This window comes from Citrobacter sp. C1, assembly GCF_014596895.2.
Taxonomy (GTDB): Bacteria; Pseudomonadota; Gammaproteobacteria; order Enterobacterales; family Enterobacteriaceae; genus Citrobacter; species Citrobacter gillenii.
The window spans coordinates 171,855-286,572 of record NZ_CP115035.1; the positions used below are offsets into that span (position 1 = coordinate 171,855).

Annotated in this window: 109 protein-coding genes, 1 tRNA gene and 1 other RNA gene (1 of these 111 running past the window's edge); 56 read left to right on the top strand and 55 right to left on the bottom strand. The window is 54.3% G+C overall.

What is annotated here, in order from left to right:
- Nucleotides 1-25: 25 nt before the first annotated feature.
- The 4 genes from IB214_RS00835 to IB214_RS00850 form a co-directional block, all read right to left on the bottom strand.
- On the bottom strand, nt 26-964 hold the full coding sequence (locus tag IB214_RS00835; RefSeq protein WP_117342517.1) for a sugar kinase: 939 nt from the start codon (nt 962-964) through the stop codon (nt 26-28).
- A gap of 3 nt (nt 965-967) precedes the next feature.
- Entirely contained in the window at nt 968-1,717 is a 750-nt protein-coding gene (locus tag IB214_RS00840; RefSeq protein WP_115257206.1) for a sugar phosphate isomerase/epimerase, read from the bottom strand.
- Nucleotides 1,718-1,817: 100 nt separating this feature from the next.
- Complete coding sequence (locus IB214_RS00845) at nt 1,818-2,834, bottom strand: LacI family DNA-binding transcriptional regulator (protein ID WP_096759151.1); 1,017 nt, start codon at nt 2,832-2,834, stop codon at nt 1,818-1,820.
- 101 nt (nt 2,835-2,935) lie between these two features.
- Nucleotides 2,936-3,598, bottom strand: a complete 663-nt coding sequence (locus IB214_RS00850) for an OmpA family lipoprotein (protein WP_045448680.1) — start codon at nt 3,596-3,598, stop codon at nt 2,936-2,938.
- 160 nt (nt 3,599-3,758) lie between these two features.
- Here IB214_RS00850 and IB214_RS00855 point away from each other — a divergent pair, with 160 nt between their 5' ends.
- Nucleotides 3,759-6,092, top strand: a complete 2,334-nt coding sequence (locus IB214_RS00855; protein WP_117342516.1) for a molybdopterin guanine dinucleotide-containing S/N-oxide reductase — start codon at nt 3,759-3,761, stop codon at nt 6,090-6,092.
- On the opposite strand, the gene IB214_RS00860 is transcribed toward IB214_RS00855, so the two are convergent.
- A complete protein-coding gene (locus IB214_RS00860) occupies nt 6,061-6,501 on the bottom strand; it encodes an N-acetyltransferase (protein WP_096759154.1) in 441 nt (146 codons plus the stop codon). The two genes, IB214_RS00855 and IB214_RS00860, sit on opposite strands and share 32 nt — an antisense overlap.
- Nucleotides 6,479-7,060: a DNA-3-methyladenine glycosylase I gene (gene tag, locus IB214_RS00865; RefSeq protein WP_117342515.1), complete on the bottom strand. Its 582-nt coding sequence runs from the start codon at nt 7,058-7,060 to the stop codon at nt 6,479-6,481. The genes IB214_RS00860 and tag overlap by 23 nt, the downstream gene beginning before the upstream one ends.
- Nucleotides 7,061-7,219: 159 nt before the next feature.
- On the opposite strand from tag, the gene IB214_RS00870 reads away from it, so the two are divergent.
- From IB214_RS00870 to IB214_RS00925, 12 genes are all read left to right on the top strand, one after another.
- A complete protein-coding gene (locus tag IB214_RS00870; protein WP_117342514.1) occupies nt 7,220-7,924 on the top strand; it encodes an autotransporter outer membrane beta-barrel domain-containing protein in 705 nt (234 codons plus the stop codon).
- Between the two features lie 250 nt (nt 7,925-8,174).
- The gene (locus IB214_RS00875; protein ID WP_117342513.1) at nt 8,175-9,377 is read left to right on the top strand and encodes an MFS transporter; all 1,203 of its coding nucleotides are present in this window, start codon (nt 8,175-8,177) and stop codon (nt 9,375-9,377) included.
- A 208-nt stretch (nt 9,378-9,585) separates the two neighbouring features.
- Nucleotides 9,586-11,277 carry a kdo(2)-lipid A phosphoethanolamine 7''-transferase gene (gene eptB, locus IB214_RS00880; RefSeq protein WP_117342512.1) on the top strand — a complete coding sequence of 564 codons (1,692 nt, stop codon included), beginning with the start codon at nt 9,586-9,588 and terminating at the stop codon, nt 11,275-11,277.
- A 91-nt stretch (nt 11,278-11,368) separates the two neighbouring features.
- Nucleotides 11,369-11,445, top strand: a tRNA-Pro gene (locus IB214_RS00885).
- A gap of 33 nt (nt 11,446-11,478) precedes the next feature.
- A non-coding RNA gene (locus IB214_RS00890) (RtT sRNA) lies at nt 11,479-11,612 on the top strand.
- Nucleotides 11,613-12,190: 578 nt separating this feature from the next.
- Nucleotides 12,191-12,427 (top strand): hypothetical protein, encoded by a 237-nt coding sequence (locus tag IB214_RS00895; protein WP_162604169.1) that lies wholly within the window; start codon nt 12,191-12,193, stop codon nt 12,425-12,427.
- A complete protein-coding gene (gene dppA / locus IB214_RS00900; protein ID WP_115257213.1) occupies nt 12,342-13,949 on the top strand; it encodes a dipeptide ABC transporter periplasmic-binding protein DppA in 1,608 nt (535 codons plus the stop codon). The genes IB214_RS00895 and dppA overlap by 86 nt, the downstream gene beginning before the upstream one ends.
- Nucleotides 13,950-14,142: 193 nt before the next feature.
- Nucleotides 14,143-15,162 carry a dipeptide ABC transporter permease DppB gene (gene dppB / locus IB214_RS00905; protein WP_096759162.1) on the top strand — a complete coding sequence of 340 codons (1,020 nt, stop codon included), beginning with the start codon at nt 14,143-14,145 and terminating at the stop codon, nt 15,160-15,162.
- A gap of 9 nt (nt 15,163-15,171) precedes the next feature.
- Nucleotides 15,172-16,074, top strand: a complete 903-nt coding sequence (gene dppC / locus IB214_RS00910; protein WP_115257214.1) for a dipeptide ABC transporter permease DppC — start codon at nt 15,172-15,174, stop codon at nt 16,072-16,074.
- A gap of 10 nt (nt 16,075-16,084) precedes the next feature.
- Entirely contained in the window at nt 16,085-17,068 is a 984-nt protein-coding gene (gene dppD, locus IB214_RS00915; RefSeq protein WP_096759164.1) for a dipeptide ABC transporter ATP-binding protein, read from the top strand.
- The gene (gene dppF / locus IB214_RS00920) at nt 17,065-18,069 is read left to right on the top strand and encodes a dipeptide ABC transporter ATP-binding subunit DppF (RefSeq protein WP_115257215.1); all 1,005 of its coding nucleotides are present in this window, start codon (nt 17,065-17,067) and stop codon (nt 18,067-18,069) included. Before dppD ends, dppF begins: the two co-directional genes overlap by 4 nt.
- 176 nt (nt 18,070-18,245) lie before the next feature.
- Entirely contained in the window at nt 18,246-19,448 is a 1,203-nt protein-coding gene (locus IB214_RS00925; RefSeq protein ID WP_117342510.1) for a sigma 54-interacting transcriptional regulator, read from the top strand.
- Nucleotides 19,449-19,492: 44 nt separating this feature from the next.
- Here IB214_RS00925 and IB214_RS00930 read toward each other — a convergent pair whose 3' ends face one another.
- Both IB214_RS00930 and megL read right to left on the bottom strand, forming a co-directional pair.
- A complete protein-coding gene (locus IB214_RS00930) occupies nt 19,493-20,791 on the bottom strand; it encodes an amino acid permease (RefSeq protein ID WP_096759167.1) in 1,299 nt (432 codons plus the stop codon).
- Nucleotides 20,792-20,909: 118 nt separating this feature from the next.
- Nucleotides 20,910-22,106: a methionine gamma-lyase gene (gene megL, locus IB214_RS00935; protein WP_096759168.1), complete on the bottom strand. Its 1,197-nt coding sequence runs from the start codon at nt 22,104-22,106 to the stop codon at nt 20,910-20,912.
- Between the two features lie 424 nt (nt 22,107-22,530).
- On the opposite strand from megL, the gene hmsP reads away from it, so the two are divergent.
- From hmsP to IB214_RS00950, 3 genes are all read left to right on the top strand, one after another.
- Nucleotides 22,531-24,516, top strand: coding sequence for a biofilm formation regulator HmsP (hmsP, locus tag IB214_RS00940; RefSeq protein WP_096759169.1), 1,986 nt, complete (start codon nt 22,531-22,533; stop codon nt 24,514-24,516).
- 178 nt (nt 24,517-24,694) lie between these two features.
- Nucleotides 24,695-25,981, top strand: coding sequence for a dicarboxylate/amino acid:cation symporter (locus tag IB214_RS00945; RefSeq protein WP_115257217.1), 1,287 nt, complete (start codon nt 24,695-24,697; stop codon nt 25,979-25,981).
- Nucleotides 25,982-26,202: 221 nt separating this feature from the next.
- On the top strand, nt 26,203-27,696 hold the full coding sequence (locus tag IB214_RS00950) for a pitrilysin family protein (protein ID WP_115257218.1): 1,494 nt from the start codon (nt 26,203-26,205) through the stop codon (nt 27,694-27,696).
- Between the two features lie 99 nt (nt 27,697-27,795).
- Here the strand turns inward: IB214_RS00950 and IB214_RS00955 are convergent, their stop codons facing one another.
- Nucleotides 27,796-28,725, bottom strand: coding sequence for a sugar kinase (locus IB214_RS00955; protein ID WP_096759172.1), 930 nt, complete (start codon nt 28,723-28,725; stop codon nt 27,796-27,798).
- A 231-nt stretch (nt 28,726-28,956) separates the two neighbouring features.
- Between IB214_RS00955 and pdeH the strand changes: the two genes are divergently transcribed.
- Nucleotides 28,957-29,724, top strand: a complete 768-nt coding sequence (gene pdeH, locus IB214_RS00960) for a cyclic-guanylate-specific phosphodiesterase (RefSeq protein ID WP_117342509.1) — start codon at nt 28,957-28,959, stop codon at nt 29,722-29,724.
- Between the two features lie 78 nt (nt 29,725-29,802).
- Entirely contained in the window at nt 29,803-31,863 is a 2,061-nt protein-coding gene (locus IB214_RS00965; RefSeq protein ID WP_117342508.1) for an AsmA family protein, read from the top strand.
- A gap of 84 nt (nt 31,864-31,947) precedes the next feature.
- On the opposite strand, the gene IB214_RS00970 is transcribed toward IB214_RS00965, so the two are convergent.
- From IB214_RS00970 to IB214_RS00980, 3 genes are all read right to left on the bottom strand, one after another.
- Nucleotides 31,948-33,270 (bottom strand): MFS transporter, encoded by a 1,323-nt coding sequence (locus tag IB214_RS00970; RefSeq protein ID WP_117342507.1) that lies wholly within the window; start codon nt 33,268-33,270, stop codon nt 31,948-31,950.
- A 333-nt stretch (nt 33,271-33,603) separates the two neighbouring features.
- The gene (gene yhjD / locus IB214_RS00975) at nt 33,604-34,632 is read right to left on the bottom strand and encodes an inner membrane protein YhjD (RefSeq protein ID WP_115257221.1); all 1,029 of its coding nucleotides are present in this window, start codon (nt 34,630-34,632) and stop codon (nt 33,604-33,606) included.
- Between the two features lie 47 nt (nt 34,633-34,679).
- Nucleotides 34,680-35,579, bottom strand: coding sequence for a LysR family transcriptional regulator (locus IB214_RS00980; protein WP_096759177.1), 900 nt, complete (start codon nt 35,577-35,579; stop codon nt 34,680-34,682).
- A 119-nt stretch (nt 35,580-35,698) separates the two neighbouring features.
- On the opposite strand from IB214_RS00980, the gene IB214_RS00985 reads away from it, so the two are divergent.
- On the top strand, nt 35,699-36,457 hold the full coding sequence (locus IB214_RS00985) for an SDR family oxidoreductase (protein WP_117342506.1): 759 nt from the start codon (nt 35,699-35,701) through the stop codon (nt 36,455-36,457).
- A gap of 366 nt (nt 36,458-36,823) precedes the next feature.
- Nucleotides 36,824-37,426 (top strand): response regulator transcription factor, encoded by a 603-nt coding sequence (locus IB214_RS00990; protein ID WP_117342505.1) that lies wholly within the window; start codon nt 36,824-36,826, stop codon nt 37,424-37,426.
- An 18-nt stretch (nt 37,427-37,444) separates the two neighbouring features.
- Here IB214_RS00990 and IB214_RS00995 read toward each other — a convergent pair whose 3' ends face one another.
- Together IB214_RS00995 and IB214_RS01000 are read right to left on the bottom strand one after the other, a co-directional pair.
- Nucleotides 37,445-37,795 carry a lysozyme gene (locus tag IB214_RS00995; RefSeq protein WP_117342504.1) on the bottom strand — a complete coding sequence of 117 codons (351 nt, stop codon included), beginning with the start codon at nt 37,793-37,795 and terminating at the stop codon, nt 37,445-37,447.
- Nucleotides 37,796-37,881: 86 nt separating this feature from the next.
- The gene (locus IB214_RS01000) at nt 37,882-38,421 is read right to left on the bottom strand and encodes a GNAT family protein (protein WP_117342615.1); all 540 of its coding nucleotides are present in this window, start codon (nt 38,419-38,421) and stop codon (nt 37,882-37,884) included.
- Between the two features lie 178 nt (nt 38,422-38,599).
- Between IB214_RS01000 and IB214_RS01005 the strand changes: the two genes are divergently transcribed.
- Complete coding sequence (locus IB214_RS01005; RefSeq protein ID WP_117342503.1) at nt 38,600-40,189, top strand: STY4199 family HEPN domain-containing protein; 1,590 nt, start codon at nt 38,600-38,602, stop codon at nt 40,187-40,189.
- A gap of 30 nt (nt 40,190-40,219) precedes the next feature.
- Here the strand turns inward: IB214_RS01005 and IB214_RS01010 are convergent, their stop codons facing one another.
- The gene (locus IB214_RS01010) at nt 40,220-41,869 is read right to left on the bottom strand and encodes an alpha,alpha-trehalase (RefSeq protein ID WP_117342502.1); all 1,650 of its coding nucleotides are present in this window, start codon (nt 41,867-41,869) and stop codon (nt 40,220-40,222) included.
- Nucleotides 41,870-42,299: 430 nt separating this feature from the next.
- Between IB214_RS01010 and IB214_RS01015 the strand changes: the two genes are divergently transcribed.
- Nucleotides 42,300-43,694 (top strand): cytochrome-c peroxidase, encoded by a 1,395-nt coding sequence (locus IB214_RS01015; RefSeq protein WP_117342501.1) that lies wholly within the window; start codon nt 42,300-42,302, stop codon nt 43,692-43,694.
- Nucleotides 43,695-43,793: 99 nt separating this feature from the next.
- Here the strand turns inward: IB214_RS01015 and gorA are convergent, their stop codons facing one another.
- Both gorA and IB214_RS01025 read right to left on the bottom strand, forming a co-directional pair.
- A complete protein-coding gene (gene gorA / locus IB214_RS01020) occupies nt 43,794-45,146 on the bottom strand; it encodes a glutathione-disulfide reductase (protein WP_115257229.1) in 1,353 nt (450 codons plus the stop codon).
- Between the two features lie 104 nt (nt 45,147-45,250).
- A complete protein-coding gene (locus IB214_RS01025) occupies nt 45,251-46,093 on the bottom strand; it encodes a 23S rRNA (adenine(2030)-N(6))-methyltransferase RlmJ (protein ID WP_096759184.1) in 843 nt (280 codons plus the stop codon).
- A gap of 214 nt (nt 46,094-46,307) precedes the next feature.
- Here IB214_RS01025 and prlC point away from each other — a divergent pair, with 214 nt between their 5' ends.
- Complete coding sequence (prlC, locus tag IB214_RS01030) at nt 46,308-48,350, top strand: oligopeptidase A (protein WP_117342500.1); 2,043 nt, start codon at nt 46,308-46,310, stop codon at nt 48,348-48,350.
- Nucleotides 48,351-48,358: 8 nt separating this feature from the next.
- Nucleotides 48,359-49,108 carry a 16S rRNA (guanine(1516)-N(2))-methyltransferase RsmJ gene (rsmJ, locus tag IB214_RS01035; protein WP_117342499.1) on the top strand — a complete coding sequence of 250 codons (750 nt, stop codon included), beginning with the start codon at nt 48,359-48,361 and terminating at the stop codon, nt 49,106-49,108.
- Between the two features lie 111 nt (nt 49,109-49,219).
- On the opposite strand, the gene IB214_RS01040 is transcribed toward rsmJ, so the two are convergent.
- On the bottom strand, nt 49,220-50,419 hold the full coding sequence (locus IB214_RS01040) for an NAD(P)/FAD-dependent oxidoreductase (protein WP_117342498.1): 1,200 nt from the start codon (nt 50,417-50,419) through the stop codon (nt 49,220-49,222).
- Between the two features lie 230 nt (nt 50,420-50,649).
- Here IB214_RS01040 and IB214_RS01045 point away from each other — a divergent pair, with 230 nt between their 5' ends.
- Complete coding sequence (locus IB214_RS01045; protein ID WP_115257233.1) at nt 50,650-51,153, top strand: Rrf2 family transcriptional regulator; 504 nt, start codon at nt 50,650-50,652, stop codon at nt 51,151-51,153.
- Between the two features lie 87 nt (nt 51,154-51,240).
- Here the strand turns inward: IB214_RS01045 and dtpB are convergent, their stop codons facing one another.
- Nucleotides 51,241-52,713 (bottom strand): dipeptide/tripeptide permease DtpB, encoded by a 1,473-nt coding sequence (gene dtpB, locus IB214_RS01050; protein WP_115257234.1) that lies wholly within the window; start codon nt 52,711-52,713, stop codon nt 51,241-51,243.
- Nucleotides 52,714-53,005: 292 nt separating this feature from the next.
- On the bottom strand, nt 53,006-53,443 hold the full coding sequence (uspA, locus tag IB214_RS01055) for a universal stress protein UspA (protein ID WP_003023368.1): 438 nt from the start codon (nt 53,441-53,443) through the stop codon (nt 53,006-53,008).
- Nucleotides 53,444-53,836: 393 nt separating this feature from the next.
- Here uspA and uspB point away from each other — a divergent pair, with 393 nt between their 5' ends.
- On the top strand, nt 53,837-54,172 hold the full coding sequence (gene uspB / locus IB214_RS01060) for a universal stress protein UspB (RefSeq protein WP_096759190.1): 336 nt from the start codon (nt 53,837-53,839) through the stop codon (nt 54,170-54,172).
- Nucleotides 54,173-54,236: 64 nt separating this feature from the next.
- Here the strand turns inward: uspB and pitA are convergent, their stop codons facing one another.
- Nucleotides 54,237-55,736 carry an inorganic phosphate transporter PitA gene (gene pitA / locus IB214_RS01065; protein ID WP_115257235.1) on the bottom strand — a complete coding sequence of 500 codons (1,500 nt, stop codon included), beginning with the start codon at nt 55,734-55,736 and terminating at the stop codon, nt 54,237-54,239.
- A gap of 229 nt (nt 55,737-55,965) precedes the next feature.
- Between pitA and IB214_RS01070 the strand changes: the two genes are divergently transcribed.
- Nucleotides 55,966-57,162 carry an NAD(P)/FAD-dependent oxidoreductase gene (locus IB214_RS01070; RefSeq protein ID WP_096759192.1) on the top strand — a complete coding sequence of 399 codons (1,197 nt, stop codon included), beginning with the start codon at nt 55,966-55,968 and terminating at the stop codon, nt 57,160-57,162.
- A gap of 75 nt (nt 57,163-57,237) precedes the next feature.
- Here IB214_RS01070 and nikR read toward each other — a convergent pair whose 3' ends face one another.
- Both nikR and IB214_RS01080 read right to left on the bottom strand, forming a co-directional pair.
- On the bottom strand, nt 57,238-57,639 hold the full coding sequence (nikR, locus tag IB214_RS01075) for a nickel-responsive transcriptional regulator NikR (RefSeq protein ID WP_096759193.1): 402 nt from the start codon (nt 57,637-57,639) through the stop codon (nt 57,238-57,240).
- Between the two features lie 82 nt (nt 57,640-57,721).
- Entirely contained in the window at nt 57,722-58,582 is an 861-nt protein-coding gene (locus IB214_RS01080) for a LysR family transcriptional regulator (protein WP_117342497.1), read from the bottom strand.
- A 99-nt stretch (nt 58,583-58,681) separates the two neighbouring features.
- Here IB214_RS01080 and IB214_RS01085 point away from each other — a divergent pair, with 99 nt between their 5' ends.
- Nucleotides 58,682-59,188 (top strand): phenolic acid decarboxylase, encoded by a 507-nt coding sequence (locus IB214_RS01085; RefSeq protein ID WP_117342496.1) that lies wholly within the window; start codon nt 58,682-58,684, stop codon nt 59,186-59,188.
- Here IB214_RS01085 and acpT read toward each other — a convergent pair.
- The 20 genes from acpT to IB214_RS01185 form a co-directional block, all read right to left on the bottom strand.
- Entirely contained in the window at nt 59,180-59,770 is a 591-nt protein-coding gene (acpT, locus tag IB214_RS01090) for a 4'-phosphopantetheinyl transferase AcpT (protein WP_096759196.1), read from the bottom strand. The two genes, IB214_RS01085 and acpT, sit on opposite strands and share 9 nt — an antisense overlap.
- A gap of 1 nt (nt 59,771) precedes the next feature.
- Nucleotides 59,772-61,001, bottom strand: coding sequence for a beta-ketoacyl-ACP synthase (locus IB214_RS01095; RefSeq protein WP_117342495.1), 1,230 nt, complete (start codon nt 60,999-61,001; stop codon nt 59,772-59,774).
- Nucleotides 60,998-61,729, bottom strand: a complete 732-nt coding sequence (locus IB214_RS01100) for a 3-ketoacyl-ACP reductase FabG2 (RefSeq protein WP_117342494.1) — start codon at nt 61,727-61,729, stop codon at nt 60,998-61,000. The genes IB214_RS01095 and IB214_RS01100 overlap by 4 nt, the downstream gene beginning before the upstream one ends.
- Complete coding sequence (locus IB214_RS01105) at nt 61,726-62,202, bottom strand: 3-hydroxy-fatty acyl-ACP dehydratase (RefSeq protein ID WP_117342493.1); 477 nt, start codon at nt 62,200-62,202, stop codon at nt 61,726-61,728. Before IB214_RS01105 ends, IB214_RS01100 begins: the two co-directional genes overlap by 4 nt.
- Nucleotides 62,199-63,368: a beta-ketoacyl-[acyl-carrier-protein] synthase family protein gene (locus IB214_RS01110; protein WP_117342492.1), complete on the bottom strand. Its 1,170-nt coding sequence runs from the start codon at nt 63,366-63,368 to the stop codon at nt 62,199-62,201. The genes IB214_RS01105 and IB214_RS01110 overlap by 4 nt, the downstream gene beginning before the upstream one ends.
- Nucleotide 63,369: 1 nt before the next feature.
- Nucleotides 63,370-63,906, bottom strand: coding sequence for a DUF3261 domain-containing protein (locus tag IB214_RS01115; protein ID WP_117342614.1), 537 nt, complete (start codon nt 63,904-63,906; stop codon nt 63,370-63,372).
- 130 nt (nt 63,907-64,036) lie between these two features.
- A complete protein-coding gene (locus tag IB214_RS01120) occupies nt 64,037-66,358 on the bottom strand; it encodes an MMPL family transporter (protein ID WP_117342491.1) in 2,322 nt (773 codons plus the stop codon).
- Nucleotides 66,327-66,932 (bottom strand): outer membrane lipoprotein carrier protein LolA, encoded by a 606-nt coding sequence (locus tag IB214_RS01125; RefSeq protein WP_115257252.1) that lies wholly within the window; start codon nt 66,930-66,932, stop codon nt 66,327-66,329. Before IB214_RS01125 ends, IB214_RS01120 begins: the two co-directional genes overlap by 32 nt.
- A complete protein-coding gene (locus IB214_RS01130) occupies nt 66,929-67,351 on the bottom strand; it encodes a thioesterase family protein (RefSeq protein ID WP_117342490.1) in 423 nt (140 codons plus the stop codon). Before IB214_RS01130 ends, IB214_RS01125 begins: the two co-directional genes overlap by 4 nt.
- Nucleotides 67,352-67,353: 2 nt before the next feature.
- Nucleotides 67,354-69,045, bottom strand: coding sequence for a glycosyltransferase (locus tag IB214_RS01135; protein WP_117342489.1), 1,692 nt, complete (start codon nt 69,043-69,045; stop codon nt 67,354-67,356).
- Nucleotides 69,036-69,389, bottom strand: coding sequence for a hydroxymyristoyl-ACP dehydratase (locus tag IB214_RS01140; RefSeq protein ID WP_117342488.1), 354 nt, complete (start codon nt 69,387-69,389; stop codon nt 69,036-69,038). The genes IB214_RS01135 and IB214_RS01140 overlap by 10 nt, the downstream gene beginning before the upstream one ends.
- Entirely contained in the window at nt 69,376-70,737 is a 1,362-nt protein-coding gene (locus tag IB214_RS01145) for an AMP-binding protein (protein WP_117342487.1), read from the bottom strand. Before IB214_RS01145 ends, IB214_RS01140 begins: the two co-directional genes overlap by 14 nt.
- Complete coding sequence (locus IB214_RS01150; protein ID WP_115257257.1) at nt 70,734-71,315, bottom strand: hypothetical protein; 582 nt, start codon at nt 71,313-71,315, stop codon at nt 70,734-70,736. Before IB214_RS01150 ends, IB214_RS01145 begins: the two co-directional genes overlap by 4 nt.
- 6 nt (nt 71,316-71,321) lie before the next feature.
- Complete coding sequence (locus IB214_RS01155) at nt 71,322-71,573, bottom strand: acyl carrier protein (protein WP_096759208.1); 252 nt, start codon at nt 71,571-71,573, stop codon at nt 71,322-71,324.
- Nucleotides 71,574-71,585: 12 nt separating this feature from the next.
- Entirely contained in the window at nt 71,586-71,843 is a 258-nt protein-coding gene (locus tag IB214_RS01160; protein WP_096759209.1) for a phosphopantetheine-binding protein, read from the bottom strand.
- Nucleotides 71,824-72,651: a lysophospholipid acyltransferase family protein gene (locus IB214_RS01165; RefSeq protein WP_117342486.1), complete on the bottom strand. Its 828-nt coding sequence runs from the start codon at nt 72,649-72,651 to the stop codon at nt 71,824-71,826. Before IB214_RS01165 ends, IB214_RS01160 begins: the two co-directional genes overlap by 20 nt.
- Nucleotides 72,636-73,358, bottom strand: coding sequence for a beta-ketoacyl synthase chain length factor (locus tag IB214_RS01170; RefSeq protein WP_117342485.1), 723 nt, complete (start codon nt 73,356-73,358; stop codon nt 72,636-72,638). The genes IB214_RS01165 and IB214_RS01170 overlap by 16 nt, the downstream gene beginning before the upstream one ends.
- 40 nt (nt 73,359-73,398) lie before the next feature.
- The gene (locus tag IB214_RS01175; protein ID WP_115257260.1) at nt 73,399-74,460 is read right to left on the bottom strand and encodes a class I SAM-dependent methyltransferase; all 1,062 of its coding nucleotides are present in this window, start codon (nt 74,458-74,460) and stop codon (nt 73,399-73,401) included.
- Nucleotides 74,461-74,528: 68 nt separating this feature from the next.
- Nucleotides 74,529-74,906 (bottom strand): hypothetical protein, encoded by a 378-nt coding sequence (locus IB214_RS01180; protein WP_135912828.1) that lies wholly within the window; start codon nt 74,904-74,906, stop codon nt 74,529-74,531.
- Nucleotides 74,907-75,321: 415 nt separating this feature from the next.
- The gene (locus tag IB214_RS01185; protein WP_115257262.1) at nt 75,322-76,371 is read right to left on the bottom strand and encodes an AI-2E family transporter; all 1,050 of its coding nucleotides are present in this window, start codon (nt 76,369-76,371) and stop codon (nt 75,322-75,324) included.
- Nucleotides 76,372-76,503: 132 nt separating this feature from the next.
- Between IB214_RS01185 and IB214_RS01190 the strand changes: the two genes are divergently transcribed.
- Nucleotides 76,504-77,721, top strand: a complete 1,218-nt coding sequence (locus tag IB214_RS01190) for an MFS transporter (protein ID WP_117342484.1) — start codon at nt 76,504-76,506, stop codon at nt 77,719-77,721.
- Between the two features lie 3 nt (nt 77,722-77,724).
- Here IB214_RS01190 and IB214_RS01195 read toward each other — a convergent pair whose 3' ends face one another.
- On the bottom strand, nt 77,725-78,282 hold the full coding sequence (locus IB214_RS01195) for a DcrB family lipoprotein (protein WP_115257264.1): 558 nt from the start codon (nt 78,280-78,282) through the stop codon (nt 77,725-77,727).
- Between the two features lie 72 nt (nt 78,283-78,354).
- Entirely contained in the window at nt 78,355-79,020 is a 666-nt protein-coding gene (locus IB214_RS01200; RefSeq protein ID WP_096759217.1) for a 7-cyano-7-deazaguanine/7-aminomethyl-7-deazaguanine transporter, read from the bottom strand.
- Between the two features lie 169 nt (nt 79,021-79,189).
- On the opposite strand from IB214_RS01200, the gene tusA reads away from it, so the two are divergent.
- Nucleotides 79,190-79,435: a sulfurtransferase TusA gene (gene tusA, locus IB214_RS01205; protein WP_003827551.1), complete on the top strand. Its 246-nt coding sequence runs from the start codon at nt 79,190-79,192 to the stop codon at nt 79,433-79,435.
- Nucleotides 79,436-79,536: 101 nt separating this feature from the next.
- Here tusA and zntA read toward each other — a convergent pair whose 3' ends face one another.
- Nucleotides 79,537-81,747 (bottom strand): Zn(II)/Cd(II)/Pb(II) translocating P-type ATPase ZntA, encoded by a 2,211-nt coding sequence (zntA, locus tag IB214_RS01210; protein WP_117342483.1) that lies wholly within the window; start codon nt 81,745-81,747, stop codon nt 79,537-79,539.
- A gap of 75 nt (nt 81,748-81,822) precedes the next feature.
- Nucleotides 81,823-82,449 (bottom strand): lysoplasmalogenase, encoded by a 627-nt coding sequence (locus IB214_RS01215; protein ID WP_096759219.1) that lies wholly within the window; start codon nt 82,447-82,449, stop codon nt 81,823-81,825.
- Nucleotides 82,450-82,590: 141 nt separating this feature from the next.
- On the opposite strand from IB214_RS01215, the gene IB214_RS01220 reads away from it, so the two are divergent.
- The gene (locus IB214_RS01220; RefSeq protein ID WP_117342482.1) at nt 82,591-82,962 is read left to right on the top strand and encodes a DUF2500 domain-containing protein; all 372 of its coding nucleotides are present in this window, start codon (nt 82,591-82,593) and stop codon (nt 82,960-82,962) included.
- Between the two features lie 66 nt (nt 82,963-83,028).
- Here IB214_RS01220 and IB214_RS01225 read toward each other — a convergent pair whose 3' ends face one another.
- Both IB214_RS01225 and rsmD read right to left on the bottom strand, forming a co-directional pair.
- Nucleotides 83,029-83,304 carry a DUF1145 family protein gene (locus IB214_RS01225; RefSeq protein WP_117342481.1) on the bottom strand — a complete coding sequence of 92 codons (276 nt, stop codon included), beginning with the start codon at nt 83,302-83,304 and terminating at the stop codon, nt 83,029-83,031.
- Nucleotides 83,294-83,890 carry a 16S rRNA (guanine(966)-N(2))-methyltransferase gene (gene rsmD, locus IB214_RS01230; protein WP_096759222.1) on the bottom strand — a complete coding sequence of 199 codons (597 nt, stop codon included), beginning with the start codon at nt 83,888-83,890 and terminating at the stop codon, nt 83,294-83,296. The genes IB214_RS01225 and rsmD overlap by 11 nt, the downstream gene beginning before the upstream one ends.
- A gap of 274 nt (nt 83,891-84,164) precedes the next feature.
- Here rsmD and ftsY point away from each other — a divergent pair, with 274 nt between their 5' ends.
- The 5 genes from ftsY (at nt 84,165) to IB214_RS01255 (ending at nt 89,942) form a co-directional block, all read left to right on the top strand.
- Nucleotides 84,165-85,685 (top strand): signal recognition particle-docking protein FtsY, encoded by a 1,521-nt coding sequence (gene ftsY, locus IB214_RS01235; protein ID WP_117342480.1) that lies wholly within the window; start codon nt 84,165-84,167, stop codon nt 85,683-85,685.
- A 2-nt stretch (nt 85,686-85,687) separates the two neighbouring features.
- Complete coding sequence (gene ftsE, locus IB214_RS01240) at nt 85,688-86,356, top strand: cell division ATP-binding protein FtsE (protein WP_096759224.1); 669 nt, start codon at nt 85,688-85,690, stop codon at nt 86,354-86,356.
- A complete protein-coding gene (gene ftsX / locus IB214_RS01245) occupies nt 86,349-87,407 on the top strand; it encodes a permease-like cell division protein FtsX (protein ID WP_096759225.1) in 1,059 nt (352 codons plus the stop codon). The genes ftsE and ftsX overlap by 8 nt, the downstream gene beginning before the upstream one ends.
- Before the next feature lie 254 nt (nt 87,408-87,661).
- Nucleotides 87,662-88,516: an RNA polymerase sigma factor RpoH gene (rpoH, locus tag IB214_RS01250; RefSeq protein ID WP_096759226.1), complete on the top strand. Its 855-nt coding sequence runs from the start codon at nt 87,662-87,664 to the stop codon at nt 88,514-88,516.
- A gap of 322 nt (nt 88,517-88,838) precedes the next feature.
- A complete protein-coding gene (locus tag IB214_RS01255; protein WP_138140553.1) occupies nt 88,839-89,942 on the top strand; it encodes a branched-chain amino acid ABC transporter substrate-binding protein in 1,104 nt (367 codons plus the stop codon).
- An 86-nt stretch (nt 89,943-90,028) separates the two neighbouring features.
- On the opposite strand, the gene panM is transcribed toward IB214_RS01255, so the two are convergent.
- On the bottom strand, nt 90,029-90,412 hold the full coding sequence (panM, locus tag IB214_RS01260) for an aspartate 1-decarboxylase autocleavage activator PanM (RefSeq protein WP_117342613.1): 384 nt from the start codon (nt 90,410-90,412) through the stop codon (nt 90,029-90,031).
- Between the two features lie 424 nt (nt 90,413-90,836).
- Between panM and livK the strand changes: the two genes are divergently transcribed.
- The 12 genes from livK to ugpQ all read left to right on the top strand — a co-directional run bounded on the left by livK (nt 90,837) and on the right by ugpQ (nt 101,582).
- Entirely contained in the window at nt 90,837-91,946 is a 1,110-nt protein-coding gene (livK, locus tag IB214_RS01265) for a high-affinity branched-chain amino acid ABC transporter substrate-binding protein LivK (RefSeq protein ID WP_115257271.1), read from the top strand.
- A gap of 47 nt (nt 91,947-91,993) precedes the next feature.
- A complete protein-coding gene (gene livH / locus IB214_RS01270; RefSeq protein ID WP_096759229.1) occupies nt 91,994-92,920 on the top strand; it encodes a high-affinity branched-chain amino acid ABC transporter permease LivH in 927 nt (308 codons plus the stop codon).
- Nucleotides 92,917-94,197, top strand: coding sequence for a branched chain amino acid ABC transporter permease LivM (gene livM, locus IB214_RS01275; RefSeq protein ID WP_096759230.1), 1,281 nt, complete (start codon nt 92,917-92,919; stop codon nt 94,195-94,197). The genes livH and livM overlap by 4 nt, the downstream gene beginning before the upstream one ends.
- Nucleotides 94,194-94,961, top strand: coding sequence for a high-affinity branched-chain amino acid ABC transporter ATP-binding protein LivG (gene livG, locus IB214_RS01280; protein WP_096759231.1), 768 nt, complete (start codon nt 94,194-94,196; stop codon nt 94,959-94,961). Before livM ends, livG begins: the two co-directional genes overlap by 4 nt.
- Nucleotides 94,962-94,978: 17 nt before the next feature.
- On the top strand, nt 94,979-95,692 hold the full coding sequence (livF, locus tag IB214_RS01285) for a high-affinity branched-chain amino acid ABC transporter ATP-binding protein LivF (RefSeq protein ID WP_096759502.1): 714 nt from the start codon (nt 94,979-94,981) through the stop codon (nt 95,690-95,692).
- Nucleotides 95,693-95,779: 87 nt separating this feature from the next.
- On the top strand, nt 95,780-96,001 hold the full coding sequence (locus IB214_RS01290) for a type II toxin-antitoxin system Phd/YefM family antitoxin (protein ID WP_096759232.1): 222 nt from the start codon (nt 95,780-95,782) through the stop codon (nt 95,999-96,001).
- A complete protein-coding gene (locus IB214_RS01295; protein WP_117342479.1) occupies nt 95,998-96,366 on the top strand; it encodes a type II toxin-antitoxin system death-on-curing family toxin in 369 nt (122 codons plus the stop codon). The genes IB214_RS01290 and IB214_RS01295 overlap by 4 nt, the downstream gene beginning before the upstream one ends.
- Nucleotides 96,367-96,619: 253 nt before the next feature.
- Nucleotides 96,620-97,936 carry a sn-glycerol-3-phosphate ABC transporter substrate-binding protein UgpB gene (gene ugpB, locus IB214_RS01300; RefSeq protein WP_096759233.1) on the top strand — a complete coding sequence of 439 codons (1,317 nt, stop codon included), beginning with the start codon at nt 96,620-96,622 and terminating at the stop codon, nt 97,934-97,936.
- Between the two features lie 104 nt (nt 97,937-98,040).
- The gene (gene ugpA, locus IB214_RS01305; RefSeq protein ID WP_096759234.1) at nt 98,041-98,928 is read left to right on the top strand and encodes a sn-glycerol-3-phosphate ABC transporter permease UgpA; all 888 of its coding nucleotides are present in this window, start codon (nt 98,041-98,043) and stop codon (nt 98,926-98,928) included.
- Entirely contained in the window at nt 98,925-99,770 is an 846-nt protein-coding gene (ugpE, locus tag IB214_RS01310) for a sn-glycerol-3-phosphate ABC transporter permease UgpE (RefSeq protein ID WP_115257274.1), read from the top strand. Before ugpA ends, ugpE begins: the two co-directional genes overlap by 4 nt.
- 1 nt (nt 99,771) lies before the next feature.
- The gene (locus tag IB214_RS01315; protein WP_117342478.1) at nt 99,772-100,842 is read left to right on the top strand and encodes a sn-glycerol-3-phosphate import ATP-binding protein UgpC; all 1,071 of its coding nucleotides are present in this window, start codon (nt 99,772-99,774) and stop codon (nt 100,840-100,842) included.
- Nucleotides 100,839-101,582, top strand: coding sequence for a glycerophosphodiester phosphodiesterase (gene ugpQ, locus IB214_RS01320; protein WP_115257276.1), 744 nt, complete (start codon nt 100,839-100,841; stop codon nt 101,580-101,582). The genes IB214_RS01315 and ugpQ overlap by 4 nt, the downstream gene beginning before the upstream one ends.
- Here the strand turns inward: ugpQ and IB214_RS01325 are convergent.
- Nucleotides 101,579-102,022, bottom strand: coding sequence for a DUF2756 family protein (locus IB214_RS01325; protein ID WP_115257277.1), 444 nt, complete (start codon nt 102,020-102,022; stop codon nt 101,579-101,581). The two genes, ugpQ and IB214_RS01325, sit on opposite strands and share 4 nt — an antisense overlap.
- Nucleotides 102,023-102,140: 118 nt before the next feature.
- On the opposite strand from IB214_RS01325, the gene ggt reads away from it, so the two are divergent.
- A complete protein-coding gene (gene ggt, locus IB214_RS01330) occupies nt 102,141-103,883 on the top strand; it encodes a gamma-glutamyltransferase (protein WP_117342477.1) in 1,743 nt (580 codons plus the stop codon).
- 47 nt (nt 103,884-103,930) lie between these two features.
- On the opposite strand, the gene IB214_RS01335 is transcribed toward ggt, so the two are convergent.
- Both IB214_RS01335 and yhhY read right to left on the bottom strand, forming a co-directional pair.
- Nucleotides 103,931-104,815 carry a hypothetical protein gene (locus IB214_RS01335; RefSeq protein ID WP_117342612.1) on the bottom strand — a complete coding sequence of 295 codons (885 nt, stop codon included), beginning with the start codon at nt 104,813-104,815 and terminating at the stop codon, nt 103,931-103,933.
- Nucleotides 104,816-104,859: 44 nt separating this feature from the next.
- A complete protein-coding gene (yhhY, locus tag IB214_RS01340) occupies nt 104,860-105,348 on the bottom strand; it encodes an N-acetyltransferase (protein ID WP_096759242.1) in 489 nt (162 codons plus the stop codon).
- A 470-nt stretch (nt 105,349-105,818) separates the two neighbouring features.
- On the opposite strand from yhhY, the gene IB214_RS01345 reads away from it, so the two are divergent.
- The 5 genes from IB214_RS01345 to gntU all read left to right on the top strand — a co-directional run bounded on the left by IB214_RS01345 (nt 105,819) and on the right by gntU (nt 110,810).
- Complete coding sequence (locus tag IB214_RS01345; RefSeq protein ID WP_117342476.1) at nt 105,819-106,856, top strand: oxidoreductase; 1,038 nt, start codon at nt 105,819-105,821, stop codon at nt 106,854-106,856.
- Nucleotides 106,857-106,979: 123 nt separating this feature from the next.
- On the top strand, nt 106,980-107,675 hold the full coding sequence (gene yhhW, locus IB214_RS01350) for a quercetin 2,3-dioxygenase (RefSeq protein ID WP_117342475.1): 696 nt from the start codon (nt 106,980-106,982) through the stop codon (nt 107,673-107,675).
- Between the two features lie 128 nt (nt 107,676-107,803).
- Nucleotides 107,804-108,799 (top strand): gluconate operon transcriptional repressor GntR, encoded by a 996-nt coding sequence (gntR, locus tag IB214_RS01355; protein WP_096759245.1) that lies wholly within the window; start codon nt 107,804-107,806, stop codon nt 108,797-108,799.
- Nucleotides 108,800-108,939: 140 nt separating this feature from the next.
- On the top strand, nt 108,940-109,470 hold the full coding sequence (gene gntK, locus IB214_RS01360) for a gluconokinase (protein ID WP_096759246.1): 531 nt from the start codon (nt 108,940-108,942) through the stop codon (nt 109,468-109,470).
- Nucleotides 109,470-110,810 (top strand): gluconate transporter, encoded by a 1,341-nt coding sequence (gntU, locus tag IB214_RS01365; protein ID WP_115257284.1) that lies wholly within the window; start codon nt 109,470-109,472, stop codon nt 110,808-110,810. The genes gntK and gntU overlap by 1 nt, the downstream gene beginning before the upstream one ends.
- 88 nt (nt 110,811-110,898) lie before the next feature.
- On the opposite strand, the gene IB214_RS01370 is transcribed toward gntU, so the two are convergent.
- Nucleotides 110,899-111,345, bottom strand: coding sequence for a hypothetical protein (locus IB214_RS01370; RefSeq protein ID WP_117342474.1), 447 nt, complete (start codon nt 111,343-111,345; stop codon nt 110,899-110,901).
- Nucleotides 111,346-112,359: 1,014 nt separating this feature from the next.
- Nucleotides 112,360-112,953 carry an NAAT family transporter YhgN gene (gene yhgN, locus IB214_RS01375; protein ID WP_003023480.1) on the bottom strand — a complete coding sequence of 198 codons (594 nt, stop codon included), beginning with the start codon at nt 112,951-112,953 and terminating at the stop codon, nt 112,360-112,362.
- Between the two features lie 189 nt (nt 112,954-113,142).
- Between yhgN and asd the strand changes: the two genes are divergently transcribed.
- Together asd and glgB are read left to right on the top strand one after the other, a co-directional pair.
- Entirely contained in the window at nt 113,143-114,249 is a 1,107-nt protein-coding gene (asd, locus tag IB214_RS01380) for an aspartate-semialdehyde dehydrogenase (protein WP_096759248.1), read from the top strand.
- 313 nt (nt 114,250-114,562) lie between these two features.
- A protein-coding gene (glgB, locus tag IB214_RS01385; RefSeq protein WP_117342472.1) for a 1,4-alpha-glucan branching enzyme crosses the window boundary here: on the top strand, nt 114,563-114,718 show its start. The gene runs 2,028 nt beyond the window's last position; only the first 156 of its 2,184 coding nucleotides appear in the window; it begins with the start codon at nt 114,563-114,565; its stop codon lies beyond the right edge, outside the window.

Sequence of the window (114,718 nt, forward strand, 5' to 3'; positions counted from 1 at the left end):
GTAGGGTACAGAGTGGGCCGGGGGTTTATTCCGCTAATTGTTCACGTGTGGGTAATCCTTCGCTGTCGCCCTGAACCTGTATGGCCAGGGCGCCAATTTTATTGCCTCGGGTCACCGCCTGATGCAGTGAGTGCCCTTCCAGCAGGGCGCTGATGACGCCGACCGCAAAGCCATCGCCCGCGCCGACGGTATCGACCACGTTGTCGACCTTCACCGGTGCGACGCAGCCCTGCTCGCCGTTGGCTGCCTTATACCAGGCGCCATCGGCACCCGTTTTAACAATCACTGCCTTCACGCCATGGCGCAGATAAAAGTCAGCGATGCCTTCAGGCGTCTGTTGTCCCGTCAAAATCATGCCCTCTTTTAACCCCGGCAGAACCCAGTCGGCCTGGAATGCGAGTCGGTTGAGTTTCTCCACCATCTCCGCTTCGCTATTCCACAGCACCGGGCGTAAATTGGGATCGAACGAGATAGTCTTTCCCTGGGCTTTCATGGTGCGGGCAGTATGGGCCAGCAGTTCGTAAGAACTGGCGGACAGCGCTGCCGCCACGCCACTCAGGTGCAGGTGGCGTGCGCTGGAGAAGTACGCTTCGTGATAATCCTCCATGTCAAGATGGCTGGCGGCTGAGCCTTTGCGAAAATATTCCACGATGGGATCGGTTCCATTTTCGACTTTAGATTTCAGCTGAAAGCCGGTTGCGTAGCGTCCATCCTGGGTGACTCCCTGCGCATCAATCCCTTCTTTTTCCAGCGACTTAATAATAAAACGGCCAAAACTGTCGTGACCTACGCGACTCACCCAGCCGACCTTGAGGCCCAGACGAGCAAGGCCGGTTGCCACGTTAAGCTCTGCGCCCGCGACCCGTTTGATAAATGTCTCTACATCCGCCAGTTCGCCGGTTTGCGTGGCGACAAACATCGTCATTGCTTCGCCAATGGTGACGACATCCAGTGAATTTTTCATGTGTTACTCCTCGCGTAGCAGTTCGACGTAGTGACGGGTCACCGCCGCTAAATCGTGCCCTTCCAGGGGGAATTCAATGCCGCGCGGGACGTCCGTGGGCAGCGTGTTTAACAGTGCCAGCCAGCGCGGGTCTGCCCGATCGGGCGCAACGGCACGAAAGCTGTCGAGATGCGGAGTGGCGGCCTTCACATGGATATACCCCACGGTTGAGGCGAGCGCCTGCGCGGCGTCTTCGGGGGAGTCGCCGACCCACAGCCAGTTGCCCATATCAAAGGTCAGGGATACCGGCAGATCCTGCTTCTGGCAGGCATCCCTGAAGTGCAGCATAGGCTGCAGTCGTCCGCAGGACGTTTGATCGTTTTCGACCACCAGTTCCATACCGCTGTCATTGAGCCACTCACGCAGTGTGTCGAACTGCTGGGTATGGGAAAAATGACCCAGAGAGACTTTTAACCATAACGCCTGCAACGTTTGGGCTTCCTGAAGGAGCGCTGGCAGGTGGGGATTGAGATGACCATCTTGTAGAAATAGCGGTTCTGGCGCGGAGTAGCAGGCCAGCAGGCCGAAGATTTCAATCGCGGATGCCAGGGTTGGCAGCGTTTTAAGCTCGGTGTCGCTCAGCATTTCGCGGCGAATTTCAACGCCGTCAGCACCAGCTTCAGCAATAATAGGCAGCATGGCCGTTTGCCCGCCAGCTGCATGCACCTGGTCGTAACCGTAAGCAGCGGTGACCACCATAATTTTTCTTTTCATGGAAACTCCAAATCGTGCGTTCTTGCTATAACGCTAGATGGAACCGGTTCCAAAGAAAAGACTCTGATGCCGAATTTATGATCACCATCACGAAGGAAATTTAACGGGCGGTAGACCCGCGAACGATCAGCTCACCGGAGAAAACCTGTTCCTGAACAGCATCCGATTTACCATCGATCCGGCGTACAACCTGCTCGACGGCGGTATAGCCAATCTGCCAGGTGGGCTGCTTCAGGGTGGTGATGCCGACGCCAGCCAGTTCGGCCCATTCCAGTTCGTCAAAACCGAGCAGGCCGATGTCGCTGCCCCAGTTGAGGCCAATACGCTTAAGCGAGCGGGCCACCTGCAGCGTGAGCGCGCCGTTGGCAGAGATAACGGCCTTACGCATTCCGCGATGCTGCTGATGAAACTGACGCAGCGTGTCATCCAGTTGCGTATTTTCCGCCAGCGAAACCTCAGCATTTTCGGCGATAACGCCGGGATATCGCGCCAGCGTGGCGCGAAAAGCAGTCAGACGTTCGCGTCGGGTGTTAACCATCCCCAACGGCTCGCTGAGGAACAGAATAGCTTCGAAGCCTTGTTCAATCAGGTGCTCAGTGGCAACTGTCGCCGCCTGGGTGTTATCCAGACCGACCATATCACAGGCGAAATCCGGAATTTTACGATCAATCAACACCATCGGTAGTGCAGACTGTTGCAGGCGGTTCAGCCCTTCTTCGCGCATGCCGACGGCATTCACCACAATCCCCTCAACCTGATAGCTGCGCAGCAGATCGAGATAATGCAGCTCCTGGTCCACTTCGTTGTTGGTATTACAGACCAGCGGGGTAAAGCCTTTTTCGCGACAGGCAGCTTCGATACCGCTTAACACGTTAACGGAGTAGGGGTTGGTAATGTCGGCGATAATCAGGCCTATCAGGCGGGTACGGCCATGCTTCAGGCCTCGTGCCATCAGGCTGGGGCGATAGTCGAGTTCGGCAATGGCGTGTTCAATGCGGGCCAACAGCGCGTCGGAAAGCAGATGCTTCTCACCGTTGAGGTAGCGTGAAATGCTGGTCTTACCCGTTTTTGCGGCTTTCGCCACATCGCTGATGGTGGCACGTGTTGATTTGCTCATCGCTGATTTCCCTGAATTTAGTGTGAACACCTTATCGTGAAAATCAACGATGGCAAGTGCTTCATGCCGGATAAGGCACAGCCTGTCTCCGGCACAAAACGTTACTGAATTGGACTCAACGTGATCTCTACGCGGCGGTTTTGTGCTTTACCTTCCGCGGTGCTGTTGCTGGCTATTGGATTCGCCGGGCCCATTCCACGGGTGCGGATACGGTTAGCTTCCACACCCTGAGTGATCAGGGCGCTGGCAACGGAGTCCGCACGCTGCTGTGACAGACGCATGTTCAGATCCTGGCTGCCGGTGCTGTCGGTGAAGCCCAATACGTTGACCGCGGTTTTATTGTACTCTTTCAGTACCATAGCCACGCCGGTCAGGGTGTTGGCCCCGGCAGGTTTCAGGTTGGCGCTGCTGCTGTCGAAGGTGACGTTGTTGGGCATATTCAGAATGATGTTATCGCCACTGCGCGTCACGCTCACGCCGGTTCCCTGCATTTTTTCGCGCAGTTTTGCTTCCTGCACGTCCATGTAGTAACCGATACCACCACCCACGGCGGCCCCTGCGGCTGCGCCAATCAACGCGCCTTTGCCGCGATCTTTCTTCGACGAGGAGAGCGCGCCAATGCCCGCACCCACCAGCGAACCAATGCCCGCCCCCATGCCGGATTTACCCGCTTCGCGTTCACCGGTGTAAGGGTTTGTTGTGCAGCCAGAAACCGCCAGGGCGCCGCTCACGATGGCAGCAATCACAAATACACGTTTCTTCATCTTAATTCCTTAATGACTTTTTTATTCTTTACCACAGCGACTGTGGCGGTTGATTATGACGTGTGAACATGAAGAAAATTCCAGGGAAGACTCTGAAATTTGTAAGTAACATTGAACGGCATAATAAATAAGCCGTCACATCGCATTCAGGAGCGCCATCTTGGCTAATTCACCCGCACATTACTCGGTATTAACCGCCGCCCACTGGGGACCCATTCTTGTTGAAACCGATGGCGACACGGTTTTCTCCTCGCGTGGCGCATTGCCCACTTCACAGCCCAATTCGTTGCAGACCGTGGTGCGCGATCAGGTACACAGCAAAACGCGGGTGCGTTTTCCGATGGTGCGTAAAGGCTTTCTGGCCTCGCCGGAGGCCCCACAGGGTGTGCGCGGGCAGGATGAGTTTGTCCGTGTCAGCTGGGATGAGGCGCTGAATCTGATCCATACCCAGCATAAGCGCATTCGCGACAGTTACGGTCCGTCCTCCATTTTTGCCGGTTCGTACGGTTGGCGTTCGAACGGTGTGTTACACAAGGCCGCGACCCTGCTGCAGCGGTATATGGCGCTGGCGGGTGGTTATACCGGCCATTTGGGGGATTACTCAACGGGGGCGGCGCAGGCCATCATGCCGTACGTCGTGGGCGGGAACGAAGTCTATCAGCAGCAGACCAGTTGGCCCGTCGTACTGGAGCACAGCGACGTGGTGGTGCTTTGGAGCGCGAATCCGCTCAACACCCTGAAGATTGCCTGGAACGCCTCTGATGAGCAGGGACTCGCGTACTTTGAGGCGTTACGCAACAGCGGTAAACGCCTGATCTGCATTGATCCGATGCGATCGGAGAGCGTGGATTTCTTTGGTGACAAAATGGAGTGGGTCGCCCCGCATATGGGTACCGATGTCGCCCTGATGCTCGGCATTGCCCATACGCTGGTGGAAAACGGCTGGCACGACGAGGCGTTTCTTGCCCGCTGTACCACCGGTTATGAACGATTTGCCGACTATCTTGTGGGGAAATCCGATGATGTCGCCAAAACGGCAGAGTGGGCTGCGGAGATTTGTGGTGTACCTGCGGCGAAAATACGTGAACTGGCAGAAATATTTCACCAAAATACCACCATGCTGATGGCCGGGTGGGGTATGCAACGTCAGCAGTATGGTGAACAAAAGCACTGGATGATCGTCACGTTGGCCGCCATGCTCGGGCAAATTGGCACGCCTGGCGGTGGTTTTGGTCTCTCTTATCATTTTGCTAATGGCGGCAATCCGACGCGTCGCGCGGCGGTGCTCGCCTCCATGCAGGGGAGCGTAAAAGGTGGCACCGATGCGGTGGATAAAATCCCGGTTGCGCGCATCGTTGAGGCTCTGGAAAACCCCGGAGGGTTCTACCAACACAACGGTATGGACCGCCATTTCCCGGATATCCGCTTTCTCTGGTGGGCGGGTGGGGCAAACTTCACCCATCATCAGGATACCAATCGTCTGATTCGCGCCTGGCAAAAGCCAGAGCTGGTGGTGATCTCCGAGTGTTTCTGGACTGCGGCGGCGAAGCATGCCGATATCGTTTTGCCCGCCACCACCTCTTTTGAGCGTAACGACCTCACCATGACTGGTGATTACAGTAACCAGCATCTGGTACCGATGAAGCAGGTTGTGCCGGCACGCGATGAGGCGCGCAATGATTTTGATGTTTTTGCTGAACTCAGCGAGCGCTGGGAGCAGGGCGGGTATGAACGGTTTACGGAAGGCAAAAGCGAGCTGGAATGGCTGGAGACCTTTTACAAGATTGCCGGGCAGCGCGGGGCCAGCCAGCAGGTGACGTTGCCGCCCTTTGCCGAGTTCTGGCAGGCCAACAGGCTTATCGAAATGCCGGAAAGTGCCGTCAACGCGCAGTTTATTCGCTTTGCTGATTTTCGCCGTGACCCGCAGGCGCATCCGCTGAAAACTGACAGCGGCAAAATCGAAATCTACTCGCAGAAGATTGCAAGTTACGGCTACGCGGATTGTGCAGGGCACCCGATGTGGCTGGCGCCGGATGAATGGTTCGGTAATGCTGAGCCCGAGCAATTACAGGTGCTTTCGGCCCATCCGGCGCACCGTTTGCACAGCCAGTTAAATTACAGCACGTTACGCGAACAGTACGCAGTGGCGGATCGCGAGCCGGTGACCATTCACCCGCAGGATGCGAAGGCGAGGGGGATTGCCGATGGCGACACGGTCAGGGTGTGGAATCATCGCGGGCAAATTCTGGCCGGGGCGGTGGTGACGACAGGCATCAAAGCGGGCGTGATTTGTATTCACGAGGGCGCCTGGCCAGATTTGGACCTGTCCGCAGGGGGTATTTGTAAGAATGGCGCGGTGAATGTGCTGACCTGCGATCTCCCCAGCTCGAAGCTGGGGAATGGCTGCGCGGGCAACACCGCGCTGGCGTGGCTGGAAAAGTACACCGGGCCCGCACTGGCGCTTACGGCGTTTGATCCGCCTGCCAGTTCATAATCCACGTGGGGTGATGCGTCTCTTCCTGCCATGCGCTGTCTTCAATACGAAAACCCAGCGCATGGTAGAAATTCACCGCCGACTGGTTCTTCTGATAAACCTCAAGGCTGAGTAACGAAAAGCGCTGCTGGACATGCTGCACCAGCGCTTTGCCGATCCCGCTTCTGATGGCGGTAGGTTCAACAAACAGTGCGCCCAAAAAGCGCGCTTCCATCACGCTGGCAAAGCCTTTGAGCTGGCCGCTTTCCTCCCATACCCAGGTTTGTGCTGCGGGCAGGTAGACATCGCGTACGATGGGTTCACTCTCACGCCAGTAGCGTTCTTCAATAAACGGATGAGCATAAATCGTGCTATCCATCCACAGCGCCAGAATCGGCGCCAGATCGTCAGGCGTTGATTGGCGAATCATGTTGACCCTCCGGGTAGCAAATACAGTCGGTGACATGGTCGTTGACCAGCCCGCATGCCTGCATAAAGGAGTAACAGATGGTGGTGCCGACAAACTTAAAGCCGCGCTTTTTTAACGCTTTTGAGAGCGCGTCAGACGCAGGGGTTGAGGTGGGGATGTCGCTCAGGCTGGCGGCGCGCGTCAGCTGCGGTTGATGATCAACGAACGACCAGACAAACTCGCTAAACGGTTCGCCGTTTTGCGCCATCGCCAGGTAGGCGCGTGCGTTGCCTATAATGGCCTGAATTTTCCCTCGATGACGAATAATACCGGCATCCAGCACCAGCCTTTCGACATCATCTTCGGTCATCGCGGCAACGGCGACGGGATCGAAATGGTGGAAAGCATGACGATAGTTTTCCCGTTTCTTCAGGACGGTTATCCACGATAACCCCGCCTGCTGCCCCTCCAGACAGATCATCTCGAACAGCTTTTGACCATCGGTTTCGGGGACACCCCACTCCTTGTCGTGATAGGCAATGTATAGTGGATCCTGACTGACCCAGCCGCAACGCTGCATATTCTTCCTCGCTGTTTTTACTGGCGTAAAAATTTCATTCGGCTCGCCTTGACGCGCCCGCTAAAAAGACAATATTTAATACAGGGCCTAATGTGCCCGATATCCTTCACACAATGACAATAATATCGCCGAATTCGGCTCTTTTCTGGAGTCGCGTTGATGATTATAAGAAACAGTAGTGGTCGCCAGAGGTTCAGCCTTCTGGTGAGCGTCGTGGTCTGTGCGCTGTCTACCCATACGGCCTATGGCTGGCAACAAGAATATATCGTTGATGCTATGTCAGGTCATACGGCTGAACGTTATACATGGGACAGCGATCACCAACCACGCTATAACGACATACTTGAAGAACGCATTCGTTCCACGAAGAGCGTGGCGGGTCCGGTGGTGAACCTGGCGGACCAAACGACGCTGGATACGACCAGCGGTATGAGTATGGGCTGGAATTTCCCCGTGTCCAGACAAGTGACGACCGGCCCGATTGCAGCCCTACATTATGACGGTTCGGCAACGTCCACCTATAACGAGTTTGGCGACAGTGCGACGTCCGTCACGCAGACCGATCCGTTATGGCATGCCAGCGTCAGCACCTTAGGCTGGCGGGTTAATTCGCAGTTTGGCGATGTGCGTCCGTGGGCGCAAATCAGCTATAACCAGCAGTTTGGCGAGAATATCTGGAAGGCGCAATCGGGCCTCAGCCGGATGTCCGCGGCGAGTCAGGACGGCAACTGGCTGGATGTTACCGTGGGTGCCGATATGCTGCTCAATCCGCATATGGCGGCCTATGCTGCGCTCTCTCAGGCGGAAAATAGCACCAATAACAGTGACTATATGTACACCATGGGAGTAAGCGCTAAATTTTAACGCGAACATGCGTAAATAAAACAACTCCGTTACATATTAGAATCAATAATCACACGCGTCTCAGTGATAGCGGGTACTCACTTGTGTGAAAAATCCGGTCCTCTCACTTTTTGTCTCGTCATTCATTCCGCAATCCAGGCATTTCATTCCGTTCTGATGGCACTTCATGCCGTTTTCCCCTCGTCATAAATGCACTTCGGTATGGTTGTTGGCAGAGAATTTCCCATTTTGCTTATGCAGGAATACTGCCATGAAAACTTCTGATTATCAGCGTACCCGGTGGCTGACCCTGATCGGCACCATCATTACCCAATTTGCCTTAGGTTCGGTTTACACCTGGAGCCTGTTCAATGGCGCGCTTTCTTCAAAGCTGGATGCGCCGGTCAGCCAGGTGGCTTTCTCCTTTGGCCTGTTAAGCCTGGGCCTGGCGATTTCTTCTTCTGTCGCCGGGAAACTTCAGGAACGTTTTGGCGTGAAACGCGTCACCATGGCATCCGGTATCCTGCTGGGCGTGGGCTTCTTCTTAACCGCACACTCTGACAGCCTGATTATGCTGTGGCTGAGTGCGGGTGTACTGGTGGGCCTGGCGGATGGTGCGGGCTACCTGTTAACGCTGTCCAACTGCGTAAAATGGTTCCCTGAGCGTAAAGGGCTGATTTCTGCTTTTGCTATCGGCTCTTATGGCCTCGGCAGCCTCGGCTTCAAGTTTATCGACACTCATCTGCTGGAAACCGTCGGGCTGGAGAAAACCTTTGTTATCTGGGGTGCCATTGTGCTGGTGATGATCGTCTTTGGCTCTACGCTGATGAAAGATGCACCAAATCAGGAAGTAAAAACGGTGAATGGCGTGGTCGAGCACGACTACACTCTGGCGCAATCGATGCGCAAACCACAGTACTGGATGCTGGCAGTGATGTTCCTGACCGCGTGTATGAGTGGGCTGTATGTCATTGGTGTGGCAAAAGATATTGCACAAACTCTGGCGCATATGGATGTGGCGACAGCGGCCAATGCGGTGACGGTGATTTCCATCGCTAACCTGTCAGGCCGTCTGGTGCTGGGCATCCTGTCCGACAAGATTTCCCGTATTCGCGTTATCACCATTGGTCAGGTTGTTTCGCTGGTCGGTATGGCGGCGCTGTTATTCGCACCGCTGAACGAAGCGACCTTCTTCGCGGCGATTGCCTGCGTTGCCTTTAACTTTGGCGGTACGATTACCGTGTTCCCGTCCTTGGTCAGTGAGTTCTTTGGCCTGAATAATCTGGCTAAAAACTATGGGGTTATCTATCTGGGCTTCGGGATTGGCAGCATCTGTGGGTCCATCATCGCTTCCCTGTTTGGCGGTTTTTACGTGACCTTCTGTGTCATCTTCGCGCTGTTAATCATCTCGCTGGCGCTGTCTACCACCATTCGTCAGCCTCAGCGTAGCGTATTTACCGAGGCGCACGCCTGATTCTATTAGTGGTGTCATTAATACCTGGCGCATATATTTACAAAAATATATGCGCCATTTTCATTCTCTATAAGCACTTTTGCGTTTACCTGTGGTCTACTTACTCGCGCCCGTAGACATTTCAAACTCTGCCGTTGTCGCATCTTTCACCTGCCCGGTCTAACTGACTGTAAGTAGGGCTTTTTATCCCGTTTTCCAGGTTTTATTGATGAGATATATTAAGTCGATGACGCAGCAGAAGCTCAGTCTCTTGCTGGCAATCTATATCGGTCTGTTTATGAACTCCGCTGTATTTTACCGTCGTTTTAGCGGATATGCGTACGAGTTCACCGTCTGGAAAGGAATCTCTGCGGTTGTTGAATTAGCTGGCGCGGTGCTGGCAACCTTCTTTTTACTTCGTCTTCTCTCTTTATTTGGCCGACGCGCCTGGCGTGTACTGGCAACCTTTGTGGTGCTGTGTTCCGCAGGTGCCAGCTATTATATGACCTTCCTGAACGTGGTGATCGGTTACGGTATTATTGCCTCGGTTATGACCACCGATATTGATTTATCGAAGGAAGTTGTGGGCTGGCATTTTATTGCGTGGCTGGTTTCGGTCAGTATTTTGCCGTTGCTCTTAATCTGGAATAACCGCTGTCGCTACACCCTGATAAAACAGCTGCGCACGCCAGGTATGAGATTTCGCAATGTGGCGGTCGTTTTGCTGGCGGGGATCATGGTATGGGCGCCGATTCGTCTGCTCAGCATGCAGCAGAGATCCGTCGAGCGTGAAACCGGCATCGATTTACCCAGCTACGGCGGCGTCGTGGCAAACTCCTATCTGCCGTCAAACTGGCTCTCCGCGTTAGGGCTGTATGCCTGGGCGCAGGTTGATGAGTCCTCAGACAACAAATCGCTGATGAACCCGGCGAAAAAATTCACTTATGTTGCCCCCAAGAATCTCGATGACACCTACGTGGTGTTTATTATTGGTGAGACCACGCGCTGGGATCATATGGGGATTTTTGGCTACGAGCGAAATACCACACCAAGGCTGGCTCAGGAGAAAAACCTGGCGGCATTCCGTGGGTATTCATGTGATACCGCGACCAAGTTGTCGCTGCGCTGCATGTTTGTACGTCAAGGTGGTGCGGAAGAAAACCCACAGCGGACGCTGAAAGAACAAAACGTTTTTTCCGTACTCGGTCAGTTAGGGTTTAAAACAGACCTTTACGCGATGCAAAGCGAGATGTGGTTCTACAGTAATACCATGGCGGAAAACATCGCCTATCGTGAACAAATTGGCGCAGAGCCGCGTAACCGTGGCAAAACAGTTGACGATATGCTGCTGATTACCGAAATGCAGCAATCCTTAAAGCAGAATGACAGCGGTAAGCGCCTGATTATTCTGCATACCAAAGGTTCACACTTTAACTACACGCAGCGCTACACTCGCGAGTATGCACAGTGGAAGCCTGAGTGTGTGGATGTCGATAGCGGCTGTTCGAAAGAACAGATGATTAACTCTTTCGACAACTCGGTGACCTATGTCGATCACTTTATTACCAAAGTGTTTGATCAACTGCGCGATAAGAAAGCGATAGTGTTCTATGCCGCCGATCACGGTGAGTCTATTAACGAACGTGAGCACCTGCACGGTACGCCGCGTAAAATGGCGCCGCCAGAGCAGTTCCGCGTGCCGATGATGGTGTGGATGTCGGATAAGTATCTGGAAGACCCCGATCATGCGAAGGCGTTTGCTCACCTGAAGCAAGAGGCGGATATGAAGGTCCCGCGCCGTCATGTGGAACTGTATGACACCATTTTGGGTTGCCTCGGTTATACCTCGCCAAACGGCGGTATAAATGAGAACAATAACTGGTGCAACGTTCCGGGCGGGCAGAAAGTCGCGGCGCAGTAACCGGCCTGCTGACTTTCTCGCCGATCGAATGGCATTTTGATACGAAGGGATTGACGGGCGCGCACCTGAGCAGTAAGATGCGCCCCGCATTCGGTGATTGGCGCAGCCTGGTAGCGCACTTCGTTCGGGACGAAGGGGTCGGAGGTTCGAATCCTCTATCACCGACCAAATTAGAAAAGCCCGCTCTTTGAGCGGGCTTTTTGCTTTCCGGGATTAACGAGGATGAGAACCTCCGGGGGCAAGGGGTTCGACTCGAGCGGAGCGAGAGAACGTTGCGTCAGCAACGGCCCGCAGGGCGAGCCACGCAGTGGCGAGTCATCCTCTATCACCGACCAAATTTAAAGCCCTGCTCTACGAGCAGGGCTTTTTGCATTTGAAGCCGAGAGGATTTGTAGGCCTGATAAGCGCAGCGCCATCAGGCAATTAAAGCGCGTGGGAGTCTGCATCGCCGGATGGCGGCTCAGGCGCCTTATCCGGCCTACGGGCTGCTTCCCCGTTTCATCTTCATTTCGCCTGCAAAAATTGTGTACCACTTCCCACTGTCTGTTAACGATTCTGTGACATATTCCATTGTCTTTTTTTATATTTGCTTGAATCTTTTTTTGCGTTACTTATGGCTGAACCTAGCATTTTCCGCTGTGCGCTTTAACGTTCATGGTATTAATCGCTCAGATATGCAGCATTCATTAAGAAATTTTTCACATTTTGCATAAATGTTAATCACTAAACGTTGCTAAATATGAAGATATTTATTCTGGTATAGGCCGCGTAGCACAAATTTCCCTGCTGAAAATGCCCCTCTGCACTTTTTTTAATCTTTGTTTGCGAATTCTCACCGTTGGCGTAAATCACGGTTACCTGTATTGACGTTTTCACATTCTGTTGACAGATTGTAGGGCATGAGGGGCATTTCATGGAGAATCCGCACTGCAACTCAGTCGCTTATGTGAACGGAATCCCCATCCTCTTAACGCCGACCCGGCCGGGTAAAAAACAAAAAAGGCCAGGCGGTGCAAACCCACTGCAAAGGGTAAAACAACAAACATCACATTTGGAGCAGAAGAATGAGTATTTCCTTGAAGAAGTCAGGGATGCTGAAGCTTGGTCTGAGCCTGGTGGCTATGACCGTCGCAGCAAGCGTACAGGCTAAAACTCTGGTTTATTGTTCAGAAGGATCTCCTGAAGGCTTTAACCCACAGCTTTTCACTTCTGGCACAACCTATGATGCCAGCTCAGTACCGATCTATAACCGCCTGGTTGAGTTCAAAACCGGTACGACTGAAGTGATCCCGGGCTTGGCTGAGAAGTGGGAAATCAGCGAAGACGGTAAAACCTATACCTTCCACCTTCGTCAGGGCGTGAAGTGGCAGGACAATAAAGAATTTAAACCGACGCGTACCTTCAACGCTGATGACGTGGTGTTCTCCTTTGACCGCCAGAAAAACGCCCAGAACCCGTACCATAAAGTCTCTGGTGGCAGCTATGAGTACTTCGAAGGGATGGGCTTGCCGGATCTGATCAGTGAAGTGAAGAAAGTCGACGATAACACCGTCCAGTTCGTACTGACCCGCCCGGAAGCACCGTTCCTGGCAGATCTGGCGATGGACTTCGCGTCTATTCTTTCCAAAGAATATGCCGACAACATGCTGAAAGCCGGCTCCCCGGAGAAAGTGGATCTGAACCCAATCGGTACCGGTCCGTTCCAGATGCAGCAGTACCAGAAAGACTCACGCATTCTGTATAAAGCGTTCGAAGGTTACTGGGGCACCAAGCCGAAGATCGATCGTCTGGTCTTCTCCATCACCCCTGATGCATCCGTGCGTTACGCCAAGCTGCAGAAGAATGAGTGCCAGGTGATGCCGTACCCGAACCCGGCTGACATCGCGCGCATGAAGCAGGATAAGAACCTCAACCTGCTGGAACAGGCGGGCCTGAACGTGGGTTACCTGTCTTTCAACACCGAGAAAAAACCGTTTGATGACGTGAAAGTTCGTCAGGCGCTGACCTACGCGGTGAACAAAGAAGCGATCATCAAAGCGGTATATCAGGGCGCAGGCGTTGCAGCCAAGAACCTGATCCCGCCAACCATGTGGGGCTATAACGACGACGTTAAAGACTACAGCTACGATCCGGAAAAAGCCAAAGCGCTGCTGAAAGAAGCGGGCCAGGACAAAGGCTTCACCGTTGAACTGTGGGCGATGCCGGTACAGCGTCCGTACAACCCGAACGCACGCCGTATGGCTGAAATGATCCAGGCGGATTGGGCGAAAATTGGCGTCCAGGCCAAAATCGTCACCTACGAGTGGGGCGAGTACCTCAAGCGTGCCAAGTCTGGTGAGCACCAGGCGGTGATGATGGGCTGGACCGGGGACAATGGGGATCCGGATAACTTCTTCGCCACCCTGTTCAGCTGTGCGGCAGCGAAAGACGGCTCCAACTACTCTCGCTGGTGCTACAAGCCGTTTGAAGATCTGATTCAACCGGCCCGCGCGACCGACGACCACAACAAGCGTGTTGAACTCTACAAACAAGCTCAGGTAGTGATGCATGACCAGGCGCCTGCGCTGATCATTGCTCACTCCACCGTGTATGAGCCAGTGCGTAAAGAAGTCAAAGGCTATGTGGTTGATCCATTAGGAAAACACCACTTCGAAAACGTCTCTATCGAATAATTAAAACTCAGGGGTGTTCATGCACCCCATGCCTGGCGGCGCTACGCTTGCGCAGGCCTACGAGAGTAGGCCGGATAAGCGTAGCGCCATCCGGCGTAGTGCTTTACCCACAGTTGTTTATGCGTGGGATAAGATTTGTGAGCAATACAGATTCACGGTTCCAGGCCGTGCGTCATTAGAGAGAATCCGGGTTATGTTGCAGTTCATTCTCCGACGTTTGGGACTCGTCATCCCTACGTTTATCGGTATCACTCTTCTCACCTTTGCCTTCGTCCATATGATCCCCGGCGATCCGGTAATGATCATGGCGGGTGAGCGTGGGATCTCCCCTGAGCGTCATGCTCAACTGCTGGCTGAACTCGGTCTGGATAAACCGATGTGGCAGCAGTACCTCCATTACATTTGGGGGGTTATGCATGGTGACTTAGGCATTTCGTTAAAAAGCCGCTTGCCGGTGTGGGAAGAGTTCGTGCCGCGCTTTAAAGCGACGCTGGAACTCGGTGTCTGCGCCATGATGTTTGCCACCGCGGTAGGCATTCCCGTTGGCGTACTCGCCGCGGTTAAGCGTGGTTCTATTTTCGATCACACCGCTGTGGGTCTGGCACTGACCGGTTACTCCATGCCTATCTTTTGGTGGGGCATGATGCTGATCATGCTGGTTTCCGTGCAGTGGAACCTGACGCCGGTTTCCGGGCGGGTGAGCGACATGGTGTTCCTTGATGACTCCAACCCGCTGACCGGGTTTATGCTGATCGACACCGCCATCTGGGGTGAAGAGGGTAACTTCATTGATGCCGTGGCGCATATGATCCTGCCCGCGATGGTGCTGGGCACCATTCCTCTGGCCGTTATCGTGCGTATGACCCGTTCGTCAATGCTGGAAGTGCTGGGCGAAGATTACATTCGTACCGCGCGCGCCAAGGGGCTGACGCGGATGCGCGTGATCGTCATTCATGCTCTGCGCAACGCCATGCTGCCCGTGGTGACCGTTATCGGTCTGCAGGTCGGTACGCTGCTGGCTGGGGCTATTCTGACCGAAACCATTTTCTCGTGGCCGGGTCTGGGGCGCTGGCTGATTGATGCGCTGCAACGCCGTGATTATCCGGTAGTGCAGGGCGGTGTATTACTGGTAGCGACGATGATTATTCTCGTCAACCTGCTGGTAGACCTGCTGTACGGCGTGGTGAACCCGCGTATTCGGCATAAGAAGTAAGGGGCCATCATGTCACAGGTTACTGAAAATAAAGTTATTGCTGCACCGGTGCCGATGACCCCGTTGCAGGAGTTCTGGCACTATTTTAAACGCAACAAAGGTGCGGTCGTTGGCCTCGTTTATGTGGTCATCGTGCTGTTTATTGCAATTTTCGCCAACTGGATTGCGCCCTATAACCCGGCGGAACAATTTCGCGATACGCTGCTGGCACCTCCTGCGTGGCAGGAAGGCGGCTCGTGGGCGCATCTGTTTGGTACTGACGACGTAGGGCGCGATGTGCTGTCGCGCTTGATGTACGGTGCACGCCTGTCGCTGCTGGTCGGCTGTCTGGTGGTGGTGCTCTCGCTGCTGATGGGCGTGATTCTCGGGCTGGTGGCCGGTTATTTCGGCGGCATCGTTGATAACGTCATCATGCGAGTGGTCGATATCATGCTGGCACTGCCGAGCCTGTTGCTGGCCTTGGTGCTGGTGGCGGTATTTGGCCCATCGATAGGTAATGCGGCGCTGGCACTGACGTTCGTGGCGCTGCCGCACTATGTGCGTCTGACACGTGCCGCCGTGCTGGTGGAAGTGAACCGCGACTACGTCACCGCCTCTCGCGTGGCGGGTGCCGGTGCGATGCGCCAGATGTTCGTCAATATTCTTCCTAACTGTCTTGCGCCGCTGATTGTTCAGGCGTCGCTCGGCTTCTCTAACGCCATTCTCGATATGGCCGCGCTTGGCTTCCTGGGCATGGGCGCGCAGCCGCCAACACCGGAATGGGGCACTATGCTCTCCGACGTGTTGCAGTTCGCGCAAAGTGCCTGGTGGGTCGTGACCTTCCCGGGTCTGGCGATCCTGCTGACGGTGCTGGCATTTAACCTGATGGGTGACGGTCTGCGTGACGCGCTCGATCCCAAACTGAAGCAGTAAGAGGTTCGAGATGGCGTTATTAAATGTAGACAAATTATCTGTACATTTCGGCGACGTTGGCGCCGAATTCCGTGCCGTAGACCGCATCAGCTACAGTGTGAACCAGGGCGAAGTGGTGGGGATTGTCGGGGAATCCGGCTCCGGTAAGTCCGTCAGTTCACTGGCGATTATGGGGCTGATTGACTACCCCGGCCGCGTGATGGCGGAAAGCCTTGAGTTTAACGGCCGCGACCTGAAACGCATCTCTGAAAAAGAGCGTCGCCAGCTGGTGGGTGCTGAAGTGGCGATGATTTTCCAGGACCCAATGACCAGCCTCAACCCGTGCTACACCGTCGGCTACCAGATTATGGAAGCCATTAAGGTGCATCAGGGTGGCAACAAGAAAACCCGTATTCAGCGGGCGATTGACCTGCTGACGTTGGTGGGCATTCCTGACCCGGCTTCACGTCTTGATGTGTATCCGCACCAGTTGTCTGGAGGTATGAGTCAGCGCGTGATGATCGCCATGGCGATTGCCTGTCGTCCGAAATTGCTGATTGCCGATGAACCGACAACCGCGCTGGACGTGACTATTCAGGCGCAGATCATCGAACTGCTGCTGGAGCTTCAGCAGAAAGAAAATATGGCGCTGGTGTTGATTACTCATGACCTGGCGCTGGTGGCAGAAGCGGCACACAAAATCATCGTTATGTATGCCGGTCAGGTGGTGGAAACCGGGGCTGCACACGATATTTTCCGCGCGCCCCGCCATCCGTATACCCAGGCATTGCTGCGTGCGTTGCCGGAGTTTGCGCAGGATAAAGCGCGTCTGGCCTCGTTGCCGGGCGTGGTGCCGGGTAAATACGACCGCCCGAACGGTTGTCTGTTGAACCCGCGCTGTCCGTATGCCACGGACAAATGCCGTAGCGTAGAGCCGGAGCTGAACATACTGGGCGAAGGTCGCCAGTCGAAATGCCACTACCCACTCGATGATGCCGGGAGGCCCACACTATGAGTACGCACGAGGCCACCTCGCAACAGCCATTGTTGCAGGCAATTGACCTGAAAAAACACTATCCGGTGAAGAAGGGGATGTTCGCCCCGGAGCGCCTGGTTAAAGCGCTGGACGGCGTGTCATTTACCTTAGAGCGTGGCAAAACGCTGGCGGTGGTTGGCGAGTCGGGCTGCGGGAAATCAACGCTGGGTCGCCTGCTGACGATGATTGAAGTTCCGACCGGCGGAGAGCTGTATTACCAGGGGCAGGATCTGCTCAAGCATGACCCTCAGGCGCAGAAGCTGCGTCGGCAGAAAATCCAGATTGTGTTCCAGAACCCGTATGGCTCGCTGAACCCGCGTAAGAAAGTGGGGCAGATTCTGGAGGAGCCGCTGCAGATCAACTCCTCGCTCAGCAAAGAGCAGCGTCGTGAAAAAGCGCTGGAGATGATGGCGAAAGTGGGTCTGAAAACCGAGCACTACGACCGCTATCCGCACATGTTCTCCGGTGGTCAGCGTCAGCGTATTGCCATCGCCCGCGGTCTGATGCTTGACCCGGACGTGGTGATTGCCGACGAACCGGTTTCCGCGCTGGACGTTTCCGTGCGTGCGCAGGTGCTGAACCTGATGATGGATCTGCAGCAGGATCTGGGGCTGTCCTATGTCTTTATCTCCCACGACCTGTCGGTAGTGGAACATATTGCCGATGAAGTGATGGTGATGTATTTAGGTCGCTGCGTGGAGAAAGGGACCAAAGATCAGATCTTCAACAATCCGCGCCATCCGTACACCCAGGCGCTGCTCTCTGCGACGCCGCGTCTGAACCCGGACGACCGTCGTGAGCGCATCAAGCTGACCGGCGAGCTGCCAAGCCCGCTGAATCCACCGCCGGGCTGCGCGTTCAACGCCCGCTGCCGCCGTCGTTTTGGTCCTTGTACCCAGCTACAGCCGCAGCTTAAAGATTACGGCGGTCAGCTGGTGGCGTGCTTTGCCGTAGACCAGGATGAGAATCCGCAGCAATAAGCGTGGGTTATGACCCAATAACCGGAGCCTTGTGCTCCGGTTTTTTTATATTTCGTTTTTACTTCCACAATGTGAGTCCATTGGCAGAACATTATTCCACAGCGTCTAGAATGTAGTCAGATTCTTGAGCGTCACCGAAATATCTACTTCGCAGTTGCTAACTACCTGGAGCAAATGTGGTCACGATACGCTGGGATATTAAAACAATTGATCGCCTGTCTATGGTTGAGGATGTCCTGAAGGAGTTTTCCTGCTGTGATATCAATATCATCTCAATGAAAGTGACGGCAGGCCGGATCCTGATTAAATCCTGGTGCCGTCAGTTGCAGGATATTTCCTGCGTGCAATCCAGCTTAAGTCAGCGTGCCGATATTATTAACGTTGCTTACCTTTGCGAAGAGATAAGCGAACTGTCGATGCCCGAAGTGGAACGCCCACGCTATTTTTCAGACATTATTTGCAGCAGCCAGAGCATGCAGGCACTGATCGAAAAAGCGATCAGAATTGCGGACAGCAAATATACCGTCCTGATCCGCGGTGAAACCGGCACCGGTAAAGAGCTGCTGGCCCGAGCGATTCACAACTCTGGCCAGCGTAGCTTTTATCCATTTATCCCGGTTAACTGCTCCGCATTACCCGAGTCACTGATGGAGAGTGAATTCTTCGGATACGAAAAAGGCGCCTTCAGCGGTGCGGACGGTAAAGGCAAAAAAGGGCTGTTTGAAATGGCGGATAAAGGCACCCTTTTTCTGGATGAATTTGGTGAGATGCCGCTGAATTTACAGGCCAAATTACTGCGAGTACTGCAAGATGGCGGGATCCGCCGCGTGGGCGGGGCGCAGATTATTCCGGTTAACGTGCGTATTATTGTGGCGACCAACGCCAATCTGGAAGAGATGGTCGAACAACGCCTGCTGCGCGCCGACCTGTATTATCGAATTAACGTCCTCTCCCTGACTATTCCTCCGTTGCGGGAACGCCCGCAGGATCTCAGCCTGCTGATCCGCCATTTTGTGCAGAAATACGCGAAAGAATTTCAGCGCCGGTTAATTTTGGATAAAGGCTGCTTTGATGCGATGCATCATCATGGTTGGCCGGGGAACGTGCGCGAACTGGAAAACACCATTATTCGTCTGATGTTGATGGCAGAATCTGATGTGATTACCCGAGAGGATTTAGATATCGCGAGTATAACCTCAGTTAATCAGGCACGCGGCGGACAGCCTTTTAAACAGCAGGTTCAGTGCGCTGAGCGTCAGTTGATAGAGCAGATGATGGATGAGAATGTTTCATCGCGGCATATTGCCAAAGCGCTGGGGGTGTCGCATACCACGGTACTGAATAAAATCCGTAGCTATCAGCTGGAGAGCGTGGAGTAAGCGCCGTCAGGGCTGACGGCGCTGTCATCGGGTTATTTAATTTGTTATTCAATCAGCTTCAACAGCGGTGACAGGCACAGCAACATTCCGTACAGCAGGATAAGCCAGGTTTTTACCCCGCGCAGTTTTTCCAGCTGTGTGACTTTATAAATCAGGAAGAACGGAATAATGCACGAGACGATACCGTAAAGCGGGCTACCCAACTGGAAGAACACCAGTACTGATACGCGGAACGACACCCAAATCACCAGCGTGGTGACGATAAAGGCGCAAATCCCCAGCGTCAGAACCAGTGGATTAATTTTCTCAACGTCGATAACACGACCCAGTACGTTAAGAATAATACCCTTCATGGCCTCGTGGAATCCCAGATAAATACCGAAGAATGCTGTCAGTACGGCAAAAATATTCAACACCGTGGAGGTGATGTGAATAATTTGTCCTGGGATAACTTGAGCCGCCAGCGCCAGTGCGGAAATATTTTGTTCGAAGGCTGAGACCGCTTCTTCATGGCTAATAGAGAAGGTAAAGGAAAATGAGAAGAACAGAATGACTGCAATCAACGTAATATAACTGATGCGGTGGGTACGAATGACCATGCGCGTAGCCAACACCCGGTCTGACACCCTTTTGCGGTAGGCGATATTCATGGGGTTCAGTACCTGAATAAACACCGCCGAGAAGAAACAGAACGGGATGGTTAGCAGGACATCGCGGAAGAAGACGCCTGCCTCAGGGAATGCGCTGATATTATTAAAGTTCCAGTGCGGGACCATCGCAAAGCCAAATACAATGATGATGCCAACTTTTACCACCACCATCGGGCCGGAGATTTTGAACAGCAGCTTTTCTCCGCCGGAAGCAATGGCAACCAGCACCGCAAAAATCGCGACTTTGTAGATAATTGACTGCGAAAGATCGGCATCGGTGAGTCCGAAGGTTTTGATATAGGACGCACTGTCAAAAACAACCGATAATGAATAAATAAAGATGCCGTGGATAATCATCAGAAAATAGATGACGCCAAGAAATACACCCCAGTTCTTACCTAAATAATGACTAATAATATCGGTGTAGTCATTACAGGTTTCACTTTCAGAGAGCGTTTTTAAATAAATATCCTGCACAATATAGGTGGCGGGATAAGCAATAATAAAGGCGACAATAAATACCCAAATACCGGTTAAACCAATTTGTACCGGCATCAGCACCGTTCCGGCACCAATTGCCATGCCGATGCAGAGTAATACCCAACCAAAATCGTATTTTGTAAAAGGTAGCTTTGTTGAGAAGGATGCGGCGGTTGCTGTAGTGTTGCTTAATTGTAATGTGTTGTCCTGCATAGAACCCCCTGCCGAAAATACACGCTCTCCCCCGAAAAGGAATTACGTGTATAGCCAGGCTGTTGTGCCTTGATTCTCAACGGCTTGAACCGATCTGCATCGGTTCAAGCCGTAATAGTCAGAATGTTGCCTTTCTGATGGCGTGTTCAAGGTCGTTAATAATATCTTCTGGATCTTCAAGACCAACAGAAAGACGGATAAGTCCGTCGGTAATACCTGCTTTAAGCCGTTCCTCTGGCGCAACGGGCGAATGTGTCATAGACGCTGGGTGCTGAATGAGGGTTTCGGTGTCACCGAGACTGACCGCGAGGAGGCACAATTCTACAGAATTGATCATCCGTCTGCCAGCCTCGAGGCCGCCGGCGATTTCGAAGCTGATAATTCCTCCCGGCAGGCTCATCTGACGTTTACCCAGCTCATACTGCGGATGTGAAGGCAAGCCAGGGTAATACACGCGGGTAATGGCCGGATGCCCTTCCAGGAAGCGGGCAATTTTTAACGCGTTTTCACAATGGCGCTCCATTCGGATGCCCAGTGTTTTCACGCCGCGTAGCGTCAGCCAGGCGTTGAACGGACTCATGCAGCCGCCGGTGATATCTTTCAGCCCGACGAACCGTGCCTGGTCGATAAATTCCTGCTTGCCAACAATCACACCGCCAATCACGTCCCCGTGGCCGTTGATGTACTTGGTCACGCTGTGCACCACGATGTCGGCACCTAACAGCAAAGGTTGCTGGCAGTAGGGCGACATAAAGGTGTTATCCACGACCAGCAATGCGCCTTGCTGATGGGCGATCCCGGCGACCGTTTCAATATCAACCAGCGAGAGCGTTGGGTTTGCTGGTGTTTCGATATACACCACTTTGGTTTCCGGGCGCATGGCCGCGCGGATTTCTTCCGGCTTGGCGGCGTCGACGAAGCTGACGTTAATGCCGAACTTCGGCAGGCTGTGTGACAGAAAAGCGTGAGTGCAGCCGTAAATGGCACTGGCGGAAACGATATGGTCGCCCTGCTGGCAAAGGGTCAGCAACGAGGTGGTGATGGCTGAAATACCGGATGCAGTTGCCAGCGCGGCATCGCCTCTTTCCAGCACAGCCAGCTTTTTCTCCAGCGCGTCGGTGGTGGGGTTTCCAAGGCGCGTATAGATGTAGCCGGGTTCTTCAAGCGCAAAGCGGGCGGCGCCCTGTTCGGCACTGTCAAAAACGAAGGTTGACGTCTGGAAAATAGGCGTACTGAGCGCGCCAGTGGAAGGGTCGGGTTGTTGGCCCGCATGAACGATCTGGGTATTGAATCCGTAAGCACGACAGTCAGACATGATATCTCCTTTGATTCGGAACAGAACAGCTCACAGTCAAATAGCAATCGCTGTGCCAGAACATGAATTTATAGATATCAATGTGTTAGTAATTTAATCATTTGAGATGCCGTCAGGAAAGTTGCCAGCTGGCAAATAACTTTCCAGTTACGGCGAGATAAACGTGAATGCGAGGCTTCATGCAGACGCGGTACTGGCGAAGTGGTTGGGGTGATGTGTTACCGCAGAATCATCGATAAACCGGGCTTGTCCGGTGAGGCGTAATCTTGCGGCCTTTTTCGCCTTTCTGTCGGTAACTTTCCACGCCAGGCGTCAAACCTGCGGCGAAAATACGCGATGGGAACTTTTCAGATAGCGCCTCTCTTAATAACGCTATGATCGGGTATACTCTGACGGCAGTTTTATTTATCCATGGAGAGTCAGTTTGCGTGTCAGTCGCTCGTTAACAATTAAGCAGATGGCGATGGTTGCGGCCGTAGTCATGGTGTTTGTTTTTATTTTTTGCACCGTTTTGCTGTTTCATTTGGTACAGCAGAACCGCTATAACACGGCTACGCAACTGGAAAGTATCGCCCGCTCTGTACGTGAGCCCCTGTCGGCCACCATTCTGAAAGGGGATATCCCCGAAGCGGAGACGATTTTACGGCGAATTCAGCCCGCGGGCGTGGTCAGCCGCGCCGATGTGGTACTGCCGAATCAGTTTCAGGCTTTACGGATGAGCTTTATTCCCGAACGTTCGGTCCCGGTAACGGTGACGCGTCTGTTCGAACTACCGGTGCAGATCTCGCTGCCGGTCTATTCTCTGGAGCGTTCTGCCAACCCACAGCCGCTGGCCTATCTGGTGCTGCAGGCAGATTCGTACCGTATGTACAAATTCGTGATGAGCACGCTCTCAACGTTAGTGACCATTTACTTACTTTTATCCCTGGTCCTGACGGTGGCGATCTCCTGGTGTATTAACCGCTTGATTGTGCATCCGTTACGTAAAATAGCCCGAGAACTGAATGAGATCCCTCAGCAGGCGTTAATGGGCTACCAACTGGCGCTGCCGCGCCTGCATCAGGATGATGAGATTGGCATGCTGGTGCGCAGCTACAACCTGAACCAGCAGTTGGTGCAGCGCCGCAGCGAAGAGTTGAGCGACTATTCAATGCGTTTTCCGGTCTCCGAACTGCCCAACAAAACGTTTTTAATGGGGCTGCTGGAGCAGGTTGTATCCCGTAAGCAGACCACAGCACTGATGATTGTCACCTGCGAAACGTTGCGGGATACCGCAGGCGTGCTGAGCGAAACTCAGCGGGAAATCCTGCTGCTGACGGTTGTCGAAAAACTCAAGTCGGTACTGGCGCCCAGAATGGTGCTTACCCAGGTAAGTGGCTACGATTTTGCCATTATTGCGCATGGTGTGAAGGAACCCTGGCATGCCATCACATTAGGTCAGCAAGTACTCACTATCATTAATGAGCGTTTGCCTATCCACGGCATCCAACTGCGCCCCAACTGCAATATTGGGGTCGCGATGTTTTATGGCGACTTAACCGCAGAGCAGCTTTACAGCCGTGCGCTCTCTGCGGCACTCACCTCACGCCGGAAGGGTAAAAACCAGATTCAGTTCTTTGACCCGCAGCAAATGGAAGAAGCTCAGCAGCGTTTGACGGAAGAGAACGACATTCTTACCGCGCTGGACAACCAGCACTTTGCGCTGTGGATGCAGCCGCAGGTAGAAATTGCCAGCGGCAAAATACTGAGTGCGGAAGCGCTGTTACGGATGCAGCAGCCGGATGGAAGCTGGGAACTGCCGGAAGGGTTAATCGACAGGATTGAATCCTGTGGTCTGATGGTAACTGTCGGGTACTGGGTGCTGGAAGAGTCCTGCCGCCAGCTTGCTGCCTGGCAGGAGCGCGGTCTGATGCTTCCACTATCGGTCAATCTTTCTGCACTGCAGTTAATGCACCCGAATATGGTGTCAGACCTGCTGGAACTACTAAACCGGTATCGTGTGAAGCCCGGCACGCTGATTCTCGAAGTGACCGAAAGCAGACATATCGATGATCCCAACGCGGCCGTTGCCATTTTGCGCCCGCTGCGTAATGCAGGTGTGCGAATCGCGTTGGATGACTTTGGTATGGGCTACGCCGGTTTACGCCAGCTACAGCATATGAAGTCGCTGCCGGTGGATGTGCTCAAAATCGATAAGATGTTTGTCGACGGCGTGCCTGAGGATTGCAGCATGATCACGGCGATTATTCAGCTGGCGCACAGCCTCGATTTACAGATGATTGCCGAAGGTGTCGAAACCGAAGCCCAACGCGCGTGGTTAGAGCAGGCGGGCGTGGAAGTGGCGCAGGGGTTCTTATTTGCCCGTCCCGTTCCGGCAGATATCTTCGAAGAACGTTATTTAACGCAGTAATGGGCTGATTACAAAACTTAAAAAAGGGTGCGCTTGTGCGAGCCAGCTCAAAATTTTTAACATTTTTGTATCAATTATGATCTTTGTACATTTCTGTCATGTTGTGTGGGTGTTACTTTAGGGCCGCAGGTTAAATAAAACCTTACAAGACCTGTGGTTTTTACTTTAAGGACACCCTATGAAAACCTCAATATTCAAAAGCCTTTACTTTCAGGTCCTGACAGCGATTGCCATCGGTATTCTCCTTGGCCATTACTACCCTGAATTGGGCGCCCAAATGAAACCGCTTGGCGACGCGTTCGTTAAGCTCATTAAGATGGTCATCGCTCCCGTCATCTTCTGTACTGTCGTTACCGGCATTGCAGGCATGGAAAGTATGAAAGCAGTTGGCCGCACGGGTGCGGTTGCACTGCTTTATTTTGAAGTAGTCAGTACGATTGCGCTGATCATCGGTCTTATCATTGTCAACGTGGTGCAACCCGGTGCCGGGATGAACGTTGATCCGGCCACGCTGGATGCCAAAGCTGTCGCGATTTACGCTGAGCAGGCAAAAGACCAGGGGATTGTGGGCTTCCTGATGGATATTATCCCAGGTAGCGTCATTGGCGCGTTCGCCAGCGGCAACATCCTGCAGGTATTGCTGTTCGCGGTGATGTTTGGTTTCGCGCTGCACCGTCTGGGCAGCAAAGGCCAAATGATTTTCAACGTGATTGAAAGCTTCTCGCAGGTCATTTTCGGCATCATCAACATGATCATGCGCCTGGCGCCAATCGGTGCTTTCGGGGCCATGGCCTTTACCATCGGTAAATATGGCGTCGGTACGCTGGTACAGCTGGGGCAGTTGATTATCTGCTTCTACATCACCTGTATTCTGTTTGTGGTGGTGGTGCTGGGGTCTATTGCTCGTGCAACCGGCTTTAGCATCTTCAAGTTCATCCGCTATATCCGTGAAGAATTGCTGATCGTTCTGGGGACATCATCTTCCGAGTCCGCGCTGCCGCGTATGCTTGATAAGATGGAAAAACTGGGCTGCCGGAAGTCGGTGGTCGGGCTGGTTATCCCTACCGGTTACTCGTTTAACCTTGATGGGACCTCGATCTATCTGACGATGGCGGCGGTGTTTATCGCTCAGGCCACGAACAGTCATATGGATATATTCCATCAGATAACCTTGTTGGTGGTGCTGCTGCTCTCCTCGAAAGGGGCTGCGGGTGTCACCGGAAGTGGCTTCATTGTCCTGGCGGCGACGATCTCCGCTGTGGGCCATTTACCGATTGCCGGTCTGGCGTTGATTCTCGGTATTGACCGCTTTATGTCTGAAGCCCGTGCGCTGACCAACCTGATTGGTAACGGTGTGGCCACGGTCGTTGTGGCTAAGTGGGTGAAAGAATTGGATACCAAAAAGCTGGATGACACGCTGAATAACCGTGCGCAGGATGGCAAAACGCACGATTTATCCTCTTAATCTCGTCACTTCTGCCCGTAGTCCCTTGTAGGGCTACGGGCTCCTGCGCATAATTACCCCCTGTACCTGAAGCCGTCGATCCGATGGCTTCGGGATTTTTTCACTTCTTCCGTGACATTTTTATGTTTTCGCGGTCTAACACGAAGTGTTTTAACGTCATATTCAGAGAGTCCTGTTCAGGGCTGTCTTTTTATTACCAGGATTGTTGATCAGGGGTTCACATGCAGGGCACAAAAATTCGACTTTTAGCGGGCAGCTTGCTGATGATGGCCTCTGCCGGCTATGTGCAGGCAGATGCGCTCCAGCCTGACCCGGCGTGGCAACAGGGTACGCTGGCAAACGGTTTACAGTGGCAAGTATTAGCCACCCCCCAGCGCCCCAGCGACCGTATCGAGGTTCGCCTGCTGGTTAATACCGGTTCACTCACCGAAAATACACAACAGAGTGGTTTCAGCCATGCGATCCCGCGTATCGCGCTGACGCAAAGCGGTGGCCTTGATGCCACGCAAGCCCGTTCACTGTGGCAGCAGGGGTTCGATCCCAAGCGTCCCATGCCGCCTGTTATCGTTTCCTATGATTCCACACTGTATAACCTCAGCTTGCCCAACAGCCGTAACGACCTGCTGAAAGAGTCGCTCTCTTATCTGGCGACTATCTCCGGCAAACTGACCATCACGCCAGAAACCATCAACCATGCGCTGAGTAGCGAAGATATGGTGACAACCTGGCCGGTGGACACCAAAGAAGGCTGGTGGCGCTACCGACTGAAAGGATCAACGCTGCTGGGACACGATCCTGCCGATCCGCTGAAAACCCCGGTCGATGCTGAGAAAATCCAGTCGTTCTACCAGAAATGGTATACCCCGGATGCCATGACGCTGATTATCGTCGGCAACGTTGACGCACGTAACGTGGCAGAGCAAATCAACAAAACCTTCGGCGAATTAAAAGGTAAACGTGAGACTCCGGCACCGGTGCCGACACTTTCTCCGCTACGCGCTGAAGCGGTGAGCATTATGACCGATGCGGTACGCCAGGATCGCCTCTCCATCATGTGGGATACGCCGTGGCAACCGATTCGTGAATCTGCCGCGCTGTTGCGCTACTGGCGTGCTGATTTAGCCCGTGAAGCGCTGTTCTGGCACATTCAGCAGACGCTTACTAAAAACAATGCGAAAGATATCGGCCTCGGCTTTGACTGTCGGGTGTTGTTCCTGCGTGCGCAGTGCGCCATTAACGTTGAGTCACCGAATGATAAGCTGAATGCGAATCTGGGTACGGTGGCGCGTGAGTTGGCGAAAGTGCGTGATAAGGGGCTGCCAGAAGATGAATTTAACGCGCTGGTGGCACAAAAAAATCTGGAACTGCAGAAGCTGTTTGCCACCTATGGCCGAACCGATACCGATATCTTAATTAGCCAGCGCCTGCGCTCGCTGCAAAATCAGGTGGTGGATATTGCGCCGGAACAGTACCAGCGTTTACGCCAGAACTTCCTCAATGGCCTGACCGTAGAAATGTTGAATCAGGACCTGCGCCAGCAACTGTCGCAAGAAATGGCACTCATTCTGCTGCAGCCGAAGGGTGAGCCGGAATTCAATATGAAGGATCTGCAGGCGACGTGGGATGCCATCATGGCGCCGGTGGCCGCTGCGGCAGCGTCGGTTGAAACCGATGAGTCGCATCCTGAAGTGACGGATATTCCGCCAGTACAGTAGAGGGTATCGTAACCTGTAGGCCGGGCAAGCGAAGCGCCCCCGGCGTACCCAATGCCGGATGCGGCGTTAACGCCTTATCCGGCCTACAAGAACAATAAGTTACTGCGGCATTGCGTCGCGGGGAATAATCGCCCCGCGATGCTGAATCACCGTGCTGGCCGTCAGATGACCGCGTTTGGCGGCTTCTGCGGCATCACCACCGGTTAAGCGTACGGCCAGATACCCGGCGCTGAACGAGTCGCCTGCGGCAGTGGTATCAATCACTTTCTCTTTCGGCAGTTTTACCGCCGGTACATCAATGAGCTCTTCGCCATTGATAGACACCAGGCACGAGTCTGCGCCGCGTTTCACCACTACCTCTTGCACACCGGCCGCGTGGGTACGGGCAATGACCTCAGCAACGGGTTTTTCACCCCACAGCGCGTCTTCATCATCCAGCGTCAGGAACGCGATATTGGTGCACTCCAGCATCTGCTGATACACCTGCTGCGTCTCTTCTTTACTGCTCCACAAGCGCGGGCGGTAGTTGTTGTCAAAAATGACTTTTCCGCCGTTGGCGCGGCATTCGCGCAGCAGTGACAGCAGTTTCTCGCGGCTGGTCGGGCTTAAGATCGCCAAGCTTATACCGCTCAGGTACAGGTAGTCGAACGTCGCCAGCTCTTCGCAAATGGCGGCGGATTGTTCACTCTCCAGCCAGAATTTTGCCGCGGCTTCATTACGCCAGTAATAGAAGGTACGTTCGCCGGTGCTGTCTGTTTCAATGTAATAGAGACCCGGAAGGCGATTGTCCATGCGTTGCGTTAATGAGGTATCGACGTTTTCGCCATGCCAGGATTCCAGCATCTGTTGGCTGAAACTGTCCGTGCCCAGCGCCGTGACATAGTGTACAGAAAGGGCCGCAGAATCGACCTGACGGGCGATATAAACGGATGTATTCAACGTGTCGCCACCGAAACCGCGCTGAACGTCTGCGCCTTTCTGTGACAGTTCAATCATGCATTCGCCAATCACGGCAATCTTGCTGGACATAGTCGTAACCTGCTCTGAAAAAAATTAACGGTAGTGTGCGCTGTGGGTGTTAAGTGGTCAACTATATTAAAACATCGTTCCATTAATTTTTTGAGCCAACGCGTATTCTGCGCAATTTTTTTGCTGCCTGGTTTTTATTTTGCGATGTGCTGAACGTAAAGTTCTGCGCCCGAGCGCCGATAACCTTTGACGAGTCCGGTCAGTCACACTCTTATTTACAGGACATCTCAGATGATAAAGCAGGTTACCCAGCAGCTAATTACGCCTGATGCGAGTATCGAGAGCTTGCTGGAGAGACGCTATTGGCTGCAGTGCGAGCGTGCTTACACCTACCAGCCGATTTACCAGACCAATGGGCGGCTGATGGCCGTTGAACTGCTGACAGTAGTGAGCCATCCTGACAATCCTGCCCAGCGTCTTGCGCCGGACCGCTATTTTGCCGAAATAGCCGTACGTCATCGTATTGACGTGGTGAAAGAGCAGCTTCTGCAACTCCAACTGAAAAGCGACTTTTTCAGAGCCCACGACCTGCTGGCGTCGGTGAACGTCGATGGCCCGACGCTGCTGGCGATGCGCCAGGATCCCGACATACTGAAAATCATTGAATGCCTGCCGTGGCTGCGCTTTGAACTGGTGGAGCATATTCGTTTACCGAAGGGAGCGTCATTTGCCTCAATGTGCGAGTTTGGTCCGCTTTGGCTGGATGACTTTGGCACCGGGATGGCGAATTTCTCCGCTCTGAGCGAAGTCAGCTATGACTACATTAAGGTAGCGCGGGATCTGTTTATTATGCTGCGCCAGACGCCGGAAGGCCGCAACCTGTTCACACTGCTGCTGCAGTTGATGAACCGTTATTGCCGCGGTGTGATTGTTGAAGGTGTGGAAACACTGGAAGAGTGGCGCGACGTGCAAAACTCACCGGCGTTCGCTGCGCAGGGCTATTTTCTCTCGCGTCCGGCTCCCCTGAATACCCTTGAAGAGGTGATATTGTCGCTGTGATGTTGGCGTCATCGGCCTCCTTTTAACCCTGCTGGACTATCTTTAGAACAGGCAAGGAAGAAAGTGAGGAGGTAAAAGATGACGAAAGCAGGCAAAATAGCCACAGCGGTAACAGGGGTTTTCTTGTTGTTGATCGTCGTACTCATCATCGTGATTGCGACATTTGACTGGAACCGGCTCAAACCGACCATCAACCAGAAAGTCTCTACTGAGCTCAACCGACCGTTCGCGATACGCGGTGATTTGGGCGTCGTCTGGGAACGCCAGAAGCAGGAAACCGGCTGGCGAAGCTGGGTTCCGTGGCCGCACATTCATGCGGAGGATATTATCCTCGGCAACCCGCCGGATATCCCTGACATCACCATGGTGCATCTCCCGCGCGTTGAAGCCACGCTCGCGCCGCTGGCGTTGCTGACCAAAACCGTCTGGCTACCGTGGATTAAGCTGGTGAAACCGGACGCGCGGCTTATTCGCCTGTCGGAGAAAAACAACAACTGGACCTTTACCCTCGCGGGGAGTGAAAACCCCGATCCCAACACCCCGCCTTCAGCCTGGTCATTTCGACTCGATAATATTTTGTTCGATCAAGGACGTATCGCCATCAACGATAAGATCACCCAATCGGAGATTGAAATCGTCGTTGATCCGCTGGGCAAACCGTTGCCCTTTAGCGAAGTGACGGGAACGAAAAGCACAGAAAAGCGTGCCAACGTTGGCGATTACGTTTTCGGCCTGAAGGCACAGGGGCGGTATCGCGGTGAACCGCTAACCGGCAGTGGAAAAATCGGTGGAATGCTGGCGTTACGCGGCGAAGGCACACCGTTCCCGGTGCAGGCCGATTTCCGTTCAGCTAATACGCGGGTGGCCTTTGTCGGTGCGGTAAATGACCCGATGAATATGGGCGGCGTCGATCTTCAGTTGAAATTCTCCGGTGATTCGCTCGGGGATTTGTACGATTTGACCGGCGTTCTGCTGCCGGATACTCCCCCCTTTGAAACTGACGGGCGGCTGGTGGCCAAAATAGGCAGTGAGAAATCTGCCGTATTTAGTTATCGCGACTTTAATGGCCGCATCGGCGACAGTGATATTCACGGCACGCTGGCTTACACCACCGGCCAGCCGCGCCCGAAACTGGAAGGCGACGTTGAGTCGCGCCAGCTGCGGCTGGCGGATTTAGGGCCGCTGATTGGCGTGGATTCCGGTAAAGGTGCACAACGCGCCAAACAATCTGAACAGCGTAAAGGCGAGAAGAGCGTTCAGCCCGCGGATAAAGTCTTGCCGTACGACCGTTTCGAAACCGATAAATGGAACGTGATGGATGCCGATGTGCGCTTCAAGGGACGGCGTATTGAGCACGGCAGCAGCCTGCCGGTAAGCGATCTCTCCGCCCATATCATCCTGAACAATGCCGACCTGCAACTGCAGCCGCTGAAATTTGGTCTGGCGGGAGGCAGCATCGTCTCTCGCATTCATCTGGAAGGGGATAAAAAGCCGATGCAGGGCCGGGCGACTATTCAGGCGCGTCGTCTGAAGCTGAAAGAGCTGATGCCGGATGTGGAACTGATGCAGAAAACGCTCGGTGAAATGAATGGTGATGCCGAATTTCGCGGGAGCGGGAATTCGGTGGCTGCGCTGCTCGGAAACAGTAATGGCAACCTGAAGTTGTTGATGAACGATGGGTTGATCAGTCGAAACCTGATGGAAATAGTGGGGCTGAATTTGGGCAACTATATCGTCGGACAGATATTTGGTGATGACGAAGTGCGAGTGAACTGTGCGGCAGCGAATCTGGATATCGTCAATGGCGTTGCGCGCCCGCAAATTTTTGCTTTTGATACCGAAAATGCGGTTATCAATGTTACCGGAACAGCGAGTTTTGCCTCTGAACAGCTGGATTTAACCGTCGATCCGGAGAGTAAAGGCATTCGTATTATTACGCTGCGCTCACCGCTGTATGTTCGCGGGACATTCAAAAATCCGCAGGCCGGAGTGAAAGCAGGGCCGTTGATTGCGCGTGGGGCCGTCGCCGCGGCACTGGCAACGCTCGTCACACCGGCTGCCGCCCTGCTGGCACTGATCTCACCGTCAGAAGGTGAGGCTAATCAGTGCCGGACGATTTTGTCGCAAATGAAGAAGTGATGTCTGGCCGGATGTTTACCCGGCCTGGATTTCATGCTCAACGTAGGCCGGATAAGGTGGTTACACCGCCATCCGGCAAAAGAATCACAACGACTGATGACGCGTCTCGTGGATTAACAGCAGCGCGATCAGCGTTAATGCGGCCATCGAGGCCAGATAAATCCCGACGGCCGGCAAACCATAGTTACCTTGCAACCATGCCGCGATGTAGGGGGCCACGGACGCGCCGAGAATCGATGAAACGTTATACGAGAACGACGCGCCCGTGTAGCGCACCTCGGTCGGGAACAGCTCCGGCAGCAGCGCGCCCATCGGGCCGAATGTCAGCCCCATCAGGCTCAGCCCCAGCAGCAGGAAGACAAAGACCAGCGCCGGATTGCCAGAACCCAGCAGCGGTTTAAAGGCGAACAGGGCGAACAGAATGATAAGCGTGGTGATGATGAGCATGCTCTTGCGACGACCAAACGCGTCGGCCAGCAGTCCGGCAACCGGGACCATCACGCCAAAGCCAATCACCGCCATCATCAGCATCCACAGGACTTCATTACGCGGTAAACCAAGGCCCGCAGGGGCGGCGGCGGTACTGAAGGTCATTGAGTAAACGGTCATGATATAGAACAGCGTATAGGTCGCCAGCATGATAAACGTGCCGAGGATCGTGACGCGAACATGTTTTGTCAGCAGGGTTCCCAGCGGGATCTTGACCTGCTTTTTCGCTGCCGCGACTTTTGCGAACACCGGGGATTCATGCAGTGAGACGCGAACGTACAGACCGATAATCACCAGTACCGCAGAGGCTATAAACGGTACACGCCAGCCCCAACTCATAAACTGCTCATCGGTCAGCAGCCAGGAGAGCAGCAGAAACGTGCCGTTGGCAAAGAAGAAGCCGATCGGTGCGCCCAACTGCGGGAAGGACCCATAGAGCGCCCGTTTGCGCGGTGGGGCATTTTCTGTGGCCAGCAATGCAGCACCGCCCCATTCACCGCCAAGACCCAATCCCTGACCAAAACGCGCCAGTGCCAGCAGGATCGGGGCGAAAATCCCAATCGACGCATAACCCGGCAACAAGCCGATAATCACCGTCGAGATCCCCATGGTCAGCAGCGAAGCAACCAGCGTGACCTTACGCCCGACGCGGTCGCCGAAATGTCCGAACACCGCCGAGCCGATCGGCCGCGCCACAAAGGCGATAGCAAAGGTGGCGAGAGACTGCAGCGTGGCCGCCGCCGGGTCGCCCTGCGGGAAGAAGATATGGGGGAAAACGATCACCGCGGCGGTCGCGTAAATATAGAAGTCGAAGAACTCAATGGCGGTACCGATGAGTGAGGCGACGACGACTTTATTGCGCGAATTGACCGGGGCGTGTTCCTGTTCGTTGTCGAGCGTTGTGGCGGTTGCTTGCATAATATTTTCTTATTTTTTGTCGAACGAACGGTCATATTACGCACAGCAAAAGAGACATTTCAATCTGTAACAAACGTTGCGCTTGGTCAAAAATTGGGCAAAAAGGGGATAATGTTTAGGCCGAAGATTTCGCTTCTATGAAATGCTTCACATAATTTAAAACTTGGATGATAAAACTGGTTTTTGGTTAAATAAAAGTTACGGGTTGGATTTATTCACTGAATCAGTGAGAGCGGGCGGCATTATAATTGCCGGATGGCGCTACGCTTATCCGGCCTACAAAACTCACCAGTAGGGCAGATAAGCGTAGCGCCATCCGGCAGTTAACGAAGATTAGCGGTGTGTTTTCCCCGGCATCCGCGGGTCGTCTTTGTATTCTGCGGTGGCTATCCAGGCGGCGCAGAACAGGGTCAAACGGGCGAAGAAGTAGAAGAAAGCCATTAGACCTAATACCGAGCCAAACGCCGCGCCTGACGGGGATTGCACCAGCGACGGCAGCGTGTAAGTCATAATAATTTTGATTGCTTCAAAGCCAAAGGCCGCAATAAAGGTACCGCGAATGAGCGCCTTCTTACGTGGGCGATGACGCGGGAGTCGCCAGAAAATCCAGAAGAACAACAGATAGTTGGCGAAAATAGAGATCGCCAGGCCGATCAGTCGCCAGGCGGGCTTCAGCCAGTCAATACCATCGAGGTACAGGGCCGAGATTATCATCTGCTGGGCGGAACCGGCGATGGAGGTAATTGACAGGGTGACAATCAGCGCAATCAGTAATCCAATCAGCGAGACAAAATCGCGCAGATATTTTACCCAGATTTTCTCCTGATCCTGCGGCGTGCGTTCCCAGACATCACGCGACTGGGCGCGAATGGCCTCGCGCAGGTTTCCCATCCAGTTAACCCCGGAGTAAAGGGCGATACCCAGCCCGACCAGCCCGACGGTGGTACGTTGCTGAACGGCGGTATTGATGGTGTTTTTCAGCGTGGATGCCAGCGTCGGATCGCTGACGTTGGCCAGGATTTTACTGAAGATATCCTGCAATAACGTGGGGTGCGACGCGAGAATAAAACCGGCGGCAGCGAACGATACCATCAGGATAGGGATCATCGACAGGAACGAGAAATAGGTGATTGCCGCACCAAACTGGTTTCCCATCCGGTCATTAAAACGTTCTGCGGCGCGGATAAGGTGGGCGATCATGGGCTGGCGTTGAACGCGTTCCGCCAGAGTCAGGGCTGTTTTCAGCGCCTGATGGGTCTTATTGTTGGTTTCTGTCTGGTCACGCTCTGGTGTGTCAATTTTGGCGATCGGCGCGTGCTCAAGTTCCTGAATGGGGCGTTTTACGTCTTTTTCCTGCGTCATCAGGGCGGTAGTCCTTATTCTGTGCATTCACAGGACAGTATAGCGCGTCAGTCCACATAGTCTTTCATCACGCCGGTCAGCCATTCCATAAACAGATGGACCCGGCGGGAGAGATTACGGCGATGTGGATACAGCAGAGAAACCGGCATCGGTTCGGCGCGATACTGCGGTAAGACTTCAACCAGCGTACCGGCGCGCAATGCCTCACGTACACCCACGCGTGGGACCTGAATGATGCCCAACCCGGCAAGACAGGCCGCATGATAGGTTTCGGTACTGTTCACCGTCAGCATGCCGCCGGTTTTTATCCAGCGGGGCCCGTTGTCGGTCGCTATTTCAAAGCCCTGCGAACGGGTACCCAGATTTACCGCGTAATGCACCACTGCATGCGAGGCCAAATCGTCCAGACTTTCGGGATAACCAAAACGGGCCAGATACTGTGGGCTGGCGCAGTTAATCTGCGTCAATTTCCCCAGCGGGCGGGCAATCAGCCCTGAATCTTTCAGCGCACCCACGCGCACCACGCAGTCGAAACCCTCACGGATTAAATCCACCAGACGGTCGCTGCTGCTGAGTTCTAGCTCAAGTCCTGGATACTGATGCAAAAAGGCAGGCAGGCGGGGCATCACCAGATTTCTGGCCACGCCAACCGGCATATCGACCCGCAGTTTACCGCTGATGCTGGTGGGATCGTGATGAAAAAGTCCGTCCAGCTCATCCAGATTGCTCAACAGATCTTTCGCACGTTCGTAATAGATCATCCCGTCCTGGGTCAGTTGAACGCGGCGGGTGGTGCGATGCAGCAACTGGGTACCCAGATGATTTTCCAGCGCCTGGATTTGTCGCGATACGCTTCCCTTAGGCAGTCCGAGGGTGTCGGCCGCACGCGAAAAACTCTCCAGTTCTGCGACGCGGAGGAACAACTGCATTGCGTGAATTTTATCCATCTCTCTGCCCTATTGTTGTTCCCAAGGAAACAGTAATGCGAAATTCGACATATTTATTGTTTTTCTAACACCTAATAAGCTTTATCTCAATCTTCACAACGCCTGAAATGAGGTTTCTTATGACGCAACGTATTGTATTGGTGACCGGCGGCGGTCGTGGACTGGGGAAAAACGCGGCGCTTAAGCTGGCGAGTAAAGGAATGGGCATCATTCTGACGTGGAACAGCAATGAAAAAGAAGCTCAACAGGTGGTGGATGATATTCGCCAACTTGGCGGCAAAGCAGCAGCATTGCCGCTGAATGTCGGCGATATTTCAACGTTTCCGCGCTTTGTTGAACAAATGCAGGAGACGCTGCAAACCCAGTGGCAATGTACGATGTTTGATTATTTATTGAACAACGCCGGAATCGGCATAACTGCGCCATATTCTGCCTTCACCGAAGCGCAGTTTGACCAGCTTTTGAACATCCAGTTTAAAGGGCCTTTTTTCCTGACACAGAGCCTGTTGCCGCTGATAAACCAAGGGGGCAGGATCCTCAATGTGTCGACCGGGCTGTCGCGTTTTGCCCTGCCAGGCTACAGCGCCTATGCCGCCATGAAAGGCGCGATGGAAGTGCTGACCCGCTATCAGGCAAAAGAGTTGGGGGAGCGCGGTATTACGGCGAACATTATTGCGCCCGGCGCGATTGAAACCGATTTTGGCGGCGGGAACGTGCGGGACAATGCGCAGCTGAATGCATATATTGCCTCGCAAACCGCATTGGGACGTGTCGGGATGCCGGATGATATTGGTGATGCCATCGCTGCGTTGCTTAGTGATGACCTGGCGTGGATGACCGCGCAGCGCATTGAGGTCTCTGGCGGGATGTTCCTGTAAACCCGTCCCGTGCTTATTCGGTCACTGACTCTGATTAAATAAGCACTTCATGCTACATTATTTTTTGTAACATATTTCCCTGATATGCCATGTTCCTTATTTTTGGTGAAAAACATAGACTCTGATTAATTAATATTATTTGGCGAGAGGTGTGCGCTAATAATAAGGAATTCCTTAATTCAGAGTCTTTTTATGACCTCTTTATGTAATCCTTTTGTTTGAGCTGTAACTATTCATAACTTCTGCTTCTCTCTTCTTCTTTCATCGGTAGAATGGCCCCTGCCAAATGGTGAGTTCTTATTTTACCCCATGGGTAATACCCTTCCGCGTGTTAAGGCCAATATCTTATTCAGACGGAGAGAAATAATGCAGGTAATAATGTTTGACAGGCAGTCAATATTTATTCATGGAATGAATGTCAGTTTACAAGAAAATCTTCCAGGAGTGGATGTTCAGGGTGTCAGTCAGGCAGATGACCTTTGGCAAAAGCTGGAAGATAATCCCAATGCGTTGGTTATGCTTGATGGCGATCTTGGCAGTGAGTTTTGCCGTGAACTGCTCCAACAACTCGCGCAACGCTATGCGACAGTAAAAGTACTGATCACCGCCACAGATTGCCGTAAAAAATGGCTGCAGGAGGTGACACAGTTAAACGTGCTGGCCATTGTGCCGCGCGACGCTGACGCAGAAACATTCGCGCTGGCGCTCAATAGCGTGGCAATGGGCATGATGTTTTATCCCAGAGATTGCTTAACGCCAACCACGTGCGGTAGCCAAAATATAAAAGCACTAAGTTCGCGTCAGCGCGAGATCTTGACCATGCTGGCTGCAGGGGAGTCCAATAAACAAATTGGTCGCCTGTTAAATATCAGCACCGGGACGGTAAAAGCGCATCTGGAGTCGCTGTATCAGCGTCTGGAGGTAAAAAACCGTACCCAGGCGGCGATGATGTTAAACGAAGTACATTAATCAACGCTTATTTCACAGTCAGATCGTCTCTGGCTGTGAAATATGAGCAGGCCACATTTCTGATGCGCAAAACCGGGTTATCCCCACGCTAAACATCCACGCAATTAATGCTTCCAGCTGAAACAGATCGTTCAGTTGCGGCAGTTTCGCCTGGATTAATTCCTCGCAGGCGTAGAGATCCATGAGCAGCAGCGTTTCTGCCTGTGCTACTGAAATTTGGCTCGTGAAGGTTTCACCTACGGTGATTTCATGCCCGTAGCCAATGACCCAGACCCCGCGTTCATCCTGATATTTTTCCAGCGACAATCCCTGTCCTTGTTTAATAAAGGCGATACAGGCGGGCGTAAAATGTGATGAATGGCGGTACATACTGATTTCTCTGCAAAGAGAACCATTCTAGAGCAAACCTTCCGTTATGGTACCTGCCATACAGCCCGTTTTTTCAGTAAGACGCCTTATGACGCGCGGAGCGGATATTCGTGCTTTAACAGGCCGAAAATCCAGTCATCGTGCCAGGTTTGATGCAGCCAATAGCTTTCGCGCAGTGTACCTTCGAGAATAAATCCCGTCTTTTCCAGCAGACGTCGAGACGCATAATTGCCGGCGGTGACGCAGGCCGTCATACGGTGTAGCCCGCCGGTTGTAAACGCGAAATCACACACGGCATGCAAAGACTCCGCGCCATAGCCTTTACCTTGCGCTTCGGGCGCGAGCAGAAACCCCACTTCGGCACACTCATTATTTTCGTGAACATATCCGGTGACGCCGAGCGGCGTTCCCGAGTCGTTATCGCACATGACGAGGCATAGCCAGTGTGGGCTTCCGGGAGACCATTCGGCTAAACGCGAGTCGAATATTGTCCGTACGTCTTGTTCAGAGCGCGCATCAGAGACATAGTGCATTACGCCAGGATCCTGCTGTAATGCTAAGAAAAAATCCCAATCAGACGCCGTCAGCGGGCGGCAGGTCAGTCGTGGTGTTTTTAACACGGGCACAGGCTTATCTCCTGGATAATTTTCAATGATTACGAGGTCATCACTGTAAAACACATTCATTTGTTATATGAATGTATTTCAGTTTGCACCGGCCCGTTTTAATACGGCGTCGCGTTTATAAAAAGAGCAATAAAGACCATTGTGAGGCCGTACCGTTACGGCCCTTTTAGGGATGATAATGACCAATAGCGCATTACCGGCGACATGTACGCCATTTGAACACTGTTTGGGGATCATCCGCCAGGCATCGGTGGAAATCCTGTTGTTGTTAGGTGTGCATGTTGCAGAGGGAAAAGACCCGCGCTGGTTTCTGGAACAGCTCGACCAGGCTCGCCTGAATCTGGGTGGCTGGGGGGCGGTAGCCAGACGATTGCAGATGAACGATGCGCAATTAAGCCAGTTCACCCTGCGGTTACGCCATCTTCAGCAAAACGTTCCCCAGTATGAAAGTGGTCAGGATGTCAGTGAAAACCAGCTCATTTCTGCGCTGCGTTTTGTCGCGTCTCTGGAGCAACTGCGCCAGCTTCAGCCGATCCTGCACTATCAAACCGATATTGAAAGTGGAGGACAGGAGGCGCAGCTGCAAGCGCAGAGCCAACTTCGTGCTATAGAGTTAACTCTCAAAGCCCTTGTCGCAAGGGTATGGCCGGACCAGCATCCGCTCAACAGCTTCCTGAAACAGCACTTCGGTGCTGACCGGCTACGCCGCTGGCTTAAGCTGGGTGAGGGGCGTGATGCGCTGGACGGCATGTTGTTTAGCGAGCTGGCGCTGATGGTGGTCGATAAGAAACTGTTCGTGCGCCACTTTACCCAGATTTTTAATGACACTTCGGTACTCACGCTGTTTGTCGAACCGCGCTTAACGCTGCGCATGTTTCTTGATGATTGCCGGATAGCACGTAATAGCGTCATTGCTCAGCAGCCGCTGACCTCGGTACAGCTGATGTTGTTAAAGTATCAGTACCGACAAATTACCCACCCCGTGCAGCGGGCGTTTGAAGAACGTCGTGTCCGCATCAATCCCGCATCGTATCTGGAATCTGATGAGGGTCTCGTTCGCCAGTTCTGGGAAACGGCAAAGCAAAAGGCTGAACAGACCGGGGATGATAAACACGAAATTGCCGACAGCATTGACCCACCAGAAAAGCGAGCGCAGCGTACGGCTGAAGAGCGTGAGCAGCTGATTTCCAACATGCTGTGGGTCGCCGTTGGCGCGATGGTGCTGGCAATATCGCTGGGCGCATTCTGGTTATTTAGCTCGCCTGCGCCGCGGGTGACCGCTGGTCAATCGGTTGAAATCATACAAGAGGAACCGCGACGTGATGCACCTTCCGCACGGGAAGCCGTGACCCGCATGGGCATTTCGTGGGATGCGTTTACCATGCGGGCGGCTATCGATCGCAATGATACCCGCATTACGTCATTGTTTTTACAAGGTGGGATGGACTGGAAGCTGGCGTGGACGGAGCAGGCGTTCTCTGCGGGCAATACTGCTGTACTTAAGCTGTTGTTGCGCTATCCCTCGCAGATGGATGAAACCCAGCCCTGTCAGCAGTTTATGAGTACGCTAAGTCATGCGATGTCGAACGGCGCATCGCTGACGTCGCTGCATAAAAGCTATCTGCAAAGTTTTTGTGCTAAACCGGACGTTGTCGCGCGCCAACGGTATGACGCCGAGCAAGCCGAACGACGCGCTCGCGCGGAGCCAAACGCCGAAAACAAGAAATGGCAGAAAATTCATACCGCGCTGTATGACGCCATTAACTGACGGCCTGATAAGCAACGTCCTGTCAGACCGTTACGGCTCGCCGTAGAGACCGATTAATCGGCGCACGACGCCGTTGGTCCAGCCAAAGCCATCCTGCAACGGGTACTCGCCGCCGCCGCCTTCACGCGGCGTGCCGTCGGCGATATGGTACTTCTCGATAAGCTTATGGTGCTCTTGATAAAAAAGGTTAACCGTTTTCAACCAGTTGCGGGCAATCTCATCTCCCAGGTGGTCGTCACCATACAGCTTGAAGCCCTGAATCGCCATCCACTGCAGCGGTGCCCAGCCGTTGGGTTTATCCCACTGTTCACCGGTTTCGTATTCCGTCGCCATAATACCCCCGGGGGTTAACAGACGGCTGCGTACGGCATTAGCGAGGCGGTCGGCTTGTGCATGGGTCGCCATACCGACATACAGCGGCACGATACTGGCGGCGGAGAAGAGGGCCATCTCTTCGCGTCGCCAGTCATAATCCCGATAACAGCCGTTTTCATCATCCCACAGATAGTGGTCCACGGCGGCACGGCGGTTGGTGGCTTTCTGGCGAAACAAAGTCTCGGTTTCGCGATCGCCTTTCAGTGCCGAAATGTTTGCAATGGTGCTTTCCAGTTTGTACAGGAAGGCGTTGAGATCAATGGGGATGAACTGGGTGGTGCGGATGCTGGCAAGGCGGCCCGCATCGCGCAGCCAGCGTGAGGAGTAATCCCAGCCGGAAGCCGCACCGGCACGCAAATCCCGGTACACCTCATTCGGCGGTCGGCCAGAATGCTTGGCCGTTTCGACGTCTTCGATCCACGATTCATCGCGCGGGGTATCACGATCGTCCCAATAACGGTTGAGCAGAGAACCATCCGGCATTCTGATGACATGACGGTACGCCTGGTTTAACGCCAGGGAATCTGCGCCATCCATCCAGAACGCGTATTCCATTTTGAGATGATCCAGATAACGCCGCGCGCCGCGCACGCCATCTTCTTCAAACAGTTCCACCATCAGTGCAAACACCGGCGGCTGAGAGCGACTCAGGTAGTAGGTCCGATTACCGTTCGGGATATGGCCATAGTTTTCAATCATCCAGGCAAAGTTATCCGCCATACATTTCAGCAGATCCCCCCGACCGCTCTCCGCCAGACCGAGCATAGTGAAGTAGGAATCCCAGTAGTAGGTTTCGCTAAAACGTCCGCCTGGCACAATATATGACTGCGGCAGCGCCAGCAGCGAGGACCAGGGAATGTGATCCTGCGGTTCGCGTGTCAGCACTGGCCACAGCTGGTCAATATGCTCTTTCAGAGAGTCCTGCGGGTTGGAAACGTACTCACTCGACGGGGTCTCGGGGAGCCAGAAATGGTTCTCAACAAAGCGCTGCAGGTCAAAGTCCCGGTGCCGCTTAACCTTGCGATAGCGGATCAAAATGTCCAGCGGGTCCATTTTGGGTGCGCAGTCGGGGAAGGTTTTGCTGTCGGCAAACAGCTTTGACGACTGAACATGTTCGAACAGTTCGAGGTAACGATCGGCGGGCGTTAACGCATCTGAGGCAGGCAGCCCTTCAATCATCTCCGGCTCAGGCTCTGCCTCAATCATTTCATCCAGCTTTAACTCGCACGGATCCATTTCATAAAGCAGATCGAGGTCGATCGTCAGTTCTTCTGAAGGGGCGTGGGGTAGTTTCTGGTTGAGCATAATGAGAAAGACCTCCGGTAAAGAGATGTTGAAAGGAAACGGCTATTGCCCGGCTGTCTGTTAAGCGTAGACATTCGCTTCGGTGTCGGGTGAGTAAAGCGTGCGGTTGATCACGTTCTTATGTTTTTTAATATTTAAAAAATAAAACTATCTTAATGATAATAATGAAGAATTATTGGTCTTGTGCGATCTGTATATTTTCCATTTTCAGAACATTCGATTGCAACGAGGTGTGAACAGAATCAGCTAACATCCGATCCCTGTAATAGGTGCAGGCTATTCTAATGATAGTTCTGGCCCATGTAATTGATTGATACTTATCAAAATAATACTCCACTTATTTTCTATGATGGTCAAGTCTGACAAAGACTGCGCATTAATTATTTCAATTTTCTGGGTCACAATAACTCACAACGGTGAGGGTAAAATAATGAAAATCATTACCCGTCTTACCGCGATTGCCATAACAGGCATCGTAATTTGTTATTTTGGATTATCCGGTTATGTGTGGTATCACGATAATCAACGTAGCAAACAGGCTGATGTTCAGGCCTCTACGCTGGAAGCCAATAATAAGGTATTAGGATTTTTACGCGAAAAGGGATGTGATTATTGTCACACGCCTTCAGCTGAATTACCTTTCTATTCTTCCTTTCCCGTCGCTAAACAATTGATGAATTATGACATTCAATTAGGATACAAATCATTCAATCTTGAAGCTGTTCGTGCCGCGCTGGTTGCGGATAAACCCGTTTCGCAAAGTGATTTGAATAAAATTGAATGGGTGATGCAGTATGACACCATGCCACCAACGCGTTATACCGCGCTGCACTGGGCCGGTAAGGTCAGCGATGCTGAGCGAGAAGACATTCTTGGCTGGGTAGCCAAACAACGTGAGCAGTACTACGCCAGCCGTGATACCGCCACGCAGCATCGCAATGAGCCCGTACAGCCAATACCGGAAAGTATTCCGACTGATGCCCGCAAAGTGGCGCTGGGCTTTACGCTGTATCATGACCCGCGCATTTCTGGCGACAGCACGATCTCCTGTGCGCACTGCCACGCCCTAAACGCAGGCGGTGTGGATGGCAGGAAAACGTCAATCGGTGTCGGTGGCGCCGTTGGACCGATTAATGCACCGACGGTGTTTAACTCGGTCTTTAACGTGGAACAATTCTGGGACGGTCGCGCACCAACATTGCAGGCGCAGGCGGGTGGTCCACCGTTAAACCCGATTGAAATGGCGTCGAAATCCTGGGATGAAATTATCCAGAAGTTAGATAAAGACCCGGTGCTGAAGCAAGAATTTATCACCGTTTATCCTCAGGGATTCAGCGGGGACAATATTACCGATGCGATTGCTGAGTTTGAGAAGACGTTAATTACGCCAAATGCACCGTTTGATAAATGGCTGCGGGGTGATGAAAGCGCGTTAACGGCTCAGCAAAAACATGGCTATCAATTATTTAAGGAAAATAAATGTGCCACCTGCCATGGCGGTATTATTTTAGGCGGGCGTTCATTTGAACCCTTAGGCTTGAAAAAGGACTTTAATTTTGGTGAGGTCACTGCCGTAGATATTGGTCGAATGAACGTCACCAATGAATTACGAGATAAGCTGCGCCAGAAAGTCCCTGGATTGCGTAACGTTGCACTGACTGCACCTTATTTCCACCGGGGAGATGTGCCAACCCTCGACGGCGCGGTAAAACTGATGCTGCGTTATCAGGTAGGCAAAGAACTGCCGCAAAAAGATATCGACGATATCGTGGCGTTCCTTGAAAGCCTCAACGGGGTCTATACGCCGTATATGCAGGATAAGTGATTAATACAATGCCGGAGGGAGACTGATGCTTTACTGGCCTACATATTACGGTGTTTGTAGGCCGGATAAGGCATTAGCCGCCATCCTGCATTTATAGTATTAACGCATGGTGACAAATTCTTCCGACGCGGTCGGGTGAATAGCGACAGTGTTGTCGAAGTCTTTCTTAGTTGCGCCCATTTTCAGTGCCACGGCAAAGCCCTGCAGCATTTCGTCCATGCCAAAGCCGATGCCGTGAATACCGACAATCTTCTCTTCCGGACCCACGCACACCAGCTTCATACGGCACGGCTGACGGTGTGTGGTGACAGCGGTATACATCGCGGTAAACGATGATTTATACACTTTCACCTGATCATCACCGTGCTGCTCGCGCGCCTGTTGCTCGGTTAAGCCGACGGTGCCAATTGGCGGATGGCTGAAGACCACGGTCGGGATGTTGCTGTAGTCCAGATGTTCGTCCGGCTTGTTGTTAAACAGACGTTCGGACAGGCGACGACCCGCGGCAACGGCAACCGGCGTTAATTCAACGGCACCGGTGTTATCGCCCACGGCGTAAATCCCAGGAACGCTAGTGTTCTGGTATTTATCAACGATGATGTAGCCTTTTTCGTTGGTTTTCACGCCAGTAACCGCCAGGTTAAAGTTATCGGTTGCCGGTTCACGGCCAATCGCCCAGATCAGGCAATCCACGGTCTGGCTACGACCATCTTCCAGCTCCAGGGTCAGGCTGCCATCTGCATTTTTAACTACCGCTTTTGGAATCGCGTGTGTATGCAGGGTCGGGCCTTCGGCATTCATTACCTCAACCAGCGTGTCGACGATCATCGGGTCAAAGCTGCGCAGCGGCGCGTGTTTACGCACGAACAGATGTGTTTCTGCGCCCAGGCCGTTAATCACGCCAGCCAGTTCAACGGCGATGTAACCTGCACCAACTACCGCAACGCGCTTCGGCAGGGCCGGCAGTTCAAAGAAACCGTCGGAATCAATACCGTATTCCACGCCTGGAATGTTCGGGTGGCTCGGGCGGCCGCCTGTGGCAATCAAAATATGATCGGCGGTGATGGTTTCACCGTTTACTTCAATGGTCTTGGCATCAACGAAGCGGGCAAAACCTTTGATCACATCGACATTATTTTTACCCAGTACGTTGTCGTACGAGGTGTGAATGCGGTCGATATAGGCGGTACGGGTGGCAATCAGCTTGTCCCAGTCGAATTTATTGATGGTGGTATCGAAGCCGTAGTCCGGGCCGTACATATGGATCGCTTCACGAACCTGTGCGGCATGCCACATCACTTTCTTCGGTACACAGCCAACGTTGACGCAGGTACCGCCCAGTTCTTTGGCCTCAATCAACGCGCATTTCTGACCGTACATGGCCGCGCGGTTAATGGAGGCGATACCGCCGCTGCCGCCGCCGATAGCGATGTAATCATAGTGTTTGGTCATGACCGCTCCTTCATGTTCATTGTAGGGCGGAGAAGCGTTATGCCTTCCGCCAAAATATTCGCGATTGTATACCTGAAATCAAAAGGTTCCACCGATGGCTGCGATTACTCCGGTACGATCCAGCTTACCGAGGTATGTCCGGTTCCCGCCGGAACCAGTTTGCGGTGCAGCCATGGCAGCACATTGTTCATTTGCTGTTCCAGCTTCCACGGTGGGTTAACCACAATCATGCCGGACGCCGTCATGCCGCGTTGATCGCTGTCCGGACGAACCGCCAGCTCAATTTGCAGGATGCGGCGAATGCCGGTCGCTTCCAGCTCTTTGGTCATGCGTTTGATTTGCTGGCGCAGGACTACCGGATACCACAGGGCATAGGTGCCGGTTGCGAAACGCTTATAGCCTTCGTGGATACCGGCCACTACCGCCTGGTAGTCGGTTTTAATTTCGTACGGCGGATCGATGAGGATCAACCCGCGACGGGAGACGGGTGGTAATTTCGATTTCAACTGCTGATAGCCGTCGGCTTTTGCCACGCGCGCGCGCTCATCTTTCTGGAATTCGGAGCGCAGCAGCGGAAAATCGCTCGGGTGCAGTTCGGTTAGCTGCAGGCTGTCCTGCGCGCGCAGCAGCTGGCGGGCAATCAGCGGAGAGCCTGGGTAGTAGCGCAGTTGACCGCTACGGTTGAAATGATTCACTACGCTGATGTACGGCTCGAGTTCTGCCGGCAGGTCGTCCTGCTGCCAGATGCGGGCGATGCCTTCCAGATACTCACCGGTACGTTCAGCACGTTCACTGCTCAGCTGATAACGGCCCGCACCGGCGTGGGTGTCCAGATAGAGAAATGGTTTATCTTTCTCTTTGAGCGACTCGATGATCAGGCTCTGAACCGTGTGTTTAAGGACGTCGGCGTGGTTGCCAGCGTGAAAGCTGTGGCGATAACTGAGCATGGGTAAACGTGTTCCAGGTTGTAAACGTAGGCCCGATAAGCTGCGTGCCATCGGGCGAAAATAGAGCGTATCGCCACAGTATACAGAAAAGTCGTCACTGCCGCGAAAGCGCAACGCCTGGCATTGAAATCCTCTACACTTAACCCCATTCTACAAATAATATGCACAGCGCCGGATGCGCGCTTCATTCACTCTTTTCTACAGGACTGCGCTAATGACCAATCCATTGCTGACTCCCTTCGAACTGCCGCCGTTTTCCAAAATTCAGCCGGAGCATGTTGTACCCGCCGTCACTAAGGCGCTGAACGACTGCCGCGAAAACGTCGAGCGCGTGGTTGCGCAGGGGGCGCCATACACCTGGGAAAATCTTTGCCAGCGGCTGGCGGAAGTGGACGATGTTCTGGGGCGTATCTTCTCTCCGGTCAGCCATCTGAACTCGGTGAAAAATAGCCCGGAACTGCGCGAAGCCTACGAACAAACGCTGCCGCTGCTGTCTGAGTACAGCACCTGGGTTGGGCAACATGAAGGCCTGTACCAGGCGTACCGCGATCTGCGTGAAGGTGACCATTACGCCACTCTGAATACCGCGCAGAAAAAAGCCGTCGATAACGCTCTGCGTGACTTTGAGCTTTCTGGTATCGGCCTGCCGAAAGAAAAACAGCAGCGCTACGGTGAAATCGCGACCCGCCTGTCTGAACTTGGCAACCTGTACAGCAACAACGTGCTCGACGCCACCATGGGCTGGACCAAACTGGTCACCGACGAATCTGAGCTGGCTGGCATGCCGGAAAGTGCGCTGGCGGCAGCAAAAGCCCAGGCCGAAGCCAAAGAGCAGGAAGGTTATCTGCTGACGCTGGATATCCCGAGCTATCTGCCGGTGATGACCTACTGCGACAACCAGGCATTGCGTGAAGAAATGTACCGCGCCTACTCCACCCGTGCGTCCGATCAGGGGCCCAATGCGGGCAAATGGGACAACAGCCCGGTGATGGAAGAGATCCTCGCGCTGCGCCACGAGCTGGCTCAATTGCTGGGCTTTGAAAGCTATGCCTTTAAATCTCTCGCCACCAAAATGGCCGAGAACCCGCAGCAGGTACTCGACTTCCTGACCGATCTGGCAAAACGTGCCCGTCCGCAGGGTGAAAAAGAGCTGGCCCAGCTGCGCGCCTTCGCCAAAGCAGAGTTTGGCGTTGATGAGCTGCAGCCGTGGGATATCGCCTACTACAGCGAGAAACAGAAACAGCACCTGTACAGCATCAGCGACGAGCAGTTGCGCCCGTACTTCCCGGAAAACAAAGCCGTAAACGGCCTGTTCGAAGTGGTTAAGCGTATTTATGGCATCACTGCCAAAGAGCGTACCGATGTTGACGTCTGGCACCCGGAAGTGCGTTTCTTTGAGCTGTATGACGAACACAACGAACTGCGCGGCAGCTTCTATCTGGATCTTTATGCGCGTGAAAACAAGCGCGGTGGGGCATGGATGGACGACTGCGTCGGGCAGATGCGTAAAACCGACGGCACGCTGCAAAAACCGGTCGCTTACCTGACCTGCAACTTTAACCGTCCGGTCAGCGGCAAGCCGGCGCTGTTTACCCACGATGAAGTGATTACCCTGTTCCACGAGTTCGGTCACGGCCTGCATCATATGCTGACCCGCATCGAAACGGCCGGTGTTTCCGGTATCAACGGTGTGCCGTGGGATGCCGTCGAACTGCCAAGCCAGTTTATGGAAAACTGGTGCTGGGAGCCGGAAGCGCTGGCGTTTATCTCCGGTCACTATGAAACCGGTGAGCCGCTGCCTAAAGAACTGCTGGATAAAATGCTGGCGGCGAAAAACTACCAGGCGGCGCTGTTCATCCTGCGTCAGCTGGAGTTCGGTCTGTTCGACTTCCGTCTGCACGCTGAGTTTAACCCGCAGCAAGGGGCGAAAATTCTCGACACCCTGGCGGAGATTAAAAAGCAGGTTGCCGTGGTGCCGGGCCCAACATGGGGTCGCTTCCCGCACGCTTTCAGCCATATTTTTGCCGGGGGTTATGCGGCGGGTTATTACAGCTATCTGTGGGCTGACGTGCTGGCGGCGGACGCCTTCTCCCGCTTTGAAGACGAAGGGATTTTCAACCGTGAAACCGGCCAGTCGTTCCTCGATAACATCCTGACCCGTGGGGGTTCCGAAGAGCCTATGGAGCTGTTCAAACGCTTCCGTGGCCGTGAGCCGCAACTGGATGCGATGCTGGACCATTACGGCATCAAGGGCTGAAGACTGGCGTGAAAATTTGTTTACTGGATGAAACGGGCGCCGGAGACGGCGCCTTATCTGTTCTGGCTGCCCGCTGGGGACTGGAACACGATGAAGACAATCTGATGGCGCTGGTGATGACACCGGCGCATCTGGAACTGCGCAAGCGCGATGAACCCAAGCTCGGCGGCATCTTCGTTGATTTTGTCGGCGGGGCGATGGCCCACCGGCGCAAATTTGGCGGCGGTCGCGGTGAAGCGGTGGCGAAAGCCGTTGGCGTGAAAGGCGATTATCTGCCGGACGTGGTGGACGCGACGGCCGGGTTGGGACGCGATGCGTTCGTGCTGGCCTCCGTGGGCTGTCGCGTACGGATGCTGGAACGTAACCCGGTAGTGGCGGCGTTGCTCGACGATGGCCTGGCGCGCGGTTATGCCGATGCGGAAATTGGCCCGTGGTTGCAGGCGCGTTTGCAGTTAATTCATGCATCCAGCCTGACGGCGCTCACCGATATCACCCCACGCCCGCAGGTGGTATACCTCGACCCAATGTTCCCGCATAAGCAGAAAAGCGCGCTGGTGAAAAAAGAGATGCGCGTGTTTCAGTCGCTGGTGGGGCCGGATCTGGATGCGGATGGCCTGCTGGAGCCTGCGCGCCAGTTAGCCACCAAACGTGTGGTGGTCAAGCGGCCGGACTACGCCCCGCCGTTGGCGGATGTCGCTACACCGAACGCGGTGGTGACCAAAGGACATCGGTTTGATATTTATGCCGGAACTCCGTAGGCCGGATAACACGCGTCGCGTCGCCATCCGGCATGGTTTGCTGCCCGATGGCGCTGCGCTTATCGGGCCTACGCGCAGCCTTGCAAGTACGCTGACATCCGGCAATATCAATTACACAAACGGTGCCAGCGGGTCGGCAATCTCAAAGGCGACTGCACGGTCCGCTTTCGGTGGATAAATCAGCTCGCTGACGATTGATCGCTTCAGTTTCTTCGCCTCTGCGCGCGTCAGTTTCACCTGCTGATCCCAGCCTTCGCTGTACACCGCGCCCCACGCGCCCAGATCCAGACAGGTGACGTAGTTTTCCTGGCGATAGGGCAGTGGCATCACATCTAACAGGCTGGCAGCGGCATTGTTCCCGGCGAATTTACCCAACAGAATCGCGTGCTGGCAGGTCATTAAGGCGTGGTTGCCTTTGTCATCAGTGGCGGCCCAGGCGACATCACCCGTCGCGTAGATATCCTCGTGGCCCACAACCTGAAGATGCGCATTCACATGCAGACGGCCCTGACGATCGCGCGGGGCGTCGATCTGTGCCGTTAAGCCGTTTGCCTGCACGCCGACCGTCCAGATAACGGTTTGTGATGTAATCGTCTGCCCGTCTTTCAGCGTCACGCCGGACGCATCCACGCTTTCGACTTCTGCATTGACCCGCCATTCCACACCCAGTTCAGCGGAGGCTTCGGCGATCACATCGCGCAGCTCCTGGCTCCAGCGTGCACCCGGTTGCGGGCCGCGTTCAACTACGACAACTCTGGTCTTAGCATCAGCGCCGAGAATGTCGCGCAGGCGACCCGGTAATTCCAGAGCCATTTCGATCCCGGTAAAGCCGCCGCCGCAGACCACCACGGTATTGCGCGCCTCGCTTTCTGGTCTGTGCGCGAGATCTTTCAGATGCTGCTCCAGTACGGTTGCGCTTTCCAGCTGATCGAGGTCGAAGGCGTGCTGCGCAGCGCCGGCAACCCTATTGCGATTAACTTCACTGCCGCTGGCCAGAATCAGCCGGTCGTAGCGGAGAAGCTGTTTTTGGCCCGTTGCGTCCGTCCAGCTCACTTCTTTAGATTGTGGAAGCAACTGGGTAACCGTGCCGCGCAGGAAGTTCACACCGGTGACATCAAACAGCGGCTGCAGTGGCGCAACCAGCGTCTGGACATCATTCTCATAAAAACGCGGGCGCACGCGCAGCTCTGGCTGCGGCGCAATAACAGTAATATCAATGGGCTGCTGATGTTTATCCGCCAGTCGTGCGGCGCTTAATGCTGCCCACATACCGGCAAAACCGGCGCCCACGATCAGAATTTTTTTACGCATTGGCGTTTCTCACTGGTGACTATGAATTATTTACTCGGATTTTATTGGTCGTAGTTAAAGATTGCAATGTGATTTCCTGTAAAAGCGCTTCTTTGTCTGTCGAATTGTATTTATATATTTGATATTTAATGAATTAAATTTTATTTATGAGCAGGTGAATTCTGAGTATCTGGTATGTGCAGGCCGAAAAAGTTACAATAACTCAGATTCATTTTGGCTGAGATAAGAGCATGGCATTCTACAGTTCCGGGGTTGAGTACGGCATCCATAGCCTGATGTGTATGGTTGACAGTAAGGGGGATGCGCGGGATATGAGCGTACGGGAAATTGCTGAGCTACAAAGCGTGCCGTATGACTATCTGGCGAAGATCTTCACCCGTCTGTCGAAGGCCGGACTGGTGCGCAGCAGTGAAGGAAAGGGCGGCGGTTTTCAGCTCGCCAGGCCCGCCGAGCACATCACGGTGCTGGACGTGGTCAATGCCATTGACGGCGATAAGCGCATCTTCGAATGCCGTGAAATCCGCCAGCGCTTAGCGGTCTTTGAGGAGCATCCGCCGGAGTGGGCCTGTGAAGGGATTTGCGGCGTGCGCTCAGTGATGGATATGGCGCAGCAGCGTATGGAAGAGGCGCTTGGTCAGCACACGATCCTGGATTTGGCACGTAAGATGTATCGCAAAGCACCGGATACGTTTGTCGTAGAAGTGCAGGACTGGATCGACGCACGCAAAGGATAACCACTAAAAATGCCCGATAGCGCAAGGCGTATCGGGCATAATGAATGTAGGCCGGATAAGGCAATAGCCGCCATCCGGCACGGCGTATTACTGTTCAGTACTCGGCGTATTAATCATCCGGTTCAGCCAGGGCACCATAATCGCCATCACGACCGTGACGGCCAGCGTGACCAGACCGATTTTACTAAAGACGTTGGTATAGATAGGCAGCGTCTGTAGCGGGTCAGTGATGTTTTCCGGTACCGCGGTGAACGTTGCCACGTAGCCACCCATCAGGAACGCTGCAGCCTGGGTCAGGAACCACATCCCCAGAATAAAGCCCATCAGATGCTGCGGCACCAGCGCGGCGACCATGGCCAGCCCCAGGGCGCTAATCAGCAACTCACCCAGACTCTGGAACAGATACACCAGCACGATGAACCACGGCGAGGTCAGCCCCTGCGCATCGGCAAACCACATACCCGCGGCAGCCGCGGTCAGGAAGCCCAGTGAGCACAGGAACATACCGAGCGTGAACTTCATCGGCATGGTCAGGTCTTTGCCCTTGTTGCCCAGACGGGTATAAATCACTGCCAGTACCGGGCTGGCAAGCACCACCCAGAACGGGTTCAATGCCTGGAAGCTCACCGGGTTGATGGCGAAACCGAGAATTTCATGGTGCACGTTATTGATGGCAAAGAAGTTCAGTGATGTCGGCATCTGCGCGTACAGCACGTAGAACACCACCGCTTCCAGCATCAGGATAAAGGCTACGAACATCTTATTGCGCCCGGTTTTATCCAGTTTGAATGCCTGACGGAAGAAGATGATGGTGACGATAATCGACAGGACGATCAGCACCAGGTTGGCAACTTTCACGTTGTGCATCAACCAGGCGCACACGAATATCATCACCACGGTACCGGCCAGCACACACAGCAGATTGCGGAATACCAGCGGCTTATGGTCTGGCTCAGAACCGATATCCTTCACCATGCCACGGCAGGCAAAATAGACCAGCAGTGCAACGATAAGTCCCGCGCCACACAGGTTGTAAGTCACCGCATAGCCAAACTTATCGGCAATGACCGGCGCCAGCGACAGCGACAGCAGGGAGCCGATGTTAATCGACATATAAAACAGGGTGAAGGCGCCGTCCAGTCGGGCGTCTTTTGGCGGATAGCATTTTGACAGCAAGCTGGCTGGGTTGGCTTTAAACAGCCCGTTACCTACGGCGATGGTACCCAACGCGATAAAAATCAGGTCGGGTTTCAGCAGCGACATTCCGGTCATGAAATAGCCAATGGCTAACACGATGGCGCCGAGAACCAGCGTGCGCTTGGTGCCCAACAGGTGGTCGCCAACGTAGCCGCCAATGGATATCAGGCCGTACACCAGCGCAGCAAACGCACCGAAGGTGATAAACGCCTGTTCCTGAGAGAAGCCGAGTTGTTTAACAAAAAATACCGCCAGGATGCCCTGAACGCCGTAATAGCCAAATCGTTCCCATAATTCTACAAAAAAGATCATGAAGAACGGACGAGGTTGCTGCAGCAAGCCCGTAGGTGCTCGTGTATTCATATTCCTTCGCCTTTCAAAGCCATCCCGAAAAGTATGAACGCGTATTCTAAAACGCGCCGAAAAAGTCTTATTTTGTTATAGACTGCGGTGATAGGCCGCGCGGGTAGAGTATTATAGAGATAGTTTTCGATCCAATTAGTTGATCACACTAATTATGATTTATTTGTTGGATTGATGTACTGATAGGCAATAATTTTCACGCAAGGTACAAAAACAAAAACGCCCGCACAGGCGGGCGCTTACAGGCTTAAATGTTTACAGCGGGGCGGGTTACCCCCCGACAGCTAGCATTTTATGCTTCTTCGTCATCTCGCAGCGGGACAATCAACATGTCGACGTGAACGGTGTTGATCAGCTGGCGCGCAGAGGACATCAGCTTGCTCCAGAAATCCTGGTGATGGCCGCACACGACAAGATCCATATCGTATTTTTTGATGGCATCAACCAGAACCTGACCCAGATCGCCGCTACCGCTCAGGGTTTCGGTGATAGGGTAGCCTGCGTTGGTGGACAGTTCGGTTAACGCGTGATGAGTTTCTTCAGAAATGCGTTTCTGCATGTCGCCCAGATTTACGTCGATTAGCCCGGTGTACAGGTCGGAATAGTTTACGTCAACGTGGATAAGGGAAACTTTTGCATTGTAAGGCCGCGCCATAGAGACCGCTTTTTCAACCAGAACTTTGCTTTCCGGAGAAAGATCAACCGCGATGAGAATGTGTTTATAAGCCATAGTGTTACTCCTTCCATAAGTTGTCGATGACTAGCCTTCAGGCGATCGTTTGCCGCCGCGTCATCCGCATCCTGCGGACCTTACGCGCGGGGCTAGCCCAGTCGTAAAGACGTACCCTATAGGGACTATCCTTACATTATAGCGACCAGAATAATCCGTCAATCCACCTTGATTGCCAAGTAGTTAAACAAATTTTTCAGTTAATTGTATTGATAGTGATTAACCTTCTGGCAAAAAAATTAACTAATCTCCTACACTATCTAGAGAGGCGCTCGGATGCGTGACACTAACACGAGCGGTTTCGGTAGCACTCTTCACTGCATAGTTTGGTAAGGTATCGGGGAGCGGTAGTCCCGGAGAGGAACTCCGTGGGCGGGTCGCCGGGGAGGGGGTATGATAAGCACCATTGCGTTATTCTGGGCTTTGTGTGTCGTTTGCATTGTTAATATGGCGCGCTATTTCTCGTCGTTGCGCGCACTGTTAGTGGTACTTCGTGGTTGCGATCCATTGCTTTACCAGTATGTTGATGGCGGAGGCTTTTTTACCTCGCATGGGCAACCCAACAAGCAGATGCGTCTGGTGTGGTATATCTACGCTCAGCGCTATCGCGATCATCATGATGATGAGTTTATTCGCCGCTGTGAGCGCGTGCGCGGTCAGTTCATTCTCACCAGTTCGTTATGTGGGCTGGTATTAATCAGTATGGTTGCGCTGATTATCTGGCACTGAACCTGATGACAGCGTAAAAAAAAGCGGACCTGTTTGCAGGCCCGCTTTTTTATTGCGCATTCGCTTAGATAAGCTTCAGGGAGAGCCAGTACAGCCCCCCGGAAAGAATAATCGCCGCAGGCAGGGTGAAGACCCAGGCCATCAGAATGCTGGTCACTGTTTTACGCTGTAAGCCGCCACCGTCAACGACCATCGTACCCGCAACGGAAGAGGAGAGTACGTGGGTGGTGGAAACTGGCATACCGGTATAACTGGCGAGACCGATAGAGACGGCGGCCGTCATCTGCGCCGACATCCCCTGAGCATAGGTCATGCCTTTCTTACCGATTTTCTCACCGATAGTGGTTGCCACGCGACGCCAGCCAATCATCGTACCGCAGCCCAGAGCCAGCGCAACGGCCATGATGATCCACACCGGAGCGTACTCAATGGTGCTCAGCATGTCGGTTTTCAGTTTCTTCAACAGACGCTGATCGTCGTTGCTTACACCAGGCAGTTTCACGACCTTATCGGTGGTATCGGAAATGCACAGCATAATACGGCGCAGTTGTCCGCGCTGCTCAACGCTTAACTTGTCGTAGGTTTCCAGATTCGCCAGCATACCTTTCGCACGTTCCAGCGCGTTAATGGTATTAGCCGGGTGGCAATGGAACTCTGTCGTCGTCGCTGTACCTGTTTCCGTCGGTGACGGAATCAACTGGTCTACGCCGGTCGCCTGCTTGAGCAGGTCAGGACGTTGCTGGAAGAAGGTTTCGACGTTATTGATAGCATCGCGGGTACGGGTAATTTCGTAACCGGAAGCGTTCATATTCACCACGAAACCGGCAGGTGCTACGCCAATCAGTACCAGCATGACCAGACCAATGCCTTTCTGCCCGTCGTTTGCGCCATGAGAGAACGCCACGCCGATTGCGGAGAGGATCAGTGCGATACGCGTCCAGAATGGCGGCTTTTTCTTGCCGTCTTTCTTTTCACGCTCTGCTGGCGTCAGGTGAATACGGGCACGTTTTTTAGTACCGCTCCAGTAGCGACGTAGCAAAAAGATCAGGCCGCCTGCAACCACCAGGCCGACAATCGGCGAGATGATAAGAGAGGCAAAAATACCTATCACTTTCGGGATGTTAAGTGCATCCACGACCGATGTGCCGTTCATCAACGCATTGGTTAAACCAATACCGATAATCGCGCCAATCAGCGTGTGGGAGCTGGATGCAGGCAAACCAAAGTACCAGGTACCCAGGTTCCAGATAATTGCCGCCAACAGCATAGAGAACACCATGGCGAGGCCATGTGATGAACCCATGTTGAGCAGCAGATCCGTTGGCAACATATGCACGATGGCATACGCTACGCTGAGACCGCCCAGCAAAACACCAAAGAAGTTAAACACCGCAGCCATGATCACCGCCAATTGCGAACGCATGGCACGGGTGTAGATCACAGTAGCGACGGCATTGGCTGTATCATGGAAGCCGTTAATTGCTTCGTAGAACAGAACAAAAGCCAAAGCAAGCAAGAGTAAAAGCCCGGTATGTAAATCCAGGCCAGCAAACAAATGTAGCATAGGACGTTACGCCATTTTGAGGACATGAACGCGGCGCATTATCAGTGACTTTGGCGGCGCGGGCAAAGTGAAATATAGAGTTTTTTTGATTTGTCTCCTGCTTTGTATGACACCACTAAAGAATTATCTTATAGAATTCAGATAAATACCTATTTTTGATGGTTTGGTGCTGGTGCGGCCACTGAGGAATCTTTACAATTCACGCCCGCTTTTTAGAGAGGATCGCAACGTGGAAAGGTTTGATACCGTTATTATAGGCGCTGGCGCAGCGGGTATGTTCTGTGCCGCGCAGGCAGGACAAGCAGGAAGTCGAGTACTGCTTATTGATAATGGTAAAAAGCCCGGGCGCAAGATCCTCATGTCTGGCGGGGGGCGCTGTAACTTTACCAATCTTTATGTCGAGCCTGCGGCTTATTTGAGTCAAAACCCTCATTTCTGTAAGTCAGCGTTGGCGCGCTATACCCAGTGGGATTTTATCGATCTGGTGGGTAAACACGGCATTGCCTGGCATGAAAAAACGCTCGGCCAGCTTTTTTGTGACGACTCCGCGCAGCAAATAGTCGATATGCTGGTAGCGGAATGCGAAAAAGGTAACGTTACGATGCGCTTACGTAGCGAAGTTCTGAGCGTCGCACGGGATGATGAGGGCTTTACGCTGGAGCTCAACGGCGCAACCGTTGGTGCGACGAAACTGGTGATTGCCAGCGGTGGGCTTTCTATGCCGGGTCTGGGGGCGACGCCATTTGGTTATAAAATTGCCGAACAGTTTGGCCTGAATGTGCTGCCAACGCGTGCGGGTCTGGTGCCTTTTACGCTGCATAAGCCGCTGCTTGACCAGCTTCAGGTGCTCTCCGGCGTGTCTGTTCCCTCTGTCATTACCGCCGAGGACGGCACCGTATTTCGTGAAAACCTGCTCTTTACGCACCGTGGGCTGTCAGGCCCGGCCGTTTTACAAATTTCCAGTTTTTGGCAGCCGGGTGAATTTGTCAGCATTAATTTGTTGCCAGATGTTGACCTCGAAAGCTTCCTTGATGAACAGCGCAGCGCGCATCCCAATCAGAGTCTGAAGAACACGCTGGCGATGCAATTACCGAAGCGACTGGTGGAGTGTTTGCAGCAGTTGGGGCAAATCCCGGACGTGACGTTGAAGCAGCTTAACCTACGCGATCAACAAGCGCTGGTGGAAACGCTGACCGAATGGCGCGTGCAGCCAAACGGCACGGAAGGGTATCGCACGGCAGAGGTGACGCTGGGCGGAGTAGACACCAACGAATTGTCTTCACGGACCATGGAAGCCCGCAAAGTACCGGGCCTTTATTTCATTGGCGAAGTGATGGACGTCACCGGCTGGCTGGGTGGTTATAACTTCCAGTGGGCATGGTCGAGCGCCTGGGCGTGTGCGCAGGATTTAGTGTCCGGGGATTGACGGTGAAGGTAAACCGTATAACGTTTTAATATTACGCGTCATCTGATGTAGTCGTGGCCGGCAACGTAATAGACGTCACTCTTCTTTCGGCAGGCACTGCAAATGACCGTGGCGCACGCCGCGTTGGGAGATAACGTCATCGGCAAAATGCTGAACGTCACCCATATCCCCTTTTAGCACGGCGATTTCCAGGCAGTCGTCATGGTTGATGTGGACATGCAGCGTGGCGACCGACAAATCGTGGTGGTGATGCTGGGTCGAGACAATACGGCTGGCTAAGTCACGCTTCTCATGTTCATAAACATAGGAGAGCACCGCGAAGCCCTGGGTACCGTGTTCTTGCGTGCTTTCCTGGGACAGCGCGCCGCGCAAAATGTCGCGGATGGCTTCGGAACGGTTGTTATAACCCCGGCGCTGGCTCAGGCTGTCCAGCGTTTCCAGTAAATCGTCATCGAGAGTAATGGTGACTCGTTGCATCTAAAGTTAACCTTTTATGTGGCGTACAGGGCATGCGGAAATAGCGTATTTTGTAACACACGTGCGGCATCTGGGGAAAAGGTTAATGCGCTCGCAATAAACGCAGCAGGGTGCTTACCTGCTCATCCAGCGGCGCGAGCGTCTCTTTGACGATCAGATGCAACGGTGTGGCACGGCGAGCGCCGTGACTTAACGGCAGCGGACGTAATAGCCCCTGATCAAGCTGCGCTTGAATGCGCTCCTCGGGCAACCAGCCGTAACCGACCTGATACAGTACCGCATCAATAGCGGCATCAATGGTAGAGAAGGTCCAGGCATCGCGAACCGCTTGCTGTGGGTTGTCGCGATCGGCAATACGTATCAGCGGCCAGGCGCGTAAGGCGTCTTCATCCAGCGGCGTATCCTGCGTGCAGAGCGGGTGATCGCGGTGGGCAACGGCCACGAAATCAATATTCATCAACCATTCACCGCGTCCGGTGACATCCTGACGCCGGGTCAGAACCATCACGTCCGCATCGGCATGTGCCGCCAGCCGATCGTCAGCATTCTCCAGCACTTCAGTCAGACGCACCTGCGTCTGCGGCCACGCCTGCTGGAACTGCTTGAGGATCGCGAACAGGCGTTTGCGTGGGAAGATGCTATCTACCATCAAATCCAGTCGTGTTCGCGTGCCATTGCGTAAAGTCGCCGCCCGGGTTTCCACCCATGAAAAAGCCTTCAATAGCGGTTTGACCTGATTGAGCAGTACCTCGCCTGCCGGAGTTAATACCGCTCTGCGGCCTTCCGGCGTCAGTAGCGTCACGCCGAGCCGCTCCTGTAACAGCGCCAGATTGTAGCTCACCGAAGACTGACTACGGTTGGTCTCTTCCGCTGCTTTAGTAAAGCTACCCAGCTCCACCACTTTTTCCAGCAGGGCCCACTGCTCCAGGGTTGTCTTATGCATAACTCATCTAAAAATTGAATGAATATGATGTAAACATAGCGTTATTCATCCAATTTTTGAAGCGTTAAGATCGCCCCATCAACTGAGAGGAGAACGCATATGAGCGCTTTTGATAAACATGATTTGAGCGGGTTTGTCGGCAAACATCTGGTCTATACCTACGATAATGGCTGGAATTACGAGATCTACGTGAAAAATGACACCACGCTGGATTACCGTATTCACAGCGGTATTGTGGCTAACCGTTGGGTGAAAGATCAGCGGGCGTACATTGTGCGAGTTGGGGAGAGCGTTTATAAAATTTCATGGACCGAACCGACCGGAACCGACGTCAGCTTGATCGTAAATCTGGGTGACAAACTTTTCCACGGCACCATCTTCTTTCCACGCTGGGTGATCAACAATCCGGAGAAAACGGTCTGCTTCCAGAATGACCATGTTCCGCTGATGATGTCGTATCGTGATGCGGGCCCGGTGTATCCAACCGAGGTGATTGATGAGTTCGCGACCATTACCTTCGTGCGTGACTGCGGGGCGAATAATGACAGCGTTATTGCCTGTGCTGCCAGCGAATTGCCGGATAACTTCCCGGAAAATTTACGCTAAGGTATCCAGTCTCTGCACGGTATCGGCAGTCAATGTAAACGGCGTTGGCGTACACACGGCCAGGCTCAGGGTATCGAGCTGGCACTGACTGACAGAGAGTGAGGACGTCAGGGTAGTGCTGTCGACGCTGACAATTTGCCAGGCGCTGCCGCCACGTTGCTTAACGATGGCCTCTTTGCGCGTCCAGATGCGCCAGAATGCCGCCAACTGGTGGTCCGGGCGTTCAGCTTCGACTTCGGCATGTTCCCCAAGGCTGAATACTGTATTTGCCAGCGTCCGCCAGTTATCACGGGGGCGCACGACTTCAATATCGCAGCCGACTTCCCCTTCATCACTGAGCAGCAGGGCGATGTCATCCCCGCTGTGGCTGAGATTAAACCACAGCGGCGTGTCGCCTGAGAATGCCGGTTTTCCCTGCTCACCATAGACAATGTCAGGCAGTGGCGACAAGGCATGGGAAAGCAGCACGCGGCCAGCCAGCCAGCGCGTACGGCGCGCACCTTGCGGCGCCTGTTCATACAACGCGCGAGGCAGGGCGCCAGCGCTTAAAACAGAAACTTTCCCAACAACGATCCGGTACATATCAGGGCCAACGTTTGATGATAATAGAAGTATTTATGCCGCCAAACGCAAAGTTATTGCTCTGCAGGAACTCACAATCAATCTTGCGGGCTTCACCCATAATGTAATCCAGCGCGCCACAGTTGGCATCAGGCTGGCTTAAATTTAGCGTAGGCGCAAACCAGCCTTCGCGCATCATTTGCAAACTCATCCAGGCTTCCAGCGCGCCACAGGCGCCAAGGGTATGGCCAAAATAACTTTTGAGCGAGGACAGCGGCACATTATCACCGTAAATGGCGGCGGTTGCCTGACTTTCTGCAATATCACCTCGATCGGTCGCCGTGCCGTGGGCTGAAATATAACCGATATCCCGCGCGCGTAAGCCCGCCATTTTCAGCGACTGCTCCATGCAAATCTGCATCGTCTCGCGCTGCGGCTGGGTGATATGCGCCGCATCGCAGTTGGTGGCAAAACCGATAATCTCACCGTAAATTGTCGCGCCGCGCGCTTTGGCGTGCTCAAGCTCTTCCAGAATCAACGTGCCTGCGCCTTCGCCAATTACCAGCCCGTCGCGATGTTCATCAAACGGCGAGGGCGTGGTTTTTGGTTCATCGTTGCGCTGGCTGGTGGCGAACAGGGTATCAAACACCGCCGCTTCCGACGGACACAGCTCTTCCGCGCCGCCGGCGACCATCACCGTTTGGTAGCCGTGACGAATGGCTTCCCATGCGTAGCCAATCGCCTGGCTGCCGGAGGTGCAGGCGCTGGAGGTGGGGATCACTCGCCCACGCAGGCCGAAGAATAATCCGGTGTTGACGGCGGTGGTGTGCGGCATCATCTGCACGTAGGTGGTGCCGGTTATATTGTTGGTGTGCTTCTCGGTCAGCATGGTGGCGAACTCGCTCACCGGACCGGTGCTGCCGGTTGACGAGCCGTAGGCAATCCCGGTTTCGCCGTTGGTCAATACCGCATCGCCAATCAGCCCAGCCTGCTCCAGCGCCAGTTCTGTTGCGCGGGTGGACATTAGCGACACGCGACCCATGGCGCGAATACGCTTGCGGGTGTAGTGTTCCGGCAGGGTAAAGTCGTCGATAGGCGCGCCAAGCAGCGTATGCAGCCCGTCATAAACCTGCCACTCCGGCATTTTGCGCACTGCGTTTTCATAGGCCAGCAGCCCGGAGGAAACGGCCTGCCAGCTTTCGCCAAAGGCGGTGACGCCGCCCATCCCTGTGATCACGACGCGACGTGTCATAACATCCCTCCATTGATAGAAATCACCTGACGGGTGACGTAACCCGCGATATCCGACATTAAATAGCTGGCAAGCCCGGCCACTTCATCGGCCTGGCCCATCCGTTTCATCGGGATCATCGACATCGCCTCTTTCAGCGCGGCCTCTTCCATTTCGATCATCCCGGTATCAATCAGCCCCGGCGCAATGCAGTTGACGGTAATTTTGCGTTTTGCCAGCTCAATCGCCAGCGCTTTTGTCGCTCCAATAATCCCCGCCTTGGCGGCGCTGTAGTTGACCTGACCGCGATTGCCCATCACGCCGGAAACCGACGATAAGGTAATGATGCGCCCACCCAAGCGGGCGCTAATCATCGGCATCATGCACGGCTGGATGACGTTATAGAAGCTGTCGAGGTTGGTGTGGATCACCGTATCCCAGTCGTTGTCGCTGAGCGCCGGGAAGGCCGCATCACGGGTGATACCGGCGTTACTGACGATGCCGTACCACGCACCGTGCGCGTCGTTATCTTGCTCCAGCACTTCACGGCACTGCTCACGGTTGGCGACGTCAAAGGCCAGCAGACGCCCCGTGCCGCCAGCAGCGAGGATTGCATCCAACGTCTCCTGGGCACCTTGTGCATCGCGATGATAGTGCACGCCGACCACAAAGCCGTCCGCCGCCAGCTGGCGGGCGATGGCGCGACCAATGCCCTTACTGGCGCCGGTAACCAAAACTGAACGACTCATGCGGACGCTCCTTGTTGAAATAGGGTGTTAAGTTCTTCCGCTGTCGGCTGGAAGGTGTTGACGCGACCGATTGCCAGCAGCTCTTCACCGGTCTGAATGGCGCATTCAAAGCTGCCAAAACGTGCATCTTGCATCAGTAGCGTGACGCTAATATCCAGCGTCAGGCCGCCGGGCAATGTTCCCGCCGCGCAGACTAATTCACGTGCGCCGAGCACCATGCCTAAGGAGATGCTGGCCTGGCCCGCCTGATGACGGTACCAGCCGGACCAGACGCCAACGGTCTGCGCCATTAGTTCAAGGGCGAACCAACCGGGCAGATTGCCCTCGCCATCGAGAAACGGAGCCAGTACGCCGTCGGGCGATACCGTGACGCGGCAGGTGGTGGAGTCGTCTGTCACGCTGACCACTTCTTCAAGCAGTAGCATCGGCGCGTCGTGCGGCAGATAGTCGCCGGGTGCTAAATAGCGGCTCATGAAATTCTCCCTAGCAGGATACTGGCGTTATTGCCGCCAAAGGCAAAGGAGTTTGACAGGATGACCGGGCGCGGTAGCGGCTGCTGGTGCTCGATGATCCCACAGGCAGGCAGCGTTTCATCGCGTGGCGAGGAGCCAAAATCCTGCGGTGGCAGCGCCAGGTCACGCTGTAAAATCAGCATGCTGATGGCAGCTTCGGTGATCCCCGCAGCACCCAGCGTGTGTCCGGTCAGATGTTTAGTCGAACTGCACGGGACGCTTTCGCCAAATAGCGTGTTCACTACGTTAGCTTCAATTTTGTCGTTCAGCGGCGTGGCGGTGCCGTGCAGATTGATGTAGCCCACCTGCTCTGCCGTCATCCCCGCGTCGTTAAGCGCCTGCGTAATGGCGCGGATCGCCCCTTCGCCCTGCGGATGCGGGGCCGAAATATGGTACGCATCGCTGGATTCGCCAACGCCCAGCAGCGCAATCGGCTGCGGCTCGCGGGTCAGCAGCATCAGCGCCGCGCCTTCACCGATGGTAATCCCGCAGCGATCGCGACCAAATGGCTGGCATAACGTTGGCGAGAGTGATTCCAGGCTGTGGAAACCGTTGATGGGCATCCGGCTTAGCGTGTCCGCCCCGCCGACAATCGCCACGTCCGCCAGCCCGGATTCAATCAGGCGGCGTCCGCTCATGATCGCGCGGGCGCTGGAGGAGCAGGCGGTAGAGAGCGTAAACGCCGGGCCGTCCAATGCCAGCCAGTGGCTGAGAAAGCGCGACGGGTCGCCCAGCTCCTGCTGCGGGTACTGCCAGGCGCTGCTCGCTTTGCCGTTGAGCGTGAGATCAACATGCACGTCGCCTTCGTCCAGCCCGGAGGTGCTGGTGCCGAGCACCACGGCAACGCGGTCGCGACCAAACTGCGCAATGGCGTCATCTACCTGCGGCTGGATTTGCGCGAGCGCCGCCAGCAGCAGCTGATTATTGCGCGAACGGTGAGCGCTAAATTCATCGGGGATCGTCGGCAGTTCACCGTCAACGCCGGCTAACACCGCATGCGGATGGCCCTGAAGCCAGCCGGTGCGCGGGCGCATACCGGGGGCCACGCCGCGCGTCAGGTTGGCGGCAATCTCATCGAGGTTGTTGCCCAACGCGTTAATCATGCCAACCGCAGAAATGTAGATCATCTCAGTCACCCAGATATTGAATGGTGATGTGGTATTTAAACACGTGCTGTTCGATGCTGATGGGCTCGCGCTTGCCTTTGCGGTTCAGGTAGGTGATTTCTGTGACCAGCTTGCCGCGGGCGTTGCGCAGCTCGCGCTTGTCGCCGATATCGGTGAGCGTCCAGCCCTTCGGCAGCTGCGGCTGCCAGGCGCTAATCGGCCAGTGGCTGAGCATCACGTCGGCCAGAACCTGGCTGGCGGGCGGCAGCTGCGGCACCACAATCGACTGTTCGGCATGCAGCCCTTTTTCATCGTAAGTGACGAGGAACAGGCGGATACCGACAGAGGAGAGGCCTGCCAGGGTGAGTTTTTTATCATCGGCGTTAAGCATCACCAGCAGCGACTGGGTTTTGCCGTTAAAGCTGCCGGTGAGGAGCTGCTGGGAACTGACCGCCGGAGAGATCCCCGGCGCGGGTAGCGTCACGCGTGCGCCCGGCTCCAGCCACGCCTGTGGTCGGCCTTCTTGTTCGGGCTGTGAGTGGCTGCAACCGGCCAGCATCAGCGTGGCGACGAGCAGGCCCCGCCGGATGGCGCTGCGCTTATCCGGCCTACAATTGATGTGCTGACGTAGGCCGGATAAGGCAACGCCGCCATCCGGCAAAAGCCCACTCAACCAACGAAATATCAGTTTACTCATCGTCTTTTTTTCTCTTTTTCACTGGCATCGCCAGCGGTGACAGCAGGAAGGCGGTGAAAATGCCGCTCACCAGCACGATACCAAAGCTGCTGATAGCCTGGGTGGCACTGAAAACCAGCATGCCGAGGGTCAGCAGCGTGGTCAGCATCGCCAGCGTAATCGCTAAAAATGAGGTTAACGGTGTGCCGCGCGGATTGCTGAAAAACAGCGTGTAGTTAATGCCGATGCCGAGCACCAGCACCAGCGCCAGCAGCGAGAACAGATTGACCGCGTGACCGCTGAGCGCCAGCACCGCCAGACCACAGCCCAGCGATAACACTGAAGGAACGAGGCTTATCAGCCCTTTGCGCCAGCCTAGTCGCACCACTGCGCCGCAGGCAATCACCGCCAGCGCAACCAATAGCAGGCCAGTCAGAATATGGCGATACAGAGCGAACAGTTCGTCAAAGCTGCTTTTCCGATCCACCCATGCGACGCCGGTGTATTGGGTACTGAGGGTGTTTAATGCAGCGCTGTTTTTCATCCCTTCAACCGGTACCAACACGCCGCTTTCGCCATCGGCCAGCGTTATCCACAGCAGCCGCCAGCCTTCGCTGGCCGGGCTGGCAAGCCAGGCATCGATCGTTACCGGCATGGCGTTAAGATCGGGGTTTACCGTCGCCAGCCCGGCGTTGTTCAGGGCTTTAATGACGGCTGGCGCAGCGTTTTTCAGCAGGCTGAGATCCTGCTGCTGTCGGGCGAGTGAATTCAGCGGAATAGTGCGATAGCCGCCAAGCCATCCCTCTTTTTTCGCCTGCTCCAGCGCGGGGGCAAACAGTTCCAGCCGCTCCAGCGTTTGCTGTGCAGACTTGCCGTACACCACAAACCACTTCTGATCGACGCTTTGCCCGGTCAGCGCGGTAATCGCTTTTTCCTGTGCCAAAATATCCTGCGGCAGCGCCTGAAGCTGCGAGATATCATCGTCCACACGCAGTGTGGCAAGACCCGCCAGCGAGAACAGGGCCAGCGCCACCGGCAAGCCGACGGAAAGCTTTTTATTGCGTCGCCATGCGGCAAGCCAGCGTAGCATCAGTACCATCGCCGGAACCGGGCGCACCGGCAGCCCACGACACAGCCACGGGTGCCAGAAAATCACCGTCAGGCAGGAAGCGCTCAGGCCCACCGCCGCGAATACCGCCATCTGACGAATGCCGGGGAAGGGCGCGAGCATCATAATCAGATACGCCGCCACGGTGGTAAGCAGCGCCAGCAGCAGGGCATTGCTCACTTTGCTGAGGCTTTGCCACGGTGAGGTTTCTGCGCCGTGCACCATCCGCTCGGTCAGATAGTAGAGCGTGTAGTCGGCGGAGATCCCGATGATGCTCATGCTCATCACCAGCGTCATCAGGTGCAGCTCGCCAAAAATCAGCAACGTGATGACGGTGCCTGCCAGCGCGCCAATGCCGATCGAAATCAGACACAGCAGCAGCGGGCGCAGGGAACGGAACACCGCTACAATCAGCAAAATCACCCCAAGCAGGGTGGCGACACCGAGGGTCGAAACATCCCGCTTCGCCTGCTGGCTGGCGTAATCGCTGTAGAACATGGTCCCGCGAGACAACAGCTGCGCCTGCGGATATTGCGCCTTGAGTTCACCTTCCAGCGTATTCAGCGTGGTGACCAGCTGGTGTGTCTGCTGCATGTCAAACGACGAACCGGCCAACTCGCCGTGCAGCAGGTACCAGTAGTTGCCCTGATCATCCTGAGCCACCAGCCAGCCGTCCATCAGCCGCAGGCGCTGGCCGTTTTTGGCCATTGCCAACTGCGAGCCGCGCATCAGCATCAGCGGGTCGTTTTGCAGCTCTTTGCCGCTGACACCGGAAAAAGCAGAGTAGAGCTGGGAAAGTATCCATTGCGCCTGCGCTTCACCGCCGTTTTGTAGGCGGGCGCGGGTGTCGCTATCGATCAGGCCGTTGCGGTGCTGCCAGAAGAAAGCGCCCCATGCCTGCTGGCTGTCGGCGTCCATCGGGCCTTTGACCTCAGCCAGCGCCTGCGATTTCTGTAATAGCGACAACCAGCTGCGGGCAACCTGCGGGTCGGCTTTTTTCCCGGGGCTTACCAGCCAGACCAGTTGCCGGTCAAGGCGCTGCATAAAGCCGTCGTTGAGGCTCGGCGGGATCGCCCCCAACGTCTGCTTGGGCAGCATTGCCAGCACGCTGCTGTTAAGCCGTGCCTGAGGCAACAGCGTCAGCAACACGCCCAATAGGATCAGGCAGGCGATTCCCCACAGCAGCGCGGGGCGCTTACTGGGCGGCAAAGCGTTGGCGTTCGTCATCGGTCAGCTGTGCGGGCGTCAGTTGGTGTTGGGAAAGCGTGATGTCGGTGCGATCGCCCTGCTTATCGTTCAGTTGAATGCTCTCCAGATAAGTTTTTCCGGCTAAATCAATGGTCGCGAAAATCTTATCCAGCGGCGTGGTGATCGGCGTCAGGCGCAGCGTCCAGCGGCCTTCACCTTTGTCGGTAAACGCCACGCGGAAGTTCTGTTCCAGCACGTTACGATCCGCCTGGAACAGCGCGCGCAGCAGATGGTTGAACTGGAACATCTGCGGGTTGTTCTCGGCGGTGAGGGTTTGCGGCGGCTGGCCGTTGATCACCTGTACCATCCGTTTGTCATCGAGCAGCAGCTGCATCGGGAACGGGGACGTTTGGTCCCACAGCAATCCCTGGTCACGTGCGATCAACATGTTACCCTGCGATCGTAGCGGCTGCGGCAGATCCTTAATGGTGCGGGTTTGATCGAAGTGAGCGCGGACCACCGGCTGTTCGGTAAAGCGCTGTTGCAGATCATCCAGCGTCAGAGCGCTGACCCATGGGCTGATAAGCAGCGCCAGCAGCGGTAAAAATCTCATGGCGTGACCCCCATCCGGGCAAACAGGATATCCGGGCTGACAAAGCACAGCTCGCGGCTGTTCTCTTCTACCGCCACCTGGATGGTGTAACCGGTAGTCGCGCGTTTGCCGGTTTCGGTATCGAAAATTTCGTAACCGATGCGCAGGCGGTTTTCGAACTCCTCAATACGCGCGCGCACGCGAATGCGCTGCTCAAAAGTCAGCGCGTGGCGGTACTTCACGCGAGTATCGACCACCGGCCACAGATAGCCGGATTCCTTCATTTGCCGATAGCCATAATCGAACTGGTTAAGCAGTGCCTCGCGGGCAATTTCGAAGTAGCGGAAATAGTTTCCGTGCCACGCCACGCCCATCATATCGACGTCGTGGAACGGAATGGTCAGCTCGACTTCAGCCGTAAAGCGGGGATCGTTAAGCACCCTTACTCCTTGTCTTTGGTATCCGGCAGCTGCCAGAAATCGAAAAAGTTAAACCAGTCGAGCGGCGACTGTAGCGCGTAGTGTTCCAGACGTTCGGCGTAGCGATCGATGGCTTGCTGTAACGCATTTTGCCGGTCGGCGCGCGGCAACAGTAGCCTTTCTGCGAAAGGCTCGCAGTGAATACGCAGTTTCCCCTGTTGTCGCAGGGCGAAAATCAGATCCACCGGGCAGCGTAAAATCGAGGCGAGAATAAAGGGTCCCTGCGGGAAGGGGGCCGCTTGCCCCATAAAGCGGCTCCAGCAGACGCGCCATTCGCCGCCGCGTTGCGGGTTGACTGCAATACGATCGCCGACGATGGCAATCCACTCGCCGCGATCCAGCTTCTCTTTAAGCAGGATCGCGGTATCCGGGCCAATATCGGTTACCGGCAGCAGATTCAGCCCGGCCTGCGGGGCCATCTCTTGCATAATTTGCTTAAAGCGCTGGGCATTGTCGCTAAACACCAGCGCGTTGATGGTTTTGCTGCCCTGTAATTGCGCCAGCGCGCGACAGGCTTCCACATCGCCCAGATGCGAGGCCAGCAGCAGCTTGCCGCGTGGTGAGCTAACGTTGAGCGTCTCTTCAGCGCCAGGGGCAAAGATCACATCGCGGCCTAACCGCAGTTCGCCACGCCAGCTGGCAATTTTATCGAGCATCGCATCGCCAAAACGCAGGAAGTGCTGATAGCTGGTGAGCGATGGCGGCAGCGGCATCTGGCGTGCGGTTAGCTGTTCGCGCACGCGGGCAATCCAGCGTTGGGAGGACTGGCGGGCGGTGGTTGCCGTCAGCCAATAAACGCCGACTACCGGGTAGAGCAGCAGGGAGAATACTTTGCGCCCCAGTAAGCGCCAGACCAGTAGCATCAGGCGCATCCCCCATAAACCCTTCACTTCCTGCTGACGCGCCCAGTGTGGCGATGCGCGGCGAAAAAGCAGCGACGGGATGCGCGGCAACATGCCAAAAAAAAGGCGTGTGTGCATCCGTGAAATGCGCAGGTTGTCTTTGAGGGCATCGAAATGAGAGAGACCGTCCAGCGGATAGGTGACGCGGGTGGGGACAAAATAGCTGGTGTTACCTTGCCAGTAGAGGCGCACCATCACTTCGGTATCAAAATCCATTCGCTGGCCGAGGGTCACGCGCTGCGCCAGGTGCAGCGTCGGCGCAAGCGGGTAAACCCGAAAGCCGCACATGCTGTCTTTGAGCTGGAGCGAGAGCGTTTCAATCCACACCCAGACGTGGGTCACCCAGCGTCCGTACAGGCGCGAGCGGGGTATGGAATCGTCATAAATAGGCTGCCCGGAAATCAACGCTGTTGGGTGAAGCTCCGCCAGTGCAAGCAGCTTCGGGATATCTTCAATGGCATGCTGCCCGTCGGCGTCTACCTGCACCGCGTGGCTGAATCCGGCCTCTGCCGCCGCCTGCATGCCGCAGATCGTCGCCGCACCTTTGCCCGAGTTAATCGGCAGGCGAATTAAGGTCAGATTTTTATCTTCTGCTGCCAGGCGGGCCAGTTCATCCCGCGTGGCGTCGTCGCTGCCGTCGTCCACCACAATGCAGGGCAGGCCGAACGGCTGAAGCCGCGCCAGCACGCTGGCCATCATTGCGCCATGGTTGTAGCAGGGGATCAGCACGCAGGGAGAAAACGTTAACGGCATAACCGGATCTTCCCACTGCTGGCGGTGTGGCGCGCTTCGCCGTCGTGGCGCTGGTAGCTGAAGGTCAGTATCTGGCGCTCTTCTTGCCAGTTCAGGGCTAGCGTGACGGTGTTTTCCGGTAACAGCGGAGCCTGAAATTTCACGTTCTGAATGCTGTGAAAGCGCCAGCCGGGGGCGAGCAGCGTGGTGGCGTAGTGCATTACCCAGTCCATCTGCGCGACGCCGGGCAGCAGCGGCTGCACGGCAAAATGTCCGCAGAACCAGAATAGAGAAGGGTCGAGATGCAAAACAATCTCCACCTGCTGAGGTTGTGCCTGATGACGCTCAATTTCATGGGGTTTCATGGAATAACTCCTGTAATTGCGCATAGACACGCTTGTTCATACTGTTCACCGGGATTTCGTCAATCACCCGCCAGTATCGGGGAACAGCAACCGGCTCCAGCCATGGGCGCAGCGCGCGCCGCCAGCTCAGCTCTTGTGGTTTCCCTCCGCGCTGATACCAGCGTTGACGCGTTTCGTTATCCAGAACCAGCAGGACGCCAACGCCCTGGCGTCCGCCGCGTGAGACAGGCATAGCAGCAACGTCGCAAATGCCGTCCAGTGCCAGCAGACGGCGCTCTACTTCGCTTAGCGAAATACGCTTTTCTTCAATTTTGACCACCCGGCCCCGCCGTCCCATCAGGCGGAACTGACCGTTTTCTGCAAAATGCAGAATATCGTCGAGCAACAGGCCATCATCAGCAGCAATCAGAGGGGAAAATACGCGAAACGCGTCATTTTCTGACTGGAATCTGACGTTGGGGAAGGGCTGCCATGCTACATCATCCTGCTGGCGATAACGCCAGGCGAGGATGCCGGTTTCAGTGCTACCGTAGATCTCATCAGGCCAGACGTTTAGCCAGTCTGCTGTCTGCGTGACGTCCTGCCAGGGCAGCATACCGCCCGCTGACAGAACCATCCGGACCGGCGGCGCGGCAAGCTGGTGGTCGAGGCGTTTCAGAAACGCCGGGCTGCTGATAAACACATACTGATACTCATGGCCCAACGCCGCCAGTTGTTCGGCGTACCAGAGCATTGCCGCGTGTAGCGGCAAGCCCAAGGACATCGGCAGGAAGATACGAAATGTCAGGCCGTACAGATGCTGTGGCAACACTGATGCCACCACCCGACAACCTGTTAAACGGTCGGCAAAGCGCGCGGCGAGCAACGCCGCTTCGTTATCGAGACGCCCGATCGGTTTAACGACCCGCTTCGGCTGGCCGGTAGAGCCGGAGGTGAAGAGTTCCACAAAGGCGTCGCTGCGGATGAGGGGGAACGTCACGTCGTCTGTGGCGGCCGTCATGGCAGACTGGACAACCTGTAGCGGACCCTGCCAGTTCAGCGGTTTATCGCTCAATACGCCGTCAAACAGCGCATGCTGCTCGTTCAATAATGAAACGCGACAATGGCCCGGGATCACCGGCGTTTTGCCAGCATGGAGCGTTGCCAGCAGTGCCACGATAAACAGATAGCTGTCCTCAAAGCACAGTGCCCAGCGTTCACCCTCCTGCTGCTGCAGGTACGTTATCAACAGGGCAACATCGTGGCGTAGATGGCCGAGTGTCCAGGTCGCGTCTTCTAACCACGCAACGGGTACGTCGGATGGACGTGGAGCGCTGAGCCACTCAGAGAGTGGAAGGGGCTGCTTCATGGGTTATCTCGTTTTATCACCTGGCGGCGCACCAGCCACTCTCCTGCCATCAGCGTTCCCATCAGCAGGTAGGAGAGCATGCCGTTCCACACCGTCCACAGGGACATATCGCCATACAGCGCGGTACCGAGCGCAATGCTGCCATTGAGGATGAAAAAGGCACACCAGATTTGCGTGACGCGGCGCGTGTAGCGCACACCTGCTGCGGGTAGATTGGGATCGCGCAGCCGTGCCAGGCGTTCGACAACCGGCATGGTAGACCAGAGTGAGCCACCAAAGACTGCCAGCATGACCCCGTTGACCACCACCGGATAAAACAGCAGCAACTGGTGCGTTTTGAGCAGATAGCTGGTAACGCAAAGCGTGATGCCCGCTACCGCCACTATCTGCGTCACGACGCGCAACGGTCCCGCCTGTCGCCGGGTCTGGCGAAAGCGTACAAACAGCAGCAATGCCATCAGCGGTAGCAGCCAGTGCAGGCCGTTATGTGCCAGGCCAAACCAGATTAAAAATGGCCAGGCCAACAGCAGTAAGCCTGTCAGCAGTTGTACGACTGGCAGCGAACGCGCGCCCGACACGATGCGTTATGCTTCTTTGAGCAGGCGTTCTACCGCATCGACGACATCCTGCACTGTCCGCACCGCTTTAAATTCCTCCGGCTTGATTTTCTTGCCGGTTTTCTTTTGCAGATGCACGATCATGTCAACAGCGTCAATGCTGTCCAGTTCCAGATCGTCATACAAGCGCGCCTCGGGCTTAATGTCCTGTGGGTCGACTTCAAACAGCTTAACCAGCAGCGCGGAGACTTCTTCGTAAATGGCTTTTTGTTCAGTCATAACGGACTTTCCTCAGGCACGTTGCGCGTGAATGAAAGATGCCAGCGTGGCGACGGAGAAGAAGTGCTGGCGCATCTCTTCGCTCTCAGCCGAGAGAACCACGCCATACTCATTTTTCACCGCCAGGCCTAACTCCAGGGCGTCGATGGAGTCCAGCCCTAAGCCATCGCCAAACAGCGCTGCGTCGGTTTCAATATCGTCAGCAGTAAGTTCGTCGAGATTCAATGTCGTTATAATGAGATTTTTGATTTCAAGATAAAGCGCTTGCATCATTAATTCCTGAAAGAGGTAACGTACCTGGTTGTAATTGAAGCAAAAGATGCCGGTTCAACTGCCTTGCGGCCAGCGCCGGTTCTTGTGAATTTGCATCGTAAAATTGGTCGATTTTTACCCGTGCGCGGACGGAAATGGTAAACACGGGTTTAGCCGGTGGAATGTCATACCATTTGCTTTGCTTATCAAGCATTTGCTCGCTGCAGCTAATCGTGACTATGCGTAAGTCGCTGTGGCAGCGCACGGCGATATTTGCCGCACCACGCTGGAGCGTCATTTCCTCACCGGGACGCGTACGTGTCCCCTCGGGGAAAATCAATATTGTGTTGCCTTGTTCCAGCCGCTGCTGGCAGGCGGGCAACAGTGCATCAGCCTGGCTGTTAATCAGATAATCCGCCGCCCGGACTACGCCGCCGAGGAACGGATTCTTCAGGAGCGCGCTTTTCACCAGACAGTCTGTTTCTGCCATGACCGAAGCCAGTAGCACATAGTCGATGAGCGTCGGATGGTTGGCGACGACCAGACATCCTCGTTCCTTGAGCAAAACGTCACGCCCTTCAATATGGTAATCCAGCACGCCAAGCCCCTTCGTCACCGTTAAAAAGAGACGAAAACTGGCGGCTATGCTGCGTCTGGCAATGCGCCGACGTCTGGAATTATTCCATACTGTGATTAACAATACGTTAAACCAGATAGTGGAAAGGAGCAGTCCGCCGATGCCAAACAGGGCGAAGCATAAACCGGTCATCACCAGTCGCCATGCCCGGTTAAGGGGCTGGAACACCGCGCTCACCCCTGACTCCATTGCCACTGTACGCGTTCACCCGTCAGCGTAAACGCCGGGGTATCTCGCAGATAATGTTGTAAAAACAGCAGGCTTTGCGGCAACGTGGACTCGCCGTGGTCGCGGTATGGGCGGGTTTCACACCGCCACTGACTACCTGGTTCAATAACCAACGCGACGGCAAATGGCCAGGTCGGCATGTCAGCAGGCAGCTGCGGGTGATAAAACTCAGGCAGGAAACCATCGAAATCGACCATTAACACCCGCTGATATCCCGCCTGTAGCAGGCCCATCACTTCGCATAACCCTTGCTGGAACGTGTCTTTGCCTGCTGAGAGCGAGGAGGATACGATCGGTTTTTTTGCGGCGATGGTCAGGTTGCCGACGGCGGAGTTATGCACGGACAGGGCGAAATCGGTCGGAGAGATTGGCTGCTCTGTCGCCAATGCGTGCAGAATGCGGTAGTTACGTTCCAGTTCACCGTGACGACTGGTATAGAGGACGGCATCGATCGCATGACGACGGAGCATTGCCAGCCCGCACTCGACGGCCAGCTTGCTACCCGAACTGAGGCGGCGAGCGGTCATCATCGGTAATTCACTGAGCTTTCCCTGTGGCGCGGCTGGATCGATGGTGTGCGAAAGCCGTGACCATTCATGCCACTGTGCCGCTTCGCTTAATCCTGGAGCTTTTGCCTGCCAGTCGGTAATGTTTAATGCAAATTTCATCAACGCGCGTCCGCGATAAATCGGTTATTCCAGTTGTTTGTTATTTTTTCTTCTGGCATATCAATAAAGTATGCCCAATACCCAGGTTATCGTGGCGTTCATCTACCTGAAAACCTGCCTGTTTCAGATAGTGATAAAACTTCTCTACGCTGTAGAAACGACTGTTGCCGTTCGCCATACAGGTAAAATAAAGCGAAGACGCATTCAGGCTAAATGAGGCCGCTTCAAATTTCTGCGCATCCCAGAACAGTTCCATAATGCAGAGTTTGGCACCGGGTTTCATTACGCCGGCAATCTTGCTCAGCATGGCGATAATTTGCTCCGGGGAAAAACAGTCCAGGAATTGACTCATCCACCAGATATCAGCCTCTGCGGGTAAAGGCGAGTCACTAAGCATATCCACAGCATGGAACTTTATGCGATGAGATAATCCTGCATTTTCGATATTTTCACGGGCCAGCGCAATTTGTTGTGGTAAATCTAATAACGTGACGGCGATATTGTCATCATGCTGACAACAACGTAATGCCCATTTTCCGGTATTTCCGCCGACATCGTACAGGGTTGCAGGGGCATTGGCGAATACATACGGTAATGCCGCGTCAAATGCCCCGTCTGAATAGTAATGATCAAAAGCAAACCAACTTTCACGCGCCGCCAGCGGTAATTGCGACAGGGCGGGATAAATGGTTGGCCAGTCGCCAAATATTTTTAATCCGGCGGGTTTACCTTCTTTCAGCGCATTTTCCAGATAGAACAGCCCCTGATAGCAAACATCCTGAGTGAAATCCATGTTCACTCTAGTCATCGTGTCATGTAAAAGAAAATGACCGATTTTGGCGAGGTAATAATATCCCTCTTTGTGGGTAATGATGCGCCCACTTAATCCCATATCCAGCAATATGCTGGCGGCATATTCGTTGATGGTGCTGTTTTCGGTAATTTCGTCGAGCGTAGCGCCGCGTTTACCTTGCTTATCCAGCCAGGTCAGTACTCCCGCATTTCGCAGGCACAACGCGGTTTGAAAAAGCATAGGGGCAAATGCGATACGTTGTGCTTCAGTAATAGCATCCAGTGCGCTGAGCGAGTCCTGTTCGTACATGTGGGAACAACCTGTTGAGTGGCAGATAGTGAGGTTATCGGGCCTTATCGGCCCGACTTTAGGCATAATTACAGATTGGCACCGGCTGCCAGATTGACCTGAATGTCTTTGTCCAGATTGCGCACCCAACGGTTATAGTTTTTATGAATTTTTCCGCCTGAAGCCTGCAGGTTAAGACTGCTGTCATATTTGATGTCGTAGCTGGTCGCGGTGTAGGTGATACGGACTTCTGCCACGTGATCGCGTGTCTGTTGACGAGCTTTGATCACCCCCGGGTTAATTTCCGTCATGATCCACTGGCGTTGAATGCCGGCTTTTAGAATGGCGTTTTTAACCTGGTCCTGAGTGTGCCCCGCGCTAACGCTTGAGTGAACTTGATCGATCGGCGCAGTACGCGCACAGCCTGCCAGCGCGCCGACAACCGCAATAGCGGCAAACCACTTAATATACTGTTTCATTAAAACTCCCTATCACGGTATTTTTATACGATTGAAATAATAAGTGATGAAATTATTCTCGCCTTTCATCATCTGTATCTTTATTTAAGCTAAATTAGAGTTGTATTCCACATGACAGATAACACGGTGCTGGTGGCATGATTTCTTAATATTTAATGGTTTTCTTCAGTTGGAAATTTTGCAGCAACATGATTGGTGCGAAGTATACGTTATCAAGCTAAGCGCATCAATTTAAATGGTTTTTAAATATAGTGGGTTAGTGCTGGAGATGTGTTTTTGGAAGGTTTTTTATTTTAGTTATTATGGTTTTACTTTGTATATTGGTTTTTTATTTAAGTTAAGATGGTAATGTCTGCGTTATTACCATCTTATTCGTAATATATAAACTACCTTGTCTGGTAGTTTATCCCGGTAATCGACTTTTCGGTCTACCGGGGCCAAGCAAAATTGCCAGCTTGCTGCCACCCCTGGTAGTTTCCATCCAGATTTTACACACGCTGGTAAGCGGCACGGAAAGTAACATGCCGACGGGACCGAGCAGCCATCCCCATACCAGTAAGGACAGGAAGACAACAAGCGTCGACAGGCCTAAACGATGGCCCATCATACGCGGCTCGAGGATATTGCCAATCACCATATGTACGACCAGAAACAGGGCGCCGACCAGCACGCATTCGTAAATCCCGTTGAACAGCAGCGCCTGCAGCATGGGAGGGACGGCGGAAATCACCGAGCCAATATTGGGTACATAGTTAAGCAGGAATGCCAGCACGCCCCACATCAGCGCAAACTGAATGCCCATTAGCGCCAGTCCCAGCCAGACGATAGCCCCGGTCCATAAGCTGAGCAATGTTTTTAACGCCAGGTAGTGAGAAACGCCCTTCAATGCACGGTGCAGACCCGCAATATGGATCTGCGGATTATTCAGCGCAAAGCGCAGCTTGTAAGGAACATGGCGTACCTCAAACAGCATAAACACCACCGTCATTACCAGCAGGAAGACGCTGGCCATTGCGCCGGAAAGCCCGGTCATCAGCGTGGTCGTGAAGGTCATTAGCTTGTCGGAGTCAATACGTTGCAGTAGACGTTCTGGCGACATGTGCAGGTTAAGAAAGGGCACCATCTCTTGCACGTAGAGGACCTTGCGCGTCAGCTCCTTGTTGTACTTTGGCAGCATGTCCATGAATTCTGTGATTGAAGATGCGAGAACGCCGACCAGCGCGGTGAGCACGAACAGCATCACTACCACCACCAGCGTAATGGCAATCGGGCGACGCAGCCCCCGGCGAATAAACCAGGTCACCAGCGGGTTCAGGACGATGGCAAAAAAGAGGGCCAGCAACAGCTGCACAATAATGTCGGCAGCCGCATGAATACCTGCGAGGATCACCACCAGGGCGGCCAGTTTGAGCAAAATATGCAAACCTGTTTTATCAGGCTGAGCGCTTGTCATGTGTTCTTCCTTTTTACGTTTTGCTCTAAGTGTAGCGGCTGGCTTACGACCTATATTCCTAAACTGTCTGCTGATTTCTGCCCGGCAACATGGTAGAAATGAAACACTGTTGTAAAAATGTGGTGACCCTTCATGCCCGAACCCGTCGCTGAACCGGCGCTTAACGGATTTCGTCTCAATCTGCGCATTGTCTCGGTGGTGATGTTTAACTTCGCCAGCTACCTGACTATTGGCTTGCCGCTCGCGGTGCTACCCGGCTATGTTCATGATGTTATGGGTTTTAGCGCCTTCTGGGCTGGGCTTGTGATCAGCCTGCAATATTTCGCCACCTTGTTGAGCCGCCCGCATGCGGGGCGATACGCCGATCTGCTGGGGCCGAAAAAGATTGTCGTGTTCGGGCTGTGCGGCTGTTTTTTAAGTGGCCTGGGCTATTTGCTGGCGGGAACAACCAGCGGCTGGCCGATGGTGAGCTTACTGTTGCTGTGCCTCGGGCGTGTGATCCTGGGGATTGGGCAAAGTTTTGCCGGTACCGGTTCAACGCTGTGGGGCGTGGGTGTGGTGGGCTCCATACACATTGGGCGGGTGATTTCATGGAACGGTATCGTCACCTACGGGGCGATGGCGATAGGCGCGCCGCTGGGCGTGCTGTGTTACGCCTGGGGTGGTTTGCAGGGACTGGCGCTGACCATCATGGCGGTGGCTCTGTTAGCAATAATGTTGGCGCTGCCACGTCCGGCGGTGAAGGCCAGCAAGGGCAAGCCGATGCCGTTTCGCGCGGTGCTCGGGCGCGTCTGGTTGTACGGTATGGCGCTGGCGTTGGCTTCCGCTGGTTTTGGGGTGATCGCCACCTTTATCACGCTGTTTTATGACGCTAAAGGCTGGGACGGCGCGGCATTCGCGTTGACGCTGTTTAGCTGTACGTTTGTCGGGACCCGCCTGTTATTCCCAAACGGCATTAACCGCTTAGGCGGGTTAAATGTGGCGATGATCTGTTTTAGCGTGGAAATAGTTGGGCTGCTGCTGGTAGGGATGGCGGATATGCCGTGGATGGCGAAAGTAGGCGTTCTGTTGGCAGGTGCGGGGTTCTCGCTGGTGTTCCCGGCGCTGGGCGTGGTGGCGGTAAAAGCGGTGCCGCAGCAGAATCAGGGCGCTGCGCTGGCGACCTACACGGTATTTATGGATCTCTCACTGGGGATTACCGGGCCGCTGGCGGGACTGGTGATGACGTGGGCGGGCGTACCGGTTATTTATCTGGCGGCAGCCGGGCTGGTGGCGGTGGCGTTATTGCTGACCTGGCGGTTAAAAAAACGGCCCCCGGAGGACTCTGCGGAGGCCGTGTCATCGTCTTAACCGTTACTGGATAACCAGCGTGTTAATGATGTTCTCTGCGGTCGCCTGCGCTTTCTGCTGATCGTCAGCAGGCAGCGTGATCTGCAGGGTCAACAGCTGGTTGTCCACTTTGCCCAGCACCACAGAAGAGTAAGCGGTCTGGCCTTTGGCGGAGATAATGCTGTCTAACTGCTGCAGGGTATGGCCCTTCAGCTCAATCGACTTGTTGGTGACGACCTGCAGCTGCGGGTCACGGCTACGCTGCTGATCTTCCAAGCGTTTGGCCAGCACGGTCAGGTCTTCACTGGTGTCATCACCGACAATCACAATCACTGCTTTCTGGCCGGTTGCGTCAGAATACACGTGCATATTGTTGGCCTGAGTACCCAGCTTGCCGCTCTGATCGGTCATATCTGCTGGCAGGGAAAAACTGAGCTTGCCGTCCAGCAGGCTGACCGGTTGTCCGGCGGCGTTACTTTCCGCGGCAGCACCCTCGGCTGGCGCTTTGGTATCGCTATTATCACAGGCCGCAAGCCCCATAACCAGCAGGCCAATACCGACATATTTAACCAGATTGCGCATTGACTTCTTCCTTTCGATAAACGGCCATAACGGCTCATTCGTCCATCTTATCACAACTCGGAAAATGAACCTTTAACTCGTCTGTAATGCCGCGATTTCGGATTTATCTGCCAGCCTTTTCAGTAACATATTCAGCAACACACCGTACATCGGCAGGAAGAAAATAATACTGATCAGCACCTTGAAACAGTAATCGACCAGCGCGATTTCCATCCAGTGCTCGGCCATAAAGGCATCCGGGCTGCGCCAGAAGGCGATAAAGAAGAAGGCCAGCGTATCGCTGATGTTGCCAAACAGCGTGGAGGCGGTAGGTGCGAGCCACCAGCGGCGGTTTTGACGCAGGCGGTTAAAGACGTGCACATCCAGAATTTGACCCAGTGCGTAGGCCATAAAGCTGGCGGCGGCGATACGGGCGACAAACAGATTAAAGTGCAGCAGCGCGTCAAATCCTTGCCAGGACCCCATATAAAACAGCGCGGAAACCCCATAGGAGATCAACAGCGCGGGGATCATGACCGCAAAAATGATGCGTCGTGCCAGAGGTGCGCCAAAAATGCGAACGGTCAGGTCGGTGGCGAGGAAAATAAACGGAAAGCTAAAGGCGCCCCATGTGGTATGGAAACCGAAGATGGTGATCGGCAGTTGTACCAGATAGTTGCTGGATGTGATCACCAGCAGATGGAATAGCGATAGCCAGAACAACGCTTTTACGCGCTGAGTTTGTGTAAACGGAGTCATATTGTACCTTTTTAGTCAAGAATTGGGGTGAGGGAACCCAATAAAACGGTCGCATGATACTGCTTTAACAGGGCTTTGCAATGGTTGTTTTTCACGCAATCGTTAACCTGATTGGCTTACTGACCAACAGAGCGTAAAATAACGCCGTTTTTTATTGAACGAGACAACGATGAGCGATTTGTTTACCTCTCCCGACCATACCCTTGATGCCCAAGGGCTGCGCTGCCCGGAACCAGTGATGATGGTGCGTAAAACTGTGCGCGGCATGCAGGCCGGTGAAACGCTGCTGATTGTCGCGGACGATCCGGCGACAACCCGCGACATTCCCGGCTTTTGTACGTTTATGGAACATGAGCTGGTGGCCAAAGAGACCGACTCTCTGCCGTACCGCTATTTAGTGCGCAAAGGTCAGTAAGCTTGTTTGCCGGATGGCGGCGCAAGCGCCTAATCCGGCCTACGAATGACGAACAACCAGTCGGCCTGATAAGCGAAGCACCATCAGGCGAGAAACAGGCACTACCCTTTCCGTAACAGCCGCAGCGCGTTGGCAGTCACCAGTACCGTTGCCCCTGTATCTGCCAGCACCGCCAGCCACAATCCGGTTATCCCCAGTAGCGTGGTTATCAGGAAAATCCCCTTCAGACCCAGCGCAATGGCAATGTTCTGGCGAATATTGGCGTGAGTGGCGCGTGCCAGTTGGATCATTTGCACCAGGCCGCGCAGGCGGTTATGGGTCAGGGCGGCATCCGCCGTTTCCAGGGCGACGTCGGTGCCGCTTCCCATCGCAATGCCGATGGTGGCTGCTTTCATTGCCGGCGCGTCGTTAATCCCGTCCCCAACCATCGCCAGCGGGGACTGCTGGTTCAGGCTGGTCACTACCCGAACTTTATCCTCCGGTAGCAGGCCTGCTTTGAATTCCAGCCCCAACTCACCGGCAATTGCTGCCGCCGCACGTGGGTTATCCCCGGTCAGGATCACGCCTTTTACGCCCAACTGATGAAGCTCGTTGATGGCGGTCAGGGCGTCGTCACGCAGTGTATCCTGTAAGGCCAGCACGCCGAGCACCGCATCGTTGCGCAGCACCAGTACCACCGTTTGCCCGGCGCTTTCCAGTTCACTAATCTGTCCGGCAAAGGCTTCGGCAGGCTGTTTGCCCGCTGCGCAAATCAGTATCCGCTCGCCATTGACCTGCGCTTCAATACCCGAACCCACCAACGCCCGCTGCGCTTGTGCTGCCGGGATGGTTAATTCACGGGTCTGCGCTTCACGGACAATCGCCTGAGCCAGCGGGTGCGTGGCACCTTGCTCAACCGCTGCCGCCAGCGCCAGCAGTTCGGACTCGCTGATGCCGCTCGCCGGATGAATCGCCGTCACGCGCGGTTTACCCACGGTCAGGGTACCGGTTTTATCGAATGCCACATGAGTGACCCTACCTAATTGCTCCAGCGCGGCTCCGCCTTTAATCAGCGCCCCACGCCGCGCCGCTGCCGCCAGCCCGGAGGTGATTGCGGCAGGCGTTGAGATCACCAGCGCACACGGGCAGCCAATCAACAGCAGCGTCAGCCCTTTATAAATCCACTCCTGCCAGGAGGCGGCAAACAGCAGTGGGGGAACAAGAGTGACCAGCAGGGCGATCGCCATGATGGCCGGAGTGTAAATGCGGCTGAAGCGATCAATAAACCGCTCAATCGGGGCCCGACGCTCTTCGGCTTCTTCTATCAGCTTCAGGATGCGGTCAATGGCGCTGGCGCCCGGTTCAGACAGGACTTCCAGCGTGACAAGGCGGTCAACGCTGGTGGCGCCCGCCGGGACTTTATCGCCCGTGGCGCGTTCGACAGGAATAGATTCGCCGGTCAGGGCGCTTTCATCAAAGCTGGCAAAGCCGGAGACCAGTTTACCGTCGGCGGGTAAGCGCCCACCTGCAGCCACTTCAATCACGTCGCCGGGCTGGAGGCTGTTAATGGCCACCTCTTCGCGCTCGCCATTGCGCAGGCGGACTGCGGTTTCGGGTTTTAGCGCCATCAGCGCGCTGACCCCTTTGCGGGCGCGGCTGGCAGCCCATCCTTCCAGGCGTTCGCCAATTAAAAACAGCAGCAGTACCATCGCGGCTTCCGCCGTGGCACCAATAAACAGCGCACCAATGGCGGCGACGCTCATTAACGTTTCAATGGCAAAGTAGCTGCCGGTTTTCATCAGGCGCAGCGCCTGACGGGCAATGGGATACAGCCCGACCAGCGTCGTGGCGATAAACGCCATCTGACCAAAGGGATGATTGAACTGCTCCAGCCCCCAGCTAATCGCCATCATGACGATGAGGGTGATCAGCGGCAGATTTTCTTTAAACCGCGACTCGGGTGCGGCTTCCGGTGCTTGCTCATCGCGCAGGGTATAGCCCGCTTTTTGCACCGCGTTTTCTATGTTCTGGCGAATATCGGCCCCGGCATCGACCACCAGTTTTTCGGTAGCGAACAGCACCTGAACCTGGTTGACGCCGCTGACCTGGCGGACCGCATTTTCAACTTTACGCGCGCAGGCGGCGCAATCCATGCCTGAGACTTTCCAGGTATAGCGCGTGCCGTCCACCGTATTGGATACGGGCGTGGGTGAGGGTGCGGCTGTCGAGCAACGGCCTTCACTGCAGCAGTCATCAACCTTCTGGGGTGCAGGTGCGAGCTTGAATGAAGAAAATTGTGGGGCTTTTTTGCCATTGGTATCGGGCGTCGACATGGCATCCTCCGGTTGATAATCATTTCGTATTAACCGGAGGATACACTCTGGAGTCGACTCCAGAGTCAAGCGTTTTTAAAGGTACAGTGAACGTACAATCAGGAAATGTCCGGCGAAGTAGCAGGCGGCGGCAATGGCGTTATCGGCGCGGAAGCGGCGGCGATAATGACTACCCAGCCAGACAATATTGCCGATGAACAGCAATGAGGCACCCATAAATGCCGACAGCGCCGGGGCGGTTGGGCGGAAGAACCACAGCTCGCCAGCCATCCAGACCATCATCAGAGTGATGCCGATAAAGGTGCAGATGGCGACGCGCAGTTCTTCCAGTCGCGTCCAGATCACGGCGATCAGCAGGGCACCCAACACCAGCAGTACCAGCGGCAGAGGCCAGAAGAATGACATCGTCATTTGGCTGGCGAAATAGATGGTATAGAGCAAATGCGACAGGAAAAACGCCCCCACGGCGTACAGCAGACGTTGACGCGGCAACAGCGTCAGCGCATCGCCGAGCAGTGAGGCCAACAGGCCGGCCAGCACCAGATAGCTGATGGCATTAAACATTGGCGCCTGCCAGGCCAGCAGCAACAGCAGCAATAATGTCAGGGGTTTAAAGACCCAGCGTTGCCAGGTGGGACCACGATAGGACGCATCCACGAACAGCCATGCGGAAAGACAAACAGCGATAAACGACCAAAGCATCTTAGTTCCTTGAATTCGTTATTTTTTCGTAAGCGGGGTGCTTACGGCTCTTCTGTCCAGTGTAGAGGTCGACACCGCCAGATGACAACACCATAACAGGCAGGGTATGCTTATTTCCGCATTTTCTGATGGGTTAATAAAATGAGTAAGCCACCACTTTTTTTCATTGTTATCATTGTATTAATCGTTGTCGCCGCGTCGTTTCGCTTTGTCCAGCAGCGCCGGGAAAAAGCGGATAATGATGCCGCGCCGCTGGTGCAAAAGCAGGTTATGGTGAGCAATAAGCGGGAAAAACCGCTGAATGACCGACGTTCGCGCCAGCAGGAAGTGACTCCAGCGGGTACCAGCATGCGTTATGAAGCGAGCTTTAAGCCACTTAGCGGGGGAATGGAGCAGACGTTTCGCCTGGATGCACAGCAGTATCATGCGTTAACGGTCGGCGATAAAGGCACGCTGAGTTACAAAGGGTCGCGCTTTGTTGATTTTACCCAACGACTGCCGGATGGCGGCTGATGCCTTATCCGGCCTACAAGTCTGTGGGCCCGGCTCGCAACGCGCCGCCGGGCGAAAAGATCACGGCTACTTCTTCAACTTATCTTTAATCTTCTTCTGCCAGACCAGCAACTCAAACACGCCGAACAGGAAAATACGCGCTTTCTCGCCGGTGGTCATCTGCGGGCCGTCTTTCGGTAGGGTGCTTTTTAGCAGCGCCAGCTGCATGCCGTGCATCAGCACCATAAACACCAGTGCCACGTTAACGAAGATATTGAGCGGGCGCGGGAAGGGCTGAAAAAGGTTGAGCAGCAAGAATGCCCAGACGCCCAGCATCAGCAGGCGTCCCAGGTTAATCAGCATGGTGTTCTCCTCGTGCTTCACGTTGATACAGGCGATAGGCAACCTGGCCGGCGACTTTTTCACGATACAACGACCAGTTAACCGGAACCGGCGGCAGGCCGTTTTCGACTTCGCTCTCAACGTAAATATACGCCTCGTTTGCCAGCCAGCCATTCGTTTCCAGAAGCGTTAATGTTTCTTCCAGTAATCCTTTACGAAACGGCGGATCAACAAACACCACATTATGCGGCGACCCTGCCTGAGCCAGAAACGCCAGCGTATTGGTGTTGACGACGCGGGCGTGATTGGCCTTCAGCGTGACGAGATTTTTTTGTAGCTGCTGAGACACCGCCCGATCCATTTCCAGAAGCGTTGCGCCTGCGGCATAACGGGAGAGTGCTTCCAGTCCCAGCGCACCGCTGCCAGCAAAGCAGTCCAGACACTGGGCATCGACCATCATTGGTGCCAGCCAGTTAAACAACGTTTCGCGGACACGGTCAGTAGTGGGTCGCAGACCCGGGCTGTCCGGAACCGGGAGTTTACGGCCGCGCCATTGCCCGCCAATAATGCGGATCTGGCCGCTGCCTGAGTGATTCGGTTTTTTCATTTCTATTATTGCTCAATCCGCCTATAGCATGTCATTCCAGGCGGTGATGTGAGTTAAGTTAACCCGTCGCCTTTCAAGTGACCTCTTCGTTGGCTGCACTTACTCACCCGAATCACTTACTAAAGTAAGCTCATCGGGATTCGTGCGCTTGCCGCCTTGACGTAACTCGAAATTCATTGGGTATAAGTGATAGACTATTTCATCATTTTTTTAGCTGCTATGTACATAGCGTTGACGCTGTGCCATGAAGCAACAGCGGGGAGTGTAGTCGCAAATGGCGAAAGAGAAAAAACGTGGCTTTTTTTCCTGGCTGGGCTTTGGTCAAAAAGAGCAGGCACCGGAAAACGAGACAGAATTAAAAAACGAAGAACAACAACAGGTTGTAGAAGAATCTGCCGTTGTTGAGGAACCGCCGCGCGCGCAGGAAACCCATAGCGAAGCCGAAACGGAGGCCTTTGCGGCTGAAGTTGTGGAAGTCACTGAACAGGTTGCAGAAATCGAAAAACTGCAGCCAGAACCAGAACCTGTGGTCGAGCAACCGCAGCCGGAGGTTGAACCGGTTGTTGAAGCCCCTGCGCCAACGGCGGTTATCGAACACGAAGAGTTACCGCTGCCGGAAGAAGTAAAAACCGAAGAAATTTCGCCAGAAGAATGGCAGGCCGAAGCGGAAACCGTTGAAATTGTTGAAGCGGTTGAAGAAGAAGCGGAAAACGAACCGCAGCTGACCGACGAAGAACTGGAAGCGCAGGCGCTGGCTGCTGAAGCGGCAGAAGAAGCCGTCATGGTTGTGCCGGTAGAAGAACCTGTCGTAGAAGAACCTGCTGTAGAAGAGCCAGCAGAAGAAGAAACGGTACAAGAACAGGAGAAACCGACGAAAGAAGGCTTCTTTGCGCGTCTGAAACGCAGCCTGCTAAAAACCAAAGAAAACCTCGGTTCCGGATTTATCAGTCTGTTCCGCGGTAAAAAGATCGACGATGATCTGTTTGAAGAACTGGAAGAGCAGTTGCTGATCGCCGATGTGGGGGTAGAAACCACCCGTAAGATCATCGCCAACCTGACGGAAGGGGCCAGCCGCAAGCAGCTTAAAGATGCTGAAGCGCTGTACGGTCTGCTGAAAGATGAAATGGGCGAGATTCTGGCGAAGGTTGATGAACCGCTAAATGTGGATGGTAAGACGCCGTTTGTTATCTTAATGGTTGGTGTGAACGGTGTGGGTAAAACCACCACCATCGGCAAGCTGGCACGTCAGTTCGAGCAGCAGGGCAAATCGGTGATGTTGGCTGCGGGAGATACCTTCCGTGCGGCGGCGGTCGAGCAGCTGCAGGTCTGGGGCCAGCGTAACAACATTCCGGTGATTGCACAGCATACCGGCGCGGATTCCGCGTCTGTTATCTTTGATGCCATCCAGGCGGCGAAGGCGCGTAACGTAGACGTGTTAATTGCCGATACCGCAGGTCGCTTGCAGAACAAAGCGCATCTGATGGAAGAATTGAAAAAAATCGTTCGCGTGATGAAAAAGCTCGACGAAGATGCGCCGCATGAAATTATGCTGACCCTTGACGCCAGTACCGGGCAGAATGCCATAAGCCAGGCCAAACTGTTCCATGAAGCGGTGGGTTTGACCGGTATTACCCTGACCAAGCTGGACGGTACGGCGAAAGGTGGGGTAATTTTCTCGGTTGCCGACCAGTTTGGCATCCCTATCCGCTACATCGGTGTGGGCGAACGTATCGAGGATTTACGTCCGTTTAAAGCGGACGATTTTATAGAGGCACTTTTTGCCCGAGAGGATTAACAATGATTCGCTTTGAACATGTCAGCAAGGCCTATCTCGGTGGGAGACAAGCGCTGCAGGGAGTCACATTCCATATGCAGCCTGGCGAGATGGCGTTTCTGACCGGCCACTCCGGTGCGGGGAAAAGTACCCTGCTGAAGCTGATCTGTGGGATTGAACGGCCCAGTGCCGGGAAAATTTCCTTCAGCGGGCATGACATCAGCCGTTTGAAAAACCGTGAAGTGCCGTTTCTGCGTCGCCAGATCGGCATGATTTTTCAGGATCACCATCTGCTGATGGATCGGACCGTTTTTGACAACGTGGCTATTCCGCTGATTATCGCGGGTGCCAGCGGGGACGATATTCGTCGCCGCGTGTCAGCGGCACTGGACAAGGTCGGGCTGCTGGACAAAGCGAAGAATTTCCCGATTCAACTCTCCGGCGGTGAGCAGCAGCGCGTGGGAATTGCCCGTGCGGTGGTGAATAAACCTGCGGTACTGCTGGCGGATGAACCGACCGGGAACCTCGATGACGCGTTGTCGGAGGGGATCTTACGCCTGTTCGAAGAGTTCAACCGCGTCGGGGTTACGGTATTAATGGCGACGCACGACATTGGGCTGATCTCCCGTCGTTCCTATCGCCAGATGGTCCTGAGCGACGGACACCTGCATGGAGGCCTGGCGCATGAATAGACGTGACGCTATTAATCAAATCAAACAGTTCGGTGGGCGACTGGACCGTTTTCGTAAATCGGGCGGTGCGCCAGGTGACGGGGGACGCAACGCGCCGAAGCGGGCAAAATCCTCACCAAAGCCGAACTCACGTAAAACCAATGTCTTTAACGAGCAGGTGCGCTATGCGTTCCAGGGCGCGTTACAGGACCTGAAAAGCAAGCCGCTGGCGACGTTCCTGACGGTGATGGTGATCGCCATCTCCCTGACGCTGCCGAGCGTGTGTTACATGGTCTATAAGAACGTAAACCAGGCGGCAAGCCAGTATTATCCGTCCCCGCAGATCACCGTGTATTTGCAGAAAACGCTGGATGATGACGCGGCGGCGCGGGTGGTTGGTCAATTGCAGGCCGAGCAGGGCGTGGAGAAGGTGAATTATCTTTCCCGCGACGATGCCCTGGGTGAATTCCGTAACTGGTCTGGTTTTGGCGGTGCGCTGGATATGCTGGAAGAGAACCCGCTGCCGGCCGTGGCGGTGGTTATCCCAAAACTGGATTTCCAGGGCACGGAGTCGCTGAACACGCTGCGTGATCGGGTGGCACAAATCAATGGTATTGATGAAGTGCGCATGGATGACAGCTGGTTTGCGCGGCTGGCGGCGTTGACAAGTCTGGTGGGGCGCGTTTCGGCAATGATTGGCGTGCTGATGGTGGCCGCGGTGTTCCTGGTTATCGGCAACAGCGTACGACTGAGCATTTTTGCCCGCCGCGATACCATCAACGTACAGAAACTGATTGGTGCAACGGATGGGTTTATCCTGCGACCGTTCCTCTACGGCGGAGCGCTGCTTGGCTTTTCGGGCGCTTTTCTTTCACTGATTTTGTCAGAAATTTTGGTGATGCGTCTGTCTTCAGCGGTCACTGAAGTGGCACAGGTTTTTGGAACTAAATTTGATATCAACGGCTTATCATTCGACGAGTGCCTGCTGCTGCTGCTGGTGTGCTCAATGATTGGCTGGGTGGCAGCCTGGCTTGCCACGGTCCAACATTTACGCCACTTTACCCCCGATTAAAAAATCTCTGGTATAATCTTTCCCTGCACTGAGAAGTTCGCTCTGCAGGGAAAGAGTCCCTGTTGTCTCTTCCCGACATAGTCATTGTGATGTCACATTTTGTGCGTAATGTATACACAGTACGACATGGAACTTGTGGATAAAATCACTGTCTGATAAAAGATTGAATGATATTCTCGTTGCTCATAAGCTCTGGCATGGTTGTTGCTGTCGATTTTTCAACGCGCCAGATGATATAGATTGAGAGGATTTGAATGACCAAAGAAATGCAAAATTTAGCTTTAGCCCCTGTTGGTAACCTGGAATCTTACATCCGGGCTGCAAACGCGTGGCCGATGTTGTCGGCTGACGAGGAGCGGGCACTGGCTGAAAAGCTGCATTACCAGGGCGATCTGGAAGCAGCTAAAACGCTGATCCTGTCTCACCTGCGCTTTGTTGTTCATGTTGCTCGTAACTACGCGGGCTATGGCCTGCCGCAGGCGGATCTGATTCAGGAAGGTAATATCGGCCTGATGAAAGCCGTGCGCCGTTTCAACCCGGAAGTGGGTGTGCGCCTGGTGTCTTTCGCCGTGCACTGGATCAAAGCAGAGATCCACGAATACGTTCTGCGTAACTGGCGTATCGTTAAAGTCGCGACCACCAAAGCACAGCGTAAGCTGTTCTTTAACCTGCGTAAAACTAAGCAGCGTCTGGGCTGGTTTAACCAGGATGAAGTTGAAATGGTCGCTCGCGAGCTGGGGGTTTCCAGCAAAGACGTCCGCGAAATGGAATCCCGTATGGCGGCGCAGGACATGACGTTTGACATGTCTTCGGACGACGAGTCCGACAGCCAGCCGATGGCTCCGGTGCTTTATCTGCAGGACAAATCGTCTAACTTTGCTGACGGCATTGAAGACGATAACTGGGAAGAGCAGGCGGCGAACAAATTGACTTACGCGATGGAAGGTCTGGACGAACGTAGCCAGGACATCATCCGTGCCCGTTGGCTCGACGAAGACAACAAGTCGACGTTGCAGGAGCTGGCCGATCGCTACGGTGTTTCCGCTGAACGTGTGCGTCAGCTTGAAAAGAACGCCATGAAAAAACTCCGCGCGGCAATCGAAGCGTAATTTTCGCGAATTGCCAATGAACCCTCGAATGTGAATTCGGGGGTTTTGTTTTTTGTAGGCCGGATAAGGCGTTTACGCTGCCATCCGGCAACACGTTTGCCTGATGGCGCTTCGCTTATCGGGCAAACGGGCCTTTCCTCCCCTCCCACCGACACGAATCTGTTATCTGGATGTAAAATTAGCTATTCCAAAATAATAAAAATCGGGTATGTTTTAGCAGAGTATGCTGCTAAAGCACGGGTAGCTATCCAATAATCGAAATAAAGTGCTGAACAACAACATCACAACACACGTAATAACCACAATAATGGGGATTGTCAGGATGAATATGAAGGGTAAAGCGTTATTGGCAGGATGTATCGCCCTGTCTTTGAGCAATATGGCCTTTGCTAAGGATATTAAAGTTGCCGTCGTCGGCGCGATGTCGGGTCCGGTGGCGCAGTATGGCGACCAGGAGTTTACCGGTGCAGAACAGGCGATTGCAGACATTAACGCCAAAGGCGGCGTGAAGGGTGACAAGCTGGTCGTGGTGAAATACGACGATGCCTGTGACCCGAAACAGGCGGTAGCGGTTGCCAACAAAGTGGTTAACGACGGGATTAAATACGTTATCGGTCACCTGTGCTCGTCTTCTACTCAGCCCGCGTCAGATATCTATGAAGATGAAGGCATTCTGATGATCACCCCGGCGGCAACCGCGCCGGAACTGACCGCGCGTGGCTATAATCTGGTGATGCGTACCACTGGCCTGGACTCTGATCAGGGGCCAACCGCCGCGAAATATATTGTTGAAAAAGTGAAGCCGAAACGCATTGCCATCGTTCACGACAAGCAGCAGTACGGTGAAGGTTTGGCGCGCTCTGTGCAAGACAACCTGAAGAAAGCGAATGCTGATGTGGTGTTCTTTGACGGTATCACCGCCGGTGAGAAAGACTTCTCCACCCTGGTGGCGCGTCTGAAGAAAGATAACATCGACTTTGTTTACTACGGTGGCTACCACCCGGAAATGGGGCAGATCCTGCGTCAGGCGCGTGCTGCTGGCCTGAAAACCCAGTTTATGGGACCAGAAGGGGTGGCGAACGTGTCGCTGTCTAACATCGCCGGTGAATCTGCGGAAGGCTTACTGGTGACCAAGCCGAAGAACTATGATCAGGTTCCGGCGAACAAACCGATCGTGGATGCCATCAAGGCCAAGAAACAGGATCCAAGCGGCGCGTTTGTGTGGACCACCTACGCTGCGCTGCAATCATTGCAGGCTGGTCTGAACCATTCCGACGATCCGGCTGAAATTGCTAAATACCTGAAAGCAAACTCTGTTGAAACCGTGATGGGACCGCTGTCATGGGATGCGAAGGGTGACCTGAAAGGCTTCGAGTTCGGCGTGTTTGATTGGCATGCGAACGGGACGGCTACAGACGCTAAGTGAGTAACTGCCCGGTGGCGCTTTGCTTACCGGGCCTACAACGAGCACTTCATAGGCCGGATAAGCGTCAGCGCCATCCGGCTTTTTTATTACCGCTTCTCCCAGCCATCCACCTGTGCGCTAAACCCTAATGCCTGCATAAATGCGGCCATCACGCCGCGGTCTTCCACGCCTACATCTGCCATCCACCATGAACTCACGTCAGGGTTTTCGCGGATCACTTCTTCGATCAAATACTGTCCGACGCCGCGACGGCGGGTGATTTCGCGTATGCGTAAGGAATCCAGCGCGCCTTGCGTATCGCTCAGGGTGACGCGTACTGCGCCTAACAGGCGCTCATTAAACCGCGCGGCATAGATCCGGTGAGCGTCATCGACGTGTAGAGATGAGGCGGAATATTCCGGCCAGATTTTGCCCAGATCAATGTTGTCCTGAGCACTAAAGTTTTCTAAACGAATGATGGTCAGCTTCATTGACAGCGTGTCCAAATCACAAAAGATGAAATCAGTGTACCGAAATAATTCCCCCGGACGCTTTCTCTTTTTTATGTGAATAACCAGGTGATTAATTTTATAACAACGATAATTACAGTTTGAAACATTAGGCATTGAAAAACAGGCAGGATATTACCCTGGGATGCAGCATTTTATTCCGCTCTTTGTGCCATTATTTTATGCTGACAAACGTGCTTTTTTTTGTTTATCTATAGTGAAAAGCAGAATATTATCTTTTCTTAATCGACTGAAAAATAGAGATTTTAGCGATAATTTGCTTAAAAAACTGTGCTAAACCATTAATCAGACTGGTAAAAATAGTACAGTTCAAAAAAAGCACAGTCTGCTTTTTAACCATATAAATACAAAATAAATACACAACATCACGAATGGGGATTCAGGAATGAAAAGGAATGCGAAGACAATCATCGCAGGGGTAATCGCACTGGCAATGTCGCACACGGCTATGGCGGAGGAGATCAAAGTCGCTGTGGTCGGGGCAATGTCAGGTCCGGTCGCGCAGTGGGGCGATATGGAATTCAATGGCGCGCGTCAGGCGATTAAAGATATTAATGCCAAAGGTGGCATCAAAGGCGACAAGCTGGTGGGCGTGGAATATGACGACGCCTGCGATCCAAAACAGGCGGTGGCCGTGGCGAATAAAATCGTTAACGACGGCATTCAGTATGTGATTGGTCACCTGTGCTCATCGTCGACTCAACCTGCATCCGACATCTACGAAGATGAAGGCATCCTGATGATTTCCCCGGGTGCCACCAACCCGGAACTGACGCAGCGCGGTTATGCGCACATCATGCGTACGGCCGGTCTGGACTCCTCTCAGGGACCCACCGCGGCGAAATATATTCTTGAGACGGTTAAGCCTCAGCGTATTGCCATCCTCCATGATAAGCAGCAGTACGGTGAAGGACTGGCGCGCTCGGTACAAGACAGCCTGAAAGCGGGCAAAGCCAATATCGTCTTCTTTGATGGGATCACTGCCGGAGAAAAAGATTTTTCTGCGCTGATTGCCCGTCTGAAGAAAGAAAACATCGACTTCGTTTATTACGGCGGCTACTACCCGGAAATGGGACAAATGCTGCGTCAGGCACGCTCTGTGGGCCTGAAAACGCAGTTTATGGGACCAGAAGGCGTGGGTAATGCGTCACTGTCCAACATCGCGGGCGAGGCAGGCGAAGGCATGCTGGTGACCATGCCAAAACGCTATGACCAGGATCCGGCGAATAAGGCTATCGTCGACGCGCTCAAAGCGGACAAGAAAGATCCGACCGGACCGTATGTGTGGATCACCTACGCCGCTGTGCAGTCGCTGGCAACCGCTTTGGATCGCAGCGGCAGCAAAGAACCGCTAGATCTGGTGAAAGATTTAAAAGCACACGGGGCTGATACCGTGATTGGGCCGCTGAATTGGGATGAAAAAGGCGATCTAAAGGGATTTGAGTTTGGTGTCTTCCAGTGGCACGCCGACGGGTCGTCCTCGGTAGCCAAATAATTATCCCACCGCCCGGTGATGCCGGGCGGGTATGAAAAGGTTTGCATATGTCCGAGCAGTTCCTCTATTTCTTACAGCAGATGTTTAACGGCGTCACGCTGGGAAGCACCTACGCGCTGATCGCCATCGGTTACACGATGGTGTACGGCATTATCGGCATGATCAACTTCGCCCACGGCGAGGTGTATATGATCGGCAGCTATGTCTCCTTTATGATCATCGCTGCGCTAATGATGATGGGTATTGATACCAGCTGGCTGCTGGTAGCGGCCGGATTCGTCGGCGCTATCGTGATTGCCAGCGCCTACGGCTGGAGTATTGAACGCGTGGCATACCGGCCCGTGCGCAGCTCCAAGCGCCTGATTGCGCTGATTTCCGCCATCGGGATGTCCATCTTCCTGCAAAACTACGTCAGCCTGACCGAAGGCTCGCGCGACGTGGCGCTGCCCAGCCTGTTTAACGGCCAGTGGACCATCGGCAGTAGCGAAAACTTCTCTGCCTCCATTACGACCATGCAGGCAGTTATCTGGGTTGTGACGTTTGTTGCCATGCTGGCGCTGACGATTTTCATCCGCTACTCACGTATGGGCCGCGCCTGTCGTGCCTGTGCAGAAGATCTGAAAATGGCCAGCCTGCTCGGTATTAACACTGACCGCGTGATTGCGCTGACTTTTGTGATCGGTGCGGCGATGGCGGCAGTGGCGGGCGTGCTGCTCGGTCAATTCTACGGCGTTATCAACCCGTATATCGGCTTTATGGCCGGGATGAAAGCCTTTACCGCCGCCGTACTGGGTGGCATCGGTAGCATCCCTGGGGCGATGATTGGCGGTCTGATTCTGGGTGTAGCGGAAGCGCTTTCCTCTGCGTATCTGAGTACGGAATACAAAGACGTGGTGTCGTTTGCACTGCTGATTATCGTGCTGCTGGTGATGCCGACCGGTATTCTGGGTCGCCCGGAGGTAGAGAAAGTATGAAACCAATGCACGTTGCGATGGCGCTGCTCTCTGCCGCCATGTTTTTCATCCTCGCGGGCGTCTTTATGGGCGTTCAGTTAGAGCTGGATGGCACCAAGCTGGTCGTTGATGTCGCCAGTGATATTCGCTGGCAGTGGGTGTTTATCGGCACCGGAGTCGTTTTTCTGTTCCAGCTGCTGCGCCCGGCTTTCCAGCACAGCATGAAGCGAGTTTCCGGCCCGAAGTTTATTCTGCCGGCGATTGACGGCTCCACCGTCAAACAAAAACTGTTCCTGGTGGCGCTGCTGGTGATTGCCGTAGCGTGGCCGTTTATGGTCTCACGCGGCACGGTCGATATCGCCACCCTGACGATGATCTATATCATCCTCGGTCTGGGCTTGAACGTGGTGGTGGGACTGTCTGGTCTGCTGGTGCTGGGCTACGGGGGGTTTTATGCTATCGGTGCTTACACCTTCGCGCTGCTGAACCACTATTACGGTCTCGGTTTCTGGACCTGCCTGCCGCTGGCAGGCCTGGTCTCTGCGGCAGCGGGTTTCCTGCTCGGCTTCCCGGTACTGCGTCTGCGCGGTGACTATCTGGCGATTGTGACCTTAGGTTTTGGTGAGATCGTCCGTATTCTGTTGCTGAACAATACTGAAGTGACCGGTGGTCCGAACGGCATCAGCCAGATCCCGAAACCGACTCTCTTCGGTCTCGAGTTCAGCCGTAGCGCCCGCGAAGGCGGCTGGGATACCTTCAGCAACTTCTTCGGCGTGAAGTATGACCCGTCTGACCGTGTGATTTTCCTCTATCTGGTGGCGTTGCTGCTGGTGGTTTTCTCACTGTTCGTCATTAACCGCCTGCTGCGTATGCCGCTGGGCCGCGCGTGGGAAGCCTTGCGTGAAGATGAAATCGCCTGCCGCTCGCTGGGCTTAAACCCAACACGTATCAAGCTGACCGCCTTTACCATCAGTGCCGCGTTTGCCGGCTTTGCCGGCACGCTGTTCGCCGCGCGTCAGGGCTTCGTTAGTCCGGAGTCTTTCACTTTTGCTGAATCGGCCTTCGTACTGGCGATTGTAGTCCTCGGTGGCATGGGGTCGCAGTTTGCGGTGATCCTGGCGGCCATCCTGCTGGTGGTGTCACGCGAACTGATGCGTGATTTCAATGAATACAGCATGTTGATGCTCGGTGGTTTGATGGTACTGATGATGATCTGGCGCCCACAGGGGCTTCTGCCGATGACCCGTCCACAGTTGAAGTTGAAAAACGGGCAAGCGAAAGAAGGAGAGCAGGCATGAGTCAGCCATTATTATCCGTGAACGGCCTGATGATGCGCTTCGGCGGTCTGCTGGCGGTCAACAACGTTGAACTGGAACTGAGGCCGCAGGAAATTGTCTCGTTAATCGGGCCAAACGGTGCGGGTAAAACCACGGTTTTCAACTGTCTGACCGGTTTTTACAAGCCGACGGGGGGGACGATCAAGCTGCGTGATCAGCATCTGGAAGGGCTGCCGGGCCAGCAAATTGCCCGCATGGGCGTGGTGCGCACCTTCCAGCACGTGCGTCTGTTCCGCGAGATGACGGTGATTGAAAACCTGCTGGTGGCGCAACACCAACAGCTGAAAACCGGTGTCTTCTCCGGATTGCTGAAAACCCCGTCTTTCCGTCGTGCCCAGAGCGAAGCGCTGGACCGTGCTGCCACCTGGCTTGAGCGTATCGGTCTGCTGGAACACGCCAACCGTCAGGCCAGTAATCTGGCCTATGGTGACCAGCGTCGTCTGGAGATTGCTCGTTGCATGGTGACCCAGCCGGAAATCCTGATGCTCGACGAACCTGCCGCGGGACTCAACCCGAAAGAGACTAAAGAGCTGGATGAGCTGATTGCTGAGCTGCGTAATCATCACAACACTTCAATCTTGTTGATTGAACATGACATGAAGCTGGTGATGGGGATTTCAGACCGTATCTACGTGGTGAACCAGGGCACGCCGCTGGCAAACGGGACGCCGGAACAGATTCGTAATAACCCGGATGTCATCCGCGCCTATTTAGGTGAAGCATAATGGGGGCGAGCCAAAAGATGGAAAAAGCGATGTTAACGTTTGACAAGGTGAACGCCCACTACGGAAAGATCCAGGCGCTGCACGACGTCAGTCTGTATATCAATCAGGGTGAGATCGTGACGTTAATCGGTGCCAACGGTGCGGGTAAAACCACGCTGCTCGGCACATTGTGCGGCGATCCGCGAGCGACCAGCGGGCGCATTGTTTTTGATGGTAAAGACATCACCGACTGGCAGACGGCGAAAATCATGCGTGAAGCGGTGGCGATTGTCCCGGAAGGGCGTCGCGTGTTTTCGCGCATGACGGTGGAAGAGAACCTGGCAATGGGTGGCTTCTTTGTTGAACGCAACCAGTTTCAGGAACGTATCAAGTGGGTGTATGACCTGTTCCCACGCCTGCATGAGCGTCGTATTCAACGGGCGGGCACCATGTCCGGCGGTGAACAGCAGATGCTGGCGATTGGCCGCGCGCTGATGAGCCAGCCACGTCTGCTGCTGCTTGATGAACCATCTCTGGGGCTGGCGCCGATTATCATCCAGCAGATCTTTAACACCATCGAACAGCTGCGTGAGCAGGGGATGACCATCTTCCTCGTCGAGCAGAACGCCAATCAGGCGCTGAAGCTCGCCGATCGCGGCTACGTGCTGGAAAACGGTCATGTGGTACTGGAGGACACCGGCGATGCGCTGCTGGCCAACGAAGCGGTGCGCAGCGCCTATCTGGGCGGGTAATACTCTCTACTGAGAAAAGGAGCCGAAATGGCTCCTTTTTTGTACATATTAGTTGTACAATTAATTTGTACAGTTCAGGAGGTTTCCATGCGTACAGTTAACTATAGTGAAGCGAGACAGAATCTGGCTGAAGTGCTGGATAGTGCGGTTACCGGAGTCCCCGTCACCATTACGCGACGCGGTCATAAACCTGCGGTCATCATTAGCGCAGAAGAGTTTGAACGTTATCAGGCCGCCAGGCTGGATGATGAATTTGCTGACATTATGATGATTCATGGTAATGAAATCAGGGAGCTGGCGGATAAATGACACTACAAATTATCTCAGCGGAAGAGATAATACAGTTTCACGACAGGCTGCTCCGCGTGACGCCTGGAGTTACAGGCATGCCTGATCCTGGTCGTGCGGAAGCGCTGATGTACCGGGTATTAAATCAAATTGAATATGAAGGTGTGACCGATGTGTGGTTGCTGGCAGCCATGCATTTGCTGGCCATTTCTCGTGGGCACATTTTTAATGATGGTAACAAACGGACCGCGTTGTTTATTACTTTGCTGTTTTTAAAGCGTAATGGGATCGCGCTGTCTGCAAACCCCGATTTTGTTGCCATGACGGTTGAAGCCGCAGCGGGACGACTCTCGTTAGAACAGATTGCACATCGTCTGCGACAGTAACGTCCAGCCCGTACTCACCTTCCGGCGTTGTAGAAACTTGGGCCATTTCCCAGGGAAGCGTAACGCCTCCATCCGTGTCTCAGCTCCCATTTTCCCTTCTCATAACCTTCACTGCCTTGCCATCTCTCTGTCGCCTTACTATCTTTTTTTTGTAATAAAAAAGTTATTTTTCTGTCATTCGAGCATGTCATGTTACCCCCGCGAGCATAAAACGCGTGATATCGCGCATCCGGCACAACAAGAGAGATAACCGATGAAATCGTTACGACATACAGCTTTAGGACTGGCAATCAGCCTGGCATTTGCAGGTCAGGCACTGGCCGTCACCACTATCCCGTTCTGGCATTCAATGGAAGGCGAACTGGGTAAAGAAGTTGATTCACTGGCGCAACGTTTTAATGAATCCAATCCCGACTACAAAATCGTTCCGCAGTACAAAGGCAACTATGAGCAGAGCCTGAGCGCGGGGATTGCCGCATTCCGTACCGGTAACGCGCCTGCTCTGCTGCAGGTTTACGAAGTCGGGACGGCAACCATGATGGCCTCAAAGGCAATTAAGCCGGTCTATGAAGTGTTCAAAGAGGCTGGAATTAACTTTGATGAGTCTCAGTTTGTGCCGACGGTTTCCGGTTATTACACCGACTCTAAAACCGGACATTTGCTCTCCCAGCCGTTTAACAGCTCCACCCCGGTGCTGTACTACAACAAAGATGCCTTCAAAAAAGCCGGTTTAGACCCTGAACAGCCGCCAAAAACCTGGCAGGACCTGGCGGAGTACACCGCGAAGTTGAAGGCTGCAGGCATGAAGTGCGGCTATGCCAGCGGCTGGCAGGGGTGGATCCAGATTGAAAACTTTAGTGCCTGGAACGGTTTGCCGGTCGCCACTAAAAACAATGGTTTTGACGGTACCGATGCGGTGCTGGAGTTTAATAAGCCGGAGCAGGTGAAACATATTGCACTGCTGCAAGAGCTAAACAAGAAGGGTGATTTCAGCTACTTCGGGCGCAAAGATGAATCCACCGAGAAGTTTTACAGCGGTGACTGTGCGATTACCACTGCTTCTTCCGGCTCTCTGGCCGACATCCGTCACTATGCGAAATTCAACTATGGCGTCGGTATGATGCCGTACGATGCCGACGTGAAAGGTGCCCCGCAGAACGCGATTATCGGCGGTGCGAGCCTGTGGGTGATGCAGGGTAAAGACAAAGAAACCTACGCTGGCGTGGCGCAGTTCCTTAACTTCCTGGCGAAGCCTGAAATTGCAGCTGAATGGCACCAGAAAACGGGCTATCTGCCGATCACCACCGCCGCCTACGATCTGACCCGCGAACAGGGCTTCTATGACAAGAACCCGGGGGCGGATACCGCCACGCGTCAGATGCTGAACAAGCCACCGTTGCCGTTCACCAAAGGACTGCGCTTGGGCAATATGCCGCAGATCCGCACCATCGTGGATGAGGAACTGGAAAGCGTCTGGACCGGTAAGAAAACCCCACAGCAAGCGTTAGATACCGCCGTTGAGCGCGGCAACCAGTTACTGCGTCGCTTCGAGCAGTCGACCAAATCTTAAGTGTATAAGTGCCTGATGGCGCTGCGCTTATCAGGCCTACAGCGTTTGTAGGCCGGATAAGGTGCTTGCACCGCCATCCGGCACCTTCCAGGAAAAGAACTGTCATGTCCTCATCCCGACCGGTGTTCCGCTCGCGCTGGCTACCCTATTTATTGGTGGCCCCGCAGCTGGCTATCACCCTCATTTTCTTTATCTGGCCTGCGGGTGAAGCGCTGTGGTATTCGCTACAAAGCGTCGATCCATTTGGTTTTTCCAGCCAGTTCGTGGGGCTGGATAATTTTGTCGCGCTGTTTCATGACCCGTACTACCTTGATTCGTTCTGGACCACCATCAAGTTCAGTACGTTAGTCACGGTAAGCGGTCTGTTGGTGTCGCTGTTTTTTGCCGCGCTGGTGAATTACGTGGTGCGCGGCAGCCGTTTCTACCAGACGCTGATGCTGCTGCCTTACGCGGTGGCCCCTGCCGTCGCTGCGGTGCTGTGGATCTTTCTGTTTAATCCAGGGCGCGGGTTGATTACGCATTTTCTCGGTGAGTTTGGCTATGACTGGAATCATGCGCAAAACAGCGGCCAGGCCATGTTCCTCGTGGTATTTGCCTCGGTCTGGAAGCAGATTAGTTACAACTTCCTGTTCTTCTTTGCCGCATTACAGTCTATTCCTCGCTCGCTGATAGAAGCCGCCGCGATTGACGGTGCGGGTCCAATCCGGCGCTTCTTCAAGCTGGCGTTGCCGCTGATTGCCCCGGTGAGTTTTTTCCTGCTGGTGGTGAATCTGGTGTACGCCTTCTTTGACACCTTCCCGGTGATTGATGCCGCCACGGCGGGCGGACCGGTGCAGGCGACGACCACGCTGATTTATAAGATCTACCGTGAAGGATTTGTCGGGCTGGATCTGGCGTCTTCCGCTGCACAATCGGTGGTGCTGATGTTCCTCGTTATTATTTTGACCGTGGTGCAGTTCCGCTATGTGGAAAGTAAGGTGCGTTACCAATGATTGAGAACCGTCGCTGGCTGACAATATTCAGCCATACCCTGCTGATTCTGGGGATCATGGTGATCCTGTTCCCGCTGTACGTTGCGTTTGTGGCGGCGACGCTGGACAACCAGGCGGTATATGACACGCCGATGACGCTGGTCCCCGGAACCCATCTGCTGGATAACATGCACACTATCTGGGTCAACGGGGTGGGCGTGAACAGCGCACCATTCTGGTTGATGATGCTCAACAGTTTCATCATGGCGTTCAGCATTACGCTGGGGAAAATCACGGTGTCGATGCTCTCCGCATTCGCCATCGTCTGGTTTCGCTTTCCGCTGCGTAATCTGTTCTTCTGGATGATTTTTATTACGTTGATGCTGCCGGTGGAGGTGCGAATTTTCCCGACGGTAGAGGTGATCGCCAACCTGAAAATGCTCGACAGCTACGCAGGTCTGACGCTGCCGCTGATGGCATCCGCCACCGCGACCTTCCTGTTCCGCCAGTTCTTTATGACCCTGCCAGATGAGCTGGTGGAAGCGGCGCGTATTGACGGCGCATCACCGATGCGTTTTTTCCGCGACATCGTGCTGCCGCTGTCAAAAACCAATCTGGCGGCGCTGTTCGTCATCACCTTTATTTACGGCTGGAACCAGTATCTGTGGCCGTTGTTGATTATTACCGACGTGAACCTGGGCACGGCGGTGGCGGGTATCAAAGGCATGATCGCCACCGGTGAAGGTACGACGCAGTGGAACCACGTGATGGCAGCTATGCTGCTAACGCTTATCCCTCCGGTAATCATCGTGTTAGCCATGCAGCGCGCGTTTGTGCGTGGCCTGGTCGATAGTGAGAAATAAAATGGCTGGTTTAAAACTACAGGCAGTAACCAAAAGCTGGGACGGTAAAACCCAGGTAATTAAACCGCTGACGCTGGACGTTGCGGACGGGGAGTTTATCGTAATGGTCGGGCCGTCCGGCTGCGGTAAGTCTACGCTGCTGCGGATGGTCGCCGGACTGGAGCGGGTGAGCAGCGGCGATATCTGGATTGAAAATAAGCGCGTCACCGAGATGGAGCCGAAAGATCGCGGTATTGCGATGGTGTTCCAGAATTACGCGCTCTACCCGCATATGAGTGTGGAAGAAAATATGGCCTGGGGGCTGAAAATTCGCGGCATGAGCAAAGTGCACATTGCCGAGCGTGTGAACGATGCCGCGCGTATCCTTGAGCTGAGCGAACTGCTCAAACGTCGCCCACGCGAGCTTTCCGGTGGCCAGCGTCAGCGTGTGGCGATGGGACGGGCGATTGTGCGCGAACCGGCAGTATTCCTGTTTGATGAGCCGCTTTCCAACCTTGATGCCAAGCTGCGCGTGCAGATGCGTCTGGAGTTACAACATCTGCACCGGCGACTGAAAACCACCTCACTTTACGTAACCCACGATCAGGTCGAAGCTATGACCCTTGCCCAGCGGGTACTGGTGATGAACAAAGGCGTCGCCGAACAAATCGGTACGCCGGTTGAGGTGTACGAAAAACCGGCCAGCCGCTTTGTGGCGAGCTTTATCGGCAGCCCGGCCATGAACCTTCTGGACGGGCGTATCAGCGCCACGGGCCATCATTTTGAGCTGGAGAGCGGCATGATGTTGCCCCTCGGCAAGGATTATTCGCGCCATATTGGGCGTAACATGACGCTGGGTATCCGCCCGGAGCATATTGCGCTAAGCTCGCAGGCCGAAGGCGGCGTGCCACAGGTGCTAGACACCCTGGAAATGCTGGGCGCGGATAACCTGGCCCACGGACGCTGGGGCGAGCAGAAACTGGTGGTGCGGCTGGCGCATCAGCATCGCCCGACGGCAGGCAGCACGCTGTGGCTGCATCTGCCCGAAAACCATATGCATCTCTTTGATGGCGAAACAGGACAACGAGTATGAGTAACTGGCCTTATCCCCATATTGTCGCCCATCGTGGTGGCGGTAAACTGGCCCCGGAAAACACGCTGGCGGCAATCGATGTGGGGGCGCGATTCGGGCATACCATGATCGAATTTGACGCGAAATTGTCAAAAGATGGCGAGATCTTCTTACTGCACGACGACAACCTTGAACGCACCAGCAACGGCTGGGGCGTCGCAGGGGAGCTGAACTGGCAGGATCTGCTGCGCGTTGATGCCGGGGGCTGGTTTAGCGGCGAGTTCAAAGGCGAGCCGTTGCCGTTGCTTTCTCAGGTGGCGGACCGCTGCCGTCAGCATCGCATGATGGCCAATATTGAGATTAAACCCACTACGGGTAGCGAGGCACTCACCGGCAGAGCCGTTGCGCTGGCAGCGCGTGAACTCTGGGCTGACATGACGCCGCCGCTGCTGTCATCCTTTGACATTGAGGCTCTTGAAGCTGCACAGCAGGCCGCACCGGAACTGCCGCGCGGGCTGCTGCTTGATGAATGGCGTGACGACTGGCGCGAACTCACGTCGCGGCTGGGCTGCGTTTCTCTTCATCTAAACTATACGCTGCTGGATGAAGCGCGTGTCGATGCGATACGTGATGCCGGGTTACGCATTCTGGTGTACACCGTCAACCGTCCCCAGCGCGCGGCAGAGCTATTGCGCTGGGGGGTGGATTGCATCTGTACCGATGCCATTGATGTCATTGGGCCGGATTTTCAGCCCTATTAAGGCCCAATCGTTTTTAACGGCACGTTAGGCTGCGGCGTGCTGGAGGGCTTAAGCATGTCGCCGTTCTTTTTCTCCGACAGCATTTGCTGCTGTTTATTCAGCGTGCTGTCCGGATTGCGGTTGGTGTTTAGCATCCCACCGTTGTTGTTGGGTAGCATTTGCTGTTGGCTGGTATTCAACTCCCCCGGCTGAGACTGGCGCACGCGCTGGGAGTTGGTGTTGATTTGATTTTCCATATGCTGCTGTTGCATGCGCGTCTGCGTCTGCAACTGTTGGTTCAGCATCCCTTTCTGCTGAATTTGCTGTGATTGCATTTGTGTCTGCATCCGCTGCTGACTCGGGATCTGATAACCCGGTTTATTCGGGTTGTTCATGGTGTTGATGGGCTGTGCAAAGCCTGCAAACGGCAATAGCATGGCTAAAATCAAGAGTCGTTTCATCGCTTTTCTCCTCTCGGGGATCTCTTTAGTTTACTCCTTTCTCGTCGTTACGATGGTTATTTCAGAGTTATGCACCAGGCTTAGTGGGGGCAGACCCCCGTACATCTGGAGAATAACGATGATAAAACCGACGTTTATACGCCGGGTAGCCATTGCTGCTCTGCTCTCAGGAAGCTGTTTCAGCGCGGCTGCCGCACCGGCTGCGCCGCCAGTATCATATGGCGTGGAAGAAGATGTGTTCCATCCCGTGCGCGCGCAGCAGGGGATGGTTGCCTCCGTGGATGCGATGGCCACGCAGGTTGGGGTAGATATCTTAAAGCAGGGGGGTAACGCGGTAGATGCTGCCGTGGCCGTGGGGTATGCACTGGCGGTGACGCATCCCCAGGCGGGGAACCTGGGCGGCGGTGGATTTATGCTGCTGCGCACCAAAGACGGGAATACGACCGCTATCGATTTCCGTGAAATGGCGCCGGCTAACGCCACGCGTGATATGTTCCTCGACGATCAGGGCAATCCGGACAGTAAAAAATCGCTAACCTCGCATCTGGCTTCCGGCACGCCGGGGACCGTGGCCGGATTCTCGCTGGCGCTGGAGAAATACGGCACGATGCCGCTCAACAAAGTGGTACGCCCGGCGATGAAGCTGGCGGCAGAGGGGTTTGTGGTAAACGATGCGCTGGCTGACGATCTCAAAACGTACGGCAGCGAAGTGATCCCCAACCACGAGAACAGCAAAGCTATTTTCTGGAAAGACGGCGAACCGCTAAAAAAGGGCGACAAGCTGGTACAGAAAAACCTGGCGAAAAGCCTCGAGATGATTGCCGAGAATGGCCCGGATGCGTTTTATAAAGGGGCGATTGCCGATCAGATAGCCGAGGAGATGAAGAAGAACGGCGGGCTGATGAGCAAAGTCGATTTAGCCGCTTATAAAGCCGTGGAGCGTAAACCGATTAGCGGCGACTATCGCGGATACCAGGTCTTCTCGATGCCGCCCCCGTCCTCTGGCGGTATTCATATTGTGCAGATCCTTAATATTCTCGAAAACTTCGATATGAAGAAATACGGATTTGGCAGCGCCGATGCCATGCAGGTGATGGCGGAGGCGGAGAAGTATGCTTACGCCGACCGCTCTGAATACCTTGGCGATCCGGATTTTGTGAAGGTACCGTGGCAGGCGCTGACCAACAAAGCGTATGCCAAATCGCTTGCCGAGCAGATCGATATCAATAAAGCCAAACCCTCCAGTCAGATCAAACCGGGCAAGCTTGCCCCGTACGAAAGTAACCAAACCACCCACTTCTCGGTGGTGGATAAAGACGGCAACGCCGTGGCGGTGACCTATACCCTGAACACCACCTTCGGCACCGGTATTGTGGCGGGTAACACCGGTATTCTACTCAATAACGAAATGGATGACTTCTCTGCCAAACCGGGTGTCCCGAACGTTTACGGGCTGGTGGGCGGTGATGCCAACGCGGTAGGGCCGAATAAGCGCCCGCTGTCGTCCATGTCGCCGACCATCGTAGTGAAAGACGGCAAAACCTGGCTGGTTACCGGCAGCCCTGGCGGCAGTCGTATTATCACTACTGTGCTGCAAATGGTGGTCAACAGCATTGATTTTGGAATGAACGTCGCCGAAGCCACCAATGCACCGCGTTTCCATCATCAGTGGTTGCCGGATGAGCTGCGCATCGAGAAAGGCTTCAGCCCGGACACCATCAAACTGTTGGAGCAGAAAGGGCAAAAAGTCGCGCTCAAAGAGGCGATGGGCAGCACCCAGAGCATTATGGTCGGGCCGGATGGCGCACTGTATGGCGCGTCTGACCCACGCTCCGTGGATGATTTAACGGCGGGGTACTAAGGTGAATGGCCTACATCGTGCTATACGCTGTAGGCCTTATCTGTCAGCTAGGGAACGTACTGTTGCTGTGATTCAGACCAGCGATATATGCGACTGCTTTTATCCTCAAGGTTAACACGCTCTACGTCATAAAAACCGGCGGTCTTTGCCGTGCGTATTTTCAGGATGTACTTACTTTCGCTGATGTCGTGCTGTCGTGTTCCGTCCTGATTCCAGTCCCCGGCGATATCCTGATATTGGTAAACAAGGTTGGAAAACACGTTGATTATCTTGTTGTCTTTAATCGCGTAGAGCTCCAGCACTTCATAAAATGCACCGCCGCCGGAATACGCATTTGAGTACCCGCCGCGTACCCCGAATGCCAGGGTATCGGGTGCGATCCGATAAGGGGCCAGATCCAGTTTGGTGTAATAAGCCAGCGGTTTGACGGACTCATCATCACTCTGCGCTTCGGCGTTTTCATTCCACGTTGAGAGCTGGTCCAGCGGTTTTTCTGAACGTGCGATCGGCTGCAACTGTTGATTCTGCCAGGAAAAAACGCCGAGATATAATTTATTGACGCGGCTGGTGCTGTAATTTTCCGGACAGCCGTTATCTGCGCGTTTCCTGGTTTGTTCTGCCTCTGCCTGATTATCGGCAAAACAGGCGACGCCAATGTATTTCCCGTTTTTGCCCCAGGCTTTGGCACCGGTCATAATCAGGTTTTTGGGGTCTTCATTCGGCGCAACCCAGCTAATCCATTGCGCCACCTCTAACCCTTGCGGCAGTTCACCAAACCCTTTGGCGGGCGTTGCCCCCATCATTTGCTCGGCGAAAATCTGCTTACCTTCCGGATGTTGAATGGCGTTGGGGATGGAATCCACATTTTGTACGGTCGTGGCGTAGCCGGGGGAAATCGTTGCCAGCAGAACCAGCGATAAAACCTTTTTCACGATGCGTCCTTTCAATAAAAAGGGCGAGATGACTCGCCCAACCATTACTTCACGCGCGCCATAAAGTACGCATCAACGTACTCACCGTTGCGCAGGCCATATTTCTTACCGGTCCCTTCGATTTCAAAGCCATACTTTTTGTACACCGCCACAGCAGGCTCATTATCGACAAACACCGTCAGCTCAATGCGCTCGACGCGCAGCCAGTTGTCGCACATGTCGATCATGGTGCGGATGAGCGCGCTGGCGACGCCGCGATTTTGCCAGCGGGCATCTACGCAGATCCCAAAATCAGCGACGTGACTGCGGCGCGGGCGCTGGGTGACTTCAATGCATAAGTGCCCCACGACAATATCATCAATGCAGGCAACCAGTTGTTTGACACCGGTGCGCTCGGCGAGCCGTTCTTGCCACATCTCCATGGAAGGATGAGGAACCTGTAGCGTATTGTGATACACCTCCGGCTGGGCATGGATTTGACGAATGGCGTCGTAATCTTTCTTTTCAGCGTGGCGTATCACTATCTCACTCATTCCTTATCTCCTGCAGGGTTAATTGTGTATTTACACTCGCTGAGAAAGAAAAATCCGTCAACTGCATTTTTTTGCAAAAAGAAGTAGACAAGTGCGAATGAGAATGATTATTATTGCTCTGCGTTCAGGGGAACCCTACGGAGAACCTGAAAGCACGACATTGCTCACATTGCTTCCAGTATTACTTTAGCCAGCTTTTGCTGGCTTTTTTTTTGGGGTTTTGTTTCAGCCTGGCTTACTTGCCATTTTGTCCCCGGGAAGTGCTCGTGCTCCTCACGTACATTTAGTACGCTCCGGGCCCTGCACGCTTGCCGTGAACAAACTGACCGCGACGCCGCCGGCCGATCTTGAGGCTACTGCTTTTGTAGGCCGGATAAGGCCACGCCGCATCCGGCACGATGACAGGATGGATTCAGTCTCCCCCCACTTTGCGCTATGGTGTAGGTAATCACCTTCAAAAGGATTGCCTCATGACCTTACACTGCGCATTCATTGGGTTTGGTAAAAGTACCACCCGCTACCATTTACCGTACGTTCTCAACCGCAAAGACAGCTGGCACGTGGCGCATATCTTCCGTCGTCACGCCAAGCCGGAAGAGCAGGCACCGCAATATTCACACATCCACTTTACCAGCGACCTCGACGAGGTATTAAACGATCCGCAGGTGAAGCTGGTGATCGTCTGCACACATGCAGACAGCCACTTTGAATACGCAAAGCGTGCGCTGGAAGCGGGTAAAAACGTGCTGGTGGAGAAACCGTTCACACCAACACTGGCAGAGGCAAAAGCGCTGTTCGAACTGGCGCAAAGCAAGGGGCTAATCGTTACGCCGTACCAGAATCGTCGCTTCGATTCCTGCTTCCTCACTGCCAAAAAGGCGATTGAGAGCGGCAAGTTGGGCGAGATTGTTGAAGTGGAGAGCCATTTTGACTACTACCGCCCGGTGGTGGAAACCCAGCCGGGTCTGCCGCAGGACGGCGCATTCTATGGGCTGGGCGTACACACCTTGGACCAAATTATCTCGTTGTTTGGTCGCCCCGACCACGTTGCCTATGACATCCGTAGCCTGCGCAACAAAGCGAATCCTGATGATACCTTTGAAGCGCAGCTGTTCTACGGTGACCTGAAGGCTATCGTCAAAACCAGCCACCTGGTGAAAATCGACTATCCGAAGTTTATCGTTCACGGCACTAAAGGCTCGTTTGTGAAATACGGTATCGACCAGCAGGAGACCAGCCTGAAGGCCAATATTATGCCGGGGGAACCCGGTTTTGCCGCCGATGATTCAGTGGGTGTGCTGGAATATGTCAACGATGATGGCATCACGGTGAAAGAAGAGATGAAACCGGAAGTGGGCGACTACGGCCGCGTCTATGATGCGCTGTATCAGTCGCTGATCACCGGTATGCCTAATTACGTCAAGGAATCTGACGTTCTTACTAACCTCGAGATCCTCGAGCGCGCCTTTGAACAGGCAACGCCTGCCACGATAACCCTCGCCAAATAGCGCTAAGTGACGCCTCTGGGCTTGTTCATTTTTTTTGAACAGAGGCGTCAATTTTCACCCTCTATGATCCCTGAGTGATTGAGTCCACACTGACTCCATCGAAAACATCTGGGGGTGAACACAATGATCTTCTTACGCAAAGCAAACGACCGTGGTCATGCAAATCATGGCTGGCTCGATTCCTGGCATACCTTTTCGTTTGCCAACTACTATGACCCGAATTTTATGGGGTTTTCGGCACTGCGCGTGATTAACGATGACGTGATCGACGCAGGCCAGGGCTTTGGTACGCATCCCCATAAAGACATGGAAATCCTGACCTACGTACTGGAAGGTGCGGTGGAGCATCAGGACAGCATGGGTAACAAAGAGCAGGTACCTGCAGGTGAATTCCAGATTATGAGCGCCGGGACGGGGATCCGTCACTCGGAGTACAACCCAAGCGACACCGAGAAGCTGCACCTGTATCAGATTTGGATCATCCCGCAGGAAAACGGCATTACGCCACGCTACGAGCAGCGCCGTTTTGATGCCGCGCAGGGCAAACAGCTGGTGCTGTCGCCGAATGCGCGTGACGGTTCGCTGAAGGTTTACCAGGATATGGAGCTGTACCGCTGGGCGCTGCTCAAAGATGAGCAATCGGTACATCAGATAGCCGCGGAACGCCGCGTGTGGATCCAGGTCGTGAAAGGCAATGTCACCATCAACGGAACCAAAGCGTCCACCAGTGATGGTCTGGCAATCTGGGATGAACAGGCCATTTCGATTCATGCCGACAGCGACAGCGAAGTGTTACTGTTTGACTTGCCGCCTGTATAACGTGCTGTAACCCTTGTAGGCCGGATAAGACGCGACAGCGTCGCCATCCGGCTTTTCATCGTTTGTCATTAAATCCGCACGTCCGTGGTAAACTCGGGGAATCTATCCCTTTTTAACGCTTCAGGACGATGAAAAAGAAAAGACCCGTACTTCAGGATGTAGCCGACCGCGTGGGCGTGACCAAAATGACGGTCAGTCGCTTTTTGCGCAACCCGGAGCAGGTCTCCGTGGCGCTGCGGGGCAAAATTGCCGCTGCACTTGATGAGCTGGGTTATATTCCCAATCGTGCTCCTGATATCCTTTCAAATGCTACCAGTCGTGCTATCGGCGTGCTGTTACCCTCTCTCACAAACCAGGTTTTTGCTGAAGTGTTACGCGGCATTGAGGCCGTGACTGACCGCCACGGTTATCAGACCATGCTGGCGCACTACGGCTATAAGCCCGAGATGGAGCAGGAACGTCTGGAATCAATGCTATCGTGGAATATCGATGGCCTGATCCTCACCGAACGCAGCCACACCCCGCGTACATTGAAAATGATCGAAGTGGCGGGGATCCCGGTGGTTGAACTGATGGACAGCCAGTCTCCGTGTCTTGATATCGCCGTCGGTTTTGACAACTTCGAAGCCGCCCGCCAGATGACCGCCGCCATTATCGCGCGTGGGCATCGCCACATTGCCTATCTGGGAGCGCGTCTGGATGAACGAACTATTATCAAACAGAGGGGCTACGAGCAGGCCATGCGCGACGCCGGTCTGGTGCCGTATAGCGTGATGGTGGAACAATCTTCTTCCTATTCGTCTGGCATTGAGCTTATCCGTCAGGCGCGGCGTGAATACCCGCAGCTGGACGGTGTGTTCTGTACTAACGATGACCTGGCGGTCGGGGCGGCATTTGAATGCCAGCGCTTAGGGCTGAAAATTCCGGATGATATGGCGATTGCTGGTTTCCACGGTCATGACATCGGGCAGGTGATGGAACCGCGTCTGGCGAGCGTGCTCACGCCGCGTGAACGGATGGGCAGCATTGGCGCTGAGCGTCTGCTGGCGCGTATCCGCGGTGAAGCAGTCACACCTAAAATGTTAGATTTAGGTTTCACCTTGTCACCGGGCGGATCTATTTAAGCCGACAAGTTTGACGTAGCTCACACTTATACACTTCGAGCACGAATGGATATTGCTTCTCCATTTGTCCGGCTGGACAATGTTACCGATAACAGTTACCCGTAACAATTCCTGATTCTTGTACCAGTGGGGGCAACGCTTTGAGCACGACTAATCATGATCACCACGTTTACGTTCTGATGGGCGTATCGGGCAGCGGTAAATCTGCTGTCGCCAGCGAAGTGGCGCATCAACTGCAGGCCGCGTTTCTTGATGGCGATTTTCTCCATCCGCGCAGCAACATCACGAAAATGGCCGCCGGTGAGCCGTTGAACGACGACGACCGTAAGCCGTGGTTACAGGCGCTCAATGATGCCGCCTTTGCGATGCAGCGTACCAACAAGGTCTCGCTGATCGTGTGTTCTGCGCTGAAAAAACACTATCGCGACCTGCTTCGCGAAGGCAATCCGAATCTCTCTTTCATCTACCTGAAAGGGGACTTCGACGTGATTGAAAGCCGCCTGAAAGCGCGCAAAGGTCACTTCTTCAAAACGCAGATGCTGGTTACCCAGTTTGATGCGCTGGAAGAACCGGGTGCGGACGAAAGCGATGTACTGGTGGTGGATATCGATCAACCACTGGACGGTGTGGTAGCGAGCACCATTGAGGTTATAAACCAAGGCAGTAAGTAGTGACTACATTAACGCTTGTTTTAACAGCAGTAGGGTCTGTTTTATTACTGCTGTTTTTAGTAATGAAGGCGCGTATGCACGCCTTCGTTGCTTTGATGGTGGTGTCTATTGGTGCAGGTCTCTTTTCCGGTATGCCGCTCGATAAAATCGCGGCCACCATGGAAAAAGGGATGGGGGGCACGCTGGGCTTCCTGGCGATTGTGGTCGCTCTCGGTGCCATGTTCGGTAAGATTTTGCATGAAACGGGCGCGGTCGATCAGATTGCCGTCAAAATGCTGAAATCCTTTGGTCACAGTCGCGCGCACTATGCGATTGGCCTGGCCGGTCTGATTTGCGCATTACCGTTGTTCTTTGAAGTGGCGATTGTGCTGCTGATAAGCGTGGCGTTCTCGATGGCGCGCCACACCGGTACCAACCTGGTTAAGCTGGTCATTCCGCTGTTTGCGGGCGTGGCGGCAGCGGCGGCGTTTCTGCTGCCGGGGCCCGCACCGATGCTGCTGGCTTCTCAGATGCACGCCGACTTTGGCTGGATGATCCTGATTGGCCTGTGTGCGGCGATCCCGGGCATGATTATCGCCGGGCCGCTGTGGGGCAATTTTATCAGCCGTTACGTTGAGCTGCACGTGCCGGAAGACATTACCGAGCCGCATCTGGGTGAAGGCAAAATGCCGTCCTTCGGCTTCAGCCTGTCGCTGATCCTGCTGCCGCTGGTACTGGTGGGTCTGAAAACCATCGCCGCACGCTTTGTGCCGGTCGGTTCTTCAACCTACGAATGGTTCGAGTTTATCGGTCACCCGTTCACCGCTATTCTGGTGGCGTGCCTGGTGGCGATTTACGGCCTGGCCATTCGCCAGGGGATGCCAAAAGACAAAGTGATGGAGATCTGCGGTCATGCGCTGCAACCGGCGGGGATTATTCTGCTGGTGATCGGTGCTGGTGGCGTATTCAAGCAGGTGCTGGTGGATTCTGGTGTCGGTCCGGCACTGGGTGAAGCATTAACCGGAATGGGCCTGCCGATTGCCATCACCTGCTTTGTGCTGGCAGCGGCGGTGCGTATCATTCAGGGTTCTGCAACCGTGGCCTGCTTAACGGCGGTCGGTCTGGTGATGCCGGTGATTGAACAGCTGAACTTCTCCGGCGCGCAGATGGCGGCCCTGTCTATCTGTATCGCGGGTGGCTCTATCGTGGTCAGTCACGTGAATGACGCCGGTTTCTGGCTGTTCGGTAAGTTCACTGGTGCGACCGAAGCGCAAACGCTGAAGACCTGGACGATGATGGAAACCATCCTCGGCACGGTCGGTGCAATTGTCGGTATGATTGCTTTCCAGCTATTGAGCTGAGGGCATTGCCCGGTGGCGCTTGCGCTTACCGGGCCTACAAACGAGCACATTTCCACACCGTAGACCGGGTAAGCGCTACCCGGCTTTTTTATAGCACGACCAACCCTTCTTCTGTTTTCAGCCAGCGCGGTGCTTTTAGCGTATCGGCGAAATATTCCACCAGATCCTGCAGTAAGTCACCCGCCACGCGTTCCATCTCGTCAGACAGCGTTTTACTCATCAGCAGGTGCGTTAATAACTGACAGTAGCGCCCCATCTGGTCGGGTTCAGGCTCAAAGAGCGGAGAACGGGTGGGGAATGTTTCCACCGTCAGGCTGGCTTGCAGGTGATGCGGTACAGGTTCCGTTAAGGTTGGTTGCAATAGTGCCAGACAGGCCGACAGCCGCGCACAAATAGCCAGTTTTTCAACCGGGTCATGGCATTCAACAAGTCCTTCGACAAAACGCTCGCAGTTATCCGCCAGCTCGGTGAAATCTGTGGCATGGCTAAAGGGCAGGGTAAATAAAGAGTGTGAAAAGAGAGGGGTAGTCGCCATAGGGCAGCCTCCAATGAGTCAAATTTTACCACCACCTAAGGGACCAACCTTTTGGTGGCGGGCTGAACGGAGTTGGTCCTACCGGCCTCATTGGATACCGGCGCGTCTTACGACGCCACCGTCCAGCCCACCATAGAGGTGTAACTGGTCGCACGATAAAAGTGATTTTATCGCGAATGAGGTAATCAGGGGACCAATCCCGGCACCTGATTTTGCAGGAGCAGCGAGAAGATAATGCTAATCCGCGATGCTGACAAGAGCGTATTCCGGAAGGCGCTTCGCAGAAATGAAAATACGTTTTCTCAGCGGTTTAAAAGCATAAGGAATACCTGGCATTACAGCGCAATGCCGTTCAGTTAAGCATGTAGGGTGAACATGTGATTATTGCTCAGGGTTCCGTTCACCTGAGTGGTGTCATTTCTCTGAAGCGCTGATGCCCGTGAACGTGCAAGGGAGGCTCACCGCCGCCTCCCTTGCAACCCAGGCTCCCGGCGGGAAAATCGTCGCTACGCGAGTTATTCGTCTTATTCCGTCTGCCTGTCGGGTCGGGGCCGAGCCTGCATCCATGCAGGCCGTCCCCTCTGCCCGCATCCCTGCGGGCAGACCCGGTCAGCCGTCAACACCTCATCGATTTTCAGCCGGACCAGGGTGTTGCTTCAGCGCTCTGGCTTTCAGCTATATCCGTTTTGCTGTTCAGAGGTATTCAAGTAAAAGCTCAGGTGGTCAGGTGGTCAGGTGTGGGCTGGTCCGGCTGAAAATTGCCGACGCGTTTCCGTAAGGCCGGGAGAACCCGCAGGGATGCGGGTTCAGGGCGCGTTTTACATGGACGCTGCCTCGCGCCCGGCCCGGTAGCCTGGAGGAATAAGTGAACGGAACCGTTCTCTGAAATACCATGCTCTCCAGCTTCAAAACGGTTGCCCGGTGGCGCTTGCGCTTACCGGGCCTACAAACGAGCACACATCCACATCGTAGGCCGGGTCAGGCGAAGCCGCCACCCGGCGTAATATGAGTGCGTCACCCCTTCATCCACATCCGTACGCCATCGAGGAACATCTGGGTTGCCATCATCACCAGAATCAGCCCCATCAGGCGCTCGAGCGCGTTAACCCCTTTCTCACCCAGCAGGCGCAGGAACAGCGACGACTGCAATAAAATCACAAACGTTCCGCCCCAGGCGATCAGCAGGGCAATCACCAGATGTCCCATCTGATTCGGGTACTGATGCGACAACAGCATCAACGACGCCAGGATGGTGGGGCCCGCCACCAGCGGAATGGCCAGCGGAACGATAAACGGCTCTTCGCCTGCGGGCAGTCCGGTGCTGTTACCGGTGGCGCTGGGGAAAATCATCTTGATGGCGATCAGGAACAAAATGATGCCCCCGGAGATCGACACGGTTTCCGCGCGCAGGTTAAGAAATGCCAGAATTTTCTCGCCCGCAAACAGGAATATCAGCATCACCAGCAGCGCAATAAACAGCTCGCGAATCATAATTGCGCGACGGCGTTTCGGTTCAGTATGTTTCAATACGGACATGAAAATGGGCAGATTTCCGAGCGGATCCATAATCAGGATCAATAAAACTGCCGCTGAAATGATTTCATTCATAACTCAAATTCCCTGATAATTACCGCGGACTTTCTGCTTGCGAGCGCAGCGGGATAAGTCGCATTACTGATGGCTTCGCTATCATTGATTAATTTCACTTGCGACTTTGGCTGCTTTTTGTATGGTGAAGGATACGTCACAGGATAATGGCGTACATACACAGCACACATCTCTGCAGGAAAAAACGCTATGAAAAATGTTGGTTTTATCGGCTGGCGCGGTATGGTCGGCTCTGTACTCATGCAACGCATGGTAGAAGAACGCGACTTCGACGCCATTCGCCCTGTTTTCTTTTCTACTTCCCAGCTTGGGCAGGCGGCACCGACGTTTGGTGCGACCTCCACCGGCATGCTTCAGGATGCATTTGATCTCGATGCGCTGAAGGCGCTCGACATTATTGTGACCTGTCAGGGCGGCGATTATACCAACGAAATCTATCCAAAGCTTCGTGAAAGCGGTTGGCAGGGTTACTGGATTGACGCGGCCTCTTCACTGCGCATGAAAGACGATGCCATCATTATTCTCGATCCGGTTAACCAGAATGTGATCACCGATGGCCTGAACAACGGCATCAAGACGTTTGTCGGCGGTAACTGCACCGTTAGCCTGATGCTGATGTCACTCGGCGGTCTGTTCGCCAACGATCTGGTGGACTGGGTGTCCGTGGCGACCTACCAGGCGGCTTCCGGCGGCGGCGCGCGTCATATGCGTGAACTGCTGTCGCAGATGGGCCATCTGTATAGCCATGTGGCCGATGAACTGGCGACCCCTTCTTCTGCTATCCTCGATATCGAACGTAAAGTGACAACCCTGTCCCGTAGCGGCTCCCTGCCGGTTGATAACTTTGGCGTCCCGCTGGCCGGGAGCCTGATTCCGTGGATCGACAAACAGCTCGATAACGGCCAGAGCCGCGAAGAGTGGAAAGGGCAGGCGGAAACCAACAAAATTCTTAACACGTCTTCCGTGATCCCGGTGGATGGTCTGTGCGTGCGCGTCGGCGCACTGCGCTGCCACAGCCAGGCGTTCACGATTAAACTGAAAAAAGATGTGTCGATTCCGACCGTGGAAGAACTGCTGGCTGCGCACAATCCGTGGGCGAAAGTGGTGCCAAACGATAGGGATATCACCATGCGTGAGTTAACCCCAGCGGCCGTTACCGGTACGTTGACCACGCCAGTCGGTCGTCTGCGTAAGCTGAATATGGGGCCGGAGTTCCTGTCAGCCTTTACCGTGGGCGATCAGCTGCTCTGGGGTGCTGCGGAACCATTGCGCCGGATGCTGCGTCAGCTAGCGTAATGCGGGACTGCCGGATAAGCATATCGCCATCCGGCAGACACAGACCGTGTTTAAACATTGGGTGCTGAGTCGCCCTTTTTTTTGCGTAATACAGGAGTAAGCGCAGATGTTTCATTTTTTACCGGGAGTAAGATAAAGCATTGGCTATTCTTTAAGAGTGACTTAATACCGGAGGTATTAAGTTGTTGCCTGAAGGTGGGACGACGCAGAGAGGATGCACAATTGTGCTGCGTCGTTCAGGTCAAAAAAAGTGTCACTACCTGATGTCGAAAATCAGTTGGAAGGGGTGACACCATAAAACAGGATGACAACCATGTCCGTTCGTATCGATAGAGACGTGATTAATGCGCTAATTGCAGGCCATTTTGCGGATCCTTTTTCCGTACTCGGTATGCACCAAACTGACGCCGGACTTGAAGTCCGTGCTCTTTTACCTGACGCCACCGAAGTGTGGGTGATCGAACCAAAA

What these genes read in the sequence shown, in the direction of transcription:
- IB214_RS00835 (WP_117342517.1), bottom strand. Translation starts at nt 964, where the DNA reads ATGAAAAATTCACTGGATGTCGTCACCATTGGCGAAGCAATGACGATG.
- IB214_RS00840 (WP_115257206.1), bottom strand. Translation starts at nt 1,717, where the DNA reads ATGAAAAGAAAAATTATGGTGGTCACCGCTGCTTACGGTTACGACCAG.
- IB214_RS00845 (WP_096759151.1), bottom strand. Translation starts at nt 2,834, where the DNA reads ATGAGCAAATCAACACGTGCCACCATCAGCGATGTGGCGAAAGCCGCA.
- IB214_RS00850 (WP_045448680.1), bottom strand. Translation starts at nt 3,598, where the DNA reads ATGAAGAAACGTGTATTTGTGATTGCTGCCATCGTGAGCGGCGCCCTG.
- IB214_RS00860 (WP_096759154.1), bottom strand. Translation starts at nt 6,501, where the DNA reads ATGATTCGCCAATCAACGCCTGACGATCTGGCGCCGATTCTGGCGCTG.
- tag (WP_117342515.1), bottom strand. Translation starts at nt 7,060, where the DNA reads ATGCAGCGTTGCGGCTGGGTCAGTCAGGATCCACTATACATTGCCTAT.
- IB214_RS00870 (WP_117342514.1), top strand. Translation starts at nt 7,220, where the DNA reads ATGATTATAAGAAACAGTAGTGGTCGCCAGAGGTTCAGCCTTCTGGTG.
- IB214_RS00875 (WP_117342513.1), top strand. Translation starts at nt 8,175, where the DNA reads ATGAAAACTTCTGATTATCAGCGTACCCGGTGGCTGACCCTGATCGGC.
- eptB (WP_117342512.1), top strand. Translation starts at nt 9,586, where the DNA reads ATGAGATATATTAAGTCGATGACGCAGCAGAAGCTCAGTCTCTTGCTG.
- IB214_RS00895 (WP_162604169.1), top strand. Translation starts at nt 12,191, where the DNA reads ATGGAGAATCCGCACTGCAACTCAGTCGCTTATGTGAACGGAATCCCC.
- dppA (WP_115257213.1), top strand. Translation starts at nt 12,342, where the DNA reads ATGAGTATTTCCTTGAAGAAGTCAGGGATGCTGAAGCTTGGTCTGAGC.
- dppB (WP_096759162.1), top strand. Translation starts at nt 14,143, where the DNA reads ATGTTGCAGTTCATTCTCCGACGTTTGGGACTCGTCATCCCTACGTTT.
- dppC (WP_115257214.1), top strand. Translation starts at nt 15,172, where the DNA reads ATGTCACAGGTTACTGAAAATAAAGTTATTGCTGCACCGGTGCCGATG.
- dppD (WP_096759164.1), top strand. Translation starts at nt 16,085, where the DNA reads ATGGCGTTATTAAATGTAGACAAATTATCTGTACATTTCGGCGACGTT.
- dppF (WP_115257215.1), top strand. Translation starts at nt 17,065, where the DNA reads ATGAGTACGCACGAGGCCACCTCGCAACAGCCATTGTTGCAGGCAATT.
- IB214_RS00930 (WP_096759167.1), bottom strand. Translation starts at nt 20,791, where the DNA reads ATGCAGGACAACACATTACAATTAAGCAACACTACAGCAACCGCCGCA.
- megL (WP_096759168.1), bottom strand. Translation starts at nt 22,106, where the DNA reads ATGTCTGACTGTCGTGCTTACGGATTCAATACCCAGATCGTTCATGCG.
- IB214_RS00945 (WP_115257217.1), top strand. Translation starts at nt 24,695, where the DNA reads ATGAAAACCTCAATATTCAAAAGCCTTTACTTTCAGGTCCTGACAGCG.
- IB214_RS00950 (WP_115257218.1), top strand. Translation starts at nt 26,203, where the DNA reads ATGCAGGGCACAAAAATTCGACTTTTAGCGGGCAGCTTGCTGATGATG.
- IB214_RS00955 (WP_096759172.1), bottom strand. Translation starts at nt 28,725, where the DNA reads ATGTCCAGCAAGATTGCCGTGATTGGCGAATGCATGATTGAACTGTCA.
- pdeH (WP_117342509.1), top strand. Translation starts at nt 28,957, where the DNA reads ATGATAAAGCAGGTTACCCAGCAGCTAATTACGCCTGATGCGAGTATC.
- IB214_RS00965 (WP_117342508.1), top strand. Translation starts at nt 29,803, where the DNA reads ATGACGAAAGCAGGCAAAATAGCCACAGCGGTAACAGGGGTTTTCTTG.
- IB214_RS00970 (WP_117342507.1), bottom strand. Translation starts at nt 33,270, where the DNA reads ATGCAAGCAACCGCCACAACGCTCGACAACGAACAGGAACACGCCCCG.
- yhjD (WP_115257221.1), bottom strand. Translation starts at nt 34,632, where the DNA reads ATGACGCAGGAAAAAGACGTAAAACGCCCCATTCAGGAACTTGAGCAC.
- IB214_RS00980 (WP_096759177.1), bottom strand. Translation starts at nt 35,579, where the DNA reads ATGGATAAAATTCACGCAATGCAGTTGTTCCTCCGCGTCGCAGAACTG.
- IB214_RS00985 (WP_117342506.1), top strand. Translation starts at nt 35,699, where the DNA reads ATGACGCAACGTATTGTATTGGTGACCGGCGGCGGTCGTGGACTGGGG.
- IB214_RS00990 (WP_117342505.1), top strand. Translation starts at nt 36,824, where the DNA reads ATGCAGGTAATAATGTTTGACAGGCAGTCAATATTTATTCATGGAATG.
- IB214_RS00995 (WP_117342504.1), bottom strand. Translation starts at nt 37,795, where the DNA reads ATGTACCGCCATTCATCACATTTTACGCCCGCCTGTATCGCCTTTATT.
- IB214_RS01005 (WP_117342503.1), top strand. Translation starts at nt 38,600, where the DNA reads ATGACCAATAGCGCATTACCGGCGACATGTACGCCATTTGAACACTGT.
- IB214_RS01010 (WP_117342502.1), bottom strand. Translation starts at nt 41,869, where the DNA reads ATGCTCAACCAGAAACTACCCCACGCCCCTTCAGAAGAACTGACGATC.
- IB214_RS01015 (WP_117342501.1), top strand. Translation starts at nt 42,300, where the DNA reads ATGAAAATCATTACCCGTCTTACCGCGATTGCCATAACAGGCATCGTA.
- gorA (WP_115257229.1), bottom strand. Translation starts at nt 45,146, where the DNA reads ATGACCAAACACTATGATTACATCGCTATCGGCGGCGGCAGCGGCGGT.
- IB214_RS01025 (WP_096759184.1), bottom strand. Translation starts at nt 46,093, where the DNA reads ATGCTCAGTTATCGCCACAGCTTTCACGCTGGCAACCACGCCGACGTC.
- prlC (WP_117342500.1), top strand. Translation starts at nt 46,308, where the DNA reads ATGACCAATCCATTGCTGACTCCCTTCGAACTGCCGCCGTTTTCCAAA.
- IB214_RS01040 (WP_117342498.1), bottom strand. Translation starts at nt 50,419, where the DNA reads ATGCGTAAAAAAATTCTGATCGTGGGCGCCGGTTTTGCCGGTATGTGG.
- IB214_RS01045 (WP_115257233.1), top strand. Translation starts at nt 50,650, where the DNA reads ATGGCATTCTACAGTTCCGGGGTTGAGTACGGCATCCATAGCCTGATG.
- dtpB (WP_115257234.1), bottom strand. Translation starts at nt 52,713, where the DNA reads ATGAATACACGAGCACCTACGGGCTTGCTGCAGCAACCTCGTCCGTTC.
- uspA (WP_003023368.1), bottom strand. Translation starts at nt 53,443, where the DNA reads ATGGCTTATAAACACATTCTCATCGCGGTTGATCTTTCTCCGGAAAGC.
- uspB (WP_096759190.1), top strand. Translation starts at nt 53,837, where the DNA reads ATGATAAGCACCATTGCGTTATTCTGGGCTTTGTGTGTCGTTTGCATT.
- pitA (WP_115257235.1), bottom strand. Translation starts at nt 55,736, where the DNA reads ATGCTACATTTGTTTGCTGGCCTGGATTTACATACCGGGCTTTTACTC.
- nikR (WP_096759193.1), bottom strand. Translation starts at nt 57,639, where the DNA reads ATGCAACGAGTCACCATTACTCTCGATGACGATTTACTGGAAACGCTG.
- IB214_RS01080 (WP_117342497.1), bottom strand. Translation starts at nt 58,582, where the DNA reads ATGCATAAGACAACCCTGGAGCAGTGGGCCCTGCTGGAAAAAGTGGTG.
- IB214_RS01085 (WP_117342496.1), top strand. Translation starts at nt 58,682, where the DNA reads ATGAGCGCTTTTGATAAACATGATTTGAGCGGGTTTGTCGGCAAACAT.
- acpT (WP_096759196.1), bottom strand. Translation starts at nt 59,770, where the DNA reads ATGTACCGGATCGTTGTTGGGAAAGTTTCTGTTTTAAGCGCTGGCGCC.
- IB214_RS01095 (WP_117342495.1), bottom strand. Translation starts at nt 61,001, where the DNA reads ATGACACGTCGCGTCGTGATCACAGGGATGGGCGGCGTCACCGCCTTT.
- IB214_RS01100 (WP_117342494.1), bottom strand. Translation starts at nt 61,729, where the DNA reads ATGAGTCGTTCAGTTTTGGTTACCGGCGCCAGTAAGGGCATTGGTCGC.
- IB214_RS01105 (WP_117342493.1), bottom strand. Translation starts at nt 62,202, where the DNA reads ATGAGCCGCTATTTAGCACCCGGCGACTATCTGCCGCACGACGCGCCG.
- IB214_RS01110 (WP_117342492.1), bottom strand. Translation starts at nt 63,368, where the DNA reads ATGATCTACATTTCTGCGGTTGGCATGATTAACGCGTTGGGCAACAAC.
- IB214_RS01115 (WP_117342614.1), bottom strand. Translation starts at nt 63,906, where the DNA reads ATGCTGGCCGGTTGCAGCCACTCACAGCCCGAACAAGAAGGCCGACCA.
- IB214_RS01120 (WP_117342491.1), bottom strand. Translation starts at nt 66,358, where the DNA reads ATGACGAACGCCAACGCTTTGCCGCCCAGTAAGCGCCCCGCGCTGCTG.
- IB214_RS01125 (WP_115257252.1), bottom strand. Translation starts at nt 66,932, where the DNA reads ATGAGATTTTTACCGCTGCTGGCGCTGCTTATCAGCCCATGGGTCAGC.
- IB214_RS01135 (WP_117342489.1), bottom strand. Translation starts at nt 69,045, where the DNA reads ATGCCGTTAACGTTTTCTCCCTGCGTGCTGATCCCCTGCTACAACCAT.
- IB214_RS01140 (WP_117342488.1), bottom strand. Translation starts at nt 69,389, where the DNA reads ATGAAACCCCATGAAATTGAGCGTCATCAGGCACAACCTCAGCAGGTG.
- IB214_RS01145 (WP_117342487.1), bottom strand. Translation starts at nt 70,737, where the DNA reads ATGAAGCAGCCCCTTCCACTCTCTGAGTGGCTCAGCGCTCCACGTCCA.
- IB214_RS01155 (WP_096759208.1), bottom strand. Translation starts at nt 71,573, where the DNA reads ATGACTGAACAAAAAGCCATTTACGAAGAAGTCTCCGCGCTGCTGGTT.
- IB214_RS01160 (WP_096759209.1), bottom strand. Translation starts at nt 71,843, where the DNA reads ATGCAAGCGCTTTATCTTGAAATCAAAAATCTCATTATAACGACATTG.
- IB214_RS01165 (WP_117342486.1), bottom strand. Translation starts at nt 72,651, where the DNA reads ATGGAGTCAGGGGTGAGCGCGGTGTTCCAGCCCCTTAACCGGGCATGG.
- IB214_RS01170 (WP_117342485.1), bottom strand. Translation starts at nt 73,358, where the DNA reads ATGAAATTTGCATTAAACATTACCGACTGGCAGGCAAAAGCTCCAGGA.
- IB214_RS01175 (WP_115257260.1), bottom strand. Translation starts at nt 74,460, where the DNA reads ATGTACGAACAGGACTCGCTCAGCGCACTGGATGCTATTACTGAAGCA.
- IB214_RS01185 (WP_115257262.1), bottom strand. Translation starts at nt 76,371, where the DNA reads ATGACAAGCGCTCAGCCTGATAAAACAGGTTTGCATATTTTGCTCAAA.
- IB214_RS01190 (WP_117342484.1), top strand. Translation starts at nt 76,504, where the DNA reads ATGCCCGAACCCGTCGCTGAACCGGCGCTTAACGGATTTCGTCTCAAT.
- IB214_RS01195 (WP_115257264.1), bottom strand. Translation starts at nt 78,282, where the DNA reads ATGCGCAATCTGGTTAAATATGTCGGTATTGGCCTGCTGGTTATGGGG.
- IB214_RS01200 (WP_096759217.1), bottom strand. Translation starts at nt 79,020, where the DNA reads ATGACTCCGTTTACACAAACTCAGCGCGTAAAAGCGTTGTTCTGGCTA.
- tusA (WP_003827551.1), top strand. Translation starts at nt 79,190, where the DNA reads ATGAGCGATTTGTTTACCTCTCCCGACCATACCCTTGATGCCCAAGGG.
- zntA (WP_117342483.1), bottom strand. Translation starts at nt 81,747, where the DNA reads ATGTCGACGCCCGATACCAATGGCAAAAAAGCCCCACAATTTTCTTCA.
- IB214_RS01215 (WP_096759219.1), bottom strand. Translation starts at nt 82,449, where the DNA reads ATGCTTTGGTCGTTTATCGCTGTTTGTCTTTCCGCATGGCTGTTCGTG.
- IB214_RS01220 (WP_117342482.1), top strand. Translation starts at nt 82,591, where the DNA reads ATGAGTAAGCCACCACTTTTTTTCATTGTTATCATTGTATTAATCGTT.
- IB214_RS01225 (WP_117342481.1), bottom strand. Translation starts at nt 83,304, where the DNA reads ATGCTGATTAACCTGGGACGCCTGCTGATGCTGGGCGTCTGGGCATTC.
- rsmD (WP_096759222.1), bottom strand. Translation starts at nt 83,890, where the DNA reads ATGAAAAAACCGAATCACTCAGGCAGCGGCCAGATCCGCATTATTGGC.
- ftsY (WP_117342480.1), top strand. Translation starts at nt 84,165, where the DNA reads ATGGCGAAAGAGAAAAAACGTGGCTTTTTTTCCTGGCTGGGCTTTGGT.
- ftsE (WP_096759224.1), top strand. Translation starts at nt 85,688, where the DNA reads ATGATTCGCTTTGAACATGTCAGCAAGGCCTATCTCGGTGGGAGACAA.
- ftsX (WP_096759225.1), top strand. Translation starts at nt 86,349, where the DNA reads ATGAATAGACGTGACGCTATTAATCAAATCAAACAGTTCGGTGGGCGA.
- rpoH (WP_096759226.1), top strand. Translation starts at nt 87,662, where the DNA reads ATGACCAAAGAAATGCAAAATTTAGCTTTAGCCCCTGTTGGTAACCTG.
- IB214_RS01255 (WP_138140553.1), top strand. Translation starts at nt 88,839, where the DNA reads ATGAATATGAAGGGTAAAGCGTTATTGGCAGGATGTATCGCCCTGTCT.
- panM (WP_117342613.1), bottom strand. Translation starts at nt 90,412, where the DNA reads ATGAAGCTGACCATCATTCGTTTAGAAAACTTTAGTGCTCAGGACAAC.
- livK (WP_115257271.1), top strand. Translation starts at nt 90,837, where the DNA reads ATGAAAAGGAATGCGAAGACAATCATCGCAGGGGTAATCGCACTGGCA.
- livH (WP_096759229.1), top strand. Translation starts at nt 91,994, where the DNA reads ATGTCCGAGCAGTTCCTCTATTTCTTACAGCAGATGTTTAACGGCGTC.
- livM (WP_096759230.1), top strand. Translation starts at nt 92,917, where the DNA reads ATGAAACCAATGCACGTTGCGATGGCGCTGCTCTCTGCCGCCATGTTT.
- livG (WP_096759231.1), top strand. Translation starts at nt 94,194, where the DNA reads ATGAGTCAGCCATTATTATCCGTGAACGGCCTGATGATGCGCTTCGGC.
- livF (WP_096759502.1), top strand. Translation starts at nt 94,979, where the DNA reads ATGGAAAAAGCGATGTTAACGTTTGACAAGGTGAACGCCCACTACGGA.
- IB214_RS01290 (WP_096759232.1), top strand. Translation starts at nt 95,780, where the DNA reads ATGCGTACAGTTAACTATAGTGAAGCGAGACAGAATCTGGCTGAAGTG.
- IB214_RS01295 (WP_117342479.1), top strand. Translation starts at nt 95,998, where the DNA reads ATGACACTACAAATTATCTCAGCGGAAGAGATAATACAGTTTCACGAC.
- ugpB (WP_096759233.1), top strand. Translation starts at nt 96,620, where the DNA reads ATGAAATCGTTACGACATACAGCTTTAGGACTGGCAATCAGCCTGGCA.
- ugpA (WP_096759234.1), top strand. Translation starts at nt 98,041, where the DNA reads ATGTCCTCATCCCGACCGGTGTTCCGCTCGCGCTGGCTACCCTATTTA.
- ugpE (WP_115257274.1), top strand. Translation starts at nt 98,925, where the DNA reads ATGATTGAGAACCGTCGCTGGCTGACAATATTCAGCCATACCCTGCTG.
- IB214_RS01315 (WP_117342478.1), top strand. Translation starts at nt 99,772, where the DNA reads ATGGCTGGTTTAAAACTACAGGCAGTAACCAAAAGCTGGGACGGTAAA.
- ugpQ (WP_115257276.1), top strand. Translation starts at nt 100,839, where the DNA reads ATGAGTAACTGGCCTTATCCCCATATTGTCGCCCATCGTGGTGGCGGT.
- IB214_RS01325 (WP_115257277.1), bottom strand. Translation starts at nt 102,022, where the DNA reads ATGAAACGACTCTTGATTTTAGCCATGCTATTGCCGTTTGCAGGCTTT.
- ggt (WP_117342477.1), top strand. Translation starts at nt 102,141, where the DNA reads ATGATAAAACCGACGTTTATACGCCGGGTAGCCATTGCTGCTCTGCTC.
- yhhY (WP_096759242.1), bottom strand. Translation starts at nt 105,348, where the DNA reads ATGAGTGAGATAGTGATACGCCACGCTGAAAAGAAAGATTACGACGCC.
- IB214_RS01345 (WP_117342476.1), top strand. Translation starts at nt 105,819, where the DNA reads ATGACCTTACACTGCGCATTCATTGGGTTTGGTAAAAGTACCACCCGC.
- yhhW (WP_117342475.1), top strand. Translation starts at nt 106,980, where the DNA reads ATGATCTTCTTACGCAAAGCAAACGACCGTGGTCATGCAAATCATGGC.
- gntR (WP_096759245.1), top strand. Translation starts at nt 107,804, where the DNA reads ATGAAAAAGAAAAGACCCGTACTTCAGGATGTAGCCGACCGCGTGGGC.
- IB214_RS01370 (WP_117342474.1), bottom strand. Translation starts at nt 111,345, where the DNA reads ATGGCGACTACCCCTCTCTTTTCACACTCTTTATTTACCCTGCCCTTT.
- yhgN (WP_003023480.1), bottom strand. Translation starts at nt 112,953, where the DNA reads ATGAATGAAATCATTTCAGCGGCAGTTTTATTGATCCTGATTATGGAT.
- asd (WP_096759248.1), top strand. Translation starts at nt 113,143, where the DNA reads ATGAAAAATGTTGGTTTTATCGGCTGGCGCGGTATGGTCGGCTCTGTA.